This is a genomic window from Variovorax sp. GW822-FHT04E09 (genome assembly GCF_058800845.1).
Map to the genome: position 1 here is coordinate 1 of NZ_JBXAMR010000002.1, position 113,449 is coordinate 113,449.

The 113,449-nt window shown below is 65.1% G+C and carries 101 protein-coding genes and 1 other RNA gene (1 of these 102 cut by a window edge); 44 read left to right on the forward strand and 58 right to left on the reverse strand.

All coding sequences use genetic code 11. The features are described from left to right. The 3 genes from AC1RL8_RS07475 to AC1RL8_RS07485 form a co-directional block, all read left to right on the forward strand. Positions 1 to 726 (forward strand): aldehyde dehydrogenase family protein (locus AC1RL8_RS07475; RefSeq protein ID WP_492684884.1); only part of this gene is annotated, 726 nt, incomplete at its 5' end. A 2-nt stretch (positions 727 to 728) separates the two neighbouring features. Beyond that, on the forward strand, positions 729 to 1,301 hold the full coding sequence (locus AC1RL8_RS07480) for a phosphonate degradation HD-domain oxygenase (protein WP_492677868.1): 573 nt from the start codon (positions 729 to 731) through the stop codon (positions 1,299 to 1,301). Positions 1,302 to 1,310: 9 nt separating this feature from the next. Next, complete coding sequence (locus AC1RL8_RS07485; RefSeq protein ID WP_492684885.1) at positions 1,311 to 2,699, forward strand: FAD-dependent oxidoreductase; 1,389 nt, start codon at positions 1,311 to 1,313, stop codon at positions 2,697 to 2,699. Positions 2,700 to 2,716: 17 nt separating this feature from the next. On the opposite strand, the gene AC1RL8_RS07490 is transcribed toward AC1RL8_RS07485, so the two are convergent. Then, on the reverse strand, positions 2,717 to 4,234 hold the full coding sequence (locus AC1RL8_RS07490) for a CoA-acylating methylmalonate-semialdehyde dehydrogenase (RefSeq protein WP_095744313.1): 1,518 nt from the start codon (positions 4,232 to 4,234) through the stop codon (positions 2,717 to 2,719). A 22-nt stretch (positions 4,235 to 4,256) separates the two neighbouring features. Continuing rightward, entirely contained in the window at positions 4,257 to 5,612 is a 1,356-nt protein-coding gene (gene aptA, locus AC1RL8_RS07495) for an omega-aminotransferase AptA (RefSeq protein ID WP_095744314.1), read from the reverse strand. 106 nt (positions 5,613 to 5,718) lie between these two features. On the opposite strand from aptA, the gene AC1RL8_RS07500 reads away from it, so the two are divergent. After that, positions 5,719 to 6,699, forward strand: coding sequence for a LysR family transcriptional regulator (locus AC1RL8_RS07500; protein ID WP_492684886.1), 981 nt, complete (start codon positions 5,719 to 5,721; stop codon positions 6,697 to 6,699). Positions 6,700 to 6,719: 20 nt separating this feature from the next. Beyond that, positions 6,720 to 7,178, forward strand: coding sequence for a GNAT family N-acetyltransferase (locus tag AC1RL8_RS07505; protein WP_062468758.1), 459 nt, complete (start codon positions 6,720 to 6,722; stop codon positions 7,176 to 7,178). A gap of 12 nt (positions 7,179 to 7,190) precedes the next feature. On the opposite strand, the gene AC1RL8_RS07510 is transcribed toward AC1RL8_RS07505, so the two are convergent. Continuing rightward, positions 7,191 to 7,955 carry a FadR/GntR family transcriptional regulator gene (locus AC1RL8_RS07510; RefSeq protein WP_139701861.1) on the reverse strand — a complete coding sequence of 255 codons (765 nt, stop codon included), beginning with the start codon at positions 7,953 to 7,955 and terminating at the stop codon, positions 7,191 to 7,193. A 214-nt stretch (positions 7,956 to 8,169) separates the two neighbouring features. Between AC1RL8_RS07510 and AC1RL8_RS07515 the strand changes: the two genes are divergently transcribed. The 9 genes from AC1RL8_RS07515 (at position 8,170) to AC1RL8_RS07555 (ending at position 17,159) form a co-directional block, all read left to right on the forward strand. After that, positions 8,170 to 9,375 (forward strand): ABC transporter substrate-binding protein, encoded by a 1,206-nt coding sequence (locus AC1RL8_RS07515; protein ID WP_307584874.1) that lies wholly within the window; start codon positions 8,170 to 8,172, stop codon positions 9,373 to 9,375. 89 nt (positions 9,376 to 9,464) lie between these two features. After that, positions 9,465 to 10,325 (forward strand): branched-chain amino acid ABC transporter permease, encoded by an 861-nt coding sequence (locus tag AC1RL8_RS07520; protein WP_095744319.1) that lies wholly within the window; start codon positions 9,465 to 9,467, stop codon positions 10,323 to 10,325. Positions 10,326 to 10,332: 7 nt separating this feature from the next. Further along, on the forward strand, positions 10,333 to 11,292 hold the full coding sequence (locus tag AC1RL8_RS07525; protein ID WP_492684887.1) for a branched-chain amino acid ABC transporter permease: 960 nt from the start codon (positions 10,333 to 10,335) through the stop codon (positions 11,290 to 11,292). Further along, positions 11,289 to 12,056: an ABC transporter ATP-binding protein gene (locus AC1RL8_RS07530; RefSeq protein ID WP_492684888.1), complete on the forward strand. Its 768-nt coding sequence runs from the start codon at positions 11,289 to 11,291 to the stop codon at positions 12,054 to 12,056. Before AC1RL8_RS07525 ends, AC1RL8_RS07530 begins: the two co-directional genes overlap by 4 nt. Beyond that, positions 12,053 to 12,760 (forward strand): ABC transporter ATP-binding protein, encoded by a 708-nt coding sequence (locus AC1RL8_RS07535; RefSeq protein WP_070063982.1) that lies wholly within the window; start codon positions 12,053 to 12,055, stop codon positions 12,758 to 12,760. The genes AC1RL8_RS07530 and AC1RL8_RS07535 overlap by 4 nt, the downstream gene beginning before the upstream one ends. A 26-nt stretch (positions 12,761 to 12,786) precedes the next feature. Further along, positions 12,787 to 14,067 carry a Zn-dependent hydrolase gene (locus AC1RL8_RS07540; protein ID WP_492684889.1) on the forward strand — a complete coding sequence of 427 codons (1,281 nt, stop codon included), beginning with the start codon at positions 12,787 to 12,789 and terminating at the stop codon, positions 14,065 to 14,067. Continuing rightward, entirely contained in the window at positions 14,064 to 15,200 is a 1,137-nt protein-coding gene (locus AC1RL8_RS07545; RefSeq protein ID WP_492684890.1) for an ABC transporter substrate-binding protein, read from the forward strand. The genes AC1RL8_RS07540 and AC1RL8_RS07545 overlap by 4 nt, the downstream gene beginning before the upstream one ends. Beyond that, on the forward strand, positions 15,197 to 16,690 hold the full coding sequence (locus AC1RL8_RS07550; protein ID WP_492684891.1) for a M81 family metallopeptidase: 1,494 nt from the start codon (positions 15,197 to 15,199) through the stop codon (positions 16,688 to 16,690). The genes AC1RL8_RS07545 and AC1RL8_RS07550 overlap by 4 nt, the downstream gene beginning before the upstream one ends. Before the next feature lie 91 nt (positions 16,691 to 16,781). After that, on the forward strand, positions 16,782 to 17,159 hold the full coding sequence (locus AC1RL8_RS07555) for a nuclear transport factor 2 family protein (RefSeq protein ID WP_492684892.1): 378 nt from the start codon (positions 16,782 to 16,784) through the stop codon (positions 17,157 to 17,159). Between the two features lie 277 nt (positions 17,160 to 17,436). Here the strand turns inward: AC1RL8_RS07555 and AC1RL8_RS07560 are convergent, their stop codons facing one another. Further along, positions 17,437 to 18,585: a helix-turn-helix domain-containing protein gene (locus tag AC1RL8_RS07560; protein WP_447748668.1), complete on the reverse strand. Its 1,149-nt coding sequence runs from the start codon at positions 18,583 to 18,585 to the stop codon at positions 17,437 to 17,439. A gap of 187 nt (positions 18,586 to 18,772) precedes the next feature. Here AC1RL8_RS07560 and AC1RL8_RS07565 point away from each other — a divergent pair, with 187 nt between their 5' ends. From AC1RL8_RS07565 to AC1RL8_RS07595, 7 genes are all read left to right on the forward strand, one after another. Continuing rightward, positions 18,773 to 19,279, forward strand: coding sequence for a (2Fe-2S)-binding protein (locus AC1RL8_RS07565; protein WP_062468730.1), 507 nt, complete (start codon positions 18,773 to 18,775; stop codon positions 19,277 to 19,279). Positions 19,280 to 19,289: 10 nt separating this feature from the next. Further along, entirely contained in the window at positions 19,290 to 21,674 is a 2,385-nt protein-coding gene (locus AC1RL8_RS07570; RefSeq protein ID WP_390345543.1) for a xanthine dehydrogenase family protein molybdopterin-binding subunit, read from the forward strand. A gap of 34 nt (positions 21,675 to 21,708) precedes the next feature. Further along, positions 21,709 to 22,500, forward strand: coding sequence for an FAD binding domain-containing protein (locus tag AC1RL8_RS07575; protein ID WP_095744326.1), 792 nt, complete (start codon positions 21,709 to 21,711; stop codon positions 22,498 to 22,500). A 64-nt stretch (positions 22,501 to 22,564) separates the two neighbouring features. Then, the gene (locus AC1RL8_RS07580) at positions 22,565 to 23,467 is read left to right on the forward strand and encodes an AAA family ATPase (protein WP_095744327.1); all 903 of its coding nucleotides are present in this window, start codon (positions 22,565 to 22,567) and stop codon (positions 23,465 to 23,467) included. Positions 23,468 to 23,486: 19 nt separating this feature from the next. Then, on the forward strand, positions 23,487 to 24,701 hold the full coding sequence (locus AC1RL8_RS07585) for a vWA domain-containing protein (protein ID WP_492684893.1): 1,215 nt from the start codon (positions 23,487 to 23,489) through the stop codon (positions 24,699 to 24,701). A 34-nt stretch (positions 24,702 to 24,735) separates the two neighbouring features. Next, on the forward strand, positions 24,736 to 25,410 hold the full coding sequence (locus AC1RL8_RS07590) for an SRPBCC family protein (protein ID WP_492684894.1): 675 nt from the start codon (positions 24,736 to 24,738) through the stop codon (positions 25,408 to 25,410). Between the two features lie 16 nt (positions 25,411 to 25,426). Continuing rightward, a complete protein-coding gene (locus AC1RL8_RS07595) occupies positions 25,427 to 26,494 on the forward strand; it encodes an XdhC family protein (protein WP_492684895.1) in 1,068 nt (355 codons plus the stop codon). Here the strand turns inward: AC1RL8_RS07595 and AC1RL8_RS07600 are convergent. The 6 genes from AC1RL8_RS07600 to AC1RL8_RS07625 all read right to left on the reverse strand — a co-directional run bounded on the left by AC1RL8_RS07600 (position 26,470) and on the right by AC1RL8_RS07625 (position 31,801). Further along, a complete protein-coding gene (locus AC1RL8_RS07600; protein ID WP_492684896.1) occupies positions 26,470 to 27,261 on the reverse strand; it encodes an ABC transporter ATP-binding protein in 792 nt (263 codons plus the stop codon). The genes AC1RL8_RS07595 and AC1RL8_RS07600 overlap by 25 nt on opposite strands. Further along, positions 27,258 to 28,325: a dihydrodipicolinate synthase family protein gene (locus AC1RL8_RS07605; protein ID WP_492684897.1), complete on the reverse strand. Its 1,068-nt coding sequence runs from the start codon at positions 28,323 to 28,325 to the stop codon at positions 27,258 to 27,260. Before AC1RL8_RS07605 ends, AC1RL8_RS07600 begins: the two co-directional genes overlap by 4 nt. Before the next feature lie 12 nt (positions 28,326 to 28,337). After that, a complete protein-coding gene (locus AC1RL8_RS07610; RefSeq protein WP_493196449.1) occupies positions 28,338 to 29,174 on the reverse strand; it encodes a GNAT family N-acetyltransferase in 837 nt (278 codons plus the stop codon). A gap of 4 nt (positions 29,175 to 29,178) precedes the next feature. Continuing rightward, on the reverse strand, positions 29,179 to 30,228 hold the full coding sequence (locus tag AC1RL8_RS07615) for an NAD-dependent epimerase/dehydratase family protein (RefSeq protein ID WP_070063994.1): 1,050 nt from the start codon (positions 30,226 to 30,228) through the stop codon (positions 29,179 to 29,181). After that, positions 30,225 to 31,037 (reverse strand): ABC transporter permease, encoded by an 813-nt coding sequence (locus AC1RL8_RS07620; protein ID WP_492684899.1) that lies wholly within the window; start codon positions 31,035 to 31,037, stop codon positions 30,225 to 30,227. The genes AC1RL8_RS07615 and AC1RL8_RS07620 overlap by 4 nt, the downstream gene beginning before the upstream one ends. 83 nt (positions 31,038 to 31,120) lie before the next feature. Continuing rightward, positions 31,121 to 31,801, reverse strand: coding sequence for a TetR family transcriptional regulator (locus tag AC1RL8_RS07625; protein WP_492684900.1), 681 nt, complete (start codon positions 31,799 to 31,801; stop codon positions 31,121 to 31,123). A 120-nt stretch (positions 31,802 to 31,921) separates the two neighbouring features. Here AC1RL8_RS07625 and AC1RL8_RS07630 point away from each other — a divergent pair, with 120 nt between their 5' ends. Then, a complete protein-coding gene (locus AC1RL8_RS07630; protein WP_167394993.1) occupies positions 31,922 to 32,917 on the forward strand; it encodes an ABC transporter substrate-binding protein in 996 nt (331 codons plus the stop codon). A 24-nt stretch (positions 32,918 to 32,941) separates the two neighbouring features. Here the strand turns inward: AC1RL8_RS07630 and mnhG are convergent, their stop codons facing one another. The 21 genes from mnhG to gyrA all read right to left on the reverse strand — a co-directional run bounded on the left by mnhG (position 32,942) and on the right by gyrA (position 55,363). Next, positions 32,942 to 33,292, reverse strand: coding sequence for a monovalent cation/H(+) antiporter subunit G (mnhG, locus tag AC1RL8_RS07635; protein ID WP_062468694.1), 351 nt, complete (start codon positions 33,290 to 33,292; stop codon positions 32,942 to 32,944). Further along, complete coding sequence (locus tag AC1RL8_RS07640; RefSeq protein ID WP_062468691.1) at positions 33,289 to 33,567, reverse strand: K+/H+ antiporter subunit F; 279 nt, start codon at positions 33,565 to 33,567, stop codon at positions 33,289 to 33,291. Before AC1RL8_RS07640 ends, mnhG begins: the two co-directional genes overlap by 4 nt. Beyond that, positions 33,564 to 34,055, reverse strand: a complete 492-nt coding sequence (locus AC1RL8_RS07645; RefSeq protein WP_062468688.1) for a Na+/H+ antiporter subunit E — start codon at positions 34,053 to 34,055, stop codon at positions 33,564 to 33,566. The genes AC1RL8_RS07640 and AC1RL8_RS07645 overlap by 4 nt, the downstream gene beginning before the upstream one ends. After that, positions 34,052 to 35,755 carry a monovalent cation/H+ antiporter subunit D gene (locus AC1RL8_RS07650; protein ID WP_492684901.1) on the reverse strand — a complete coding sequence of 568 codons (1,704 nt, stop codon included), beginning with the start codon at positions 35,753 to 35,755 and terminating at the stop codon, positions 34,052 to 34,054. Before AC1RL8_RS07650 ends, AC1RL8_RS07645 begins: the two co-directional genes overlap by 4 nt. Beyond that, complete coding sequence (locus AC1RL8_RS07655; RefSeq protein WP_056582686.1) at positions 35,752 to 36,102, reverse strand: Na+/H+ antiporter subunit C; 351 nt, start codon at positions 36,100 to 36,102, stop codon at positions 35,752 to 35,754. Before AC1RL8_RS07655 ends, AC1RL8_RS07650 begins: the two co-directional genes overlap by 4 nt. After that, a complete protein-coding gene (locus AC1RL8_RS07660) occupies positions 36,102 to 39,068 on the reverse strand; it encodes a monovalent cation/H+ antiporter subunit A (RefSeq protein ID WP_492684902.1) in 2,967 nt (988 codons plus the stop codon). Before AC1RL8_RS07660 ends, AC1RL8_RS07655 begins: the two co-directional genes overlap by 1 nt. 77 nt (positions 39,069 to 39,145) lie before the next feature. After that, on the reverse strand, positions 39,146 to 39,532 hold the full coding sequence (gene crcB, locus AC1RL8_RS07665) for a fluoride efflux transporter CrcB (protein WP_070063999.1): 387 nt from the start codon (positions 39,530 to 39,532) through the stop codon (positions 39,146 to 39,148). A 25-nt stretch (positions 39,533 to 39,557) separates the two neighbouring features. Beyond that, a complete protein-coding gene (locus AC1RL8_RS07670) occupies positions 39,558 to 40,871 on the reverse strand; it encodes a TRAP transporter large permease (protein WP_174250226.1) in 1,314 nt (437 codons plus the stop codon). A 22-nt stretch (positions 40,872 to 40,893) separates the two neighbouring features. Continuing rightward, positions 40,894 to 41,427, reverse strand: coding sequence for a TRAP transporter small permease (locus AC1RL8_RS07675; RefSeq protein ID WP_062468676.1), 534 nt, complete (start codon positions 41,425 to 41,427; stop codon positions 40,894 to 40,896). Positions 41,428 to 41,430: 3 nt separating this feature from the next. Beyond that, positions 41,431 to 42,399: a TRAP transporter substrate-binding protein gene (locus AC1RL8_RS07680; protein ID WP_492684903.1), complete on the reverse strand. Its 969-nt coding sequence runs from the start codon at positions 42,397 to 42,399 to the stop codon at positions 41,431 to 41,433. 162 nt (positions 42,400 to 42,561) lie between these two features. Then, complete coding sequence (locus AC1RL8_RS07685) at positions 42,562 to 42,894, reverse strand: ComEA family DNA-binding protein (protein ID WP_492684904.1); 333 nt, start codon at positions 42,892 to 42,894, stop codon at positions 42,562 to 42,564. A 137-nt stretch (positions 42,895 to 43,031) separates the two neighbouring features. Next, positions 43,032 to 44,219 carry a lipopolysaccharide assembly protein LapB gene (gene lapB, locus AC1RL8_RS07690; RefSeq protein ID WP_492684905.1) on the reverse strand — a complete coding sequence of 396 codons (1,188 nt, stop codon included), beginning with the start codon at positions 44,217 to 44,219 and terminating at the stop codon, positions 43,032 to 43,034. Next, positions 44,209 to 44,544: a LapA family protein gene (locus tag AC1RL8_RS07695; protein WP_487850198.1), complete on the reverse strand. Its 336-nt coding sequence runs from the start codon at positions 44,542 to 44,544 to the stop codon at positions 44,209 to 44,211. The genes lapB and AC1RL8_RS07695 overlap by 11 nt, the downstream gene beginning before the upstream one ends. 46 nt (positions 44,545 to 44,590) lie before the next feature. Then, complete coding sequence (locus AC1RL8_RS07700; protein ID WP_056582668.1) at positions 44,591 to 44,917, reverse strand: integration host factor subunit beta; 327 nt, start codon at positions 44,915 to 44,917, stop codon at positions 44,591 to 44,593. Positions 44,918 to 44,997: 80 nt separating this feature from the next. Beyond that, positions 44,998 to 46,686: a 30S ribosomal protein S1 gene (gene rpsA, locus AC1RL8_RS07705; protein WP_062468664.1), complete on the reverse strand. Its 1,689-nt coding sequence runs from the start codon at positions 46,684 to 46,686 to the stop codon at positions 44,998 to 45,000. A gap of 232 nt (positions 46,687 to 46,918) precedes the next feature. Continuing rightward, positions 46,919 to 48,937 (reverse strand): bifunctional 3-phosphoshikimate 1-carboxyvinyltransferase/cytidylate kinase, encoded by a 2,019-nt coding sequence (locus AC1RL8_RS07710; protein ID WP_159275247.1) that lies wholly within the window; start codon positions 48,935 to 48,937, stop codon positions 46,919 to 46,921. 1 nt (position 48,938) lies between these two features. Next, complete coding sequence (locus tag AC1RL8_RS07715; RefSeq protein ID WP_159275246.1) at positions 48,939 to 49,832, reverse strand: prephenate dehydrogenase; 894 nt, start codon at positions 49,830 to 49,832, stop codon at positions 48,939 to 48,941. 18 nt (positions 49,833 to 49,850) lie between these two features. Continuing rightward, positions 49,851 to 50,972 carry a prephenate dehydratase gene (pheA, locus tag AC1RL8_RS07720; RefSeq protein WP_159275245.1) on the reverse strand — a complete coding sequence of 374 codons (1,122 nt, stop codon included), beginning with the start codon at positions 50,970 to 50,972 and terminating at the stop codon, positions 49,851 to 49,853. 24 nt (positions 50,973 to 50,996) lie between these two features. Beyond that, positions 50,997 to 52,127: a 3-phosphoserine/phosphohydroxythreonine transaminase gene (serC, locus tag AC1RL8_RS07725; protein WP_492684906.1), complete on the reverse strand. Its 1,131-nt coding sequence runs from the start codon at positions 52,125 to 52,127 to the stop codon at positions 50,997 to 50,999. Positions 52,128 to 52,133: 6 nt separating this feature from the next. Continuing rightward, positions 52,134 to 52,721, reverse strand: coding sequence for a DUF2059 domain-containing protein (locus tag AC1RL8_RS07730; RefSeq protein WP_235926701.1), 588 nt, complete (start codon positions 52,719 to 52,721; stop codon positions 52,134 to 52,136). Further along, positions 52,718 to 55,363: a DNA gyrase subunit A gene (gene gyrA / locus AC1RL8_RS07735; protein WP_159275243.1), complete on the reverse strand. Its 2,646-nt coding sequence runs from the start codon at positions 55,361 to 55,363 to the stop codon at positions 52,718 to 52,720. Before gyrA ends, AC1RL8_RS07730 begins: the two co-directional genes overlap by 4 nt. A gap of 224 nt (positions 55,364 to 55,587) precedes the next feature. Between gyrA and ompA the strand changes: the two genes are divergently transcribed. The 6 genes from ompA to AC1RL8_RS07765 all read left to right on the forward strand — a co-directional run bounded on the left by ompA (position 55,588) and on the right by AC1RL8_RS07765 (position 62,828). Next, positions 55,588 to 56,238: an outer membrane protein OmpA gene (gene ompA / locus AC1RL8_RS07740; RefSeq protein ID WP_062468651.1), complete on the forward strand. Its 651-nt coding sequence runs from the start codon at positions 55,588 to 55,590 to the stop codon at positions 56,236 to 56,238. A 129-nt stretch (positions 56,239 to 56,367) separates the two neighbouring features. Then, positions 56,368 to 57,096, forward strand: coding sequence for a bifunctional 2-polyprenyl-6-hydroxyphenol methylase/3-demethylubiquinol 3-O-methyltransferase UbiG (gene ubiG, locus AC1RL8_RS07745; RefSeq protein ID WP_492684907.1), 729 nt, complete (start codon positions 56,368 to 56,370; stop codon positions 57,094 to 57,096). Further along, a complete protein-coding gene (locus AC1RL8_RS07750) occupies positions 57,096 to 57,770 on the forward strand; it encodes an HAD family hydrolase (protein ID WP_369631991.1) in 675 nt (224 codons plus the stop codon). The genes ubiG and AC1RL8_RS07750 overlap by 1 nt, the downstream gene beginning before the upstream one ends. 12 nt (positions 57,771 to 57,782) lie before the next feature. Then, positions 57,783 to 58,167: a transfer-messenger RNA gene (gene ssrA, locus AC1RL8_RS07755) on the forward strand. Positions 58,168 to 58,426: 259 nt separating this feature from the next. Then, positions 58,427 to 59,671 (forward strand): tyrosine-type recombinase/integrase, encoded by a 1,245-nt coding sequence (locus tag AC1RL8_RS07760; protein WP_492684908.1) that lies wholly within the window; start codon positions 58,427 to 58,429, stop codon positions 59,669 to 59,671. A 433-nt stretch (positions 59,672 to 60,104) separates the two neighbouring features. Further along, positions 60,105 to 62,828 carry an AAA domain-containing protein gene (locus AC1RL8_RS07765; RefSeq protein ID WP_492684909.1) on the forward strand — a complete coding sequence of 908 codons (2,724 nt, stop codon included), beginning with the start codon at positions 60,105 to 60,107 and terminating at the stop codon, positions 62,826 to 62,828. A 291-nt stretch (positions 62,829 to 63,119) separates the two neighbouring features. Here the strand turns inward: AC1RL8_RS07765 and AC1RL8_RS07770 are convergent, their stop codons facing one another. Next, the gene (locus tag AC1RL8_RS07770) at positions 63,120 to 64,439 is read right to left on the reverse strand and encodes a porin (RefSeq protein WP_492684910.1); all 1,320 of its coding nucleotides are present in this window, start codon (positions 64,437 to 64,439) and stop codon (positions 63,120 to 63,122) included. A gap of 386 nt (positions 64,440 to 64,825) precedes the next feature. Here AC1RL8_RS07770 and AC1RL8_RS07775 point away from each other — a divergent pair, with 386 nt between their 5' ends. The 4 genes from AC1RL8_RS07775 (at position 64,826) to AC1RL8_RS07790 (ending at position 69,007) form a co-directional block, all read left to right on the forward strand. Then, entirely contained in the window at positions 64,826 to 65,314 is a 489-nt protein-coding gene (locus AC1RL8_RS07775) for a nuclear transport factor 2 family protein (protein WP_492684911.1), read from the forward strand. A 55-nt stretch (positions 65,315 to 65,369) separates the two neighbouring features. Continuing rightward, on the forward strand, positions 65,370 to 66,260 hold the full coding sequence (locus AC1RL8_RS07780; protein ID WP_492684912.1) for a LysR family transcriptional regulator: 891 nt from the start codon (positions 65,370 to 65,372) through the stop codon (positions 66,258 to 66,260). Between the two features lie 106 nt (positions 66,261 to 66,366). Continuing rightward, complete coding sequence (locus AC1RL8_RS07785; RefSeq protein ID WP_492684913.1) at positions 66,367 to 67,971, forward strand: GMC family oxidoreductase; 1,605 nt, start codon at positions 66,367 to 66,369, stop codon at positions 67,969 to 67,971. A gap of 37 nt (positions 67,972 to 68,008) precedes the next feature. Beyond that, on the forward strand, positions 68,009 to 69,007 hold the full coding sequence (locus AC1RL8_RS07790; RefSeq protein WP_492684914.1) for a Bug family tripartite tricarboxylate transporter substrate binding protein: 999 nt from the start codon (positions 68,009 to 68,011) through the stop codon (positions 69,005 to 69,007). A gap of 410 nt (positions 69,008 to 69,417) precedes the next feature. Here AC1RL8_RS07790 and AC1RL8_RS07795 read toward each other — a convergent pair whose 3' ends face one another. The 13 genes from AC1RL8_RS07795 to AC1RL8_RS07855 form a co-directional block, all read right to left on the reverse strand. Continuing rightward, the gene (locus AC1RL8_RS07795) at positions 69,418 to 70,401 is read right to left on the reverse strand and encodes a Bug family tripartite tricarboxylate transporter substrate binding protein (protein ID WP_492684915.1); all 984 of its coding nucleotides are present in this window, start codon (positions 70,399 to 70,401) and stop codon (positions 69,418 to 69,420) included. 9 nt (positions 70,402 to 70,410) lie between these two features. After that, positions 70,411 to 72,018, reverse strand: coding sequence for a GMC family oxidoreductase (locus AC1RL8_RS07800; RefSeq protein ID WP_492684916.1), 1,608 nt, complete (start codon positions 72,016 to 72,018; stop codon positions 70,411 to 70,413). Continuing rightward, on the reverse strand, positions 72,018 to 73,412 hold the full coding sequence (locus AC1RL8_RS07805) for an MmgE/PrpD family protein (protein ID WP_492684917.1): 1,395 nt from the start codon (positions 73,410 to 73,412) through the stop codon (positions 72,018 to 72,020). Before AC1RL8_RS07805 ends, AC1RL8_RS07800 begins: the two co-directional genes overlap by 1 nt. A gap of 5 nt (positions 73,413 to 73,417) precedes the next feature. Beyond that, positions 73,418 to 74,404: a Bug family tripartite tricarboxylate transporter substrate binding protein gene (locus AC1RL8_RS07810; protein ID WP_492684918.1), complete on the reverse strand. Its 987-nt coding sequence runs from the start codon at positions 74,402 to 74,404 to the stop codon at positions 73,418 to 73,420. A 13-nt stretch (positions 74,405 to 74,417) separates the two neighbouring features. Then, positions 74,418 to 75,449: an Ldh family oxidoreductase gene (locus tag AC1RL8_RS07815; RefSeq protein WP_492684919.1), complete on the reverse strand. Its 1,032-nt coding sequence runs from the start codon at positions 75,447 to 75,449 to the stop codon at positions 74,418 to 74,420. A gap of 8 nt (positions 75,450 to 75,457) precedes the next feature. Beyond that, complete coding sequence (locus AC1RL8_RS07820) at positions 75,458 to 76,456, reverse strand: Bug family tripartite tricarboxylate transporter substrate binding protein (protein ID WP_492684920.1); 999 nt, start codon at positions 76,454 to 76,456, stop codon at positions 75,458 to 75,460. A gap of 13 nt (positions 76,457 to 76,469) precedes the next feature. Then, positions 76,470 to 77,447, reverse strand: coding sequence for a Bug family tripartite tricarboxylate transporter substrate binding protein (locus AC1RL8_RS07825; RefSeq protein ID WP_492684921.1), 978 nt, complete (start codon positions 77,445 to 77,447; stop codon positions 76,470 to 76,472). 3 nt (positions 77,448 to 77,450) lie between these two features. Beyond that, a complete protein-coding gene (locus tag AC1RL8_RS07830) occupies positions 77,451 to 78,707 on the reverse strand; it encodes an NAD(P)-dependent oxidoreductase (RefSeq protein ID WP_492684922.1) in 1,257 nt (418 codons plus the stop codon). Positions 78,708 to 78,858: 151 nt separating this feature from the next. Then, positions 78,859 to 79,644, reverse strand: coding sequence for an enoyl-CoA hydratase/isomerase family protein (locus AC1RL8_RS07835; protein ID WP_492684923.1), 786 nt, complete (start codon positions 79,642 to 79,644; stop codon positions 78,859 to 78,861). Between the two features lie 31 nt (positions 79,645 to 79,675). Beyond that, the gene (locus tag AC1RL8_RS07840) at positions 79,676 to 80,407 is read right to left on the reverse strand and encodes an enoyl-CoA hydratase/isomerase family protein (protein ID WP_492684924.1); all 732 of its coding nucleotides are present in this window, start codon (positions 80,405 to 80,407) and stop codon (positions 79,676 to 79,678) included. A 9-nt stretch (positions 80,408 to 80,416) separates the two neighbouring features. Beyond that, entirely contained in the window at positions 80,417 to 82,552 is a 2,136-nt protein-coding gene (locus AC1RL8_RS07845; RefSeq protein WP_492684925.1) for an acetate--CoA ligase family protein, read from the reverse strand. A 106-nt stretch (positions 82,553 to 82,658) separates the two neighbouring features. Then, positions 82,659 to 83,843 carry an MFS transporter gene (locus tag AC1RL8_RS07850; protein WP_492684926.1) on the reverse strand — a complete coding sequence of 395 codons (1,185 nt, stop codon included), beginning with the start codon at positions 83,841 to 83,843 and terminating at the stop codon, positions 82,659 to 82,661. Beyond that, complete coding sequence (locus AC1RL8_RS07855; RefSeq protein WP_492684927.1) at positions 83,843 to 84,682, reverse strand: SDR family NAD(P)-dependent oxidoreductase; 840 nt, start codon at positions 84,680 to 84,682, stop codon at positions 83,843 to 83,845. Before AC1RL8_RS07855 ends, AC1RL8_RS07850 begins: the two co-directional genes overlap by 1 nt. Before the next feature lie 143 nt (positions 84,683 to 84,825). Here AC1RL8_RS07855 and AC1RL8_RS07860 point away from each other — a divergent pair, with 143 nt between their 5' ends. Then, a complete protein-coding gene (locus AC1RL8_RS07860; protein WP_492684928.1) occupies positions 84,826 to 85,941 on the forward strand; it encodes a CapA family protein in 1,116 nt (371 codons plus the stop codon). A gap of 3 nt (positions 85,942 to 85,944) precedes the next feature. Then, the gene (locus AC1RL8_RS07865; RefSeq protein WP_492684929.1) at positions 85,945 to 86,721 is read left to right on the forward strand and encodes an SDR family oxidoreductase; all 777 of its coding nucleotides are present in this window, start codon (positions 85,945 to 85,947) and stop codon (positions 86,719 to 86,721) included. A 19-nt stretch (positions 86,722 to 86,740) separates the two neighbouring features. Here the strand turns inward: AC1RL8_RS07865 and AC1RL8_RS07870 are convergent, their stop codons facing one another. The 7 genes from AC1RL8_RS07870 to AC1RL8_RS07900 all read right to left on the reverse strand — a co-directional run bounded on the left by AC1RL8_RS07870 (position 86,741) and on the right by AC1RL8_RS07900 (position 94,448). Then, a complete protein-coding gene (locus AC1RL8_RS07870) occupies positions 86,741 to 87,475 on the reverse strand; it encodes an IclR family transcriptional regulator (protein ID WP_492684930.1) in 735 nt (244 codons plus the stop codon). Positions 87,476 to 87,546: 71 nt separating this feature from the next. Then, positions 87,547 to 88,980, reverse strand: coding sequence for an aldehyde dehydrogenase family protein (locus AC1RL8_RS07875; protein ID WP_492684931.1), 1,434 nt, complete (start codon positions 88,978 to 88,980; stop codon positions 87,547 to 87,549). Between the two features lie 39 nt (positions 88,981 to 89,019). Continuing rightward, positions 89,020 to 90,642, reverse strand: a complete 1,623-nt coding sequence (locus tag AC1RL8_RS07880) for a GMC family oxidoreductase (RefSeq protein WP_492684932.1) — start codon at positions 90,640 to 90,642, stop codon at positions 89,020 to 89,022. A gap of 10 nt (positions 90,643 to 90,652) precedes the next feature. Further along, positions 90,653 to 91,639, reverse strand: coding sequence for a Bug family tripartite tricarboxylate transporter substrate binding protein (locus AC1RL8_RS07885; protein WP_492684933.1), 987 nt, complete (start codon positions 91,637 to 91,639; stop codon positions 90,653 to 90,655). A 22-nt stretch (positions 91,640 to 91,661) separates the two neighbouring features. Further along, complete coding sequence (tcuB, locus tag AC1RL8_RS07890) at positions 91,662 to 92,849, reverse strand: tricarballylate utilization 4Fe-4S protein TcuB (protein WP_492684934.1); 1,188 nt, start codon at positions 92,847 to 92,849, stop codon at positions 91,662 to 91,664. After that, positions 92,836 to 94,248 (reverse strand): FAD-dependent tricarballylate dehydrogenase TcuA, encoded by a 1,413-nt coding sequence (gene tcuA / locus AC1RL8_RS07895; RefSeq protein WP_492684935.1) that lies wholly within the window; start codon positions 94,246 to 94,248, stop codon positions 92,836 to 92,838. The genes tcuB and tcuA overlap by 14 nt, the downstream gene beginning before the upstream one ends. A 20-nt stretch (positions 94,249 to 94,268) precedes the next feature. Continuing rightward, complete coding sequence (locus AC1RL8_RS07900; RefSeq protein WP_492684936.1) at positions 94,269 to 94,448, reverse strand: rubredoxin; 180 nt, start codon at positions 94,446 to 94,448, stop codon at positions 94,269 to 94,271. A gap of 131 nt (positions 94,449 to 94,579) precedes the next feature. Between AC1RL8_RS07900 and AC1RL8_RS07905 the strand changes: the two genes are divergently transcribed. The 4 genes from AC1RL8_RS07905 to AC1RL8_RS07920 are packed head-to-tail and all read left to right on the forward strand — an operon-like array spanning position 94,580 to position 98,702. Continuing rightward, positions 94,580 to 95,749 (forward strand): thiolase family protein, encoded by a 1,170-nt coding sequence (locus AC1RL8_RS07905; RefSeq protein ID WP_492684937.1) that lies wholly within the window; start codon positions 94,580 to 94,582, stop codon positions 95,747 to 95,749. Between the two features lie 3 nt (positions 95,750 to 95,752). Next, the gene (locus AC1RL8_RS07910; RefSeq protein WP_492684938.1) at positions 95,753 to 96,160 is read left to right on the forward strand and encodes a Zn-ribbon domain-containing OB-fold protein; all 408 of its coding nucleotides are present in this window, start codon (positions 95,753 to 95,755) and stop codon (positions 96,158 to 96,160) included. Beyond that, the gene (locus AC1RL8_RS07915; RefSeq protein ID WP_492684939.1) at positions 96,157 to 97,323 is read left to right on the forward strand and encodes a lactonase family protein; all 1,167 of its coding nucleotides are present in this window, start codon (positions 96,157 to 96,159) and stop codon (positions 97,321 to 97,323) included. Before AC1RL8_RS07910 ends, AC1RL8_RS07915 begins: the two co-directional genes overlap by 4 nt. Before the next feature lie 44 nt (positions 97,324 to 97,367). After that, complete coding sequence (locus AC1RL8_RS07920; RefSeq protein ID WP_492684940.1) at positions 97,368 to 98,702, forward strand: NAD(P)-binding domain-containing protein; 1,335 nt, start codon at positions 97,368 to 97,370, stop codon at positions 98,700 to 98,702. Positions 98,703 to 98,707: 5 nt separating this feature from the next. Here the strand turns inward: AC1RL8_RS07920 and AC1RL8_RS07925 are convergent, their stop codons facing one another. Continuing rightward, positions 98,708 to 99,661, reverse strand: coding sequence for a LysR substrate-binding domain-containing protein (locus AC1RL8_RS07925; protein ID WP_492684941.1), 954 nt, complete (start codon positions 99,659 to 99,661; stop codon positions 98,708 to 98,710). Positions 99,662 to 99,768: 107 nt separating this feature from the next. On the opposite strand from AC1RL8_RS07925, the gene AC1RL8_RS07930 reads away from it, so the two are divergent. The 3 genes from AC1RL8_RS07930 to AC1RL8_RS07940 all read left to right on the forward strand — a co-directional run bounded on the left by AC1RL8_RS07930 (position 99,769) and on the right by AC1RL8_RS07940 (position 104,008). Continuing rightward, positions 99,769 to 100,749, forward strand: coding sequence for a Bug family tripartite tricarboxylate transporter substrate binding protein (locus AC1RL8_RS07930; protein WP_492684942.1), 981 nt, complete (start codon positions 99,769 to 99,771; stop codon positions 100,747 to 100,749). Positions 100,750 to 100,843: 94 nt separating this feature from the next. Beyond that, complete coding sequence (locus tag AC1RL8_RS07935; protein ID WP_492684943.1) at positions 100,844 to 102,481, forward strand: GMC family oxidoreductase; 1,638 nt, start codon at positions 100,844 to 100,846, stop codon at positions 102,479 to 102,481. 27 nt (positions 102,482 to 102,508) lie between these two features. Next, positions 102,509 to 104,008: an aldehyde dehydrogenase family protein gene (locus AC1RL8_RS07940; RefSeq protein WP_492684944.1), complete on the forward strand. Its 1,500-nt coding sequence runs from the start codon at positions 102,509 to 102,511 to the stop codon at positions 104,006 to 104,008. An 844-nt stretch (positions 104,009 to 104,852) separates the two neighbouring features. On the opposite strand, the gene AC1RL8_RS07945 is transcribed toward AC1RL8_RS07940, so the two are convergent. From AC1RL8_RS07945 to AC1RL8_RS07955, 3 genes are all read right to left on the reverse strand, one after another. Then, on the reverse strand, positions 104,853 to 105,602 hold the full coding sequence (locus AC1RL8_RS07945; RefSeq protein ID WP_492684945.1) for a hypothetical protein: 750 nt from the start codon (positions 105,600 to 105,602) through the stop codon (positions 104,853 to 104,855). 74 nt (positions 105,603 to 105,676) lie between these two features. Continuing rightward, complete coding sequence (locus AC1RL8_RS07950; RefSeq protein WP_492684946.1) at positions 105,677 to 106,657, reverse strand: Bug family tripartite tricarboxylate transporter substrate binding protein; 981 nt, start codon at positions 106,655 to 106,657, stop codon at positions 105,677 to 105,679. A 40-nt stretch (positions 106,658 to 106,697) separates the two neighbouring features. After that, positions 106,698 to 107,756 carry a CDP-6-deoxy-delta-3,4-glucoseen reductase gene (locus AC1RL8_RS07955; RefSeq protein ID WP_492684947.1) on the reverse strand — a complete coding sequence of 353 codons (1,059 nt, stop codon included), beginning with the start codon at positions 107,754 to 107,756 and terminating at the stop codon, positions 106,698 to 106,700. 192 nt (positions 107,757 to 107,948) lie between these two features. Between AC1RL8_RS07955 and AC1RL8_RS07960 the strand changes: the two genes are divergently transcribed. Genes AC1RL8_RS07960 through AC1RL8_RS07970 form a run of 3 tightly spaced genes read left to right on the forward strand, consistent with a single transcriptional unit; the run spans position 107,949 to position 111,361 of the window. Further along, positions 107,949 to 110,057, forward strand: coding sequence for a 3-hydroxyacyl-CoA dehydrogenase NAD-binding domain-containing protein (locus AC1RL8_RS07960; RefSeq protein WP_492684948.1), 2,109 nt, complete (start codon positions 107,949 to 107,951; stop codon positions 110,055 to 110,057). Between the two features lie 32 nt (positions 110,058 to 110,089). Beyond that, complete coding sequence (locus AC1RL8_RS07965; RefSeq protein WP_492684949.1) at positions 110,090 to 111,082, forward strand: Bug family tripartite tricarboxylate transporter substrate binding protein; 993 nt, start codon at positions 110,090 to 110,092, stop codon at positions 111,080 to 111,082. Between the two features lie 45 nt (positions 111,083 to 111,127). Then, positions 111,128 to 111,361: a hypothetical protein gene (locus tag AC1RL8_RS07970; RefSeq protein ID WP_492684950.1), complete on the forward strand. Its 234-nt coding sequence runs from the start codon at positions 111,128 to 111,130 to the stop codon at positions 111,359 to 111,361. Positions 111,362 to 111,932: 571 nt separating this feature from the next. Here AC1RL8_RS07970 and AC1RL8_RS07975 read toward each other — a convergent pair. Both AC1RL8_RS07975 and AC1RL8_RS07980 read right to left on the reverse strand, forming a co-directional pair. After that, the gene (locus AC1RL8_RS07975) at positions 111,933 to 113,330 is read right to left on the reverse strand and encodes an FAD-dependent oxidoreductase (RefSeq protein WP_492684951.1); all 1,398 of its coding nucleotides are present in this window, start codon (positions 113,328 to 113,330) and stop codon (positions 111,933 to 111,935) included. 3 nt (positions 113,331 to 113,333) lie between these two features. Further along, on the reverse strand, positions 113,334 to 113,449 hold the end of the coding sequence (locus tag AC1RL8_RS07980; protein ID WP_492684952.1) for a Bug family tripartite tricarboxylate transporter substrate binding protein. Its footprint extends 877 nt past the window's final position; 116 of the gene's 993 nt are visible here — the last part of the coding sequence; its start codon lies beyond the right edge, outside the window; the stop codon is at positions 113,334 to 113,336.

The following is a 113,449-nucleotide window of genomic DNA, read 5'->3' on the forward strand; positions in this document are numbered from 1 at the left end:
AAGTACATCGCGGGCAAGGCCACCTACAAGCGCCAGATCCTGGAGCTGGGTGGCAATGACCCGATCATCGTGATGGAGGACGCGGACATCGAGGAGGCTGCGACGCTGGCTGCCAACGGGTCGTACAAGAACTCGGGGCAGCGTTGCACAGCGGTGAAGCGCATGCTGGTGCATGAGTCGGTCGCTGACCGCTTCGTCGAACTGCTGGTGGAAAAGACCCGCGCGCTGAAGTACGGCGACCCGATGGACCCCGACACCGACATGGGCACCGTGATCGATGAAGCGGCGGCCAAGCAGTTCGAAGCCGTCGTCAACGAAGCCATCGCAGCAGGCGCCAAGCTGCTGTACGGCAACGAGCGCCGCGGCGCGTTGTACTCGCCCACCGTGCTCGACCACGTCGACCCCGAGATGACCGTCGCCAAGCACGAGACCTTCGGCCCCGTGTCGCCGGTGATCCGCTTCAGGAACATCGACGAGGCGATCCGCATCTCGAACGGCACGGCCTACGGTTTGTCGTCGTCGATCTGCACCAACCGCCTGGACTACATCACGCGCTTCATCCGCGAGCTGAACGTAGGCAGCGTGAATGTGCGCGAAGTGCCCGGCTACCGCCTGGAGCTCACGCCCTTCGGCGGCATCAAGGACTCGGGCCTGGGCTACAAGGAAGGCGTGCTCGAAGCGATGAAGAGCTTCACCAACACCAAGACCTACTCGCTGCCCTGGTAACCATGAGCCTCAGCATCCCCGACATCGTCGGCCTCTTCGAGACCAAGGGCCACGCGCAGTACGACGGCGAGCCGGTCACGCAGCTGGAGCACGCGCTGCAGTCGGCGCACCTGGCCGAGCAGGAGGGCGCGGACAGCGCGCTGATCGCTGCCGCCCTGCTGCACGACCTGGGCCACCTGCTGCACGACTTCGGCGGCACGCCGACGCAGCAGGGCCTGGACGACCTGCACCAGTACCGCTGCCTGCCGTTCCTGCGCGCGCTGTTCGGTCCGGCCACGCTGGAGCCGATCCGGCTGCATGTGGACGCCAAGCGCTTCCTGTGCGCGCGCGTGCCCGGCTACCTGGAGGCGCTGTCGCCCGACTCGAAGCGCAGCCTGCAACTGCAGGGCGGCGTCTTCGACGAGGCACAGGCCCAGGCTTTCGAGACGCTGCCGTATGCAATGGACGCAGTGCGCCTGCGGCAGTGGGACGACACGGCCAAGCTGGCCGATGCCGACATGCCCGGCCTCGCGCACTTCGTGCGCCACCTCGAGATCAGTTCCGCCGAACACCGGCAAGCCCTCACCACCGCTTAAGGCACACGGATGCGCCCCTTCTGGATCGAACAAGCGCTCTTCAACGATGGCGATCTGGCACCGGCGCTGCAAGGTGAAACCACCGCCGACGTCTGCATCGTCGGTGGCGGCTTCACCGGCCTGTGGACGGCCATCCAGGCCAAGCTGCAGGCGCCCACGCTCGACATCGTCATTCTCGAAAGCGACCTGTGCGGCGCCGGCGCGAGCGGACGCAACGGCGGTTGCCTTCTCACCTGGTCGGCCAAGTTCCTGACCCTGCGGCGGCTGTTCGGCGAAGACGAGGCGGTGCGTCTCGTGAAGGCGTCGGAAGCGGCGGTGGGGCACATCGCCGACTTTTGCGCGGCGCACGGCATCGACGCCGAGCTGCGGCGCGACGGCACGCTCTACACCGCGACCTCACAGGCGCAGATCGGCACGCTCGATCCGATGATGCAGGCGCTGGAGGCGCGCGGCATCCATTCGTACCACGCGCTGCCGCCCGACGAAGTGGCGCGGCGCTCGGGCTCGGCGCGCAACCTGGCCGGCGTGTACTCGCCGATCGCCGCCACCGTGCATCCGGGCAAGCTGGTGCGCGGACTTCGGCGCGTGGCGCTGGCCATGGGCATCCGCATCCACGAGCGCACGCCGATGCTCGACTTCAGCACCGACCAGCCCGTGGTGGTGCACACGCCCACCGGGCGCGTGCGCGCGAAGAAACTGGTGCTGGCGATGAACGCGTGGATGGCCAGCCGCTTCCCGCAGTTCGAGCGGACCATCGCCATCGTGTCGAGCGACATGATCATCACCGAGCGCTGCCCCGAGCTGCTGCAGCAGATCGGGCTGACCGACGGCGTGTCGGTGCTCGACTCGCGCACCTTCGTGTACTACTACCGCAGCACGGTCGACGGCCGCATCATGCTGGGCAAGGGCGGCAACACCTTTGCGTGGGGTGGCCGCATGGCCAAGGTGTTCGACGAGCGCTCGCCGTACGAGGGCGAGCTCACGCAGGCGCTGCATTCCTTCTTCCCGGCACTGAGCAACACGCCGATCACCGCGAGCTGGAACGGCCCGTCCGACCGCTCGGTGACGGGCTTTCCGTTCTTCGGCAAGCTCGACGGCGCGCCGCACATCTACTACGGCTTCGGCTACTCGGGCAACGGGGTGGGGCCGACCTACATGGGCGGGCAGATCCTGTCGTCGCTGGTGCTGGACCAGGACAACGCATGGACGCGCAGCCCGATCACGAACGGGCCGCTGGGCTACTTTCCGCCGGAGCCGATGCGCTATGTGGGCTCGATCGTCGTGCGCAACGCGATCCGCCGCAAGGAACGCGCTGAGGATGAGGACCGCCAGCCGTGGCTGGTGGACCGCATGCTCAGCAAGCTCGCGAACGCCGCAGGCAAGGCCGACAAGGCCTGACCTGCGGTGCCGCGATATCAGCGGTTCGAGGGGAACGAGAACATCGTGCCTTCACGCACGCCGGCCGAGGGCCAGCGCTGCGTGACGGTCTTGCGCTTGGTGTAGAAGCGCACGGCGTCGGGGCCGTAGGCGTGCAGGTCGCCGAACAGCGAACGCTTCCAGCCGCCGAACGAGTGGTACGCCACGGGCACCGGCAGCGGCACGTTGATGCCGACCATGCCGACCTGGATGTTGTCGCTGAACCAGCGCGCGGCCTCGCCGTCGCGCGTGAAGATGCAGGTGCCGTTGCCGTACTCGTGCGCGTCGATCAGGTCCATGGCTTCCTGCAGCGTCTTCACGCGCACCACGCCGAGCACCGGGCCGAAGATCTCTTCCTGGTAGATCGTCATGCCGGGCTTCACGTGGTCGAACAGGCAGGCGCCCAGGTAGTAGCCGCCTTCGTGGCCTTCGACCTGGATGCCGCGGCCGTCGACCACCAGCTTGGCGCCGGCAGCCACGCCCGCGTCGACGAAGGCCTTGACCTTCTCGAAGTGCGGCTGGGTCACCAGCGGGCCCATGTCGTTGCCGTTGTCGGTGCCGGGGCCGACCTTCATCTTGGCGATCTCGACCTTCAGGCCCTCGACCACCGCGTCGGCCGTGGCGTCGCCCACGGCCACCACCAGCGGGATCGCCATGCAGCGCTCGCCGCACGAGCCGTAGGCCGCGCCCATGAGCGCGCTCACGGCGTTGCCGATGTCGGCGTCGGGCATCACCACCGCGTGGTTCTTGGCGCCGCCGAGTGCCTGCACGCGCTTGCCGTGGGCCGTGCCCGTGGTGTAGATGTATTCGGCGATGGGCGTGGAGCCCACGAAGCTCACGGCCTTCACGCGGCGGTCGGTCAGCAGCGTGTCGACCGCTTCCTTGTCGCCGTTGACCACGTTCAGCACGCCCGGCGGCAGGCCGGCCTGCAGCGCGAGTTCGGCCATGAACAGCGTGGAGGAGGGCGTGCGCTCCGAGGGCTTCAGCACGAAGGTGTTGCCGCAGGCCACGGCCATCGGCCACATCCACAGCGGCACCATGACCGGGAAGTTGAACGGCGTGATGCCGGCCGCCACGCCCATGGCCTGGAACTCGCTCCACGAGTCGATCGACGGGCCGACGTTCTTGCTGTGCTCGCCCTTGAGCAGCTCGGGCACGTAGCTGGCGTACTCGACGTTCTCGATGCCGCGCTGCAGCTCGCCGTGCGCATCGGCCAGCACCTTGCCGTGCTCGGCGGTGATGAGCGCGGCGATGGTGTCGGCGTTTTCTTCGAGCAGCGTCTTCAGGCGGCTCATCACGCGGGCGCGCTTGAGCGGCGGCGTGTTGCGCCAGGCCGGGAAGGCGGCCTGCGCCGAGGCGATGGCCTGCTCGACCGTGAGCTTGTCGGCGAGTGCCACGCTCTTGGCCGACAGGCCGGTGGCGGGGTCGAACACCGGCTGCACGCGGCTGCCGCCGCCGACGTGCTTGCCGTCGATGAAGTGGCCGATGGTGGCGGTGACGTTCTTGTCGTGTTGCATGTCTTGGTATCTCGAAAGGGGATCAGTTGGTTTCGGCGAGGGCGTCGGCGAGGGCGTTGACCATGCGGTCGATCTCGGCCTTCTCGGCGATGAACGGCGGGGCGAGCTGGATCGTGTCGCCGCCGTAGCGCACGTAGAAGCCCTTCTTCCAGCAGTTCATCGCGATCTCGTAGGGGCGGCGCGCGGGCTCGCCCGGCAGCGCGGCGATGGTGATGCCGGCGGCCAGGCCGTAGTTGCGGATGTCGGCCACGTGCTTGCTGCCCTTCAGGCTGTGCACGGCGTTCTCGAAATGCGGGGCCAGCGTCTGCACGCGGCCGATCATGTCTTCCTTCTGGAGCACGTCGAGCGCGGCGATGCCGGCGGCGCAGGCCACGGGGTGCGCGCCGTAGGTGTAGCCGTGCGGGAACTCGAGCATGTACTCGGGGCCGCCGGCGGCCATGAAGGTGTCGTAGATGTCCTTGCTGGCCACCACGGCGCCCAGCGGCTGCGCGCCGTTGGTGACCTGCTTGGCGATGTTCATGATGTCGGGCGTGACGCCGAAGGCATCGGCGCCCGTGAGCGCGCCGCAGCGGCCGAACCCGGTGATCACTTCGTCGAAGATCAGCAGGATGTTGTTCGCCGTGCAGATGTCGCGCAGGCGCTTCAGGTAGCCCTTGGGCGGAATCACCACGCCGGCCGAACCGGCGAAGGGCTCGACGATCACGGCCGCGATGGTCGAGGCGTCGTGCAGCGCAATGAGGTCGAGCAGGCGGTCGGCCAGCTCGGCGCCGCTTTCGGGCATGCCGCGCGAGAAGGCATTGCTGGCCAGCTGCGTGTGCGGCAGGTGGTCGGCCTCGACGCCCTGGCCGAACAGCTTGCGGTTGGCCGCGATGCCGCCCACCGAGATGCCGCCGTAGTTCACGCCGTGGTAGCCCTTCTCGCGGCCGATCAGGCGCGTCTTGCCGGCCTGACCCTTGGTGCGCCAGTAGGCGCGCGCCATCTTCAGCGAGGTGTCGGCGGCTTCGGAGCCCGAGCCGGTGAAGAACACGTAGTCCAGGCCGGCGGGCGTCAGTTCCTTGATCTTGTTGGCCAGTTCGAACGAGAGCGGGTGGCCGAACTGGAAGGCGGGCGAGTAGTCGAGCTTGGCGATCTGGCGGCTCACCGCCTCGGTGATCTCGGGGCGGCCGTGGCCCAGGCCCGAGCACCACAGGCCCGACAGGCCGTCGAAGATCTTGCGGCCGTCGTTGTCGGTGAAGTAGGCGCCCTTGGCCTCCACGATGATCCGCGGATCGGCCTTGAAGTTGCGGTTGCCGGTGTAAGGCATCCAGTGCGCCTCGAGCCAGGCGGCGTCGGTGCGCGCGGTGGGCGTGGGTTCGATGGCGGGTGTGGCGAGGGTCATGGCGCATCCCGCGCAAGGCGGGCTCCGGGGGTGAAGGGATGCGCCGATTGTTCGCAACGCCTTCAGTGTGGAGAATGGCGCAATATCAATGTTCACTTGACGATCCATGCAAGTAAAGGCCAAGGCCTCGCCCGCCGACGAAACCGCTGCCCAGGGCACCCGCAACCGCGCCGTGCTGGGGCAGCTCAGCGACATGGACCTGCGCCTGCTCAAGGTGTTCAAGAGCGTGGTCGACTGCGGCGGCATGGCGGCGGCCGAACTGGAGCTGAACATCGGCACCTCCACCGTGAGCCGCCACGTGAAAGACCTGGAAACCCGCCTGGGCCTGGTGCTGTGCCGGCGCGGCCGGGCGGGCTTTGCGCTCACGGCCGAGGGCCAGCGCGTGTACGACGAGACGCTGCGCCTGCTGGCCTCGGTCGACGCCTTCCGCGGCAGCATCGACGACATCCACAACCGCATGGGCGGGCAGCTCGACGTGGCGCTGTTCGACAAGACCGCGACCAACCCGAAGGCGCGCATCGGCGAGGCCATTGCGCGCTTCACCGAGATCGCGCCCGAGGTGAACCTGGCGGTGCACGTGGGCTCCATCAACGCCATCGAGCAGGGCGTGCTGGAGGGCAACTTCCAGATCGGCATCATCCCGGCGCACCGCAGCTCGAAGAGCCTCGTCTACGCCGACCTGTTTGATGAAACCATGCTGCTGTACTGCGGCCAGGGGCATCCGCTGTTCGACAGCCCGCACGGCAAGCTCACCTGGTCGAAACTGGGCGAGCACCATTTCGCGGGGCTGGGGTATCACTCGCCGAACATGGAACTGAGCCACCGGGCGAGGCTGTCGCGCAAGGCGACGGGGTTCGACCAGGAGGCGATCGCGACGCTGATCCTGTCGGGGCGCTTCCTGGGCTTCTTGCCCGACCACTACGCGCAGGTGTTCGAGCAGCGCGGGCTGATGAAGGCGGTGCTGCCGGCGCGCTTCAACTATGCGTGCCGGTTCGTGAGTTTGCTGCGGCGGTCGCCGAAGCCTTCACGGGCGGTGTTGGCGTTTCAGGCGTGTCTGGAGAAGGCGCATGGCGGTGCGAAGATCTGAAGGCACTGAAACCACCCCAGATGACCGAAACACCACTGCGTATTCGTCCTGCACTTGCGTCGGAACACCGGGCACTCGAAGACTTGCAGCGGCGCGCATCGCTCGCGAACCCTGGCGATCGCGAGGCGATTCAGTCCGACCCGGACGCCATCGAACTGCCTCTGGCCCAGATCGTCGATGGCCGGGTGTTCGTGGCAGAGATCCATGGCGTGACGGCGGGATTCGCTGTCGTGCTGCCCAACGATGACGGCAGCGCCGAACTCGATGGATTGTTCGTCGAGCCCGAGGCATGGCGTCGCGGCATCGGCAAGGCATTGGTCGCGCACTGTGTCGAGCTTTCCCGGCGCCAGGGTGCGTCGGCACTCCACGTCACCGGCAATCCGCACGCCGGGTCGTTCTACTTGCGCTGTGGGTTCGAGGCGAACGGCACCGTCGCCGTGCGCTTCGGCAGCGCCGAGCGGTTCCGCAAGGTCTTCTAGACCTTTGTGGTGCTATCGCTGCCCGCTGGGCAGCAACAAATGCTTAGCGCCAATGTGCGCTTCCATCTCATGCATGTGGTGCTCCGCATCCACCATGTGCTCCACCATCAGCCGCCGCACCTCGTCCGCATCTTCCTTGCGGTAGGCCGCCAGCAGCTGCGTGTGATAGTCCACGTTGGTCTCGCCGAAGTGGTGGTGGTCCAGCGCCTTCTTGTAGACGACGAGGTCGCGCAGCAGGTCGTTGAGAAAGCGGCACATGAAGGACAGCACCGGATTGGGGCAGGCCTCGGCCAGCATCGTGTGAAAGGCCAGCTCGGCCTCGCGCTGGGTGCGCAGCTCGTCCTCGTTGGTCGGCTCGATGGTGCACAGGCGCACGTTGTCTTCGAGCCGCGCGAACTGCTCGGGCGTGAGCCGCCCGACCACGCTCACGGCCAGTTCGGGCTCCAGCGCCTTGCGCAGCTGGTAGATGTGGTGGCCGTCCAGGTGGTGAAAGTGCAGGAAGTTGCGCAGCGGCTCCGACGCATGGTCGACCGACACCTGCTGCAGGTACGCGCCGCCGCCGGGGCCGGTGCGGATCGAGATCAGCCCGCGCACCTCGAGCGCCTTCAGCGCCTCGCGCACCGTGCTCTTCGAATAGCCGAAGAGCTCGATCAGTTCCTTCTCGTTCGGTAGCCGGTCGCCGGGCTGCTTGCGCTCGGCAACGATCCATCGCTTGACGTCTTCGACGATGACGTCCGAGAGCTTTTGCCGCTTCGGAGGGTTGTGCCCCACTCTCATCAAAACGCTCCATCCATGCACATCGGGAGATGCGCGGGATGCGCAACAGCGCGCGATCTTAACGGCGTCATCGGCAGGGTCGGGTTGGGTTTGGGCACGGGGCTTGCTAACGGGTTTTTACCAACATATTAATCCTATTTATCCGCTTAAATTGCCGGCGATCGCAGGCACTGTGTTTTCTTCCCCACTTTCCACACCACGACCGGAGAACCCCATGCAACGCAGACAACTCCTTCAGCTGGCCGCCCTGTCGGCCGCCCCGGCTTCGCTCCTGATGAGCCGCTCGGTCTTCGCCCAGGCCACCGACGCGATCCGATTCGGTGCGCCGGTGCCCATGTCGGGTGCCTTCGCGGCCAACGGCAAGTTCGCCGACCTGGGCACCAAGCTGGCGATCGAGCAGTACGGCAAGGTGCTGAACCGTCCGCTGGCCTACACGGTGCTCGACACCGAGGGCAAGCCGGCCACGGCCGTGCGCAAGGTGCAGGAAGCCTCGCAGCAGCAGGGCGCGAAGTTCTTCGTCGGCGGCATCCTGTCGTCGGAAGCGCTGGCCATGGGCAAGGAGGCCGAGAAGGCCGGCGGCCTGTTCATCACCACCGCGGGCGCCGACGAGATCACCGGCAAGGACTGCAACCCCGCCACCTTCCGCTGGTCGGTGCCCACCTTCGGTGCCATCGAGCAGACGGTGCGCCCGCTGATCGCGGCCATGCCCAAGGCCAAGCGCTGGTACACGATCACGCCGCAGTACGTCTTCGGCGACGGCCTGCTGAGCGCGGCCAAGACCATCTTCCAGGAGAAGGGCATCGAGCACGTGGGCAACAGCTACCACTCGCTCAACGACAAGGAGTTCAGCGGCTACCTCACCAACGCCATGGCCGCCAAGCCCGACGTGCTGCTGCTCTTGAACTTCGGCGCGCAGTCGTCCGCCGCGCTGCGCCAGGCGGTGAGCTTCGGCATGCACAAGAACATGACGATCCTCATGGCCTGGGCCTCGGGCCTGGAGCAGTTCGACGAGCTGGGCGCCGACCTGTGCGACGGCGTCTACTTCGGTGCGCAGTACTGGCACACGGTCGACACGCCGCTCAACAAGGACCTGGTGAAGCGCACCGCCGACAAGCTCAAGATCGTGCCCAACTACAGCCTGGCCGGCTCGTACATCTGCACCAAGATCCTCATCGACGGCATCGTGAAGGCCGGCACGGTCGACCCGAAGGCGGTGGTCGCGGCGCTCGAAGGCATGAAGTTCGACGGCCTCACGGGCGTGGAAGAAATCCGCAAGGCCGACCACCAGGTCATCAAGGACTACTACCTGCTCAAGGGCAAGGCGAAGTCGAAGATGGCCAACCCGGCCGACTACGTGGACGTCGTCAGCTCCGGCAAGTCGTTCCTGCCGATCGACAAGACCGGCTGCAAGCTGGCCTGACGCCGCCCGGCTTCGCGCCGCGCCCGCGCCGTTTTTTGGGCGCGGGCAGGGCGCGTGCCGCCTGCACGTTTGCCACCCCCACGACACCTATGTCCGTCTACCTGCTCCAGACCATCAACGGAATCGGCATCGGCATGCTGTATTTCCTGCTGGCCGTTGGCTTGTCCATCGTGTTCGGCCTGCTGCGCTTCGTGAACTTCGCGCACGGCGCTTTCTACCTGCTGGGCGCCTACCTGTGCTTCCAGGCCATGCAGTGGGGCCTCAATTTCTGGGCCGCGCTCGTGCTGGTGCCGCTGTTCGTAGGCGCGCTCGGCTGGCTGGCCGAGAAGCTGCTGCTGCGCCGCGTGTACGCCAAGGCGCACGAGTTCCACATCCTCGTCACCGTGGGCCTGGCGCTCGCGGTGCAGGAGATCGTCATCGTGTTCTGGGGCCCGCTGGGCAACAGCGTGCCCACGCCCGACCTGCTGCAGGGCGTGGTGATGTGGGGCAGCTTCATCTACCCGAAGTACCGGCTCTTCGTGATCGGCTTCACCGCCGTGCTCGCGGTGGGGCTGTGGTGGGTGCTCGAGGGCACGCGCCTGGGCAGCGCCGTGCGCGCGGGCAGCGAATCGACCGAGATGGTCTCGCTGCTGGGCATCAACGTGTTCCGCGTGTTCAGCCTGGTGTTCGCGCTCGGCGCGGCCACGGCGGCGCTGGCCGGCGTGCTGGCCGCGCCGATCCGCGGGGCCGAGCCTTTCATGGGCGTCGAGGCGCTGGGCGTGGCCTTCGTGGTCGTGGTGATCGGCGGGCTCGGCAGCTTCAGCGGGGCACTGGTCGGCGGCGTGCTGATCGGCATCGTGCAAAGCCTCATGAGCACCATCTGGCCGCCCGGGGCGAGCCTGATGATCTACATCGCGATGGGCGCCGTGCTGCTGTTGCGCCCGCATGGCCTGCTCGGCCGCAGAGGATGAACGCGCCATGCCAAAGAAATACACCTTCCTGCTGGCGCTGATCGTCGCGCTCGCGCTGCCGCTGTGCATGCGCTCGGGCTCGCTCGCGAGCGAAGTGCTCATCTACGCGCTCGCGGCCCTGGGCTGCAACCTGCTGCTGGGCTACACGGGGCTGCTCTCGTTCGGCCAGGGCATCTTCTTCGGGCTGGGCAGCTACACCATCGCGATCCTGCTCACGCGGCTGCAACTGCCGATGCCGCTCGCGCTGCTCGCTGCCATCGGCATGGGCGCGCTGGGCGCGGCGGTGGTCGGCTGGGTCGCCATCCGCCAGCGCGGCACCTACTTCGTGATGCTCACGCTGGCCTTCGCGCAGATGTTCTATTTCATCGCCTACACGGCCTCGGGGCTCACGGGCGGCGACAACGGCCTGCTCGACGTGCCGCGCCCGGCCTTCATGGACACGCCGTGGAAGTACTACGCCTTCGTGGCGGTGATCTTCCTGGCCGCGTTCGCGCTGCTGCTCAAGGTGACCGACTCGGTCTTCGGCCGCACGCTGCTCGCCATCCGCGACAACGAGGACCGCGCCGCTGCCGTGGGCTACGACCTGAAGCGCTTCAAGCTGCTGGCCTTCGTGATCTCGGGCGCCGTCACCGGCCTGGCCGGCGGCCTGCACGCCATGATGACCGGCATCGCGCCGCTGTCGAACGCCGAGTACCACACGAGCGAAATGATCCTGGTCATCACCGTGATCGGCGGCACCGGCAACCTGTTCGCCTCGGTGCTGGGCTCGGCCTTCTACGTGCTGCTGGCCGACTGGCTTTCCACGCTGTGGCCGCGCTGGCTGCTGCTGCTGGGCCTGCTGCTGATCGGCGTGAGCATCGGCATGCAACGCGGCCTCTGGGGCCTAGGCGAAAGCGCCTGGCGCCGGGTGTTCCGCAAGACGCCTGCTGCGGAAAAGGCGCCGCTGGCACAGGGAGAAAAAGCATGACCGAGATCCTCATCGAAGCCATCGGCGTCACCAAGCATTACGGCAAGTTCGCCGCGCTCGGCGGCGTCGATCTGAAGATCAAGCGCAACACCGTGCACTCGGTGATCGGGCCCAACGGCGCGGGCAAGACCACGCTCTTTCACATGCTCACGGGCACCGGCACCACCACGGGCGGACGCATCCTGTTCGACGGCCACGACGTGACGCGCGAGCCCGACCACCAGCGCGTGCAGCGCGGCATGGCGCGCTCGTTCCAGGTCACGAGCCTGTTCCCCAGCCTGTCGGTGCGCGAGAACCTGCGCGTGGCGGCGCAGGGCGTTGCGCCGCGCCAGGCCATGAACTGCTGGCGCGCACCCATCGGCGAGCGCGCCTGTGCCGACACGGTGGCCGAGGTGCTCGCGCGCGTCGGCCTCGAGCGACTAGCCGACACGCCCGCCAGCGTGCTCTCGCACGGCCAGCAGCGCCGCCTCGAAGTGGGCATGGCGCTGGCCGCGAAGCCCAAGGCCATCTTCCTGGACGAGCCGACCTCGGGCATGGGCATCGACGACCTCGACGACATGAAGCAGCTCATCCGCGGCCTGCGCGACGCACACACCGTGGTGCTGATCGAGCACAACATGAACATCGTGATGGACATCTCCGACACCGTGACCGTCATGCAGCTGGGCCGCGTGCTGGCCGAGGGGCTGCCGGGCGACATCCGCTCGGACGCGCGCGTGCGCACGGCGTACCTGGGCAACATGATCACGGGAGGCAAGGCATGAGCAACATCCTCGAAGTCGAAGGCCTGCACGCGCACTACGGCAAGAGCCATGTGCTGCAGGGCGTGTCGCTCACGGTGGGCGAGGCCGAACTGGTCACGCTGCTGGGCCGCAACGGCGCGGGCAAGTCGACCACGCTCAAGAGCATTGCCGGCGCCGTCACGCCCACGAAAGGGCGCGTGCGCTTCCAGGGCGCGGACATCGCGGGCCAGCCGCCGCACCGCATCGCCACGCGCGGCGTGTGCCTGGTGCCCGAGCACCGCGGCATCTTCAAGCTGCTCACGGTGGAAGAGAACCTGCTGCTCGGCCTGCGGCGCGATTCGCCCTGGCAGCTGGCCGACATCTACCGCATCTTTCCGCGCCTGAAGGAGCGCCGGCGCAACGGCGGCGGGCAGCTGTCGGGCGGCGAGCAGCAGATGCTGGCCATCGGCCGCGCGCTCATGAACCACCCGCGCCTGCTGATCCTGGACGAGCCCGTGGAAGGCCTGGCGCCGGTGATCGTGGAAGAGATCGTCGCGCAGCTCAAGACCATCAAGGCCGCGGGCGTGGCCATCCTGCTCGTCGAGCAGAACCTCGAGGTCTGCGTGCAGCTGGCCGACCGCCACTACATCGTGGAGCAGGGCGTGATCGTGCACGAGGCCGGCAACGCCGCCTTCATGGCCGACCACGACGTGAAAGACAGATACCTCGGCGTCGGTCTCGCCTGAACCGCCCTTCATTCGTCACAAAAATCATGAACACAACGAACGAACTTTCCGCTGCAACGGACGTGCGCGCCCTGCGCGTGAACGGCCAGCGCCTCTGGGACTCGCTGATGCAGCTCGCGCAGCTCGGCGCCACCGAGAAGGGCGGCGTGTGCCGCATCGCGCTCACCGACCTCGATCGCCAGGGCCGCGACCTCTTCACGCGCTGGGCGCGCGAGGCTGGCTGCGAGGTGCGCGTGGACGCCATCGGCAACATCTTCGCGCGCCGCGCGGGCCGCAACAACGCGCTGCCACCCATCACCACCGGCAGCCACATCGACACGCAGCCCACGGGCGGCAAGTTCGACGGCAACTATGGCGTGCTCGCGGGGCTCGAAGTGATCCGCAGCCTGAACGACGCCGGCATCGCCACCGAAGCACCGCTCGAAGTGGCGGTGTGGACCAACGAGGAAGGCTCGCGCTTCGTGCCCGTGATGATGGGCTCGGGCGTGTTCGCCGGCGCCTTCACGCTGGAGCACGCGCTCGCGCAGCGCGACACCGAAGGCGTGAGCGTGGCCGAGGCACTGTCGGCCATCGGCTATGCGGGCGCCGTGCCCGCCTCGGCGGCGGCGTCGCCGGTCGGCGCCTACTTCGAGGCGCACATCGAACAGGGCCCGGTGCTCGAAGCCAACGAACGCGTCATCGGCGTGGTCGAGGGCGCGCTGGGCCAGCGCTGGTACGACGTGGTGGTGCAGGGCATGGAAGCCCATGCCGGCCCCACGCCGATGGAGCTGCGAAAAGATGCGCTGCTGGCCGCCGCCGAACTCGTGGTCGAGGTGAACCGCATCGCGCTCGCACACGCGCCGCACGGGCGCGGCACGGTCGGCTGGATCGACAACTACCCGAACTCGCGCAACGTGATCCCGGGCCGCGTGAAGCTCAGCGTCGACCTGCGGGCGGCCGACGACGTGGTGCTGTCGGCCATGGACGCAGCCTTGAAAGAAGCCGTGCAGCGCATCGCGACCAAGGGCAAGGTCGAGGCGACGGCCGAGCAGGTCGTGTACTTCCCGCCGCAGCCGTTCACGCCCGCGCTGGTGTCGGCCGTGCGCGAGGCCGCGCAGGACCAGGGCATGACGTGGATGAACGTGATCAGCGGCGCCGGCCACGACGCCGTGTACCTCGCGCGCGTGTGCCCCGCGGCGATGATCTTCGTGCCCTGCCTGGACGGCATCAGCCACAACGAGATCGAGGACGCGCAGCCCGACCACCTCGAAGCCGGCTGCAACGTGCTGCTGCAGGCGATGCTGCAGAGCGCGGGAGTGGCCGCGTGAAGGCGGCGCTTCGCCGCGTCGGCCTTCACTGCGTGCTGGCGATGGGCATGGTCGCGGCGTCGACGGCGGCCCTGGCGGCTGGAGAGCCGATCCTGGTCGGCCAGTCCGCGGTGCTCACCGGCCCGTTCACGCCGAACAGCCTCGCGTTCATGGAAGGCCAGACGCTGTTCCTCGACCAGTTGAACAAGGCGGGCGGCGTCGGTGGCCGGCCCGTCAAGATGATCACCTACGACGACGCCTACATCCCCGAGAAGGCCGCGGCCAATGCCGAGAAGCTGCTCGGCACGGACCGCGTCGTCTGCTTGTTCGGAACCATGGGCACGGGCATCGGCGCGGCCATGGTGCCGGTGGCGGCGAAGTACGACAGCTTCATCTTCGGCGGGCTGACCGGCGCGGCGGTGCTGCGCGGGCCGAAGGTGCCGATCTTCCACGTGCGGGAGTCGTATGCCGACGAGGTCTCGCGTGTGATGAACCACCTGACGACCGTGGGCCTGACGCGCATCGCCATCGTCTCCAGCGATGACGCCTACGGCAAGGGCATCGAGAAGGACGCGCTGGCCGCGCTCGAGAAGAACAAGCGGCCGGCCCTGCTGTCGCTGCGCTTCGATCCGAAGGAAAAGGACCATCCTGCCATCGCGCAGCAGGTCATCGCGAGCGGGGCGCAGGCGGTGTACGTCATCGCGGCCGGCACGCCGGCCATCAACATCATCCGCTCGCTGGTGGCCGCGCCCATCCATCCGCAGATCTACACGAACTCGGTGGCGAGCTCGTTCCTTCTGTACAAGGAACTCGGCGACAAGAGCCGTGGCATCGTGCTGTCGCAGGTGGTGCCGCCGTTCTGGAAGACACGCTTTCCCATCGTCGACGAATACCAGCGCGCGCGGAAGGCCGCGGGCAGCGAAGGCGAAGGCTCCTACCTGGGGCTGGAGGGCTACATCACGGCCAAGGCCTTTGCGGAATCGCTGCAGCGCGTGAAGGGGCCGATCACCACCGAATCGCTGCGCCGCAGCATCGAGAACTCGCCGCCCATGAACCTGAATGGCTTCACGGTCGCGTTCCGTCCCGACAACCGCAACGGCTCCAGCTTCGGCGACATCACCATGCTGGGCAGCGCCGGAAAGTTTGCCCAATGAAAGTCCTGATCGCACGTCTCAACCACGAGACCAACACCTTCTCGCCCGTGCCCACGCCGCTCTCGGCCTTCGGGCCCGACGGCCCGACCTTCGGGGCGCAGGCCTACGCCGACAACAAGGGCATGCGCACCGCGATGTCGGCCTTCATCGACCTGGCCGAAGCGGCCGGCGCGCAGCTCGTCACGCCGGTGTCGGCCTCGGCCAACCCGAGCGGGCCGGTCGATGCACAGGCCTACACCACGCTCACGCAGTGCATCGTCGATGCGGCGCCGGGTTGCGACGCGATCCTGCTCGACCTGCACGGCGCGATGGTGGCGCAGAACAGCACCGACGGCGAAGGCGACCTGCTGGTGCGCCTGCGCGCCGCGGCGCCCGGCGTGCCGATCGGCGTGGCGCTGGACCTGCATGCCAACGTGACGCCCGCGATGGTGGAGAACGCCGACGTGATCGTCGGCTTCAAGACCTACCCGCACGTCGACATGTACGAGACCGGCGAACACGCCGGCCGCCTGCTGTTCGACCTGCTGGCCGGGCGCAGCCAGCCGCACATGCGCTGGCGCCAGCTGCCGCTGATGGCGCACACGCTGCGCAGCGCCTCGTTCACGGGCGCGATGCAGCGGGCCATCGAGGCGGCGCGCGCGGCGGAAGAATCCGAGTCGCTGGCGGTGTCGATCCTGGCGGGCTTCTCGCTGTCGGACATCACGGCGCCGTGCATGAGCGTGATCGCGGTCGATGCCCAATCGCCCGCGCGCGCGCAGGCCACGGCCGACCGCATCGCGGCGCAGATGTGGGCCGAGCGCGAAGCCTTCATCTACCGCAGCGAGCCGCTGGCCGACTCGGTCGCGCGCGCGAAACTCATCGCCGGTGGTGCGACTCGACCGGTGCTGCTGCTCGACCACGGCGACAACTGCATGTCGGGCGGCAGCTGCGACACGATGGACGTGCTGCAGGAAGCACTGGCGCAGGGCCTGGACGGCATCGGCGTCGGGCCGCTGTGCGACCCCGAGGCGGTGGCCGCGCTGGTCGCGGCGGGCGAGGGCGCCGAAGTGACGGTGGCGCTGGGCAACAAGGTGTCGCTGGAAGGCATCGGCCTGAAGAAGACGCCCGTGCGGCTGACCGGCATGGTGCGAACCATCAGCGACGGTGAGTACGTGATCACCGGCCCCACCTACACCGGCCAGCGCAGCAGCATGGGCCGCACGGTGCTGTTTGACATCGGCGCGGCGCGCATCGTCGTCACCGAGCGCACGCAGGAGCCGTGGGACATCGGCGTGTTCGAGTGCGCCGGGCTCGACCCGCGCACCGAGCGTTTCCTGCTGCTGAAGTCGCGCATGTACTGCCGGCCGGTGTTCGAGCCGCTGTCGGCGGCGCTGGTGGAGTGCGACAGCCCGGGCGTGACGAGCTCGGACTACAGCCTGTTCCCGTTCAGCCAGGTGCGCCGGCCGGTGTTTCCGCTCGATGCGAACGCGGCGATGGACGCGCCGGCATAACCTGCCACGTCATCGACGCGCGGCGCGTGCCCCGCGACCATTCCTTCACCCCGCGCCGTTGCGGGTCGAACCCACGAAAGGAACAGTCGCCATGAACACCGCCGCCCACGACGCCCATGCCATCGCCACGGGCTACATCGCCGTCTGGAACGAGACCGACGCCGCGCGCCGCGCCGCGCTCATCGACGCCGGCTGGACCGCCGACGCCCGCTATGTCGACCCGATGGCGCAGGCCAGCGGCCACGAGCAGATCAGCGCGCTGGTCGGCGCGGTGCACCAGCGCTACCCGGGCTTTCGCTTCCACCTGCTGGGCAAGGCCGAGGCGCACGGCGACAACCTGCGCTTCTCGTGGACCCTGGGCCCGAGCGGTGCCGACGACCTGATCCAGGGCACCGACTTCGCGCAGGTCGACGCAGGCAAGCTGCGCATGGTGACGGGCTTCCTCGACAAGGTGCCCGTGGGCGCCTGAAAGGGTTAGGGCCTGTTCACACTATTTCTAGCGTCGCGTTGGCTGGCAAAGGGGCTGGCTGCAAGGCGCCCGTGCGCAGCAAGGCTGAAGCCTTGCAAGCGCGGGCAACGCCGCAGACGGCCCCTTTGCCAGCCAACCCGAAGGGAAGGTCTGCCGCGGCGGGCCACTCGGCGTTGCGCTCCTTGCGTGTGCGCATGCACACGCGGCGTCACGCGCCTTGATTGGCCCGCCGCGGCAGACCTTCGCGACGCCAGAAATAGTGTGAACAGGCCCTAGGTCAGTCGCCCGCCGGCCGACCGCGCCAGAGCTTGCGGTAGACGGTGGCCCGGCTGATGCCCAGCGTGCGCGCCGCCTCGGCCACGTTGCCGCGCGCGTCGCTCACCGCCTTGCGGATCAGGGCGGTTTCCACGTCGCGCAGGCGGGGGCGGCCATCGGTGGCGTCGCCGGGCATGCCGGGGACGCCGCCATGCTCGCTGCCGCCACGCTGGGCCCGCACCTGCACGCGCAGGCCCGACCACAGCGGCACCTCGAGCATGGCGTCGCCGCGCCGGGCGGCGTCGAACATCATGTGCAGCGGCAGCGCGAACAGGTCGTTGAAATGCAGGCCGCCGGCATGGCAGACCAGCGGCTGGTGCAGCATCTGCCGCGCCGCCGCGTTGGCGCCGGTGACATGGCCGGCGGCGTCGATGCACAGCAGGCCTTCGGTGGTTTCGCTGCTCGGGCAGCCGGGCCAGAGCAGGCGCAGCAGCAGCTCGCAGGGCTCGCGTTGCACCAGCAGGTTCTCGATGCTGCGCGCCGACAGGGTGGCCAAGTGGCGCAGTTCGGGCCGCTCGACCACCTGCACGCCCGTGAGGTCGAGCATGCCGATGCAGTCGCCCCGGGGCCCGAAGAGCGGGGCGCCGGCGCAGCTGTACACACTGGTGTCGTCAAAGAAGTGTTCACCCCGGTGCAGCCACACCGATTCCTGCTCGGCCAGCGCCGTGCCGATGGCGCTGGTGCCGATGGCGCTTTCGGACAGGTCGACGCCGATACGTCCGATGTCGCGCGCATAGCGGGCGGCGGGGTCGGTGCCGTCGGGCAAGGTACCCACGTCGACCACGATGCCGCGGGCGTCGGTCAGGATGGCGAAATAGCGGGTGTCGGCGATGGCGCGCGAGAGCCGTTCGATCACCGGACGCGCCGCCGTGACCAGGGCCCGGTTGCATTCCGTGACCTCGCGGCTGGCGGTGCGGCTCACGGGCTCGAAGCTCACGCGCTGCTGGGGCCGGCGGCCGGCCTCCAGGCAGCGCTGCCAGGAGCGGGTAATGCCCGGGTCGACCCGCACGCTGCCGCGCGGGCGGGGGCCGTCGCCGTCGATCAGCTCGCGGCGCGCCTGCGCAATGGCCAGCGAGCGCTCAGCAGGAGGGGGGACGGCGGAAGCGGACATCATCGTGAAAGTTCTTCTTCGCGCGGGGAGGGCTGCTTTTGCGGGCCGGCCGGTTGGCAAGCTGTTTCATTTTGAGAATTTCCCGCGCTCTGTGCAAGTGTCAAGGGTTTTTGCCTAGGATAGTGCGAAAGGGCGGCATCCAAGATGCCTCGCTGAACCAGCCATCACCTTTCACGGAGACAGCCACATGCAGGTCGCTTTCAAGGTCAACGGCCGGCCGGTCACGGTCGACGCCCCACCCAACACCTTCCTTGTGCACGCGATCCGCGAGCACCTTCACCTCACCGGCACCCACGTCGGCTGCGACACCGCCCAGTGCGGCGCCTGCACGGTCCACCTGAACGGCCGCGCGGTCAAGTCGTGCAACATCCTGGTCGCGCAGGCGGCCGGCGCCGACGTCACCACCATCGAGGGCGTGGCCGCCGCCGATGGCACCATGCACCCCATGCAGGCGGCCTTCAAGGAATGCCACGGCCTGCAGTGCGGTTTCTGCACCCCGGGCATGGTCATGAGCGCCATCGACCTGTGCACCCACCACCCCAAGTCGAGCGAATCGGAGATCCGCGAGCTGCTCGAGGGCAACCTGTGCCGGTGCACGGGCTACCAGAACATCGTCAAGGCCGTGAAGATGGGCGGCGAGGCCATGGCATCGGGCAATCCGGTGCCGACCCAGCAAACCACGGTCACGGCCTGAGGAGAGCGACATGGGCGCTTCCGACTTCTCCAACCTGCCGCACATCGGCGAGGCATTGCGGCGCAAGGAAGACTACCGCTTCCTGACCGGCGCGGGCAACTACACCGACGACATCACGCTGGCCAACCAGAGCCATGCGGTCTTCGTGCGCTCGCCGCACGCGCACGCCGTCATCAAGTCGATCGACATCGCCGAGGCCTCGAAGATGCCCGGCGTGGTCGGCATCTTCAGCGGCAAGGACATCGAAGGAAAGATGGGCGGGCTGCCCTGCGGCTGGCTCATCAACAACCCCGACGGCACCCCCATGAAGGAGCCGATGCACCCGATCCTCGCGATCAAGAAGGTGCGCTACGTGGGCGACCACGTCGCCATGGTGGTGGCCGAGACGGTCGAGCAGGCCAAGAACGCGGCCGAGGCCGTGGTGGTCGACTACGACGTGCTGCCCGCGCTCGTGAGCGTGGCCGACGCCGCCAAGAAGACCGGCAGCACCACGCTGCACGACGAAGCGCCCGACAACCAGTGCTACAAGTGGGTGTTGGGCGACAAGGCGGCGGTCGACAACGTGTTCACCACGGCGGCGCACGTCACCAAGCTCGACCTCGTCAACAACCGCCTGATTCCCAACCCGATCGAGCCGCGCGTGGCCATCGGCAGCTACAGCCGCGGCACCGACGACTACACGCTCTACGTGTCGAACCAGAACCCGCACGTCGAGCGCCTCCTGATGACGGCCTTCGTGCTGGGCCTGCCCGAGCACAAGGTGCGCGTGATCGCGCCCGACGTGGGCGGCGGCTTCGGCTCCAAGATCTTCCTGTACGCCGAAGACGTGTGCCTGACCTGGGCCGCCAAGCAGCTCAACCGCAACATCAAGTGGACGGCGGAGCGCTCGGAGTGCTTCCTGTCGGATGCGCACGGTCGCGACCACGTGAGCCACGCCGAGATGGCGATGGACAAGGACGGCAAGTTCCTCGCGATGCGCGTGCACACCGACGCCAACCTGGGCGCCTACCTGTCGACCTTCTCGACCGCGGTGCCGACCATCCTGTACGCCACGCTGCTGGCGGGCCAGTACACCACGCCGCAGATCTACGTCGAGGTCGATGCCTGGTTCACCAACACCTCGCCGGTCGATGCGTACCGCGGGGCCGGGCGGCCCGAGGCCACCTACCTGCTGGAGCGCCTGGTGTCGCGCTGCGCCTGGGAAATGAACCTGGGCCAGGACGAGATCCGCAAGCGCAACTTCATCACCAGCTTCCCGTACCAGACGCCCGTGGCGCTGCAGTACGACACCGGCGACTTCCATGCCTGCATGGACAAGGCGCGGGTGCTGGCCGAGGTCGACGGTTATGCCGCGCGCAAGGCGGCGACCGAAGCCAAGGGCAAGCTGCGCGGCATGGGTTATTCGAGCTACATCGAGGCCTGCGGCATCGCGCCGTCGAACATCGCGGGGGCGCTCGGCGCACGCGCGGGCCTGTTCGAATGCGGCGAGATCCGCGTGCACCCGACCGGCAGCGTGACGGTGTTCACCGGCTCGCACAGCCACGGCCAGGGCCATGAAACCACCTTCGCGCAGGTCGTTGCGGCGCGCCTGGGCATTCCGGTCGAGAACGTCGACGTGGTGCACGGCGACACCGGCCGCGTGCCCTTCGGCATGGGCACCTACGGCTCGCGCTCCATCTCGGTGGGCGGCGCGGCCATCATGAAGGCGCTCGACAAGATCGAGACCAAGGCCAAGAAGATCGCCGCGCACCTCATGGAGGCGAGCGACGCCGACATCGAGTTCGCCAACGGCGAGTTCACGGTCAAGGGCACCGACAAGAAGATCCCGTTCGGCCAGGTGGCGCTCACGGCCTACGTGCCGCACAACTACCCGCTCGACAAGCTCGAGCCGGGCCTGAACGAAACCGCCTTCTACGATCCGACCAACTTCACCTTCCCGGGCGGCACCTACATCTGCGAGGTCGAGATCGACAAAGAGACTGGCGAAGTCAAGGTCGACCGCTTCACCGCGGTGGACGACTTCGGCACCATCATCAACCCGATGATCGTCGAGGGCCAGGTGCACGGCGGGCTGGTGCAGGGCATCGGCCAGGCGCTGCTCGAGAACTGCGTGTACGACAACGAAACCGGCCAGCTGCTCACCGGCAGCTTCATGGACTACGCCATGCCGCGCGCCGGCGACTTCCCGCAGTTCAAGCTCGACACCGTCTGCACCCCCTGCACCCACAACCCGCTGGGCACCAAGGGCTGCGGCGAGGCGGGTGCCATCGGGTCGCCGCCGGCGGTCATCAACGCCGTGCTCGACGCGCTGGCGCCGCTGGGCGTCAAGGATTTCGACATGCCCGCTTCGTCCAGCCGCGTCTGGGAAGCGATGCAGGCCGCCGCCAAGCCCTGAACGACACAAGAAATAACAGAGAAGGAATCACCCCATGTATGCCTTCACACTCGAACGGCCCGCCAGCGTGGCGGACGCGGCCCGGCTCATCGCCGCGGGCGGCAAGCCACTGGCCGGCGGACAGACCCTGCTGGCCTCGATGAAGCTGCGGCTGTCGGCGCCCGAGCAGCTCGTCGACCTCGGCGGCATCAAGGAACTCACCGGCATCAAGAAGGACGGCGGCGCGATCACCCTCGGCGCCATGTCGCGCCACCTCGACGTGGCGAACAACGCCGACGTGAAGGCCGCGTACCCCGCGCTGGCCGATCTCGCGTCGCGCATCGGCGACCGGCAGGTGCGCGCGATGGGCACCGTCGGCGGCTCGGTGGCCAACAACGACCCGGCGGCGTGCTACCCGAGCGCGGTGCTGGCCTCGGGCGCGACCATCGTCACCTCGAAGCGCGAGATTGCGGCCGACGACTTCTTCCAGGGCCTGTTCACCACGGCACTTGAAGAAGACGAACTGATCGTCGCCATCCGCTTCCCGATTCCGAAGCGCGCGGTGTACGAGAAGCTGCGCCAGAAGGCCTCGAACTTTCCGCTGGTCGGCATCTTCCTGGCGCAGTACGACAGCGGCGTGCGCGTGGCCGTCACCGGGGCGGGCAACGGCGTGTTCCGCCATGCCGGGCTCGAAGATGCGCTCAACAAGAGCTTCACCGCCGCGTCCGCCGCGGCCGTGAAGATCGACGCGAGCGACCTCAACAGCGACCTGCATGCCTCGGCCGCCTACCGCGCGAACCTGATCAGCGTGCTGACGCAGCGCGCCGTGACCAAAGCACTCGGCTGAAGCAGCCCTGCGCCGCCGCCCACCGGAAGGCGCGACACCCTCGCGTCTTCCGCTACGCTTGCCCATGATCTTCCCGACCATCGACGCCCTTTCCGACGGCTTGCGGCAGGCCGGCTACTTTGCCGACCGCCGCCTGGCCACCGCGGTGTTCCTCGCCCTCAAGCTGCAGCGCCCGCTGCTGCTCGAAGGCGAACCCGGCGTCGGCAAGACCGAGCTGGCCAAGGCGCTGTCGACGGCCCTGAACCGCGAGCTGCTGCGCCTGCAGTGCTACGACGGCATGGAGCAGCGCGAGGCGCTCTATGAATGGAACTACGCCGCGCAGCTGCTGCACATGCGCGCGGCCGAGGCCACCGGAGCAGCACGCGACGTGGAGGCCGAGGTCTACCAGCCGCACTACCTGATCCGCCGCCCGCTGCTGCAGGCACTGCAGACGCCGGCCCCTGGCTCGGTGCTGCTGATCGACGAGGTCGACCGCGCCGACGAGCCCTTCGAAGCCTTCCTGCTCGAGTACCTGGGCGAGTACCAGGTCAGCATTCCCGAGCTGGGCACCGTGCGCGCCGTGGTGCCGCCCGTCACCTTGCTCACCAGCAACCGCACGCGCGAGCTCAACGACGCCGTGAAGCGGCGCTGCCTCTACCACTGGCTCGACTACCCCGAGCGAGAGCGCGAGCTCGCCATCGTGCGGGCGCAGGTGCCGCAGGCCGGCGAGGCGCTGTCGGCGCAGGTGGCGGCCTTCGTCGCGCGGCTGCGCTCGGCGCCGTTCGTCAATGCCTTCCAGCGCGCGCCCGGCATCGCCGAAAGCGTGGAGTGGGCGCGGGCGCTCATTGCGCTCGACACCGTCGAACTCGACCCCGAAGTGGTCGTCGACACCGCCGGCATCCTCTTCAAGCAGCGCGACGACGTGGCGGCGCTGACGCACGAGCTGGCCTCCGACCTGCTGAGGCCCGAGGAACCGCTCGCGAGCTGAGCGAGGCCGAGGCACCTACATGGCCGGCATCCAGCAACTCGGCGACGTGCGCAGCGGCAAGCTGGCGGGCAACATCGCCGCCTTCGGCCGCGCATTGCGCCGCGCCGGCGTGCGCACCGATGCCATGCGCATCGCGCTCGCCACCGAGGCGGCCACGCTGGTCGGCGTGGAAGACAAGCTCGACCTGGGCGCCGCCATGGAAGCCGTGATGGTCAGCCGCGAGCAGGACCGGCTGGTGTTCCGCGAACTCTTCGACGCGTGGTTTCGCGACCCCGAACTGGCCAACAAGCTGCTCGCCCAGATGCTGCCCAGCGCCGAGGGCAAGGCCGAGCCCTCCAAGCGCCGCCCGCGCGTGCGCGAGGCGCTGAGTCCGCCGCGCGATGCCGTGAAGCCCGCAGCACCGACCAAGCCCGACGAGGAAATCAAGTTCGACGCCGCCATGACGGCCAGCGACCGCCAGCGGCTGCAGCATGCCGACTTCAATGCGCTGGGCGCGGCCGAGTACCGGCTGGTCGAGCGGTTGGCGCGCGACATCCGCTTGCCGGTGCCCGAACTGCCTGCGCGCCGCCTGCGCCCGGCGGGCGATGCCGGCCGTGCGCACGCGCGCATGCACTGGCCCGGTGTGCTGCACGAGGCGGCCCGCACCGGCGGCGAGATCCTGCGCCTGCCCCGGCTGGCGCGGCGCGAGCAGCCTCTGCCGCTGCTGGTGCTGGTCGACGTGTCGGGCTCGATGGAGCGCTACGCCCGCCTGCTGCTGGCCTTCCTGCATGCCGCCACGCGGCGAGCCGGCCGACGCGACGTGTTCGCCTTCGGCACGCGGCTGACCGACCTCACGCCGGCCTTCCGGCTGGCCGACACCGACGCCATGCTGGGGGCCGCCAGCCTTGCCATCGACGACTTCGCAGGCGGCACGCGGCTGGGCGGCTCGCTGGCCGAGCTGCGCCAGTCGCATGCACGCCGGCTCATCGGCCGCCGCACGCTGGTGCTGGTGATCAGCGACGGCCTCGACACAGGTGAGCCCGCCTTGCTCGAGACCGAGCTGCAGTGGCTGAAGCGCCATTCGCGCCGGCTGCTGTGGCTCAACCCGCTGCTGCGCTTCGAGGGCTACGCCCCTCTGGCGCGTGGGGCCGCCGTGCTGCACCGCCATGCGGACGCGATGCTGGCGGTCCACAATCTGAATGCACTCGAACAGCTGGCCGCCAGCCTGGCCGCGCTGATGCGCGCCAGTCGCTAGGCCAGCGCCCAGGAAGGAACAAAGGAAACCCACCATGGAAATGCTCGGAAACCGCCGCCTCGGCGTCACCCAACAACAGGCCTGGGACGCGCTCAACGATCCCGAGACGCTCAAGAAGTGCATCCCCGGCTGCGACAAGTTCGAGCTCACGGGCGACAACACCTACAGCGTGGCGCTGGCCGTGAAGATCGGCCCGGTGTCGGCCAAGTTCAGCGGCAAGGTGATGCTGTCGGACATCGTCGCGCCCGACGGCTACAAGCTCACCTTCGAGGGGCAGGGCGGCGTGGCGGGGTTTGCCAAGGGCTCGTCGAGCGTGTCGCTCAAGCCGGTGGCCGGCGCATTGGAGGCGGCGTCCGCCGTGGCCGTGACCGACAGCGCACCCGTAGCCGACGCCGCCCCCGTGGCCGCGGCACCCGCCGGCTGCGAACTCGACTACACCGTGCAGGCCCAGGTCGGCGGCAAGATCGCCCAGCTCGGCCAGCGCCTGATCGACGGCGCGGCCAAGTCCACCGCCGACGATTTCTTCAAGCGCTTCGAGGCCGAGATGCAAAGCCGCTACGGCCCGCCGCCCGCACCGCCCGCGGAAGCGGCGGCCGAGGCGCCCGCCGAGAAGGCCGGCGTGATGTCGGGCCTCATGAAGAAGATGGGCTTCGGCAAGAAGGACGGCGAGGACGCCAAGGACGCATCCACCCCGGGCGACGCCGCCTGACGCACAAGGTCCTGCCATGGAAAACCTCGACGTCATGGTGCTGCGCACGCTGCGCGACTGGCGGCGTGCCGGCAAGCGCGCGCTGCTGACCACCGTGGTGCGCACCTGGGGCTCGTCGCCGCGGCCCGTGGGCTCGATCATGGCGCTGGCCGAGGACGGCGCCGTGGTCGGCTCGGTCTCGGGCGGCTGCATCGAAGACGACCTCATCGCGCGCTACAGCCATGCCCACGGCAAGGGCGAAGACGTGCCGTTGGGCGCGCCGCCCGCGCTCGTCAAGTACGGCATCACGGCCGACGAGGCGCACCGCTTCGGGCTGCCCTGCGGCGGCACGCTCGAGCTGCTGCTCGAATACGCGCCCGACGCCGACACGCTCGACACGCTGGTCGCCGAACTCGAACGCGGCAAGCTCATGCGCCGCACGGTGACGCTGGCCACCGGCGCGGTGCGGCTGGCCGAGGCGACCGCGCCCGACGAGCTCACGGTGAACGACACCGAGCTCACCAACACCTTCGGCCCCGAGTACCGCATGCTGCTGATCGGCGCCGGCCAGCTTGCCGAGTACCTGGCGACCATGGCCAAGTTCAGCGGCTTTGCCGTGACGCTGTGCGACCCGCGCGCCGAGTACCGCACCGCGTGGACGCTGTCCGGCGTGACGATCACCACCGAGATGCCCGACGACGCCGTGCTGGCCTTCAAGCCCGACCGTCGCAGCTGCGTGGTCGCGCTCACGCACGATCCCAAGCTCGACGACCTCGCGCTGCTCGAAGCGTTGCAGAGCGAGGCCTTCTACGTGGGCGCCATCGGCTCGCGTCGCAACGCCGACGCCCGGCGCGACCGCATGATCGAGCACTTCGACCAGACGGCCGAGTCGCTCGCGCGCCTGCGCGGGCCCATCGGCATCTTCATCGGCAGCAAGACGCCGCCCGAGATCGCGGTGAGCGTGATGGCGGAGATCCTGGCGGTGAAGAACGCCGTGACCTTGCCGCGCGAAGTCGAAGTGGCGCGCGCCAAGGAAATCCAGCAGCTGCAGCCCAGCCGAGCTGAATTACGGGGCGGGGCTCAGTCCACGCCCAGCAGGTCGTAGATGCGGCGCACGTGCTCGCTGAACTCCGGGCTGGTCTTCACGTGCAGCTTGCGCGGCTCGGGCAGGTCGATGCGGAAGAAGTCGGCCATGCGCGCCGGCCCGGCTGTGAGCACGGCGCAGTGCGAGCCCAGGAACACGGCTTCCTGGATGCTGTGCGTGACCACGATGAAGGTCTTGCGGCTGCGCTCCCAGATGCGCAGCATCTCCAGGTTCATCTTCTCGCGCGTGAGCGCATCGAGTGCGCCGAAGGGCTCGTCCATGAGCACCAGCTTCGGGTCGTGGATGAGCGCGCGAGCGATGGCGGCGCGCTGCTGCATGCCGCCCGAGAGTTCGTAGGGCAGCTTGTCGGCGAAGCCCGTGAGGCCGACCATGTCGAGCAGCTCGTGCGCGCGCGCCTTGGCGGCCTTGCGGTCCAGCCCGAGGATGTCGGCGGGCAGCAGCACGTTCTCGAGAATGGTGCGCCACTTCAGCAGCAGCGGCTGCTGGAACACCATGCCGACGTCGCGGCCCGGGTTGAAGCCCGTGCCGCCAGGGCCGCCGATTTCGAGCGTGCCGCCGTCGTGGCCGTGCAGGCCTGAGAGAATCTTCAGCAGCGTCGACTTGCCGCAGCCCGAGGGGCCGACCAGCGAGATCATGTCGCCCGCATGCACGTCCATCGTGACGTCGGAGACGGCGAGGAATTCTTCGTTGCGCTTGCGGTAGACCTTGCGCAGCTGCCGCATGCGGATCAGCGGCGCATCTTGTACGGGGGCCAGAACGGCGCTCATGCCAGCCACCGTGCGAGGTTGTCGCGCACGAAGGCGTCGTCGGCCAGGTCGCCGTGCTGGCGGTAGACGCGGTCGATTTCCGCCGACTGTCCGTGGCCCAGGCCTTCTTCCGGGTCGAGGCACCAGATGCCTTCGAGCAGGCCCTGGCGCCGCAACACCTCGTGGCAGCCCGCGATGCAGCCGTGGAAGTTGTTCGCCACGTCGAAGAAGGCGGCGTTGCAGTCGGTCACGCGCGAGTCGAGCGCGAGCAGGGCAGGGCTCAGCGCACCGCCGCTGGCGGCCAGCTCGGCCTTGATCTGCTGCAGCTGGTGCACCGCGCTCGACGTCCACACCGACCAGTGGCCCAGCAGGCCGCCACGGAAGCGAACCTGCACGGGCGCGCCGTCGCGCATCGCGGCAAAAGGCAGCGCGAGGTCGAGCACGATGTGGTCGTCGTTGCCGGTGTAGAGGAACACGCGCTCCTCGGCGCGCGCATCGACCAGCCCGCGCACCACGTCGATGCTGCGGTAGCGGTTGAAGGGCGCCACCTTGATCGCCAGCGCGTTGGGAATGAGCGCGAAGCGGCGCCAGAAGTCGCTCGACAGAATCGGGCCGCCGACCACGGTCTGCAGGTAGAAGCCGATCAGCGGAATCTCCTGCGCCACCGCCTCGCAGTGGGCGATCAGCGCATCTTCCGACGAGCCGGCCAGCGCCGCCAGGCTCAGCAGCCCCGCGTGATAGCCCAGGGAAACGGCGGTGCGTGCCTCGGCCTGCGCCTGCGCGGTCGGGCCGCACAGGCCGGCGATCATCGCCATCGGACGGTCGTTCCAGGCCAGGCGGTCCTGCATCGCAGCCTCGAGCACGGTGGCGTACAGGCCGCGCTCGCGGATCGCGAACTGCGTGGTGTGCACGCCCACCGCGAGGCCGCCGACGCCGGCATCGACGTAGTAGCGCGTGAGCGCGCGCTGGCGCTGGCGGTCGAGCTGGCGGTCGGCGTCGAGCGCGAGCGGATGCGCCGGGATGACGGTGCCTTGCGACAGCAGCGCAAGCACGTCGGCGGGAAGGTCGGAGCGGTTCAGTGGCATGGGCGAAGGTCCTCAGGCGAACTCGGGGCCGGCGATGGCGTGGATGAAGGCGGGGTGTCCGGTGGGCGGCTGCGCGCCCTCGCGCGTGGCCAGCGCCATGCGTGCGAAGCTGCGCTGCGGTGTGAAGCCGGCAGCGCGCAATGCGGCGGTCATGGCCTTGCGGTCGTCGGGCACGTCGATGTAGATGCGGCCGTCGAGGCCGCGTGCGGCCTGCGTCAGCAGCGCGGCGGCCGTGGCCTCATCGGACGACAGCAGCGGCCCGATGTGGTGCGCGGTGCGGCCCGCGCGCACGAGGCCGAAGCCCAGGCCGTTGCGCACGCAGCGGCTGTCGTCGCGGCCGAGCAGGTCGGCGAGCACGGCGGGGCGCGCGAAGCCCAGCGCCTGCGCGTCGAGCGCGGCCAGGTTGTCGAGGGCCGGCTTGTCCGTGGCGAGCGATGCAGTGGCGGGCGCGGCTTCGCGTTGCCAGCGCGTGAGGCGCCACAGCGGCGTGAAGCCGAAGCTCGCATAGAGCGGCTCGCCCTGCGGCGTGGCGTCGAGCATGGCGACGAGGCCGGCGGTCTTCACCTGGTCGAGGCAGCGCGCGAACACCGCGCGGCCCAGGCCTTGCCCGCGCGCGGCGGGCCTCACGAGGATCATGCTGATCCACGCCACGCCGTCCATCGGCAGCACGGCGCCGCTGGCGATGAGCTGGCCCTCGCCATCGCGCACGCCATGCACCGTGCCGAGCCGCTCGAACAGCCGCCAGTCGTGCGCGGTCTGGTTCCAGCCGCTCGCGGCAACCAGCGCGTCGAGCATCGGGGCGATGCCGGGCGTGATCGACGACAGGGCTTCGACGGCGGGCATGGTCATGGGCTCAGTACTTGCCGTCGCGGGATTCGAACTTGGTCGGCTTGCCGTACTGGCGTTGCTCGCGCGAGATCCAGTCAGCCACCCATCGGATCTGCTGTGCCAGCGGCACGCGCGGGTAGCCGAACAGGCGCTCGGCTTCGCCAGTGTTCATGAGCCAGGCGGTCGGGGCCTCTTGCCCGCTGATCGTCACGGGCTTGCCGAACTGGCGCGCGAATTCTTCCGCAAGCCAGCGGATCGACGTCGTCTCGGGCCCGCTCACGTTCAGCGGCGAGGTCGGCACCGTGGCCGCCGCGAGGCAGCGCAGCGCCTGCGCGTTCGCGTCGCCCTGCCAGATCACGTTGACGTGGCCCATGGTCACGTCGACCGGCTCGCCGCGCCACACCTTGAGCGCCACGTCGGCCAGCACGCCGTAGCGCAGGTCGATGGCGTAGCTCAGGCGGAACAGGCGGCCCGGCGTGCCGTGGCGCTGCGAGAAGTACTCGAACATGCGCTCGCGGCCCACGCACGAGTTGGCGTATTCGCCGGGCGGGTTGGGCGCGTCGCTCTCGCTCGCGCCCTGGCTGGTCACGGGCACGAAGGGGTACACGCAGGCGGTCGAGAAGGCGACGATGCGCGAGGCGTGGAAGTGCTCGGCCACCAGCGCCGGCACGTGCGCGTTCATGGCCCAGGTCAGCGGGTTGTCTGCGTCGGCGCCGAACTTGCGCCCGGCCATGAAGACCACGTTGGCGCACGGCGGCAGCGCGGCGATGGCGGCGCGGTCGAGCAGGTCGCAGGCGATGGTCTCGATGCCGTGCGCTTCGAGCGCTTCGCGCACGCCGGCTTCGCTGAAGCGGGCGACGGCGATCACGCGGCGACCGGGCATGGCGTTCTTCGCGAGGCGGGCCAGCGTCGGGCCCATCTTGCCGCCCACGCCGAGGATCATCAGGTCGCCGTCGAGGCGGGCCATGTCGCGCACGAGGTCGCGCGAGGGCGTGGCCAGGTAGTCTTCAAGCGCGGCTTCGCTCTCGAAGCGCTCGGGAAAGGGCAGGTCGTCGAGGACAGGCGTGGAGGTCATTGGATTCTTGCGTCCTGGGTGATGAAGAGGCGCTCCAGCAGGAGCACCAGCAGATAGAGCAGCACGCCCAGGCCCGTGATGAGCAGCACGGCCATGAAGACCGCGGGCGTGTCCAGCGAGGCCTGGACCTGGATCATCAGATAGCCCAGGCCGCGTTCCGAGGCGATGAACTCGCCGACCACCGCGCCCGCCACAGCGAGGATGGTGGCGACCTTCATGCCCGAGAACACGTACGGCAGCGAGCCCGGCAGCTGGATGTAGCGAAACAGCTGCCAGCGCGAGCCCTTGAGCGCGCGCACGAGGTCGAGCAACTCGGGCTCGGTCTCGTTCAGGCCGCGGATGGTGGTCAGCAGGATCGGGAAGAAGCACAGGCTGAAGGTGATGAGGATGTTCGGCCCGATGCCGTAGCTGAACCACACGATCACCAGCGGCCCCATCGCCACCTTCGGGATCATGTTGAGCGTGACCAGCAGCGGGAACACCAGCAGCATCAGCCGCTTGCTGGTGATGAAGAGCAGGGCGCAAAGAATGCCGAGCACCAGGCCCAGCGCGTAGCCGCCGAACACTTCGAGCGCGGTGACGCCGGTGTTCTTGAGCCAGCTGTAGTTCGGGTTGGCCAGCGTGGCCAGCACCTTCGAGGGCGCCGGCAGGATGAAGGGCTGGATCGCGAAGATCCGCACCGCCAGCTCCCACAGCGCGATGCCCGCCAGGTGCACTGCGACCACGAGGGACCAGCGCTGCCATTCGGGGCGCTCGCCCGACAGGGGCGTGGAAGCGAGGGGCGCCAGCGCGCCGTCGGGTGCCGTCATGTCTGTTCCTGGGTCAGGGAAGAAGCAATGCGGCGAATCATAGGAGTCGCCACGACCCGAGTCAACCAACTAGTTGATAATTTTCATGCGGCGGCCTTGTCGGGGCGCAAGGCGTTGAGCGCGAACTCGATCACATGCCGGCGCCGCTGCAGCAGCGCGCCGCGCGCATCGAGCGGCTTGCCGAAGATGGCCGACAGCGTGTGGTTGTTGGAGAAGAAGAAATACGAGATGCCGGCGATCGAGATGTAGAGGTTGATCGCGTCGAAGTCGGGCCGGAACACGCCGGCCGCCACGCCGCGCTCGAGCGTGGCCTCGAGCATCTCGATGAAGGGCGAGTGCATCTTCTGCAGCCGCTCCGACTCGCGCAGGTGCGCGCCGTGGTTGCGGTTCTCGTCGGCCAGCAGTGCGATGAACTCGGGGTGCTCGGCCAGGTAGTCGAACGAGAAGGCCACCAGCTGCTTCATGGCTTCGAGCGGCTCGAGTTCGTCGAGCGTGAGCTTCTGTTCCTTCTCGCGGATCTCGGCGTAGACCGATTCGAGCGCGACGAGGTACAGCCCCTGCTTGCTGTCGAAGTAGTGGTACACGAGCTGCTTGTTGACGCCGGCGTTGGCGGCGATCTCGTCGACGCGCGCGCCCGCGAAGCCCTTGGTGGCGAACTCGGCCACTGCAGCGGCGATGAGGGCCTGCTTGGCGGCGACGGGATCGCGCTCGCGTTTCGTGGAAACGGTGCTGCGGGCGATGCGGGTAGGGCTGGTGGCGGTCATGGTGTTCTTGATTCTCCCGGCAGGGGCAACGCAGTCTGGATGATCTGGATTGCCTGTCAACCAAACAGTTGGTAATATGAATTGCAGGACCTGTTTTTACCTTCTTTTGGAGTGTTCCGCATGAAAAAGCTGTTGTCGGCCGCCGGCGCCACCGCCTTGCTCATGGCCTCGGCCCCTGCCGCGTTCGCGGCCGATGCCATGAGCCTGATGCTCAACTGGACACCCACGGCCGATCATGCGCCGATCTATTTCGCGAAGGCCAAGGGCTGGTACACCGAGGCGGGCATCGACCTGAACATCGAGGCCGGCAAGGGCTCGGCCGTGTCGGCGCAGCGCGTGGGCACCGGCGGCAGCGACCTGGGCATTTCCGACCTGCCCACCACGATCCAGGCCAAGGGCAAGGGCGCCGACGTGAAGGCCGTGATGGTCATCTACGCCAACAGCCCGCAGGGCTTCTACTGGCTCAAGTCGTCGGGCATCAACGGGCCCAAGGACTTCGCGGGCCGCAAGATCGGCAACCCGCCCGGCGACGCCGCGCGCCTCATGTGGCCGGCCTTTGCCAAGAAGGTGGGGCTCGACCCGGCCAGCGTGACCTTCGTCAACGTGAGCCCGCAGGCCAAGGTGGCGGCGCTGAAGAGCAAGTCGGTCGACATCATCAGCGATTTCTACAACGAGCACGACCTGAAGGCGCGCGAGTTCGGCGCCGACCTGGGCTTTCAGCCGTGGCGCGACGCGGGCGTGAACGTGTACGGCAACTCGCTGATCGTGAACGGCCCGTACCTCGCGAAGAACCCCGGCCAGGTGAAGAAGTTCGTGGCCGTGACGCAGCGCGCCTACGACGCCTGTGTGAAGAGCTTCGAGCCCTGCCTGCAGGCGCTGCAGGCCAGCGTGAGCGGCCTCACGCCCGACAACCAGCGCGACCAGTGGAATCGCATCAAGCAGCTGATGCGCGACGACACCACCACCAAGGTGGCGCTCGGCGCCTTCGACGGTGCGCGCGTGAAGGCCGACTACGAACTGGTGTCCTCGCTGATCGGCATCGACAAGGCCTACGACCCCGCGACGCTCTTCACCAACGAGTTCCTCGACAAGGGCGTGCGCATGGCGCCCAACTGAGGCAAGGAGAAGGAGGGAGCCGCTTCAGCGCGACTCGGAGGAGGGCGGCACCTTCGTGTTGCCCTTCTGCCGTTCGCGGAAGAGGGCGGCACGCATCAGGAAGATGGTGGTGATCGGCGCCGTCAGCACGATGAACAGCACGATCAGCACCGCGTGCAGGAACAGGCTGAAGCCCTGCACCGAAAAGTAGGCGATGGTGGCCACCGTCAGGCACCAGGCGCCCACGGTGGCGCCCAGCGTGGGCGCATGGATGCGGCGGAAAAAGGTGGGCATGCGCACCAGGCCGAAGGAGCCGATGGCCGCGAAGGCCGCGCCCAGCACGGCGAACACGGCGGTGATGATCTCGGCCCAAAGAGGAAGTGCAGTGGCGCTCATTCGATGACCTCCCCGCGCAGCAAGAACTTGGCGATCGAGGTCGATCCCACGAAGCCGAACAGCGCCACCAGCATCGCCGCCTCGAAGTACACGCTGCTCGCGTAGTTGATGCCCAGCACCAGCATCATCAGCATGCCGTTGATGTAGAGGCAGTCGAGTGCCATCACGCGGTCCTGCGCGGACGGGCCGGCCAGCAGGCGAAAGAGCGCGCACAGCATCGCCACGGCCAGCAGGAAGAGCGCGGCCTTCAGGGCCCAGAAGAGAACAGGCGTCATGATTCGAAAATCTCCATCAGCGGACGTTCGTAGCGGGTCTTGATCAGGGCGATGAAGGCCGCCTCGTCCTCGAGGTCGAACACGTGGATCAGCAGCGTGGTGCGGTCGAACGACACCTCGCCCCAGGCCGTGCCGGGCGTGAGGCACATGATCATCGCGAGCACGGCGAGGCCGTTGGGGTCGCGCATGTCCAGCGGAATCTGCACGAAGCGCGCCGAGATGTCGGCGGTGCGGCGCGTGAGCAGCAGCCGCGCCACGTCGTACGCCGACTTCAGCATGTCGAAGGTGACGAGGAACGACAGCCGCAGCGCCACGCCGGGCCGGCGCATGCGCACGGTGGCGGGGCGCAGGCCCTTGGTGATCAGCGGCACGGCAATGGCGAGCAGCGCGGCCGACAGCAGCGTGGCCGCCTCGAGCGACTGGTTGAGCAGCAGCCAGATGACGAACAGCGCGAACGACAGCGGCGGGGACGGCATCAGGCGCTTCATGGCTGGGCCTCCGCCTTCGCGGGCACCGGGTTCGGCACCTGCTTGGCGCCCAGCACGGCGTTGCGGTACGCGGTGGGCGTGCGCAGGCCGCCCGCGGTGGCCTGCGCGTGCTGCATCACGGGTTCGGCCCAGACCGTGAGCGCCACGCAGGCCGCGAGCAGGGCGGCCACCGGCAGCACCTCCAGCGCGGGCAGCGAGGGCATGGTGGCGTGGGGCTGCGTCCAGAAATGGCGGATGCCGGTGCGGCTCAGCGCGATCAGCGAGAGAAAGCCCGAGACGATCAGCAGGCCCAGGAAGGTCCAGCCGGCCGAGGCCACGGTCCTGCCGTCGAGCAGGCCCGAGAGCATCGCGAACTTGCCGACAAAGCCCGACAGCGGCGGCAGGCCCGCCAGCAGCAGCGTGCACAGCATGAAGCTCAGGCCCAGGAAGGCCACGCCCGCCGGAATGGCGCGGCCGTAGAGCGCCTGGGCGTCGTCGTCGAGGTTCACGTCGTCGAGCGCGCGCAGGTCTTCGGCCAGGAAGGGCGCGTTGCCCGCCGCCTCGTGCGGCGCGACGCTCATGCCCGCATTGCGCCAGCGCTCGATCATGTCGATCAGCAGGAAGAAGGCCGCCACCGCGAGCGTCGAGCTCAGCATGTAATACAGCGCACCCGCCCACACGGCCGGATCGCCCAGCCCGACGGCGGCCAGCAGCGTGCCCGCCGACACCAGCACGCTGAAGCCCGCGAGGTTCGACAGCCGCTGCGTGCCGACGATGCCGATGGCGCCGACGAACAGCGTCGCCAGCCCCACGCCCACCAGCGCGGCCTGCCCGAAGGCGGCCGAGGCGCCGGTGTCGGGCGCGAACAGCACGGTCCACAGGCGCAGCACGGTGTACACGCCGAGCTTGGTCAGGAGCGCAAACACCGCGCCCACCGGCGACACGGCCGCGCTGTAGGCCGGCACCAGCCAGAAGTTCAGCGGCCACGCGCCCGCCTTGGCGAAGAACGCGGTGGCCAGGATGGCCGCGGCGGCGTGCACCAGGCCGCGGTCGCCCGGCGCGAGCTCGGCGATGCGCGCGCCCAGGTCGGCCATGTTGAGCGTGCCGGTCACGCCGTACAGGATGGCTGCGCCGATCAGGAACAGCGACGAGGCCGCGAGGTTGATCGCGATGTAGTGCAGCCCGGCGCGCACGCGCAGCCGGCCCGAGCCGTGCAGCAGCAGGCCGTACGAGGCGGCCAGCATCACCTCGAAGAACACGAACAGGTTGAACAGGTCGCCCGTGAGGAAGGCGCCGTTCAGGCCCATGAGCTGCAGCTGCAGCAGCGGATGAAAGTGCACGCCCGCGCGGTCCCAGCGCGAGGTGGAGTAGATCGAGGCCGCGAAGGCCACCACGCCCGTGAGCGCGACCATCATGGTCGAGAGCCGGTCGGCCACCAGCGTGATGCCGAAGGGCGCGCGCCAGTTGCCCGGCAGGTACACGCCGATGGAGCCCGGGCCGCCGCCGGTGTCGGCCGCGTTCACCCAGCGCAGCAGCGCGAGCGCGGCCAGCAGGCCGACCAGGCCCGAGACCACGCTGAGGAAGGACTTGGTGCGCCGGTGGTTCTCGTTCATCAGCAGCATCAGCGCCGCCGTGAGCATGGGCACGAGGATGGGCACCGCCACCAGGTGCGGCATGCTGAATTCGAGGAAGCGGTCGAGCAGGTGGAACACGTCGTTCATTCGACCGCCTCCCGCTCTTCACCGTCCACGTGGTCGGTGCCCGACAGGCCGCGCGAGGCGAGCATCACGACGAGGAACAGGGCGGTCATCGCGAAGCCGATCACGATCGCCGTGAGCACCAGCGCCTGGGGCATCGGGTCGGCCGTGTTGGCCAGCGTGGCCTTGAAGCCTTCGACCAGCACCGGCTCGCTGTCGACCTTGAGCCGGCCCATGCTGAAGATGAACAGGTTGACCGCGTACGAGATGAGCGTCAGGCCCATGATGACCTGGAAGGTGCGCGGACGCAGCAGCAGGTACACGCCCGAGCCGGTGAGCACGCCGATGGCGATGGCCAGCACGATTTCCATCAGCGGGCCCCTCCGGTGGCGGCAGCCGCTTCTTCGGCTTCGGCGGCCGCGCGGGCCTGCGCTTCTTTCTCTTCTTGCTCGTCGGCCCAGCGGTGGCTTCGGATGGACTGGTGGGCCAGCGCGGTCAGGATCAGCATGGTGGCGCCGAGCACCAGCGCGAACACGCCGATGTCGAAGAAGAGGGCACTGGGCACGTGCATGTCGCCCAGCAGCGGCACGTGCACGTGCGCGGTGTGCGTGGTGAGGAACGGGTAGCCGAACACGATCGCGCCGCCGCCGGTGGCGAGCGCGAACAGCAGGCCGATGGCGATCCAGCGGCGCGGGTAGATGCGCAGGTGTTCTTCCACCCACTCGGTGCCCGAGACGATGAACTGCAGCACCAGCGCCACCGACATCACCAGCCCCGCGACGAAGCCGCCGCCGGGCGCGTTGTGGCCGCGCATGAAGAAATACACCGACACCAGCACGGCCACCGGCAGCACGAGGCGCACCAGCACGGCCGGCACCATCAGATAGCCGATGGCAGAGTCGGTGGCGCGGCGCGGGTTCAGCAGGTCGCTGCTGCCGTCGTCGACCTGCAGCCGCTGCTGAATGGGCAGCGCCATCGATTCGATGGCCGGGCGGAAGCGCCGCAGCAGCGCATACACGGTGAGCGCCACGATGCCCAGCACCGTGATCTCGCCGAAGGTGTCGAAGCCGCGGAAGTCGACCAGCATCACGTTGACCACGTTGGTGCCGCCGCCTTCGGTGAGCGCGCGCTCGAGGAAGAAGGGCGAGATGCTCTGCGGGAAGGTGCGCGTCATCATCGCCCAGGCCAGCGCCGCCATGCCGCAGCCGGCGATGCTGGCCACCAGCAGGTCGCGCCCGCGCCGGCCCCAGGGGCGCAGCCGCATGCGCGCGGGCTGCACCACGTCCTTGCTGCGCATCGGCAGCCAGCGCAGGCCGAGCAGGATGAGCACCGTGGTCACGGCCTCGACCACCAGCTGCGTGAGTGCAAGGTCGGGCGCCGAGAACCAGATGTAGGTGACGCATGAGACCAGCCCGGCGCCCGCGGCCAGCATCAGCGCCGCGAGCCGGTGGAACTTGGCCTGCCAGGCGGCGGCCACGGCGCAGGTGCAGCCGATGAGCCAGGTCATCGCGAACATCGGCGAGAACGGCAGCAGCTCGCGCGTGCCGCGCTCGGCCGGCGTGGTCCACAGCGAGGCCGCGGCGCCGGCCACGGCCACCACCACCAGCCACAGCAGCTGCCATTGCAGGCGGCGCGTGCCGAAGAGGCGGCGGCTGCGCCGGCCGGCTTCGCTCAGCAGCGCGATCAGGTGTTCGAAGATGAGCTGCCCGTCGAAGCGGTGCAGCAGCGGCGTGTGCTCCAGGCGCCCGCTGCCCAGCGGACGGCGCAGCAGCAGGTAGAGCACGGCGCCGCCTGCCAGCGCGACGAAGCTCATCATCAGCGGCAGGTTGAAGCCGTGCCACACGGCCAGGCTGTAGACGGGCAGCGTGCCGCCGACCACCGGCGTGGCCGCGGCCGCGAGCATCGGGCCGACCGACCAGGCCGGCGCCACGCCCACCACCAGGCACACCAGCACCAGCAGCTCGACCGGCACGCGCATCCAGTGCGGCGGCTCGTGCGGGGGCTTGGGCACGTCGGGGCCGCAGGGCGGGCCGAAGAACACGTCGAACACGAAGCGCGCCGAGTACGCCACGCTGAAGATGCCCGCGAGGGTGGCGATGACCGGCAGGCTGAAGTCGATCCAGGGCGTGGCCTGGATGAAGACGGTCTCGGCGAAGAACATTTCCTTCGAGAGGAAGCCGTTGAGCAGCGGCACGCCGGCCATCGAGGCGCTGGCGATGATGGCCAGCGTGCCCGTGATGGGCATGAGGCGCATCAGGCCGCTGAGCTTGCGGATGTCGCGCGTGCCGGTCTCGTGGTCGATGATGCCGGCCGCCATGAACAGCGAGGCCTTGAAGGTCGCGTGGTTCATCACGTGGAACACTGCCGCGACCGCCGCCAGCGGGCTGTTCAGGCCCAGCAGCAGCGTGATGAGGCCCAGGTGCGAGATGGTCGAGTAGGCCAGCAGCGCCTTCAGGTCGCGCTGGAACATGGCCGCGAAGCCACCCAGAAGCAGCGTGATCGCGCCCGCGCCGCCCACCATCCAGAACCACTGCTCGGTGCCCGAGAGCACGGGCCACAGGCGCGCCATGAGGAACACGCCCAGCTTCACCATGGTGGCCGAGTGCAGGTAGGCCGACACCGGCGTGGGCGCGGCCATCGCGCGCGGCAGCCAGAAGTGGAACGGAAACTGCGCGCTCTTGGTGAACGCGCCGAGCAGGATCAGCACCAGTGCCACCGGGTACAGCGCGTGCGCGCGGATGATGTCGCCCGAGGCCAGCACGATGTCGAGCTCGTAGCTGCCGACGATGCGGCCCAGCACGAGCACGCCGGCCAGCAGGCACAGCCCGCCCGCGCCGGTGACGGTGAGCGCCATGCGCGCGCCGCGCCGCGCGTCGCGCCGGTGGTGCCAGTAGCCGATGAGCAGGAAGGAGAAGAGGCTGGTGAGCTCCCAGAACAGCACCATCTGGATCAGGTTGCCCGAGAGCACCACGCCCATCATCGCGCCCATGAACGCGAGGAAGAACGAGAAGAAGCGCGGCACCGGGTCGGAGGCCGACATGTAGTAGCGCGCATAGAGCACCACCAGCGCGCCGATGCCCAGCACCAGCATGCAGAACAGCCACGCGAAGCCGTCGAGGCGGAACACGAGGTTCAGGCCGAGGGCGGGCAGCCACTCGATCTCCTGGCGCAGCACGTTGCCGTGTGCGATCTGCGGAAAGAGCCAGGCGACCTGGATCGCGCAGCCCAATGCGACGAGCCCTGCAAGGGTCGACTCCCGGTTGCGCGCGTTGGACGGCATCAACGCGGCCAGCACGCTGGCAAGAAAGGGGAGTGCGACGAGAAGGGCGAGGGGCATCGGGGGTCGATTCTATCGACCGACCCTCTGGAGAGCCCCTGTCTATAACCGCAGGAGCACGGGCAGTTTTTTCGCTGTCACGCAGCCAGCACGAGCTGCACGCTGCGGATGCCCAGCCAGGTCAGCACCAGCGAGCCGCACAGGTGCAGCAGGCCGGTGCCCAGCGCCAGCAAGGGTCGTCCGCCGAGCAGCAGCGCGACCACTTCGGCCGAGAAGCTCGAGAAGGTCGTGAGTCCGCCGAGGAAGCCGGTGATGAGCAGCAGCCGCCACACCGGGTCGAGCTGCGGCAGCGCCTGGAAGACGGCCACGGCCACGCCGACGAGGTAGCCGCCGACGAGGTTGGCGGCCAGCGTGCCGTAGGGCACGGGGCCGCCGGTGTTGAGCCACAGGCCCAGGCCCCAGCGGGCGAGGGCGCCGCACGAGGCGCCCACGCAGATCGCTAGAACCGGCAATAGAGGAGGCATCCGTTCCCTTGTCGTCGTCGCACTGTCATTTCTCCTTGCCCATCACCAGGTCGGGCAGGATCGTGACGATACCCGGGAACAGCGTGATCAGCGCGATGCACAGCACGAGGCAGAAGAAGAACGGAATCGCCGCCTTGGCGATCACGTTGCTGTCTTTTCCGGTCATGTTCTGCAGCACGAACAGGTTGAAGCCCACCGGCGGCGTGACCTCGGCGATCTCGACCAGCAGCACCACGAAGATGCCGAACCAGACCAGATCGAAGCCCGCCTTCTGGATCATCGGCAGCACCACCGCGCTGGTCAGCACGATCATCGAGATGCCGTCCAGCGCCGTGCCCAGCACCAGGTACACCACCACCAGCGCGCCGATCAGCGCATAGGGCGACAGGTGCATGCTGTCGACCCACTCGGCCAGCTCGCGCGGGATGCCGGTGAAGGCCATGGTCTTGGTCAGGAACGCAGCCCCGGCCAGGATGAACATGATCATGCAGCTGGTGCGCGTGGCGCCCATGATCCCGTCCTTGAAGTTCTGCCAGGTCAGGCTCTTGCCATAGGCCGCGATGGCCAGCGAGCCCAGCACCCCAAAGGCCGCGCACTCGGTGGCCGTGGCCCAACCGGCCACCAGCACCCAGACGATGAACACGATCAGCAGCGCGCACGGGATGAGGTTGCCCGACAGCCTGATCTTCTCCATGAAGGTGGTCGGTGGATCGGCCGGCGGCACCTGGTCGGGGTGGCGCAGGCTCCACCAGCCGATGTAGCCCGAGAACAGCAGCATCAGCAAAAAGCCCGGCAGGAAGCCGGCCAGGAAGATGCGGATGATCGAGGCGTCGGCCGCCACCGCGTACACCACCATGGTGATCGAGGGCGGGATCAGGATGCCCAGCGTGCCAGCCGTGGCCAGCGAGCCGATGGCCAGCTTCTCGTTGTAGCCGCGGCGCTTGAGCTCGGGCAGTGCCACCTTGGCGATGGTCGCGCAGGTGGCGGCCGAGGAGCCCGAGACCGAGCCGAACACGCCGCAGCCGAGGATGGTGGTGTGCATGAGCCGGCCGGGCACGCGGTTGAGCCACGGCCGCAGGCCTTCGAACATCTCCTCGCTGAGCTTGGTTCTGAAGAGGATCTCGCCCATCCAGATGAACAGCGGCAGCGCCGCGAGCTCCCAGCTCGCATTGCTTTCCCAGAAGGCCGAGAACAGGTTCTTGCCGGGCAGGGTGTTGGTGAAGAAGGCCTGGCCGACCCAGCCGACGATGGCCAGGGTCATGGCGATCCAGACGCCGCCGGCGAGCAGCAACAGCATGATGCCGAGCAGCAGCGCGCCCATCAGAAGGGTTTCGAGCATCGGTGTCTTTTGTTGTTGTCGTTCAGACGTCGGAGGAGAAGTCGCCCGCAGCATGGCGCTCTTCGACGGCGCGCTGGTAGCTGGGTTTCTCGCCGCGCACCACGCCGACGAGTTCGTCGACCATGGCGATGAGCAGCAGCCAGCAGCCGATCACGAAGCTCGACTGCGGAATCCAGATCGGGATCACGAGCAGGCCCGTGGCCATCTCCTTGAACTCGTAGCTCTCGTACGTGAAGCTGGTGGCCCAGTAGGTCAGGTAGGCCACCGACACGGCGGCGACCAGCAGGCAGGCCACGTCGAGCACGCGGCGCACCTTGGGCGGCACGGCATCGAGCAGCAGCGTGACGCGCACGAAGTCGCCGTGGCGAAAAGCGTGCGCCATCGCGAAGAAGGCCGCCGCCGCGCACAGCCAGGCCACCGCGTCGTTGAGCCCGCTCACGTGCCAGTTCATCTGCCGGCCCACGCCGGCCACGATCATCAGCACGAAGATCAGGAACACGCAGAACGCGCCGAGCGCGCCGGCACCGTTGTACAGGCGGTCGAGGAAGCGCCTCACGGCTTACTTCTTCTTGTAGGCGTCGACGATCGCCGCGCCGTCGGCACCGGCGGCCTTGAGCCAGTCGGCCTGCATGATGCCGCCGACCTGGCGCATGTCGGTGTCCAGCTTGGGCGAGGGCTTGTGGATCTTCATGCCGCGCTCGGCCAAGAGGCGCTTGTATTCGTCGTTCTTCTCCTGCGCGACCTTCCAGCCGCGCGCCTCGGCGTCGGCTGCGGCCTTGGTCACTGCCGCCTTGGTGGTCGCATCGAGCGCATCGAACGCCTTGGCATTCACGAGGATCGCGTTCTTCGGAATCCAGGCCTGCGTGTCGTAGAAGTTCTTGATGTGCTCGAAGGTCTTGGTGTCGTAGCCGGTGGAGCCTGAGCTCATGTAGCTCTCGATCACACCGGTGGCCATGGCGGCGCTCAGTTCGGCCTGCTGAATCTGCACCGGCTGCGCGCCGATGAGCTCGGCGATCTTGGCCGTGGCCGGGCTGTAGGCGCGCCACTTGATGCCGCGCAGGTCGGCCACCGAGCCGATCTCCTTCTTGGTGTAGATGCCCTGCGGCGCCCATGGCACCACGAACAGCACCTTGATGCCTTGGGCGGCCAGCAGCTTGTCCATCGCGGGCTTGGAGGCGTCGTAGAGCTTGCGGGCTTCGGGATAGGTGGTGGCCAGGAAGGGCACGCCGTCCAGCGCGTAGATCGGGTTCTCGTTGGCGTAGTTGGCCAGCAGGATCTCGCCGGCCTGGGCCTGGCCGCTTTGCACGGCGCGCTTGATCTCGGGTGCCTTGAACAGCGACGCGTTGGCGTGCACCGTGATCTTCAGCTTGCCGCCGGTGGCCGCGTCCACGTCTTTGGCGAACTGCGTGATGTTCTCGGTGTGGTAGTTGGTCGCGGGGTAGGCGGTGGGCAGGTCCCACTTGGTTTGCGCGAAGGCGGCGGCGCCAAGGGTGAGGCCCGCCAGGGCAATGCCGAACTTGTGATTCATGGACGCGCTCCGGAATGTAGTCAAAGCTGAATGAAAGAAAAGCATACGTGCAAATTCCGGGCCATTCGCTGAGGCATTTCCCTGTCATGTGGTGTCGATGCGGCACCAGGTGCGGGCGTAAAAAAACCGCCTCAGGGGCGGTTTCTTCGTGTCAGGGCAGTGTCACTGCTTGGCGGGTTTCGCTTCGGCCACCTTGGCGGCTTTGCCCGCCTTGGCCGGGGCCGCCGCGCCGCTGAAGCTCTGGCCGTTGACCGTCAGGCCTTCAGCCGACAGCTTGGCCGCGCTCTTTTCCTTCACGCCCTTCACGCGCTGCATGAGGTCGGGCCAGTCCTTGAACTCGCCTTCCTTGCGGGCGTCGAGGATGCGCTTGGACAGCGACGGGCCGACGCCCTTGAGGCCGTCGAGGTCGGCGGCGCTGCCCTTGTTGGCATCGACGGCGGCGAACGAGACGGCCGCGAAGCACATGGCGAGCGTGGCGATGACTTTCTTGAACATGGTGAAAACTCCCTCTTCAATCGTTGGTATGGCTATGCCGACAGGAATATCGGCTTCGGCTCAACGAGAGGGCGAACGCGGCAGTTGACGTGAAAACGGGGCCCAGGGCCCCGTGTGACGATTGTTCCGAACCGTGGTCAGAGTTCTTCCACGCGCCGCGGCGGGTAGCTGTCCCAGGCCTGGCAGCCGGGGCAGTGCCAGAAGTACTGGTGCGCCTCGAAGCCGCAGGCCGCGCAGCGGTAGCGCATGAGCGGACGGGTGGCCTGGTCGAGCGCGCGTTGCACCTGCGGATGGAACTGCTCGTGCTCGAAACGCTCGCCGGCCAGCCAGCGCGATGCCGCGACGAGCGAGGGCTGGTGTGCGAGGTGGGCGATGTAGCTGTCGCGCGGCGTGGGGGCGGGCGCTTCTTCGGCAGGCGTGTCCGATGCCGTGCGGGCCGGCGTGCCGCCGAGCGCGATCAGCGCCTCGAGCACGTCGATCGACGGTGACTCGGCATAGCGCCGCTGCAGCAATGCCAGCGCCTCGCCTTCGCGCTGCGCGGCCACGGCGGCCTTCTGCAGTGCTGCGGCGTACAGCGGCAGTGCCAGCGGCGCCGTGTCGCTGAGCCCTTCGAGCGTGTCGAAGGCCGCGGCGGCTTCGCCGTTGCGCAGTTGCAAGGTGGCGGTGTCGATGGCCGGGCGCGGTGCCTGCGGCGCCAGGGCGCGGGCCTGCGTGAGCAGGTCGCCGGCGCCTTGCAGGTCGCCGGCCGCCACGCGTTCGTTGGCCTGCTCGCACAGGTGGTGGGCGCGGCGCGTGCTGTAGCTGGCCTGGTCGGACTCGTCGAGCTTCTGTGCCACGTCGGCGGCCTGCGCCCATTCGCGCGAGCGTTCGTAGATGGCCAGCAGCGCGAGGCGGGCCTCGTTCTCGTAGCGCGTGCCTTCGAGCTTCTGTAGCGCCGCTTCGGCGCGGTCGAGCAGGCCGGCGCGCAGGAAGTCTTGCGCCAGCGCATGCTGCGCGCGCTCGCGGTCGGCACGGCTCAGGTCGCCGCGCCCCAGCAGGTGCTCGTGCACGCGCACGGCGCGCTGGTACTCGCCGCGGCGGCGGAACAGGTTGCCGAGCGCGAAGTGCAGCTCCTGCGTGTCGGGGTCGTTCTGCACGGCCTCGATGAAGGCGTCGATGGCCTGGTCCTGCTGCTCGTTGAGCAGGAAGTTCAGGCCGCGAAAGTAGGCCTTGGGTGCCTGCCGGTTCTCGAGCTTGAGCTGGCGGATGTCGAAGCGCGATGCGAGCCAGCCCAGCACGAAGGCGACGGGCAGGCCGATCAGCAGCCAGCTGGGATCAAAGTCCATGTTGACGTACGGCGGGAAGGTCGGTGGCGGAGATGGACGGCGTTGCCGCGGAGGCGGTCGCAGTGGCCAGCGGTGCGGGCGAGGGGGCTTCGGTGGTCGCAGGCACTTGCGCCGCGGCGGAGCGGTGTTTCCACCAGCCGGGCAGCATGCCCAGCGCGCCGACCACGAGCCCGCCGGCAAAGGCCGCGAGCACGACGAGCACCAGCGGCGCGCGCCAGTGGGTTCCGAAGAAGAAGTAGACGGTCGCGTCGTGCTGGTTGTTCAGCGCGAAGGCGAAGAGCGTAAAAAAAATGGCTGCCTTGAGCAGCCACAGGAGGTACTTCATAGCTGTTCCCGTTGCCGGGAGCATTCTACGTTTGCATTCATTTGCATCAGGCCTTGCGGCCGGCGGCTTCCTTGCCTGCATCGAGTTCGGCGGTCTTCGCGTCGACGGCTTCGCGCAGCGCCTTGCCCGGCTTGAAGTGCGGCACGCGCTTCTCGGGAATCTGCACGCTCTCGCCCGAACGCGGGTTGCGGCCGATGCGCGGCGGACGGCGGTTGACCGAGAAGCTGCCGAAGCCACGGATCTCGATGCGATGGCCGCGCACCAGCGCGTCGCTCATGGCGTCCAGGATGGTCTTGACGGCGTATTCGGCATCGCGGTGCGTGAGCTGCGCGAAACGGGCGGCGAGTTCTTCGACGAGGTCTGAGCGGGTCATAGGCCAAACATAAACGAAAAACGTGGACGAAAAAAAAGACAGAGCGGCCCCGGGGGCCTGCCTCTGTCTTCGGACTCAGCTTACTTGTTGTCGCTGTTGTCGAGCTTGGCGCGCAGCAGGGCGCCCAGGCTGGTCGTGCCCGCGTTTTCGCGTGCCGACTGCTGGCTCAGGCTGGCCATGGCGCCTTGCTCGTCGACCATGTCCTTCTGCTTGATCGACAGCTGGATGTTGCGGGTCTTGCGATCCACATTCACCACGATGGCCGTGACTTCGTCGCCTTCCTTGAGCACGTTGCGGGCATCTTCGACGCGGTCGCGCGAGATTTCCGAAGCACGCAGGTAGCCGATGATGTCTTCGCCGAGGTCGATTTCAGCGCCGCGGGCGTCCACGGTCTTGACCTTGCCGGTCACGATCTGGCCCTTGTCGTTCACGGTGGTGAACGTGGTGAACGGATCGCTGTCGAGCTGCTTGATGCCCAGCGAGATGCGCTCGCGGTCGACATCGACAGCCAGCACGATCGCTTCGACTTCCTGGCCCTTCTTGTAGTTGCGAACGGCGGTTTCGCCGGTTTCGTTCCACGAGAGGTCCGAGAGGTGAACCAGGCCGTCGATGCCGGCAGCCAGACCCACGAACACGCCGAAGTCGGTGATCGACTTGATCGGGCCCTTGACGCGGTCGCCACGCTTGGTGTTTTGCGCGAACTCTTGCCACGGGTTGGCCTTGCACTGCTTCATGCCCAGGCTGATGCGGCGCTTGTCTTCGTCGATTTCCAGAACCATGACTTCGACTTCGTCGCCCAGCGAGACGATCTTGTTCGGAGCGATGTTCTTGTTGGTCCAGTCCATTTCGGAGACGTGCACCAGGCCTTCGATGCCGGGTTCGAGTTCGACAAACGCGCCGTAGTCGGCAATGTTCGTGACCTTGCCGAACAGGCGGGTCGATTGCGGGTAGCGGCGCGAAACGCCCATCCACGGGTCGTCACCCATTTGCTTGAGACCCAGCGAGACACGGTTCTTTTCGGTGTCGAACTTGAGGATCTTGGCGGTGATTTCCTGGCCGGCCTGAACGACTTCGCTCGGGTGGCGGACACGGCGCCATGCCATGTCGGTGATGTGCAGCAGGCCGTCGATGCCGCCGAGGTCCACGAACGCACCGTATTCGGTGATGTTCTTGACCACGCCGCGCACGACTGCGCCTTCCTTCAGGGTTTCCATCAGCTTGGCGCGTTCTTCGCCCATGCTGGCTTCGACCACGGCACGGCGCGACAGCACGACGTTGTTGCGCTTGCGATCGAGCTTGATGACCTTGAATTCGAGGGTCTTGTTTTCGTACGGGGTCAGGTCCTTGATCGGACGCGTGTCGATCAGCGAACCCGGCAGGAACGCGCGGATGCCGTTGACCAGGACGGTGAGACCGCCCTTGACCTTGCCGCTGGTGGTGCCGGTGACGAAGTCGCCCGATTCCAGGGCCTTCTCGAGGGCGAGCCACGAAGCCAGACGCTTGGCGGTGTCGCGCGAGAGGATGGTGTCGCCGTAGCCGTTTTCAACGCTGCCGATGGCAACGGAAACGAAATCGCCGGCCTGGACTTCGAGTTCGCCCTTGTCGTTCTTGAACTCTTCGATCGGCACATACGCTTCGGACTTCAGACCGGCGTTGACGACGACGTGGTTGTGTTCGACACGCACGACTTCGGCGGTGATGACCTCGCCGCTGCGCATTTCGGAACGCTTCAGGGACTCTTCGAATAGGTCGGCAAAAGATTCAGACATTTATGGTTCCTTCCGTCAGGCAGGGTTGGCAGGCGCTCTTGCGAAATTGCGTGCGGCTGCTGTGGGTCTGTAGACGGCGGTTAGGTTGTGGGCGTGAGCCCGGTTGGTTGAACAACCAGCAGGCCGGTGCGCTGTCGCGCGGAAGGAGCCTGCTGGAGCGGTAGGCGCCACCCGGAACACCCGGGAGACGCAAGCCTTTCAAGCGGACTTGAAAGGCTGCACTTCAATCCGCTCAAGCGGACTTGAACGGTTGAATTTCTTGCCACCAGTTCAACACCGTGTCGATCGAGCGTTCGATGGACAGCTGGGAGTTGTCGAGGTGGCGAGCGTCCTGCGCCGGCTTCAGAGGTGCAACGCTGCGGGAAGAGTCCCGGGCGTCACGTGCTTCCAAGTCGGAGCGAAGACTGTCGAGTGTAGTCGAAATACCCTTTGAAATCAACTGCTTATGCCGCCGTTCGGCGCGCTGGGCGGCACCCGCCGTGAGGAACACCTTGAGCGCCGCGTCGGGGAAGATCACGGTGCCCATGTCGCGCCCGTCGGCCACCAGGCCGGGCAGGCGGCGAAAGCGGTGTTGCAGGTCTTGCAGCGCCTCGCGCACGGCGGGCAGCGCGGAGACGCGGGAGGCGTCCATGCCGGCGGCTTCGGTGCGGATGTCGTCGCTCACGTCTTCGCCGGCCAGCAGCACCTTGCCCTCGGTGAACTGCAGGGGCAGGGCGGCGGCGAGCGCGGCGATCTGCGCTTCGTTCGCGGCCGTGGCCTCCAGGCCGGCGCGGCGCGCAGCAAGCCCGGTCACTCGGTACAGCGAGCCCGAATCGAGGTAGTGATAGCCCAGCAGGCGCCCCACCTCGGCGGCCAGCGTGCCCTTGCCCGAGGCGGTCGGGCCGTCGATGCAGATCACGGGCACTTCGGCGGCCTCGGCCACCGAGAACAGGGTCTCGAAGTAGTCGGGGAAGGTCTTGGCGACGCAGTGCGGCTCGAGGATGCGCACCGGCACGCCGGCCGGATTGAAGGCCGCGAGCGAAAAACACATGGCGACCCGGTGGTCGTCGTAGGTGCGGATGCTGGCGGGCCGCCAGCCGGCGGCGGGCAGCGGATGGACGCGGATGAAATCAGGCCCGGCCTCGACCGTCGCGCCGAGCTTTTGCAGCTCGTTCGCCATGGCATCGATGCGGTCGGTTTCCTTCACGCGCCAGCTCGCGATGTTGCGCAGCGTGGTGGGGCCGTCGGCGTACAGCGCCATGACGGCCAGCGTCATGGCGGCGTCGGGGATGTGGTTCGCGTCGAGATCGATGGCCTTGAGCGGCCAGGCGCCGCGGCGGATTTCGAGCCAGTTCGGGCCGCTGTCGACCCGCGCGCCCATCTGTTGGGCGGCGTCGATGAAGCGGATGTCGCCCTGGATCGAGGCCGCGCCGACGCCTTCGATGCGGATGCCGTTCTGCCCCGAAACTCCCGTTGCGATGGCGCCGAGCGCTATGAAATAGCTAGCAGAAGAGGCGTCCGCCTCGACGTGGATCTCGCCCGGCGAGCTGTAGCGGCTGCCGGCGGGGATGGTGAAGCGCTCCCAGCCGTCGCGCTGCACCGTGATGCCGAAGCGTGCCAGCAGGTTCAGCGTGATCTCGATGTAGGGCTTGGAGATCAGCTCGCCGACCACCTCGATCACGATGTCGTCGGCCGCCGCGAGCGGCAGCGCCAGCAGCAGGGCGGTGAGGAACTGGCTCGACACGTCGCCGCGCACGCGGATCGGTGCGCCCAGCGCCAGCTCGTCGTGCGACACCGGGTGGATGCGCAGCGGCGGGTAGCCGGGGTTGCCGAGGTAGTCGATGCGGCAGCCCAGCTGCGTGAGGGCGTCGACCAGGTCGCCGATCGGGCGCTCGTGCATGCGCGGCACGCCGCTGAGTTCGAACTCGCCGCCGAGCAGCGACAGCGCCGCCGTCAGCGGACGCATGGCGGTGCCGGCATTGCCCAGGAACAGCGGCAGCAGCGTCGCGCCCAACGACGGCGGCAGCTGGCCGCCCAGGCCCGTGATGCGCAGCGAGGCGCCGGCCGGCTCGATGCCGCAGCCCAGCGCGCGCAGGGCGTCGAGCATCACGCGCGTGTCGTCGGAATCGAGCAGGTCGTGGATCGTGGTGGTGCCGCTGGCCAGCGCAGCCAGCAGCAGCACGCGGTTGGAGATGCTCTTGGAGCCCGGCAGCCGGACCGTGCCGGCGGCGCCCGCGAGAGGGGGAAGGTCGAGGAAGGCGGTCGAGAACATGTCAGCTGTCCTGCTGGGCCAGAGCGTCGGTGCTCGAGTTCGGCTTCCAGGCGGCGCGTGCCTTGCTGGCGGCGGCAATGGATTGCTCCAGGCCCTGCAGGTCGCCGGCGGTCATCAGCGTCTCGAGGTCTTCCAGCGCCTTGCGGAAGGCCTGCGACTGCTGCAGCACCTGCTCGCGGTTGGCGAGCAGCACGTCGCGCCACATGACGGGGTCGCTGGCGGCGATGCGCGAGAAGTCGCGAAAGCCCGGTCCCGCGAGGCTCAGGAAGCGGTCGCCCTGCGGCTGACCGATGAGCGCGTTGGTGTAGGCAAAGGCCAGCAGGTGCGGCAGGTGGCTCACGGCGGCGAAGGCGGCGTCGTGCTCTTCGTGCGTCATGGTGACGACGTTGGCACCGATGCCGCTCCACACCTGCGACGCGCGCTGCACGTTGGAGCGCAGCGTGGTCTTGACGGGGGTCAGCACGACCTGGCGGCCGGTGAACAGCGAGGCTTCGGCATGCTCGATGCCGGAGACTTCCTTGCCGGCGATCGGGTGCGCCGGCACGAAGTTCGCGAACTGCTTTTGCAGGCCGTTGCGTGCGGCCTCGATCACGTCGCCCTTGGTCGAGCCCACGTCCATCACCAGCGTGTCGGCCGAGATGCCGTGGCGGATGGCCTTGAAGGTGGCTTCCGACGCGGCCACCGGCACGGCCAGCAGCACGATGTCGGCGCCCGACACCGCCAGCAGCGCCGAGGGCGCCGCCACGTCGATCACGCCGAGCTGGCGCGCCCGCTCGGTGGTGGAGGGCGACTTGCTGTAGCCCACCACGCGTTTCACCAGCTTCGCGCGCTTGAGCGCGAGCGCAAAGGAGCCGCCCATGAGGCCGCAGCCGATCAATCCCAGTTGCTCGAACATCGCGTCGGTCCGTTCGGCTCAGGCTTTGATCGGGTAGGCGCCGAGCACCTTGTAGAAGGCGCAGAGGCCGCGCAGTTCGGCCAGCGCCGCGGCCACGTTGGGCTGCGAGGGATGGCCGTCGAGGTCGATGTAGAAGTAGTACTCCCACTGGCCGGTGCGCGCGGGGCGCGACTCGAAGCGCGTCATCGACACGTTGTTGGCCTTCAGCGGCACCAGCAGGTCGTGCACCGCGCCGGGGCGGTTGGGCACCGAGACGATCAGGCTCGTGCAGTCCTTGCCCGAGGCCGGCGGCATGGCCAGCGTCTGCGGCAGGCAGATCACCGAGAAACGGGTGCGGTTGTACGAATCGTCCTGGATGGCATGCGCCACGATGTGCAGGCCGAAGCGGGTGGCGGCGCGTTCGCCGGCCAGCGCGGCCCAGGCCGGGTTGGTGGCCGCTAGGCGCGCGCCTTCGGCGTTGCTGGACACGGCGCGCCGCTCGGCGTTGGGCAGGTGCTTGGACAGCCAGGTCTGGCACTGCGCCAGCGCCTGCGGATGGGCCAGCACGGCCTCGACACCTTCGAGCGAATTGCTGCTGCGCATCAGGTGATGGCGCACCAGCAGGCTGACTTCGCCGACGACATGGGTGGGCGAGTGCAGGAACAGGTCGAGCGAGCGCGTGACCACGCCTTCGGTCGAGTTCTCGACGCCGACCACGCCGTACTGGGCGCTGCCCGCGGCGGTGGCGTGGAACACCTCGTCGAAGCTGGCGCAGTAGATCAGGTCCGCGGCGCCGCCGAAGTACTCGATGGCGGCCTGTTCGCAGAAGGTGCCCTCGGGGCCGAGCACGGCCACGCGCTGAGGCGACTCGAGGGCTAGGCAGGCCGACATGATCTCGCGCCAGATGGCTGCGACATGGAGGTCCTTGAGCGGACCGCCATTGCTTTTCTGCATCTTGTCGATGACCGCGGCGACGCGGTCGGGGCGGAAGAAGGGCGTGCCTTCGCGCTTCTTGACCTCGCCGACCAGCTCGGCCACATGGGCGCGCTCATTGAGCAGGCTCAGCAGCCGTTGGTCGAGGGAGTCGATCTGCACGCGCAGACCGGCCAGGCTTTCGGAATTGTCGGGGGAGGTAGGTGGTGTGGGGGCAGAGGCGGTCATCGGTGCGAGCAACAGGGCATGCGCCTACGCATGCGATCGCTCGAATTCTCTCATGTAGGCCACCAAGGCCTGCACCCCTGCCAGCGGCATGGCGTTGTAGATGCTCGCGCGCATGCCGCCGACCGACTTGTGGCCCTTGAGCTGCAGCAGTCCGGCTTCGCGCGCGCCGGCCAGGAAGGCCTCGTTGCGCCCCTCGTCGGCCAGGAAGAACGGCACGTTCATGCGCGAACGACAGTTGGCGTCGATGCGGTTGGCGTAGAAGTCGGAGCCGTCGATGAAGTCGTACAGCAGCTTCGCCTTCTCGATGTTGCGCTGCTCCATGGCGGCGATGCCGGTGAGTTCGCCTTCGGTCTGCTGCTGCAGCCACTGGAACGTGAGCCCTGCCATGTAGATGCCCCAGGTCGGCGGGGTGTTGTACATGGAGTGGTTGTCGGCCACGGTCTTGTAGTTGAACGCGCTCGGGCAGATCTCGAGCGCATGGCCCAGCAGGTCGTCGCGTACGACCACGATGGTCAGGCCGGCGGGGCCGAGGTTCTTCTGGGCACCGCCGAAGGCCAGGCCGACGCGGCTCCAGTCGACGCTGCGCGAGGCGACGTGGGAAGAAAAATCGATGACCAGCGGCGCCTTGCTGCCGAGCGCGGCCAGGTCGGGCAGTTGCTGGAACTCGATGCCGTTGATGGTCTCGTTGCTGCACACGTGCACGTACGAGGCATCGGCGGACAGCTGCCAGCTGGCGGGATCGGGCAGCTGCGTGTGCTGGTTGTCGGCGTTGCTGGCCGCCACGCGGGCGGTGCAGTAGCGCTGCGCTTCCTTGTGGGACTTGGCGCTCCAGCTGCCGGTGACGACGAAGTCGGCAACGCCGCCACGCGACAGGTTCAGCGGCACGATGGCGTTCTCGCCGAGGCCGCCGCCCTGCATGAACAGGATGTGAAAGTGCGAGGGGATGGCCAGCAGCGTGCGGATGTCGGCTTCGGCCTGGGTGCAGATGGCACCGAATTCCTTGCCGCGATGGCTCATCTCCATCACGCTCATGCCGCTGCCCTGCCAATCGAGCATCTCGGAAGCGGCGCGTTGCAGCACTGCCTCCGGCATGGCAGCCGGACCGGCCGAAAAGTTGTAGGGGCGCTTGCCGGCCGGCGTCTGCTGCTGGGTCACGTTGCTTTACTTCTTGGCGGGAGCCTTGGCGGCGGGCGCCTTGGCGGGAGCTGCTGCGCCGTCGGTCGGAGCACCGAGGGCCTTGGCGACGTTGGTGTCGAGTGCGCGCATCTTGGGTTCGATGGTGGCGCGGGTTTCGGTCACCAGCTTTTCCGTCAGAGCGGTCTGCATCTTCGGGTTCAGTTCCTGGTACTTCTTGCTCAGGGGCGAGTTGATCCAGGCCAGCAGCTGCTTGAGTTCGTCTTCGCTGAAGTTCTGCTCGAGGATGGGCGTGAGGGCGCCAGGGGCAATCTGCACGGCCTTGTCGCGCACCAGCGGGTAGGCGTCGTCGAAGTACTTCTTCAGCTCGGCGTCGGCGGCCTTGGCGGCGGATTCGCGCTTGGCTTCGGGCACCTGGGTCTGCAGGTACTGCGAACCGGCTTGCGCGATGGGGGCGCTCGACTGCTCGATCAGGCCGCGTGCCAGCGACTCGATGCCGGGGCGCTGGATCTCGATGAACTGCTTGATCAGCGTGGCCTTGTCCTGGGCCATGGCGGCCATGGACGAGCCAGCGAGGGCAGCGGTCAGGAGTGCGAGCTTGAGTTGTTTTTTCACTGAGGATTCTCCGTTGAAGATGTGGAAGTGTCGTCTGCGTCCGGCTCGCTTTCGCCGACCGCGTCGTTTTCGACGATGCGTTGAAGCCCGCTGAGTTTGGCGCCTTCGTCGAGCCCGATCAGCGTGACGCCTTGCGTCGCCCGACCCAGTTCGCGAATCTCGGCCACACGGGTGCGCACGAGCACACCCTTGTCGGTGATGAGCATGATCTCATCGTCCGCATGAACGAGCGTGGCGGCAACGACCTTGCCGTTGCGCTCACTCTGTTGAATCGCGATCATGCCTTTGGTTCCGCGGCCATGACGCGTGTATTCGGTAATGCTTGTGCGTTTTCCGTAACCATTTTCGGTGGCGGTGAGCACGCTCTGCTGCTCGTCCTCGGCCACCAGCATGGCGATCACGCCCTGGCCCGGCTCCAGCGACATGCCGCGCACGCCGCGGGCGTTGCGGCCCAGCGGGCGGACGTCTTCCTCGTCGAAGCGCACGGCCTTGCCGTTGTCGCTGAAGAGCATCACGTCGTGCTTGCCGTCGGTGAGCGCCGCGCCGATGAGGTAGTCGCCTTCATCGAGGTTCACGGCAATGATGCCGCCCTTACGCGGGTTGCTGAATTCGTCGAGCGCCGTCTTCTTGACCGTGCCCATCGAGGTCGCCATGAACACGTACTGGTCGGCCGGGAAGTTGCGCTTCTCGCCGGTGAGGGCGAGGGCGACGTTGATCTTCTCGCCTTCCTGCAGCGGGAACATGTTGACGATGGGGCGTCCGCGCGAGCCGCGCGAACCTGCCGGCACTTCCCACACCTTGAGCCAGTACAGCCGGCCGCGGTTGGAGAAGCACAGGATGTAGTCGTGCGTGTTGGCGATGAAGAGCTGGTCGATCCAGTCGTCGTCCTTGGTGGACGTGGCCTGCTTGCCGCGCCCGCCGCGCTTTTGCGCGCGGTACTCGCCCAGCGGCTGGCTCTTGATGTAGCCGCTGTGCGAGAGCGTGACGACCATGTCGGTCGGCGTGATCAGGTCTTCGGTCGAGAGGTCGTAGGCACTGTGCTCGACCAGGCTGCGGCGGGCGCCGATCTTCGACTGGCCGAACTCCTGCTTGATCTCGCCGAGTTCGTCGCCAATGATGATCGAGACGCGCTCGGGCTTGGCCAGGATGTCGAGCAGGTCGTCGATCTCGGCCATGACGTCCTTGTACTCGGCAACGATCTTGTCCTGCTCGAGGCCGGTCAGGCGCTGCAGGCGCATCTGCAGGATTTCCTGCGCTTGCGTTTCCGACAGGCGGTACAGGCCGTCGCCGCCCATGCCGTATTCGCGCTCCAGGCCTTCGGGGCGGTAGTCGTCGGCGTTGATCACGCCGCCATCGGCACGCGAACGGGTGAGCATCTCGCGCACCAGCTTGCTGTCCCAGCTGCGGGTCATGAGCTCGGCCTTGGCGACCGGCGGCGTGGGCGATTCGCGGATGATGCGGATGAACTCGTCGATGTTCGCCAGCGCCACCGCCAGGCCTTCGAGCACGTGGCCGCGTTCGCGGGCCTTGCGCAGCGTGAAGACGGTGCGGCGCGTGACGACTTCGCGGCGGTGCTGCAGGAAGACCTCGATCAGGTCCTTCAGGTTGCACAGCTTGGGCTGGCCGTCGACCAGCGCCACCATGTTGATGCCGAAGGTGTCCTGCAACTGGGTCTGCTTGTAGAGGTTGTTGAGCACCACCTCGGGCACTTCGCCGCGCTTGAGCTCGATCACGAGGCGCATGCCCGACTTGTCGGACTCGTCCTGGATATGGCTGATGCCTTCGATCTTCTTCTCGTGCACCAGCTCGGCCATGCGCTCCTGCAGCGTCTTCTTGTTGACCTGGTAGGGGAGCTCGTCGACGATGATCGCCTGGCGCTGGCCGCGGTCGATGTCCTCGAAGTGGCACTTGGCGCGCATCACGACCTTGCCGCGGCCTGTGCGGTAGCCGTCCTTCACGCCGTTGATGCCGTAGATGATGCCGGCGGTGGGGAAGTCGGGCGCCGGCACGATTTCCATCAGTTCGTCGATGCTCGCCTGCGGATTGCGCAGCAGATACAGGCAGGCATCCACCACTTCATTCAGGTTGTGCGGCGGGATATTGGTGGCCATGCCGACCGCAATACCGCCGGAGCCATTGACCAGCAAATTCGGCAGCTGGCTGGGCAAAACTTTCGGTTCTTTTTCGGAGCCGTCGTAATTGTCCTGAAAGTCGACAGTTTCCTTGTCGATATCGGCCAGCATTTCATGCGCAATTTTGGCCAGCCGGATTTCCGTATAACGCATTGCGGCGGCGTTGTCGCCGTCGACCGACCCGAAGTTGCCCTGGCCGTCGACCAGCATGTGGCGCATCGAGAAGTCCTGGGCCAGCCGGACGATGGTGTCGTAGACCGACTGGTCGCCGTGCGGGTGGTACTTACCGATCACGTCACCGACGATACGGGCCGACTTCTTGTACGGCCGGTTCCAGTCGTTGTTGAGCTCGTGCATCGCGTACAGCACGCGCCGGTGCACCGGCTTGAGGCCGTCGCGGGCGTCGGGAAGCGCCCGGCCGACGATCACGCTCATGGCGTAATCGAGGTAGCTGCTGCGCATTTCCTCTTCGAGACTGATGGGCAGGGTTTCTTTGGCGAAGGAGGTCATGAGCAAGAGGCTGGCGGCAGGAAGGCGAAATTTTACGCTGTGAGGGGTGTCGCACCGCCGCAACACAAGGGCTCTATTCCGCCTCCGTCCTACGCTTCAGGGGCGTCCAGCGGCCTGTTTGCCAAAGACCCTATGGCACAATCGTCTCAACGTTTTGGGTGGTGGTCACTTAAAGCGTCCTTGATTCGCAGCGCGGCTGCGGCTTTTTCCCCAAGAGGAGAACCATGAAGAAACTGAATAAAGTGGCGATGATGTTTGCAGTCGCTGCGCTCGCCACTGCCGCCGGCGCGCAGACCCGTGTCACCGCTGCGAACGGCGGTCCTACGATCGACAACTGGCAAAACGGCACCGGCGAACTGGTCTGGAAGAACGGCACGAACGAACTGTGCTGGCGCGATGCCAACTGGACGCCCGCAACGGCTGCCGCCGGTTGCGACGGCGCCCTGGTTCCGGCTGCTCCGGCTGCTGTGGCTCCCACGCCTGGCGCTCCGGTCGCTCCGCCTGCCGCACAAGTCGCTGCTTCGAAGGTCACCTTCGCTGCTGACGCCTTCTTCGACTTCGACAAGTCGGTTCTGAAGCCCGAAGGTCGCGCCAAGCTGACCGACCTGGTCGAGAAGATCCGTGGCGTGAACCTCGAAGTCATCATCGCTGTGGGTCACACCGACTCCATCGGTACTGACGCCTACAACCAGCGTCTGTCGGTGCGTCGCGCCGAAGCCGTCAAGGCCTTCCTGGTCTCGAAGGGCATCGAACGCAACCGCGTCTACACCGAAGGCAAGGGCGAGAAGCAGCCTGTGGCTGACAACCGCACCAAGGAAGGCCGCGCCAAGAACCGTCGCGTGGAAATCGAAGTGGTTGGCACCCGCGCCAACTGATCGATCGATTCCATCGACGAATGAAAACCCCGCCTCGGCGGGGTTTTTTTATGCCTGCGGTATTTGCGGCCGTGCCCGATGCAAGCCCATTGCGTTCGAGCCGGGCTTTGCTCGCTTCATAATTGGCCCATGACAGAAAACGTGAATGCAGACCCGGCCGAACTGGCCAAGTTTTCGGAGCTCGCACATCGGTGGTGGGATTTGGAGAGCGAATTCCGCCCGCTGCACGAAATCAATCCATTGCGGCTGGAATGGATTGACGGTATTGCGCCTATTTCGGGCCAGCGCGTGGTCGATATCGGCTGCGGCGGCGGCATCCTGGCCGATTCGATGGCGCGCAAGGGCGCTGACGTGTTGGGCGTCGACCTCGCGACCAAGGCGCTCAAGGTCGCTCAACTGCACGCCCTCGAAGCCGGGACGCGCGGCGTCAAGTACCGCGAAATCAGTGCCGAGGCGCTCGCTGCCGAGCAGCCCGGCAGCTTCGATGTCGTTACCTGCATGGAAATGCTGGAGCACGTGCCCGATCCGGCGTCGGTGATCCAGGCCTGCGCCACCCTGGTGAAGCCGGGCGGCTGGGTGTTCTTCTCGACCATCAACCGCAACCTGAAGTCCTTCATGCTGGCGATCGTGGGCGCCGAGTACGTCCTGGGCATGCTGCCGCGCGGCACGCACGAGTATCCCAAGCTGATCCGCCCCAGCGAGCTGGCCGGCTACTGCCGCGCCGCCCGCCTGGACCTGCGCCATACCCGGGGCATGGAATACAACCCGCTGACCCGCCGCTACTGGCTCAGCGCCGACACCAGCGTCAACTACCTCTTCGCGACCCAGAAGCCGGCGCTGCCGAAGGCGCAGGGATGATGAAGATCGGGAGCACGACCACACAGGCCATCCTGTTCGACCTCGACGGCACGCTGATCGACAGCGCGCCCGACCTGGGCGCGGCGGCCGACAAGATGCGCACCGACCGCGGCCTGGCGCCTTACCCGCTGGAGCGCTACCGCCCGATGGCCGGCGCCGGCGCACGCGGCATGCTCGGCATTGCCTTCGGCATCACGCCCGATGCGCCGGAGTTCGATGCGCTGCGCGAGGAGTTCTACGTCGGCTACGAACGCCGCATGCTGCTCAACACCTTGGTGTTCGACGGTGTGGCGCCGCTGATCGAGGCGATCCGCGAGCGCGGCCTGCGCTGGGGCGTGGTCACCAACAAGTCGGCCCGCTTCACCGAGCCGCTGACCGCTGCGATGCCGCTCTTCGCGAGCGCCGGCGCGATCGTGAGCGGCGACACCACGCCGTTCGCCAAGCCGCACCCCGAGCCGTTGCACGAGGCGGCGCGCCGTCTCGGCGTGGCGCCCGAGGCCTGCATCTACGTGGGGGACGACGAGCGCGACATCATCGCGGGCCGCGCCGCAGGCATGGGAACCGTGGCGGCCACCTACGGCTACATGGGTTCGCAGGCCGATGCGGTGCTGTGGAAAGCCGATGCCTCAATCTCTTCGCCCCTGGAGCTCTTGAAGTTACTCAATAGCGCCTAAAATGAGTCGCTTGGGGCTGCACTGGTTTCGACGTGGGTTCGGAGTCGCAGCGGGGCATGTCGAGCTGAATGCGCTCGTAAAACAGATTCAAACAAACTAACTGCAAACGACGAACGTTTCGCACTCGCTGCTTAATTGCCAGTGAGCCTTGCAACAGTTGGCCGATGGGCTGGGCAAGGGGGTCTGGAGCAATCCTGACCTCCCGGCTGCAAGGATAATTACATGGGCTGGCTCCGATCCGGGTACCTTGGGTCGGGGCGAGAAAATAGGGTGCTGGCGTCCGGTTTAGCGTGTGACTGCGCGACTCCGGAAGCGAGACTCAAATCAGATCACTACACATGTAGAACTGCGCGATGAAGGCTTGCGGACGGGGGTTCAAATCCCCCCAGCTCCACCATCACACTGTCCAAAGGCGTCCATCGGAATCCGATGGACGCCTTTTTTCTTTGGAAAATCAACGACTTACTGTCCAGGTGAGTGTGATGCAGTCCGACTGCATCCAGAGCGAAGTGGGGGTGCGGATGGGGGTATGGCGAGGCAAAAACCGTAGAATTTCCTCTCTGTACCCCCTTAAATTGCCTCAATCCCCTGCTGGGGGCACGATTGGCCCACTGGTTCCCAGTCCGTCCCCCGCTTGTCCCGGAGTTCTGTACCCCATGTTGACCGATGTCCGATGCCGCAACGCCACGTGTCCGCCTGATCGTAAACAGGCGCGCTTTGCCGATGCGGGCGGGCTGTACCTCCAAGTTAGCCCGCAAGGCTCAAAGCGCTGGTTTCTGAAGTACCGGGTCGATGGGAAGGAAAAGCAGCTGGCGCTCGGCAGTTATCCGACTGTCACACTGACGGCTGCCCGTCAAGCCCGAGATGCGGCCAAGATGCAGAGGGCTGCTGGTGTGGATCCCATCCAGGCTCGCAAACTCGAGAAGCTCAAGGGGTGGCGTGAAGGAGGGGACACGTTCAAGGCCGTCGCTCTGGAATGGCACGACAAGCAGGTTGGCAATTGGAGTCCGGGCCACGCTGAGCGGATGAAGCGACAGCTTGAGCGAGACCTCTTTCCCTGGCTGGGGGACCGGCGCATGGATGAGATCGAGTCCATGGAACTGCTGGCCGTATTGCAGAAGATCGAGGAGCGGGGTGCCAACGAGACGGCCGACCGCGCGCTGATGTTGGCGCGGCAGGTATACGCGTACTGGTTGCCCACTGCTGACAAACGGCAGCGCAATATCACCGAAGGGCTCCAAAAGCGCCTCACGCCGTACCGCGGCACGCACTTTCCGGCCATTGTGGAGCCGCAGCGATTCGGTGAACTACTACGCGGCATGCACGCCTACAAGGGCGGGCCGGTGGTGCGCACGGCCCTATTGTTAGCACCGATTCTGTATCAGCGTCCCATTAACCTGCGCACGATGGAATGGGCTGAACTGGACATGGACACGGCACTATGGACTATCCCCAGCGCCAAGATGAAGCGCGGGGTGAAGGAGAAAGAGCAAGGCGAGCCCCACATCGTGCCCATGCCCAAACAGGCTGTTGATCTGTTGCGCCAACTCCAGCCATTGACCGGGCGCGGCCGCTACGTTTTTCCGGGCCAGCGCGACCATGACCGACCCATGTCCGACAACTCGGTACGCACGGCTCTCTATGCCCTGGGCGTCGGTAAGGAGCAGAGTTGGCACGGCTTCAGAGCCAGCGCCCGAACCATGATGGTTGATCAGCTCGACCTGGATCCTCTGGCGATTGAAGCGAACCTCGCGCACGCCGTAAAGGATTCCAATGGTCGTAGCTACAACCGCACGCAATACTTGGCGAAGCGGTTCCAGCAAATTCAACACTGGGCTGACTACCTGGACGGCTTGCGCGACGGAGCTGTCGTGGTGCCCTTCAAATCGCGTGCTGCCTGAATACTGGCATGGGCGAGTTCTCAAGAGCCCTGCAATGCAGGGGCCTGCGGCCGGGTGTGCAGGAGGCCCTTTGTCGCGACCGCTAACTCAGCTCACCAACTGCCAGTCGTCCCCAACCTGATAGGTGGAGATCGTCGATTTGGATCGCGGGCTAACGGTGCAGTAGTGCCACGGCTACGTCAGTCCGATAGAGTTCGAGAAAGCTAAAAAAGCTTGGGTCGATGTCTATGAGACCGGCAGCAGCCCACTGACTTCGCCCGACGCATACGCCTGATCAACAGAGACACAGATTTGATGATGCAGTTGAGCGGCACATCGTGTCGCCCCCAATGCAGTGATGGCAAGATGGATCCCCCAACTCGAAAAATCAGAGGATTCGACTTTCGAGGTGGCAGATGTTCCCGGGCTTCGATCGAACTTGTATTAGGGACGCATGACGCAAGAGATCCGTGTTTCCATCTACGTCCAGGGCGAAGACAGGACCCGGCAAATCAGTGACTGGGAGATCCGATGGAATGAACAGCGTGCGGCCTTAACGCTGACCTGCCACTTCCACTCCGGCAAATCATTCTCCAGACCACTCAGCGACTGCCGCGTTACGCCCAGCCGGGAGCAGGAAAAGATTTTGCTGATGAGAAAGGGCAGTGCGGTTGTCACGCCCATCGACAAGGTGGTGATCTACGGCGAGAAGTACGCCGTCGTCCACTCGCCCGGAAATTCCAAGCCCTATGTCAGGAAGCTGGGCGATATCGACTTTGTTCCTCAGACCACGATGAAGGACGAAGCGATCTTCCACTACTTCGTTGCCGTGGCAAACGCACGGGAGCAGCGAGCCACCTCAGCGGTGCAGAAGCAGATCGCCGCCAATGTGGTGCGCCAGCTGGGGAGGTTGCCGGCCTACTCGGGCACCGTCTTGAATGGCTACTGCACGAGGCAGCTCGCCCGACAGGCGCTGGTGACCCCCCTGATCTATCCGTTCGGCGTGAACGCAAGCCAGCTCGTGGCGGTCGAGGAGGCTTTCACTTCGCAAGTCAGCTTGATCGAAGGTCCGCCGGGCACAGGCAAGACGCAGACGATCCTGAACATCATCGCCAATGTCGTGGTGCGCGGGAAAACGGTCGCGGTTCTGTCCAACAACAACGCGGCTGTAGAGAACGTGTATGAAAAGCTGGGCAAGGCTGGGTTGGATTACCTTGTCGCTCGGCTCGGGAGCAAAGAGCATCGAGAGAGATTCTTCGCCTGTATGCCGACCGTGCCGCCGGATGTTCCTGAACCTCCTCCCACGATGGCGCGCATACAAGCAATCCTGGCACAGTTGAAAGACCTTCTGCACGCGCACAACACGGCCGCGCAACTGCAGGCCGAAGTGGACGAACTGGTCATCGAACGGCGCTATCTGTTGCAGTGGCAGCGCGAGAACGGGGTGCAGGCCTCGCCATCTCTGGGCAAGTACGGGCTGTCTCCACGCAAAACAACAGACCTGATGGCCTACCTGTCCCATCTTGCTGAGCAGCGAATCAGGCTTCAGGACAGGATCGCGCTGCTGCTCAACTTCAGGATCTTCCGAACCGAGCCTTTCGGCAATGGGGACAGGCGCCAATCCGTCATCCATGCCTTGCAGCTTCACTACTACGATCAAGCCTTGCGGGAGAAAGAGGCGACCCTGGCTGCTTGCCGGGCATCGTTGGAACGTGGCGAATTCAAGGCTCTGTTGGATGAACTGACAGCGGGTTCGATGCGATATTTGAAGAGCCATCTTCATGCGCATATTCAGGACTCCCAAACTTTCGAAGTAGGGAATTACCATCGAAATTTCGATGCGTTCCTAAAGCGCTTTCCGATCTTTGGCAGCAGCACACACTCCATCGTCAACTCGATCAAAGAGGGAGCGATTTTCGACTACGTCATCATTGACGAGGCCTCGCAGCAGGACATCGTTCCGGGCATCTTGGCACTGGGGTGCGCGAAGAACCTGGTGGTCGTCGGCGACGGCAGGCAGTTGGCGCACATTCCTGTGACGTTGGGCTTAGCGGCGCCCGCTGATGACTGGGATTGCGAGAAGCACAGTCTGCTCGACTCGTGCCTCCGGGTCTTCAAAGAGGCGCTGCCCAAGACACTGCTGAAGGAGCACTATCGATGCCACCCCAGAATCATCCAGTTTTGCAACCAGCAGTTCTATGACAACGCCCTGATTCCGATGACGCAGGACGACGGCCAGCAGGCTTTGCGCCTGGTGATCACGTCCAAGGGCAATCACACCCGCAAGAACACGAATCTGCGAGAACTGGACTCGCTGCTCAAAGCACTCGACGATGCAGGGGAAAGTCTTTGGCAGGGCGAGGATGGCAGGGGTTTCATCGCGCCCTTTCGCGCCCAAGTCGCGCTCTCAAGCACGCACCTGCCAGCGGATTTCATCAAAGAGACCGTGCACAAGTTTCAGGGCCGAGAGTGCGATGAGATCGTCTTCTCTACCGTGTTGGATAAGAAGCGCAGCAGCCAGGCTCGGCTGGATTTCGTGGATGATCCGCGCATGGTCAACGTGGCGGTGTCCAGGGCAAAAAACCGGTTCACCCTGGTGACGGGCGACGACGTTTTTTCCGTCAGCAACGGGTCGATCGCCGCTTTGATACGGTACGTCACCTACTATGCGGATGATGGGCAGGTGCGTCGCGCTCCCGTGGTTTCTGCCTTTGACCTACTGTACAAAGAATACGACCAATCCCTGGCATCGCTCAATGCCAAGCTGCGGCCTGCTGATTCACGCTACAAGTCCGAGCAGATCTTGGCGCAACTGTTACGGGAGGCGATGTCGGAAGCATCCGGCCAGGGGCTGACCTTCCACTCCCAGATCGCTCTAAACAAGGTGGCCTTATCCAGCAATCCCGCCTTGACGGATCGAGAGCGGGCGTTCATGGCGCACCGCGCCAGTTGTGATTTTGTGCTGTATTTCAAGGTAGGAAAGATGCCGTTGGGCGTGATCGAAGTCGATGGCGCATCCCATGACAGACTGGATCAGGCCGAGCGAGATGCCTTGAAGAACAGCATCTTGGAAAAGAGCGGCATTCCCTTGCTTCGCTTGCGAACTGTCGAGAGTCACATCAGAGAAAGGGTCGCCGCATTTCTGGCCCAGTGGACAGGCAACGTTTCAAGCGCGTGAAGAACCTTGTGGCTACCTGTTCCCCATGTGTCCAGCCGGCTGCCGGCGAAAGTGGTATTGCCTTTTAGGGGCATGAGGCATGTATGGCTCCGACCCCATCGCATCTTTTCCCCTCGAGGCCCATTGCACCACTGAGTAGTCCATTCCTTTTTAGAGGACCCGAGGTGGAAAAAAGCCGGGCGCAGAACGCCCGGCCCGAACCCGTGGAGAAACTTGCGATCAACTCTGCGGGAAACTCTCTCTGGTTGTGTTTCGGGACCTGGACCCCGTGAGGGCGGGGCAGGTTTGCGCTCAGAACGCGTGCCGAATGCCGAAGTCGAAGCCGGTTGCGCTGCGCGGCCGGTAGCCCGTCACACCGTTGCCGGTGGAAAGATACTGCGCCGAGCCGAGCGCGGTCGCACCCATGATCGCGGGATTGTTCTCGCCATTCTTCACGCGGATGCGGGCAGCCGTCGCATATAGCGCAGTACGCTTGCTCAGGTTGTGTACGTAGCTGATGGCGATCTTGTTCGCCGAAGCATCCCGGCTGGATGCGAAAGGCGTTGGCGGTGTCAGGCCCGGGTCATTCTTGAACTTGACACGCTGGTACGCGAGACGGATGAGCCCGGGACCCACTGGCACCGTGGCACCGATCAGGCCGCCCGTGTACTTGTCCTTTTCAGTTGTTGTGAACGGCTGGCCCGCGAAGGGCACACTGGACTTGAGCTCATCGCGTGCCACCGATACTTCGCCGAACAGTTTCACTACGCCGAAGTCATAGGACGCACCCAGGTTAGCGCTCTTGATCTTGTTTTCGAAGCCCGCACCGGTGGGCAGGCCTGCAGGCGTAACCGCGGTGAAGTCGCCTGCCGTGCTTTCGCCATACGCTACTGCGACGTTCAAAGGCCCGCTTTCATAACCCAGGCGTCCGCCGAAGTAGCGCCCCTTCTTGCTCGGAGTGCCCGCTACGTTGCTCTGATCGACGTTCTCGTGCAGCGCGTACTGCACCTGGCCGTAGACACCGCCGAGGTTGGGCGGCAGGAAGTAGCCGATCGAGTTGCTGGTGCGCACGTAGGAGTCAGAACCACCCAAGCTGATGACGCCCGGATTGGCCGTGGTCGCGGCTCCGCGCACGGAAGCAAGGTTGGTGAAAACTGTATTGATCAGGCTGATACCGGTTCCCACGCCGCCGAGTGGATCGAACACGGTGTCATTCCAGAAAGAAGGCGTGTAGTCGCGACCGAGCCTCAGCTCCCCGAGAGTGCTTGAAGACAAGCTGACGGTGGAGCGGCGATTGAAGTTCTGGGGGCCGCGCGATCCGTCGTCCGGATTGATCTGGCCTTCAAGCCAAAAGCCGGCAGCCAGGCCGCCGCCGAGATCCTCGGTGCCGCGAAAGCCCAGGCGACTAGTGGCCAGGTTGCCCTGCGACATGGCCGTCTGGCTTCGCTTGACGCTCGCCGGCTGGCCGGGCGGTGGAAGCAGGAAGGGGTTGGCGGTGTTGTTGTACCACTCGCTCTTAACGCTGTAGCGGCTGACGGCAACGTCGACGACGCCGAACATGGTCACGGATGATTGGGCCGACGCCGATGCGGCGACAGCCAGCGTTGCCAGTGTGATTAGTGATTTCTGCATGAGTTTGTTTCCTAGTGGGGGTTCGCAGCGCCGGAATACTAGGTTCCACATTCATCGCATCGCTCAGGGTTCCTGCTAGCCTTCGGCAAACTCGAAAGCCTGTGGCTTCGCTCGAACCCGATGGAGCCTTCCTCCATGAGGATGACTGCAGTCGCATGCAGCACGCCGAGCACGGTGAGCCATGACCCTGTGATACCGAATGGCAGCGGCCTGCGGCAGCCCCAAAGCACTGCTCGATGAGTTCTTCCGCCGCGGCTTCGTCGTGGCGCTCTGATTGCGGGCCGATCAAGAAAGCACTTTCAATGCAAGTTCCGATAGTTGAAACAAGTGCCAATATTGTTTCAATGGGTGTATTGTTCCTAGCCTGTTCCTAACCGGAGACTTGCATGGACTTGGAGATGCTTGGGCATCGGGCGTGCATCCAGGACGTCATTGCGCGCTACTTCCGAGGCATCGACAGCGGAAGCAAGGCGTTGGTGCGCAGCTGTTTTTCCGAAGATGCTCAGGTTCTGTACGACGGGCGGGCGCCGGAGAAGGGCATCGATGCTGTCATCGGTTCTCTCAAGACGTTCAAGCGCATTGCCGCTGGTGAAATGCAATTGACCATGCATTTCATGGGCAACTTCAACCTGATACGTCTGGACGGTGACCTTGCGGATACCGAGACCTACGCCATCGCGTTCATGATTCCACCGAAAAACATCTCTGGACAGATGGCTGTGCGAGGCTTGCGATACATCGATCAGTTGCGCCAGGACAGTGGGGAATGGCGCATTGCACAGCGTCGCCACACACTCGATTGGAGCTTTGAAGCGGAGCCAACCTTCGCATCCAGTCTCGCTCAACGAGTGATGGCAACAGGTGCGTCAGCCTGATCGGGGCTCCGGCGGCGTCGCACGGGACGGCCGTGAGGCACGCGACAGTCGCGAAATGATGCGACTTGCGTTCCTGCGGTACTTTACTGTCCTTGCACAGGAGTTGCACTTCGGCCGTGCAGCCGCGAAGCTCGCGATCACACAGCCGACCTTGAGCGGTGCGATCAAGTCGCTCGAAGAGGAGCTAGGTGTGTTGCTCTTTGACAGGGACAAGACGAAGGTGGAACTGACACCCGCCGGCGCGGCGTTCCTCGTCGAAGCGCGACATGTATTCGATGCCGTCTCACGGGCCCGGAATGTTGCGGTGGCAGTGGACCGCGGCATGGCCGGGCGGCTCGACATCGGCTTCGCCGGAACGCTCATTCTGCGAGGTATCCCTCGTATCCTCAACGAATTCCAACGTCGAGCGCCCGACATTGAGGTGGCGCTGCATGAGATTCCATCGAACGAGCAGATCGATCGCTTGCGTCGTGCGCGTCTGAACGCCGGATTCATGTACGCAGCGCCATCGCACCCGGACTTAGATGCAATGGCGATGGAGCCGGATTCCTTCGTGCTCTGCATGCCCGTGCAGCATCCACTGGCTCAGCTTCCCATCATTGAGTTGCATGAGGTAAGGGGCGAGACTTTTCTCATGTTCAACCGTGACGTCAACCCGATGAGTCACGACGCCGTAGTGGGCCTCTTTCACAACGCAGGCATCTACCCGAGGTTCGTCCACTCGATTCGCAACTGGCTCACGATGGTGGCGATGGTCTCGGAGGGCCGCGGCTTGGCGGTGGTTTCCGGCTCCCTTGCTCGCCTGGGGTGGTCTGGTGTTCGCTTCGCACCGATCAGCGGCGAGCCGCTTGACGCTCCTGCATCGCTCGTCTGGAATGCGTCGTCCATGTCGCCCGCACTTCGACAGTTTCTTGATTGCGCAAGGGACGTGATCAGAGCGTTATAGGCGCGAACGTTCAGCTCACTGGAAAAATCGATTGGACCGAAGTGCCGGGCCCATCGAACATGCGATCAGGTCGGCGTGGTCGGCCACCAGAGGAGATACCGAGCGCATGGAGAGTTGGGATTACATAGTTGCTGGCGCGGGTTCCGCGGGCTGTATTGTGGCCAGACGTCTTTCGGACGATCCCACGGTGCGCGTACTACTGATCGAGGCGGGGGAACGCCCCGATCACTTTTGGATCCGCACGCCAGCTGGAATGGCCAAGGTGATCGGTGCCGAGCGCTTCGACTGGCGCTACATGACCGAGCCAAATCCTGAACTCGATGGCCGGCTCATCCCGTCGCCGCGAGGCAAGGCACTCGGAGGGAGCAGCGCGATCAACGGCATGGTGTACACGCGCGGCAACCGTCGCGACTACGACCACTGGGCGTCGCTGGGCAATCGCGGCTGGGCCTGGGACGATGTGCTGCCGTACTTCAAAGGCTTGGAAGACAACGCTCGCGGGGCCAGCGAGTTCCGCGGCGTGGGCGGTCCGATGAGGGTTGGTGACGTGGCGCCAATGTCGCGTGCTGTGCTGGCTTTCATAGAAGCTGCTGCCGAGTGCGGTATCACGCCCCAAGAGGAGCTCAGCGTGGCCGGCGAAGAAGGTGTCGGAAGGCTTCAGGCCACCATCCACCGCGGCCTGAGGCAGACCGCTTACGAAGCATTCATCGGGCCGGTGCGCTCTCGTCCCAACCTCACTGTGTGGAGCAGTGTGCATGTGAGGCGCGTGTTGTTTGAGAACCGGGAGGCCCGAGGCGTCGAGATACTGCAAGGCGGCATGGTGCGCCACGTGTCCGCCACGCGCGAGATCATCCTCTCTGCTGGAGCCCTCAATACGCCCCAACTCCTCATGCTCTCGGGCATTGGAAACGGTGATCATCTCTCGCGCATGGGCATCGCGGCCCAGGTGCACGCACCCGGCGTGGGGCAGAACCTGCAGGACCATTGCAGCGTGCACGTGAAGGTCAGCGCCCGCAGGGGCTGGTCGTATAACCCCGACCTGAGTGGCTGGCGTAAATACTGGGAAGGCTTCAAGTACGTTGCGGTGCGCAAGGGCTATCTCACCGCGAGTTCCACGCCAGCGGCGGCTTTTACGCGCAGCAGCAGCGAGATTGCCTATGCGGACCTAGAGATCGGATTTCGGCCCATCACCTTCACTTATGCGCCCAGTGGGCTTGTGATGGTCGATCCCACGCCAGCAGTGAGCGCGAACGTGTACCGTGTGCGCCCCTCGTCGCGAGGTGAGATTCTCCTGAAATCCCCCGACGCGATGCAGGCTCCTGAGGTGCACACGAACTTCATGTCCGCGCCCGACGACATGCGTGCCACCATCGCGGGCATTCGCCAGATCAGGCAGATCTTCGCCGCAGCGCCGCTCGCAGGTGCTGTCGAGGCTGAAATCTCCCCTGGCCCGTCGCTTCGCACGGACGATGCGTTAGCGGGGTTCATCCGAAAAAACGGAAAGTCGGCTTACCACCCCGTGGGTACATGCCGCATGGGAAATGATGGGAATGCGGTGGTCGACGATCGCCTGCGCGTGCGTGGCGTCGGGCGCTTGCGCGTGATCGACGCGTCGATCATGCCGACCCTGACCTCGGGCAACACGGCGGCGCCCTCGATGATGATCGGCGAAAAAGGGGCCGCCCTGCTCGCCGAGGACGCCAGGCTTTAACGAGATCGATTCAGCCTCAGACAGACAAGGAGACGAAATGCGTTCAGACAGAAGAAGGATGGTCAAGGCGGCTTGCGCGCTGCCGTTGTTCGTAGCGGGAGCAACGAGGGCCCAGGCCTTTCCGTCTCGGCCGATCAAGATCATCGTAGCCGCATCCGCGGGAACCGGCATCGATGTGGTGACTCGCGCGCTGGCCGATGCGTTGGCGAAGCAGTTGAACACCGCAGTCGTGGTCGAGAACCGCAGTGGTGCAGGGGGGTTGATCGGCTATGCCTCGGTGGCCAAGTCGCCAGCCGATGGCTACACGCTGATCATGGCGGGCATTCCGCTGTACCTCACGGCGCTGCTGTCCGAGGCGCAGCCGCCTCCGTTCGATGCGTTGACCGACTTCAGTCCCATCGCACGTGTGGCCCGCGTCTCCCAGGCGATTGTCGTGAGCGCGGACTCACCCTACCGCACATTCAAGGACCTACTGAGGGCGATGGAGATGCAGCCCGACCTCATTACGTATTCGTCGCAGGGCGTGGGCAGCACCGCCCACATCTGCATGGTCGCGCTGAATGATTCGAGTACTACGAAGGCACGTCATGTCGGCTATCGCGAAACCACGACAGCGGTGACCGATGTGGCAGGTGGCCGCGTGGACCTCACGTGCCAGGGGCCGGCCTCCGTTCTCTCGCTGGTGCAGGCTGGGAGACTGCGCGCTCTGGCGGTGACGGGAGCGCGACGTCTGGAAGCTCTTCCGAACGTCCCTACAGTGGCTGAGGCCGGCGTGCCCGGCTTCGAGATTTCGTCTTTCATCACGTTGATGGCACCGGCACGCATCCCTGCTGCAGTGCAGCACCGACTGTCCGATGAAGTGACGCGCATCGCGCAGACCCCACACTTCCTCGAGCACCTCAAGGGGCCTCTGATGTATTCCGACGTGGCCGACTACAGGAAGATCGCCGCGGAAGCACCTGCGGAAGCGGCCCGCTGGAAGCGAATGGTGGACCTGATCCGCAATGCGCCGGCTGCGGCTTCAGCATCCCGCTGACGACGGGCTCTGCGTCCATGGAGCCCATTCCCTCGCGGCCCTGACTGGCGCAACGTCGCTTGCAGCGGCAATGCTCCGCCGAGCCTCGCGAATCAGGCACACCGGACGGCGGGATCTGCCCCCGCTCGTGCGCGTCCATTGCAGTTGCCATTGATCGCCGTATGCCTCGCAGCAGAGGAGCGGCCGGAACGGCTGCTGTACTGGATCGCATCCTTGATTCTCATCCGACCCTAACGGTCCTCGACCACGAGGCGGGCAGGTTCGGCTTCGGGTTTGAACGGTGCCGACACCTCGCATCATCTCTTCGTTGCATGAATCCGGACCCGGCGCACATGGGCCGGATGCGCGGCCGAGATAGCGCTCCTCTCTTCGGAGTGAGAGTGCAGGCCCTCTGGGCCGCATGCCTGTGATCAATCCTTCGGAAGCTGTAGGTCGCTGACCAGCTTTTCCATCTTCACCACTTCACCGGCTACGAAGTTGTGGAAGTCGCGCGAGCTCATCAGGAGCGGCTCGTCGCCGCCGCTGCGGATGCGGTCGGCCACCTCCTTTTTTGCCAGCACGCGACGCAGGGCTTCGTCGAGCTTTTGTACCGCTTCCTTCGGCGTGCCCGTCGGTGCGAAGATTCCATTCCACACCACGTAGTTGTAGCCGGGTACGCCTTGCTCGGCAACCGTTGGGAGATCGGGCGCCGCATCCATGCGCGAAGCCGTGCTGGCACCCAGCATGCGTAAGCGGCCGGCCTTGACGTGCGGCAGGGCGACGCCGTATTGCTCGAAGAGAAGGTCCACGCGACCGCCAAGGAGGTCGGCCATGGCGGCACCGTTCCCGTTGTACGGCACGTGCGTCGCCTCCTGACCGGCATCCTTGAACAGCTTCGCCACGGCCAGGTGCGTGGTTGATCCCTGCCCTGCGGAGGCGAAGTTGATCTTGCCGGGGGACGTCTTCGCTGCAGCGAGCATGTCTTGCACCCCCTTGTACGGAAGATTCGCCGGAGCGACCAGGACAAAAGGCATGCGCACCATGGACCCGATGGGGATGAAATCCTTCAGCGGATCGTAGCCAGGATCTTTCCGGATCGATGGCAGGATGGTGATCGTGGACGATACAGCGAGCAGCGTGTAGCCGTCCGGCGGCGCTGATTTCGCCGTCCGGATGCCCAGTAGGCCGCCGCCGCCCGGCTTGTTCTCGACGAAAACGCTCTGCTTGAGTTCCTCGGACAGGTGCTGAGCGACCAGGCGCGTGGTCGCATCCACCGCGCCGCCGGGCGCAGTGTTCACCAGGATGCGAATCGGTTTTGTGGGGTAGCCTTGCGCACGGACCGGGCCCACGTTCACCAGGGCTAGCGCGAATGCTGCCCCGGCCAGCCAGGTAAGTTTCTTTGTGGACGAATACATGGGAGCCTTCTAAACATGCGGTGGGAATTGCTTGAGCAGGGCTGCACCCTTTTCGCCGATCATGATCGTGGGGGCATTGGTGTTGCCCGAGGTCACGGTGGGCATGATGGAAGCGTCGATAACGCGTAGGCGGTTGATGCCGCGCACGCGCAACTGCGGGTCTACCACGGCCATCGAGTCGCAGCCCATCCGGCAGGTGCCTGACACGTGGAAGGACGTCTTGCCCGTATTGCGGATGAATTCCGTGAGTTGCTCGTCGCTGGTGACCTGCGGTCCGGGTAGCAGTTCGGCCTCGATCGAGGCGGCGATGGGTTGTATTCGCAGCAGCTCGCGAATCTGTCGGATACCCGCGAGCATGGCCTTTAGGTCAACCGGATCGTCGAGGTAGTTGGGAAGGAGTACGGGCGGCTGCAGCGGATCAGACGATGCGAGCCTCACCTCGCCGCGCGATGCCGGACGACATGCGAAAACGGCTACGCTAACCGCATCGATGTCATCCACCGTCACTTGCCCTGAAGGCGAGTAGCTGAAGCTGATCGGCCTGAAGCCCAGTTCCAGGTCCGCGTAGTCGGCCCCGGCATGGCTGCGTGTGAAGGCCGCAGCGAGCGTCGCGCCGCACGCAAGGTAGCCGTTCTTCGCCAGCAGGTAGCGAACGCCCTCGCGGTACTTGCGCCAGCCGTTCAGATGCCGGTTGTGTGAGACACCTGGGCCCGTGCGCACCTTCACGTTCACCGAGAGATGATCTTGCAGGTTTTTGCCCACGCCGGGCAGGTGCAATGCGACGGGAATGCCATGCGAGCGAAGCTGATCGCCATCGCCGATGCCGGAGTGCATCAGCAACTGCGGTGAATTGAGCGCACCTGCGCACAGCACAACCTCCCGGGCCGCATGGATGGTGCGCAACTGGCCGCCGTCCATCACTTCTACACCAGTGGCGATGCGATCAGCCAGCACGACGCGTGATACATGCGACACCGTGCGAATCACGAGGTTACTGCGCTCGCGTACCTGCTCAAGGTACGCGTCGTAGGTGGACTGCCGCCTACCGTTGTGGATCGACGCTTGCAGGATGCCGACGCCTTCTACACCCCGAACGCTGAGGTCCTCCACCAGGTGAACGCCCAGCCGTTGCGCCGCGAGGATGAACTGATCGACCACCGGTGAGCGAAGTGCAGGGTCGCTGATCCTGAGTGGCCCGCCCGCGCCCCTCACGTCGTTGCCACCGCGCTGATTGTCTTCGAGCACCTTAAAGTAGGGAAGAACCTCGTCCCATGACCAGCCGGCATTGCCAGCGCGGGCCCAGTTGTCGTAGTCCTGCCGGTTGCCGCGCGTGAACACCATGCCGTTGATCGCACTGCTGCCTCCCAGCGTTTTTCCGCGTGGCCAGAAAAGCGAGCGACCGTTCAGGCCCGGGACGGGCTCGGTGGTATAGCCCCAATTGAACGGGTTCGCGCTGAACATCTTGCCCATGCCTGCGGGGACGCGCGTCCAGAATCCGCGAGCCTGTGCGCCCGCTTCGAGCAGAAGAACGCGCACAGTGGGATCGTCGGACAGGCGTCGCGCCACGACGCAGCCGGCGGACCCCGCGCCCACGACGACGTAGTCGAACGTTTCCATCAGGCTTTCCGCAGTTCACGCATCAGTTCGCTGACTTGACGCGATTCCAATGTGCGCACGATGTCGATCGCACCTGACAAGTCCTTGACTATCCCCGAGAGGCGCGCCAGTTTCCTGAACTTTCCGATCTGCTCATCCACACTGCACGGGTCAGCGGGCGTGCCATGAGGATCGAGCGTGCTACGTGACAACGTGCGGCCGTCTTTCAAGCGCACTTCCACGCGGCTCGCAAATTGGCGTGGATATACCTGGTCGGCTATCGGGTCTACCTGTAGCTCCACGTCTTGCGCAATTCCCTGTCGCACAGCGTCGAAGATGTGTGGTGTCGCGAACTCTTCGGGGTTCATCGGGTCGCCTACTAGCGCCACAGCGACGCAATAGGGGATGCTGTACTGCGCGTCCATGGTGTCGCGCACGTCGACGTTCGCGTTGTTTTTCACTGCGAATGAACTGGTGGCGACGACGACGTTCTCCACGTCGGCTGCAGTGAAGCCGCATCCCGAGCGCATCGCGCTCAGGATCTGCACCACGCCCTGGATCCAGCCGCAGATGGGATACACCTTGACCCACACGTCGTCAACGGCCCATTTCTCGCCCCAGGCGGCGTCCAGCCGCTGCGGCTGCGCCTGATTGCCGCTGAAGGCGTCGAGCAGGCCGTAGGAGCCATCGATGGCCGCTGGCGGTGCGGTGAAGCCGCGCTGGGCGAGCAGCGTCATGCGCACGGCGGCTTCAGCGGCGCGGCCCGCGTGCATGCGCTTGACCATACCGGCAGAACCCGTCGCGAAATTCTTGACACCGCTGCCGCAGGAACACGCCAAACCTACGGCGTTCACCATCTGCTCGAGAGAAAGCTTCATCGTCACGCTGGCTGCGATCGCACCGGCCACCGGGCCCACCACGCTGGTCTTGTGAAAGCCCCGTTGCGAGGCTTCCATGCCCAGCGCCATGCTGATGCGAGCGGTCGCTTCGTAGCCGGCGACGATGCCGCGCAGCAGTTGCTCGCCCGAAGCATCGCAGGTCTGCGCCGCAGCGAGCGCGGCCGGAATGATCACCGCTCCCGGATGGATTACCGCCTCGGACAACAGGTCATCGAGCTCGAAGCCGTGGATCGCCGTGCCATTGCATAGCGCTGCCTGTGCCGGTGCAGTGGTGTGAGTCGTACCGAGAATGCTGCACGCGCCATGCGCGCCATCTGCCAGCACCTCAGTCGTCATGATGACTCCCCACGGCTGGTGAGCCCCAAGCAGGCCGCAGCCCAGCGCGTCGAGCAAGCACCAGCGCGCTTTCTCCATGGGCGCCACGGGCGCATCGTTGCCAAGGGCATGCAACAGCTCGAGCAGACGGCGGGCGTGGCCCTGGGGTCGGTTGGGGTCGACTGCGACGGGTGCGGCCATGATTCTCAGGTGCCCGGCTTGATGTTGGCGGCCTGGACGACTTGTTTCCAGCGCTTGAAGTCGCGAGCGAGGAAGGCGGCCATTTCGACGCCATCCGAACCCACCGGCTCGGAGGCCTCGGCAAGGAAGCGTTCGCGCACGTCGGGCATCTTGACGATCTTGACGACCTCGGATGACAGCATGTCGGCAATCTCTTTGGGCATACCCGGCGGTGCAACCAGGCCGTACCAACCGCCCATGTCGTAGCCAGGTACACCCGCCTCAGCCATGGTGGGTACTTCGGGCAGCAACGGTGATCGCTTCGCGCTGGTCACCGCGATGGCTTTGAGCTTACCGGTGCGTACCTGAAGCAAGGCAGTGGGAATCGTTGGAAAAGAGATGTCCACGTGGCCTCCGATCAGATCGGTCATGGCCGGGCCCGAGCCGCGGTAGGGGACGTGGTCGAGACGAATCTGTGTCATGACCTGCAGCAGGGCTGCTGAGAGGTGTCCCGGCGACCCGTTGCCCGCTGATGCCTGAGTCAGAGGCTGCTTGCGTGTGCGAGCGAGTGCAAGCAGTTCCTTCAGGTTGTTCGCCGGCACACTCGGGCCTGCTACCAGCACGTTAGGGACCATCGCCAGCAGTGAAATCGGCGTGAAGCCTTTGACTGGATCGTAGGTGGCGCGCTCCTGCAGCAGGGGGTTCGTAGTGAGGCCTAGAGACGACATGAAGAGCGTATAGCCATCCGGCGGCGATTTCGCCGTAGCGTCGCTCGCAATCAGGCCATTGGCACCGGGGCGGTTTTCTACCACCACAGGTTGTCCCAGCGAATCGGCGAGCTTCTGGCCGATCAAGCGCGCGGCCACATCGGTGAAACCGCCCGGTGCGAACCCGACGAGGATCTTGATTGGCCTGTTCGGATAGTCGCTCCGCGCAAAGGCGCCGGGTAGGTATAGCGCTGTAGCCGCCAGAGGCAGGGACAACACAGCTCGCCGCGTGGGGTGCTTTTTCATGCGGTCGCTCCATTCAGTGTGGGCCGGCCTTTTCGCACATTTCACGCAGCCGCTCGACCACGCGCTTGTTCACCAGGATTCCCTGCTTGCGCCGGATCTCACGTTCCCGGAATCCACGCTCGGAAGGAATCCGGATTTCGGAGACGCCCGGTTGGCGCGGCAAGCCCCTGATCTTTTCGAGCAGCTCCTGAAACTCAGAGATGAATTGCTCGGCGGGCATGAGAAGCCCAGGATCGAACGCAATTAGAAGGTAGCCGAAGTCGCTGACTTCACCATTGCGCATACGTGCGCCCGCCATCAGGCCGAGGGCCTGGACGGCAAGCGACAGGCCATAGCCTTTGTGGCCGCCGAAGGGAAGGACGCCGCCTTCGAGTAGTTCACGCGCGTCGCTGGTCGGGTTGCCGTCCTTGTCCACCCCAACGACGTGTGGAAATCGCTCGCCAAGGAATGCCTTCATCAACACTTCACCCGACATGACTGAGGCCGTACCCATGTCGAAGACGAAGGGGTTGTCTTTGCCCGGCAGCGCAATCGCCATCGGGTTGGTTCCCAGTGCTTTCTGAACTGCGCCTTGAGGCACCACCGTCGGCGTGCTGCTGCCGAAGTACACGGCCGCGTAGCCTGCGCGAGCCACCTTCTCGAGGTAGTACGCATTTCGCCCTGCGAACCAACTGTTGCGCAGCCCCACCACTGCGACGCCTGCCGTTCGAACCTTCTCGATCGCGATGTCCGTTGCCCGATTGAGCGAGAGATAGCCCACCTGGTTGCCGCCGTCGAGCAATGCGGAGACCGCCGTTTCCTTGACGACAGTGACGGGGGTCACCGGCTTCTTCAGTTCCGCGCGGTTCGCGATGACCAGAATGCGGGGCAAGCCCGCGAATTCATAGCCCCATGTGGAAGCATCCACCAGGTGCGTAGCGATGGCAGCTGCATCGTCTGGTGAAAAGCCCAGGGTGCCAAGCGCTTCTTCGCCGAGCGCACGCGCCTCGGCCACGCTCATGCGCACGGAATCGTCGTTGTCGCTGTCCAGCAGGTTTTCAGTCATGGCGTGGTTCATTCGATTTGCACTTTGGCCCTCTTGACGACGGGTTTCCATTTCTCCAGCTCGACCGCAACGAAGCTGGAAAACTTCACCGGCTCGCCGCCGATGATTTCGTAGCCGTTCTCGATCAGCTGCTTGCGAACTTCGGGGTCCCCAAGCACCTTGTTGAAGGCTGCGTTAAGTCTTGCGATCACTTCGGGTGGTGTTCCCGTAGGTACGTGGACCCCGTTCCACGAGCTCACGTCGAAGCCCGGGACTCCTTGCTCCGCGATGGTGGGAACATCGGGAAGCACGCCGGTGCGCATCGCGGTCGTGACACCGATCGCGCGCAGTTTTCCCGCCTTGATCTGCGGCGCGAGCACGACAGGCACGCCGAACAAGGCGTCCACTTCGCCCGAGAGCACGGCGGCCAAGGCCGGGCCACCGCCCTTGTAGGGAACGTGCAGCATATTGATGCCGGTAAGCGAAGCGAATAGCTCGCCACCGAGGTGGCCAATGGACCCCTGTCCTGCAGATGCAAAAGCCATCTGCCGCTTCCTTGCAAGTGCTAGCCACTCCTGTACGTTGCGCGCCGGCGACGAAGCATTGACGACAAGGACTTGCGGCACCAGCGAGATGAAGATCACTGGAGCGAAGTCGCTCTCCTTGAAGGGCATCTTCGGATAGACGTGCGGATTGATCGAGTGGGTTGCCGAGTAGGCGAACGTCATCGTGTAGCCATCGGGTGCGGCCTTGGCACCGGCGGATGCGCCGATGTTGCCGCCAGCGCCGCCGCGGTTGTCGATCACGACCGGCTGACCCAGCACTTGGCCCAGCTTCACGTTCAGCATACGGGCGAGCATGTCGGCGCCCCCACCGGGCGGCCAGGGCACGATCCAGCGGATCGGTCGGTCGGGAAAGTTCGTCGCCTGCGCATACCCAACACCGGAATGAAACCCGAAAGCGCACAGCGTCATCGCCGCAGCCATGATGCGAGCGATGACACGTCGCCCAGTATGAAGGGACGTCATGTGCGTGCCTTTCTCATTGCTTCGGCAAACCCAATTCGGTTACGGTTGCCTGCGCCTGGGTCACTTCGCGCGAGAGAAATTGATTGAATTCATCCGGCGTGAGGTTCATCGCCTCCATACCGTCATCGCGGAAGCGGTCTTTGACGGTCTTTGTGCTGGTCGCACTGCGAAGAGCTTCGGAAAGCTTCGCTACGACGTCCTTGGGCGTGCCGGCCGGAGCGACGACGCACAGCCACGTGTAGTAGCTGTAGCCCGGCGCGCCGGACTCCGCAAAGGTGGGCACGTTCGGCAAGGCGCTGATGCGGGACGTGCTTGTGACGCCTAGCGCGCGCAACTGTCCGCCTTTAAGCTTTCCACTGCTGCTGCCGTAGGCTTCGAGAATCATGTCAACGCGACCCGCCATCACGTCGGGCATCGCCGCGCCATTACCCTTGTAGGGCACATGCATCAGCTTGATTCCGAGCTGGTGCATCCACCGCTCGGTGGCAAGGTGAACTGCCGTGCCGACGCCAGCAGACGCGTAGGTGACCTTTCCCGGGTTCGCCTTGGCGGCGGCGACGTATTCGCCCAACGTTTTGTACGGCGCGGTTGGGGCTACGACCATGAGGTAGGGCGAACGGCCCATGAGCCCTACGCCAGTGAAGTCCTTCACCAAGTCGTAACCCGGGTCCTCGCGCACCGCCATCTGCAACGCAATGGTCCCTGCGGTGGCAAGCAGCGTGTAGCCATCGGCGGGCGCGGACTTCACGGCACGGATGCCGATGAGCCCGTCGCCGCCGGCACGGTTATCCACGATGACGGGCTGCTTGAGTGCCTCGCCCATGTGCTGCGCGACCAGTCGCGTGGTGATGTCGGTCAGCCCGCCCGGGGCCGTGTTGACGACGATTCGCACGGGGCGTGTGGGGAACGCATCGGCGGCGAGCGCCGCATGAGAGGTCGCCGCCACCGAGATGAGTGCGACAAGCGCGCGCAGCAGATTGAAAGTCTTCATGGTTTAGTCTCCGAAAAATTGGATTGCGGTGCCGTGGTATGCCGACTCGGCTACGCCGCGCACGGCGCAGGAAATCGGCATAGGTGCGCCGACGCGCAGGCCCAACTCCGCGGCGGTTGCCAAGCTCGCGGTCATGAGTCCGAATTGCTCCCTCGAAACCTTGGTGCCGGCGTTCAATTGCGCGAACACCTCGCGCGACTCGTGGCTCCAGCCCGAGGTCCCGTGAAGGATGCGCGCCATGTCAGGCAGTGCAAGGCCGTGTCTAGAACCCGCGGCCACGCATTCGTAGGTAACGAGCTGTCCGAGTGCCGCCACAGCGGAATCGATCGTCAGCAGGGTGTCAGCGGCATCCTCTCCAGGCGCAGCTCCCAGGGGCGAGTCCACGAAGCGAGTTGCCGCCATAGCCTCGGTGAGGCCGACCATGTCTTCCAGTTTTGCCTGCGGACCGAGCGTGTTCAAGCCGATCTGTAGCAGGCTGCGCACGATGCCGGTAATCGGCATCGGCACGCTCTGTTCCATGCCCAGAGCAGTGGCCTGGTTCACGTCCTTGAGCATCAGCGCCAGCGCGAAGTTAGTCGATGCCTCGCCGCGTGCGATCGCTGGCAGCATCTTCTCGGTGGTCTGGTTGCATCCGCGTCCGGTGTTGAGTGTCTCGGTCATCGCGGCCAGCGACAGCCCCGCCTTCCGGCCCATTGCCACGACTTCGAGCGTACCGAGCCTGCAGGCCGCGTTCATGGCGTTGTTGACGATCTTCATGGCTTGGCCGTCGCCGACCCGCGTGCCGCAGCGATGAATTTTTTCAGTGATCGCACGCAGCACCGGCAGGGCGCGTTCGTACACGTCGTCGGGCGCGGCCGCCATGAGGGTGGTTGCACCTTGCGCGACCACGTGAGGGCTCGCAGATACAGCCGCATCCATCATCGCTACACCGAGCGTTGCGAGGCGGGCCGCCGTCTCGGCGGTCTCCTTCGGCACACCGCTGGTCTGGTCGATGACGAGTTGCCCTGGGGAGAGACCTTCGGCGAGGCCGCCGGAGCCGAAAATGAGGTCGCGCACATCGGCGCTGCGCGGCAGGCACAGCAGGATGACGTCCGACTGCTTTGCGAGCTCCGCCGCTGAAGGCGCCACACGCGCGCCGGCCCGCGCGAGCGGCGCCGCCGCGCGGTTGTTGAGATCCCACACCGTCAGCTCATGGCCTGCGACGAAGCGGCGGGCGAGCTCACTGCCGAGGGCGCCCAGTCCGATATATCCGATTCTCATGGGAATCCTTGTCTCCTATTGTTGTCGCGCTTCTTGATTCAAATGGAACCAGTTCCATCTATTGAAAAAATCACGAAAGCGCAGAACCGCACTGAAATGCCGATGTTCAACTCGCGGGCGGGTTTTGGTCGCGAGCGGTGGACGCCGTCGCTCAACGACCGCTGAACACCGCCTTGCGCTTTTCCTTGAAGGCCTGGATGGCTTCCTTGTAGTCGGCCGTCGATTGCACGACCGCCATGTGCGTCGTCACCGCCTCTAGGCTCGTGCGCAAGTCTGTGCGCAGGCCCTGATACATGAGCTTCTTGATATCGCGTTGCTGTAGCGGCGGACCTTCGGCCAGGCGCTTCGCGAAGGCAAGCGTTTCAGGCATCAGTTTGTCGTCCGCAGTCACGCGGCTCACCAAGCCAATACGCAACGCCTCTTGTGCGTCGACGTGGTCGCCTGTCCAGAGCAACTCGAGCGCGCGCGCCGTTCCGACGAGCCGTGGAAGGAACCAGCAGCCGCCGTTTCCAGGGATAAGCCCCACCTTGATGTAGCCCTCGGAAAAGCGTGCGGACGCTGCGGCGAAGCGGATGTCGCACATGAGTGAGAGGTCCATGCCCGCACCGACCGCAGGACCATTGACGGCGGCGATCAAGGGCTTTTCGAACTGCTCGATCGCGAGGGCAAGTCGCTGGGTATGGGCCAACTGGTTCTTGCGTTCTAGCGGCGTCGGATCTCCCATTTCCTTCGAACGACGGCCGAGGTCGCCACCAGAGCAGAAAGCGTCGCCTGCGCCAGTCAGCACGAAGCAGCGGATCGTCTCGTCGTCGTTGGCCTGTTTCAGCGCTGTCTGCAGTGCCTCAAGCATCTCTTTGCTGGTGGCATTTTTCTTGTCGGGACGATTGAGTGTCGCGACCATTACGCCGTCGTGCGTTCCGAGTTCCAGATCTGCCACGTGTGTCTCCTTGTGCGTTGCTGATTGCAGGTTACTTCGCGGTGGCTTTCGCTCGATGCCGCGCGTGCTCGGCACGTGCTTCGACCAGAGCCGCTTTCAAGCTGCGGTTGATCCAGTGCTTGTTGGCCGCGAACGCCTGCGCGTCTTTTGCCGCAAGCAGATCGGCCGCGGCTTGAGCCGCGCCTTCAAGTTCGGATCGCGCCGCGACGGTGCGAACGAGCCCGCGGGTAAGTGCTTCGCTCGAGGGCATCTTGCGACCGTTCTGGATCAGGTCCAGTGCCAGAGCGCGGCCGCCGATTACGGTGAGGATGTTTGCTCCCGAGAAGCTCGCGATACCGATGTCGATCTCGGGCAGGCCGATGCTCGCGCTGTCTACGGCGACGCATGCATCCGCCATAAGCGCGATCATCGCGCCCGCGCCGGTGGCCGTGCCGTTCAGCGATACGACAACTGGCTTGGGGACGTCGGTGACAGCATCCTGCAACGCTGCCAGCGCGTGCGAGCGGCGCTCGCGCTGCGCGGCAATGTCGCCGTCGGCGGGTTTCTCGCGTACATCGACGCCGGCGCAGAAAACCCGTTCGCCATTGGCCGTGAGGACGATTGCGCGAATGTCCGCGTCATTTGCTGCCAGTGTGATCTGAGCCGTGAGCGTCTCGACCATGGCCACGGTCATCGCGTTCGCCTTGTCTGCGCGGTTTAGCGTAAGCACGAGGTGTGCGCCACGTCGCGCGATAAGAACCAGTTCGTCTTGCGGGGCGTTCATCATGGCCCTTCAGTGCGCGGCGATGGATGCCGTGTTGCGCGGAACGATCAAGGCGTCTACCGCCACGGCGCCTTGCGGCAGCACGAAGATCGGGTTGACATCGACTTCCTGCACCACGTCGCGCGCGGCCCATGCGAATTGCGAGAGCGCCGCGAGCGACTTCGCCACAGCTGCGACGTCCAGGGCGGGGCCACCGCGAACGCCGTCAAGGATGCGGCGGCAATTCAACTCGTCCAGCATTTCGCGCGCGGTTGATTCGCCGAAGGGCGCGATGCGGCAAGACGTGTCCCGCAGGATTTCGGTGTAGATGCCACCGGCGCCCACGACAACGACTGGGCCGAAGACCTCATCGTTCACGACGCCGGCGATTAGCTCGAAGCCGCCGCGCACCATTTCCGACACCAGCACGCCTTCGATGGAGGCACCCGGTGCGCGCGCTTTCGCGTTAGCCAGCACTTCTGCGATCGCCTCTTCCAGCTCGGCGCGCGTTTGGATGCCAATCTTGACGCCGCCGATTTCTGTCTTGTGAGGTATGTCCTTCGAGACGATCTTCACCACCAGCGGCGCTTTCATGTGGTCGAAGACGGAGCCATCCACGCCTTGGACCACGACGTCCTTCGACACCGAAACACCCGCCCTGGAAAGGATGGACTTGGACTGAGTTTCCGACAGCGCTCCCTGCGTCGCGAGCTGCTCGAGCGTGCTGATCAATTCGGATGAAGCGACGTCGATGACGGGATCGGCTGCGCTCAGCTTCGCACGCGCCTGCCGAAAGTCCGCCAGTACGCCCAAGGCCCGCGCGGCACGCGAGGGGGAGGGCAGGACCGGGATGCCGGCTTGCGCAAAATGCGCCATTGCCTCGCCAACTTCACTAGCCGGTGCCGACGAGAAGACGACGATCGGCTTGTCGGTTTCCCTCGCCACACGGCCAAGCACTTCGGCTGCGGCGAGGCTACCGGCTTTGCCGGTCGTCGCGAGATTCACGCACAGTGAATCGGCGTCTGGGTCTGCGAGGACGGCGCGCACGGCTTCGGCGAGCTTCTCCTGGTTGGCAGCCGAGAAGTAGCCGGCGGTAAGGTCGATCGGGTTGTGCACGGCGCCGATGTTCGGCACGACCTTGGCCAGGCGTTCCTGCGTAGGCGGCGCCAGGTCGCACATGGTCACGCCGACACGCTCGCCCGCGTCGGCGAAGACGATGGCGGAGCCGCCCGATACTCCCATCACTGCCGCGCCACGACCTGCCGGGTACTTGCCGGGCACCAGGGCCTTGAGGTAGTCCACCGTTTCGTGCAGTTCCTGGATCTCGATGATGCCGGTCTGCTTGAACAGTGCTTTGTAGAAATCGTAGGTCCCGGTCATGCTGGCCGTATGCGATGCAGCTGCACGCGCGCCCTGTTCGGTCACGCCGCCTTTCCAGAGCAGTACGGGTTTGCCCGCGATGAGGGCGCGACGCCCGACTTCCAACAGCTTGCGCCCGTCGCGCGAGCCTTCGATATACGCGACGATGCAACTAGTGGCTTCATCGTCGATCAGCGCGTCAATGAGTTCGACGGTGTCCACATCCGTTTCATTGCCGGTCGCAATGACGTGGCGGAAACCGATGCCCGCTTCGGCGCAGGCGAGGGCAATGGAATAGCCGAAACCGCCGCTTTGCGTGACCAGTGAGACTGAGCCCTTCTGTAGTTTGGGGGCGCGCGTGATGCTGCCAAATGCAGCGTAGACGTTGGAGTGGATGTTGGCGAAGCCCAGGCAGTTCGGGCCCACGATGCGGATGCCCGCTGCACGCGCTATTTCCATCATTCGGTGTTCGCGCTCGATGCCTTCAGGACCGCTTTCGCGGAAGCCACCGCTTAGCACCACCACGTAAGGCACCTTCTTCGCAGCGCACTGTTCCAACACGGGTAGGACGCCCTGCGCGGGAACACCGATGACGACCAGATCAACCGTATCGGGAATGTCGGCCACCGCGGCATAGCACTTGAGCCCTTCGAACACGGGGTACTTCGGGTTTACGGGGTAGATGGTGCCGGCGTAACCGTTATTGATGAGGGCGCGCACGGCCTGTGAACCGGGGCGGACGGCGTCGTCCGACACGCCAACGACGGCGATGGAACGAGGCTCGAAGAGGTGCTGGAAGTTTTTCATGGGAAAGCAGAAAGGGGCGGGGAGGAGCGTCGACGGGACTGTACTGCGGTCGGCAGAGTACGTCAATAAATTTGGAATCAATTCCGATGGGTGGAACTTCGGATGGTCACGAATGCCGGGGCGCGAAGCGCAGGCGTCTGCCGAGCGTGCTGCCAGCAAGAGTCACCATGCCCATTACCCAGAAGACGCCCGCTGGACCGCTGATTGCAGTCACCGCTCCGAGCACAATCGGGATGGTCACGGCAGAGGCGTTCACCGTCATCATTCGGATTGCCAAGGCCTCGCCTTGCCGGTCGGCTGGCGTGATCTGGTGCAGCATGCTCAGTACCATGGGCTGCACGCAACCCAGGGTCATGCCGATTAGCGCGGAGCCAACGCACATCACGAGCGTCGACGGCGCGAAGGGATACGCAATGATGAGAACGCCCGCAAACGCCACCGCGAGCGTGATCAGTAGCCACTCGGCCAGATGAGCGGCGAACAGTGGGACTGCAATCCGCACTACGGCGACACCTGTGGCGCAGCAGGCCAGGATCGTGCCGATCTGCGAGGCATGCAGTCCGCGCTCATGGCCGAGCACCGGCACCATGAAGGCGTGTAGCTCCCATGAAATTGACATGAACAGGTTCATGAGCAGTAGGACGCTCATATACGGGGCACGTAGCAAGTCCCATGTGGTGCCCGCAGGCTTCGCGGGAGTGCCCTCTGTCGTGCTCTCGGTCGCCATCCTCGACAGCAGCCATGCCGCGATCGGCCATGGGGCCATGATGAGAAACGCGGCACGAAACCCTGCGTGGTCGATGATGAAACCTGCCGCTGCCGGGCCGATGACGATCGCCATCGCTGGGGCCGTTGCGACCCACGTGAAAACCGTACGACGCTGTGCAGGGGTTTGGGCAAGTCGGCCCACGTGTCGCTGCAGCGCGATGGCCGCCGCGCCGGTCGCTCCGCCGCATAGCAGCGCGCACAGACACAAGACGGGATAGATGGGCCAAGTGGCGGCCAAGCACAGGCCCGTGATCGCTGCGATGGTGCTGTAGGTGAGCGGCCGCTTGAGCCCGTTCCGGTCGGCGAATCTGCCCGCTGGCAACGCCAGGAACACCTGCATGAGCGCAAATTGCGCCACAAGCGCACCCACGGCCGCCTTGCTATAGCCCTGCGAGAGCGCGAGGAGCGCTGTCGTGAGCCGAGCGCCAGCCATCGCTGCATGCAGGCAGATCTGGCCGGCGATGCTTCGCGCGATCTCCCAGCCCAGGCGGAGGGCAGGGGGATCTGCGCGACCCGCTGGCATCAGATGCGATTCAGAATGCGGCCGCCGTCAACGAGGAGCGAAACCCCGGTCACGAAAGAAGATTCATCGCAGGCGAGGAAGAGGGCTGCATTGGCCACATCCCAGGCCGAACCCTGGCGGCCCAGAGGCACCTTGGCGGCCCGTTCCTCCTCGATCTGCTCGCGTGACATCTTCCAAACCTTCGAGCGTGTCTCCACCGCCATTGGCGTGCCGATGAGCCCGGGCAGGATGCTGTTGGCGCGGATGTTGAAGGGAGCCTGCTGAAGGGCCAGTTGTTCCGTGAATGCAATCACACCAGCCTTGGAGGCCTTGTAAGCGGCATAAGGGTACTTGCCAGGCCCTGCGGCCGACGCTACGTTCACGATGGCACCGGAGCCTTGCTCCCGCATGATTGCGACCGCGTGCTTGCACGCGAAAACGGTGCCGCGCAAGTTGATGCGCACGACATTGTCAAAATTCTCTTCGGTGATCTCGAGCAAGTCTGCGTCGCCGCCGCCCAGGCTCACGCCCACGTTGTTGTGCAGGATGTCGAGCGAGCCCCAACGCCCTTGCGCTTCGGCCATGACCTCGGCGAGGTCTTTCTCGCGCGCCACATCCACTTCGAACGCTATGGCCTCGAAACCCTCTCCGCGGATGAGTGACGCGGTCTCTTCGGCGGAATCGAGTCGGCGGTCCGCGCACAGCACGCGCGCACCTTCACGCGCGAAACGCATGGCGGCGGCGCGGCCGTTACCGATGCCTTCGCCCGGACTCTGGCCCGCGCCGATGACCACGGCAGTCTTGCCCTGCAGGCGCTGGGCGGGCGTCCAACCCTCGCCTTGTCTTGATGTTGGTTTCATGGGTATTCCTCAGGTCGTAGTGGTGCGCGCTGTGCGCGTCATGCTGTAGGCATTCGTATGGGTTGATGATAACATCGGTTCTGATTGGCAGCATAAGTTCCATTCAGTGAAACTGCATACATCCATCCTCGCAAGGAGAAAAAATGAACTCTCAGACCAGCCTTCTGATTGGCGGTGATTGCGGGCCCACGCACGGCCCTGCACAAGGTTTCCCCATCGAGGGCTATACCGATCTTGTGAAGCCCGCGCTTGATGCCGTGGACCTGCGCTTTGTGAATTGCATGCGCACCTACTCGACGCGCGGTGTGAAGATGGACCATGCGCCGCAGGTCGGTCAGCCCATCGAGATGGCTGACATCTATACCAACGGCAGGTTTGATGCCGTCACCATGGCCAACAATCACAGCTACGACAGCGGCCCGGATGCATTGGTGGACACGCGAGAGCTGCTGAACTCGCGCGGCATCCAGGTGACGGGCGCGGGGCGCAACCTTGCAGAGGCGCGCCGTGCCGCTGTCTTCGAGCGCAACGGCGTGAGGATCGCTTACCTCGGCTACACGTCCGTCGGCCCGGCCGGCAGCGAAGCGGGACCGGACAAGCCCGGCATCGCGCCGATCCGCGTCAAGACTATGTACGAGACGCGCGGCCCGCACCAGCCGGTGCGTGTGCGAACCGAGCCCGACGCGAAGGACCTGGCCAATCTAGTAGAAGATATCGCCAAGCTGCGGCGTGAAGTGGACTTCATTGTGCTGGCCTTTCACGCAGGGGTGATCCGCCTGCCGCGCGTTATCTCTGACTACCAAGTCGCAGTGGCGCACGCGGCGATCGATGCGGGCGCCGACATGGTGGTGGGCCATGCGCCGCACCTGCCAAAGGCGGTCGAGATGTACAAAGGCAAAGCGATCTTCTACAGTATCGGCGTGTTCGCGATGACCAAGTCGTTCCCCGCTCCTTCGTGGAAGGAGCCGGCGTGGATGCACGGTGCCGTTCGAAATCACGCGGATTTGGATCCGGCGTACCCCTTCATGCCCTACGGCAAGGACTGCACGATCAGCCTCCTCGCCAAGGCTGTGGTGGTCAAGGATGGCAGCGCGCGCTATTCGTTCCTACCGGTGATGTTTGACGAGAAGTACCGTCCCGAAGTGCTGCGCCGTGGTGACCCCCGTTTTGAGCAGGTAGTCGACTATATGAAGTGGGCGTCCGAAGACATGCCGCACAGCTTCACCGTCGAGGGCGACGAAGTCGTCGTGTCGGAGTAAGCCATGGACCTCGGTATCAAGGGCAAGGTCGCACTGGTCACGGCATCGAGCGCGGGCATGGGAAAGAATATCTCTAACGCGCTTGCGGCCGAGGGCGTCAACGTTGTGCTGTTCGCTCGTACCGCTGAGAAACTCGAAGCAGTGGCTGCTGAAATCCGTGAAAAGCACGGTGTGAAGGTATTGCCGGTGGCCGGTGACATGCTGGCGCAAACCGATGTTGATCGCTTGGGCGCGGCGGTTCGCCATGAGTTCGGCGGCCTCGACATCCTCGTCCTGAATACGGGCCGCGCGCCCAATCCCCTTCGTGCCACGCTCGAGGAGACTGAGCAGCAGCGCTGGGACGAGGCGTACCAAAATCAGCTGTGGGGTGTCATCCAGGTGGCCAACGGGGTTTTGCCGCTGATGCTTGACCGGGGCTGGGGCCGCATCATTGCGATCACCTCGTCATCGGTCAAGCAACCAATGCCGCATCACAGCCTGTCCACAGTGTTTCGCGCTGGCGTTACGGCCTACATGAAGCACCTGGCCAACGAGGTGGGCGCCCGAGGCATTACGGTGAACTGCGTCGCACCTGCGTTGATCGACACGTCACACCGCACTGGTGGCGCGGCTTACACGCAGGCTCAGGCGGAAGCTCGCAGGAAGCTCACGCCGCTTGGGCGTATGGGCAAGCAGGAAGAGGTATGCGGCGTGGTGACGTTCCTCGCGTCGATGCAGGCCGGCTTCGTCACCGGCTCCAGCATCAACGTCGAAGGCGGGATGGTCGGCGCGATGATCTGACGGCGTCGCCAGCAGCCCCTCAGGGCATCTGCGCGCCGAACTGCAGCGAGATTTCGGCTGCGGCATCCACCGCGAGCTTCACGAATTCCTTCTCGTGCATCTGCATGCGGACACTGGGCCCGCCGATGGACAGGCAGTAGTGGACCTGACCTTCCACGTCCTTGATGGGTGCAGAAATCGCCGACACGCCAAGCAGGCGCTCGCCGTGTGACACGGCAAAGCCCTGCTCGCGCACGGCGGCGATCTCGGCCATCACTTGGGCTTGAGTTTTCTTCATCGCCTTGGCGATCGACGCGGCGATGGGCGTCAGCTCTTTCTTTTCCAGGTAGGCGATCAACACCTTGGTGGCTGAGCCCGCCAGCAGTGGCACCTGCTCGCCGGGCTGGATCACGCTGCGCAGCGCCGACGACGTGGACATCGCATCGATGCACACCCGGTTGCGCCCGACCACGGTGTGGATGGACACGGTCTCTTTGGACTTGTCGGCCAGCTCGGTAATCACTGGCCGGGCGATTTCGCGGATGCCGAGCGTGCTTTTGACGAGGCCCGCGAGGCGCGTGAAGCGGAAGGACAGGCAGTATTGCTGGTCTTCGAGGCGAACGAGGTAGCCTGCTTTCTCCAGGCTCTGCACAATCCGGAAGGACGTGGACTTCGGAAGATCGATGCGGTCGGCGATTTCCTGAAGAGTGAGGGTGTTTCTCTCGGTAGTGAAACTCTCGAATACGGCGAGTATTCGCTGCACGGAACGCATCATGATCGGAGGGGTGGGCAAGAATTCTGTGAAGACTCTAGTAGATCACAGTATCTCACCCACCGGAACCCGAATCACATTGCGTCAGCCACCTCGAACCCGATCATGGCCTTGACCTCGAGGTATTCCTCAAGCCCGTACACACCGACCTCGCGGCCGTTGCCCGATTGACCGTAGCCGCCCATGGGGGCAACCAGGTTGCTGGGGGCACCGTTATAGAAGATGCGGCCTGCGCGTAGACGCTTGCCGACTTCCTTGCCTTCGGCCAGGTCGCCGGCGTAGACGTAGCCGCCGAGGCCGTAGGGCGTGGCGTTGGCGATCGCGATGGCTTCGTCCACGGTCGAGTAGGCCATCACCGAAAGTACCGGTCCGAAAATCTCTTCTCGGGCAATGGTCATTTCTGGGCTGACGTCGGCGAACACCGTGGGGCGGATGTAGTAGCCCTTGTCCAGCCCTTCAGGCCGGCCAGGGCCGCCGCACACCAGACGCGCCCCCTCGTCGATGGCGCTTTGAATGTACTTCTGGATCTTCTCGAACTGCGAGCCGTTCGCGACCGGGCCCATGGTGGTTGCGCTGTCCTGCGGATCGCCGACCTTCAGCTTGGCCACCTCTTGCGTGAGCAACTCCAGCACCTGCTCTACCTGATCCTTGTGCACCAGCATGCGGCTCGGTGAGTGGCAGGATTGCGCGCTGTTGGAGAACCCACGCACGATGTTGAAGCGTGCGGCGCTCGCTAGGTCAGCGTCGGGCAGGATGATGTGCGCCGACTTGCCGCCTAGTTCCTGGCACACGCGCTTGACGGTGTGGGCCGCCGCCTCGGCGACCAGGATGCCGGCTCGCGTGGAGCCCGTGAACGACACCATGTCGACGTCGGGGTGCCTGCAGATGGCGGCACCCACGGTGGGGCCGTCGCCGTTGACGAGGTTGAAAACCCCGGCCGGCACGCCCGCTTCATGGAGCACTTCGGTAAGCAGAATCGCGCTTACCGGCGTGACCTCGCTGGGCTTGACAACCACTGCGCAGCCGGCCGCGATGGACGCCGCGAGCTTGGTCACCAGTGTCTGCAGCGGCCAGTTCCAGGGAGTGATAAGGCCGCACACACCAATCGGCTCGCGGCGGATGATGTTATTGCCCAGACGCGATTCAAACTCGTAGTCTCGCAGGACGGTGACGGCCTGGCGGAACGCCGCCACGGCCGAACCGGTTTGTCCCTTCAATGTTCGGGGCGCCCCCAACTCTGTGGTGATTGCCTCCATGATTTCGTTTTCACGCGCTTCGAGCTTGCGCACGATTTGCTCGAGAAGCTCAATGCGGCTGGACTTGCTCGATTCGCTGAATGACACGAACGCCTTGCGCGCAGCGGCAACAGCGCGGTCCACGTCCTGCGAGCTACCGAGGCTCACCGTGGCAAACACCGTTTCGGTCGCGGGATTGATGAGTTCCTGCGTACGGGCCTGCAGGGGCTGGACCCATTCGCCGTCGATGTAGAAGTTGCCGTAGTGTTTCATGATGAGCCTATTGGGTGTGGGAGGGGAATGGGGCGATGGTCACGCGGTCGCGTGGTCCGTATGGGATGCCAATATGAGGTCGGCGGCTTTCTCGCCGATCATGATGCAGGTCGCATTGATGTTGCCCGACGTGATGCGCGGCATGATGGACGCGTCGGCGATGCGCAGGCCCTTCACGCCGCGCACGCGCAGCGCCGGGTCGACTACTGCATTGGGGTCGCCGCCCATGCGGCAGGTGCCGCACGGGTGGTAGATCGTGTTCGACCGGTTGCGCACGTAGTCCAGAATCTGCTCATCGGTCGTCACGGCCTTGCCCGGCAGATACTCCTCAGCGACGACACGATCCATAGGTGACGTGGCGAGCACCTCCCGCACCTTGCGCATTGCGCGAACGAAGAACTGCCGGTCTTCTTCGGTGGCGAGGTGATTCGGATGGATCGCCGGTGGCGTGCGTGGATCCCCGTCGCGCAGCTCGACGCGACCGCGGCTGCTCGGCCACGACTGCGTGACCGACACGGTAAATGCTGAGAACGGATCCGGATACTGGCCGATGCCTGGCACGCTGAACGGCATGAGAAAGGCCTGCGCGTCCACCCTCGGTTCGCTCTCGCGTGTCCGGAAGAACATGCCGGCGTGCGCCGACGCGAAAGTGAGCGGTCCTTGCCGCTGAAACACAAAGCGAGCGCCCATCAGCAAGCGCTTTCTCCAACTGCGCAGATCGTCATTCACTGTGATCGGATCGCGAGTCTTGCACACGACGCGAATCGCAAGATGGTCCTGCAAGTTGCGTCCCACTTCCTCGCGTTGCGCGACCACAGGGATGCGGTGCGCTTGCAACTGCGCCGCCGGTCCCACGCCCGACAGCATGAGCAGTTTGGGCGTATTGAGCGCGCCCGAGCACAGGACCACTTCGCGCGACGCGCGGGCATGCTGAGAGTTGCCGCGCGAGTCCCGGTACGTGACGCCGACGGCTGTGCGGCCATCGAACAGGATGCGCTCGACTTGTGCACGGGTTTCGATGCGCAGGTTGGGGCGGCGCTTGGCTTCGCGTAATGCGCCGATGGCGGAGTTGGAGCGCAGGCCGCGCCGCACTGTGTGGTCATAGACGCCGATGCCGTCTTGCTTCTCGCCGTTGAAGTCGTCGTTGCGCTCGAGTCCGGCGTTGATGCCGGCCGCGATGAAGTGGTCGCAAAGCGCCGACGGTGTACGCGACTTCGTGACACTCACCGGGCCGCCCTTGCCGTGCAGCGGGGTATCGCCCAGGTAGTGGTCCTCCGATTTTCGGAAGTAGGGCAGAACATCGCTCCAGCCCCAGCCGTCGCAGCCGGCTTCTTGCCAGCCATTGAAGTCCTCGGGCTGGCCTCGCACGTGCACCATGCCGTTGATCGCACCCGAGCCGCCCACGACCTTGCCGCAGGCCAGGTACACGCTGCGGTCGCCCAAATGGGGGACCGGTTCGGTCTGAAAAGCCCAGTTCACCTTCTTGTTGGTGATGGTCTTGCCTACCCCGAGCGGAATGTGAATCCAAGGGTTGAGGTCCCAGCCACCTGCTTCCAGCAGAAGAACGGAGTACTTGCCGTCCTCGCTCAGGCGGCTGGCCACGATGGCGCCGGCGCTGCCTGCGCCGACAACGATGAAGTCATGAAGCAAGTCGGCCTGCATGGTGGGCATTTCAGAAATTGCCCACCTTCACCGTCTTGCCGATCTCCTTCCACTTGGCCAGCTCCTTTTCGATGAGCTGGCGAAACTCGGCGGGGGTGCTTGTGGCAGGACGGAATTGCGCACCTTCGAGCCGCTGCACTACATCAGGCATGACGGCCGCCTTATTCATCGCGTCGTTGAGCTTGGCGACGATGGGTTGTGGCAGGTTGGCCGGACCGACCAGGCCATAGAAGAGGTAGTTACCCAAGTCCTTGAGTTCTTGTGCGCCGCTTTCGTCGAGGGTGGGAACATTGGGTAGAGCGGCGACGCGTTGCGCACCTGTGACGCCGATCGCGCGGATCTTGTTGTCCTTGATAAACGGCACCGTGAACGTCGTGATCGCGATGGCGAAATCCAGTGTGCCGGCCGCCATCTCGCGTGCCACCTCCGCGTCGCTTTTATACGGGATGTGCACCAGCTCCGTCTTCGTGAGCATCTTCATCTGCTCGGTCAGGAGGTGGTTGGATGACCCGATGCCAGCGGAGCCGTAGTTCAGTTTCTTGGGGTTCGCTCGGGCATAGGCCAGAAGCTCAGGCACTGTCTGGATCGGCAGATCGTTCCTGACCACGTACATCGCCTCGACCGTCGCGGGCTTGGCGATGAAGGTCATCTGCTTGAGGGGGTCGTAAGGCAGGTCGGTGCGCACGCCGGGGCCTCGCACCATGCTGCTGGCACTCGTCATCATGAGCGTATAGCCGTCCGGCTGTGCGTTCACGAGTGGCGTGATCGCCTGCAACTCAGATGCCCCCGGCTTGTTCTCCACGATGATGGGTGCGCCCAAGATCTCCTGCAGCTTGTGCGCGTAGATACGTGCGATCGTGTCAACACCGCCGCCCGCGGCAAAGCCCACCAGGATCTTGATAGGGCGCGATGGGTATTGCTGCGCTTGCGCAGCGCCCGCAGCGAATGCAAAGGTGCAAGCGGTCGCGATGATCCGCGTAAAAGATATCAATGGCACGTCTGTCTCCTGATGCTAGTTATTAGTCCGAGCCGAGTTGCAGGCGATTCGGCTGTCGCTTCTCGACCGCGTGACGAAGCAGCGCCGCGCTGCGAAAGATGCCGTGGGCAAACTTTCCATAAGGCAGCGTTGCGAAGAGCGCCATCACTGCGCCGAGGTGAAGGCATAGCAACAGCGCGAGCGCCGGCGTGCCACGTCCGATCCATAGCGCCAGTCCGCTCGCGCTGGTGAGGAAAAGCAAGGCAATGAAGCCCAGGTCCATCGGCTTTTGCGCAGCATCGGACTGCAGGGTATGGCGCCGGCGATTGAGGTGCCAGAGTCCCCCGGTGCCGATCATCAGGCTCACGCCTCCCACCGCTCCGAGCAGTTTGGGAAGGCTCGGCAACTCGTAGGGCGCATGCCACCCGAGGACGTAGTGATAGAGCGTCGCGACGGAGGTCGCCGCGAAGCACAAAAGAAAGCCGTAGAAGGTAAAGTGGTGGAAGCGACGCCGACGCAACGTGTACGCATCGTCCTCGTCGTGGCAGCCCTTTCCGTGGCCACCGTCGAGGTACTTGAGGCGCAGCACCGCTTGAGTCGCTTCCGCCACCGCCGGCGCGCTCACGGGCGCGCCGCTGGTCGCGGGCTTCAGCTCGCGCCAGAAACGTGTCACGCCCATTCCTAGCGCGAAGACCACAAACAAAAATACTGGCCCAAAAAGGCTGACTAGCAGGTTGTGCGGAAACAGGTTGTAGAAGTTTCCTTGCAGCGGGGCTCCCCATAGCGTTCCCTTGAACGCCATTGCCAGCATCAGAAACAACGCCAGTCCCGCCGCGAGCGCAAGCGACAGGGTCAATCCGTTGCGTTGATATAACTTGCCCAGCGCTGGTGGCCAGGCGTAGTCGGCGTAGGTCTGGCCCCGCACCTCTGCCATCGCGCGCGGCACGTTCACCGCGAACTCGTGCGGCGGCGCGTACTGGCAGGCATGCAGGCACGCGCCGCAGTTGTGGCAGAGATTGGCGAGATAGTGGATGTCGGCGCGGCCGAACTCCAGCCTCCGCGTCATTGCTGGGAAGACCGCGCAGAAACCTTCGCAATAGCGACAGGCATTGCAGATTTGCATCTGGCGCCCGACCTCGGCCTCGCGTTCGCTCAGGATCGGGATTACAGCCCGCCCGCCGCTACTTGCGAGCGAGGCGGCTTCACGCGTCAGAGCATCAAGCGATTGCATGCCGTGCTTCCTTCAGAGTATTCGCAGCCTTGGCGGCCTGCGTGCCTGCGATGCGACCGAAGGCCGTGCCGATGGCCATCCCGACGCCCGCGGTGTAGCCCTTGCCGAGTACATTGCCGGCCATCATCTCGCCTGCGACGAAGAGGTTGGGGCTTGGACGGCCGTCGAAATGCACGGCTGATTCATCATTCACTCGCAAACCCAGATAGGTAAAGGTGACGCCGGGACGGAGCGCATAGCCGTAGTACGGCGGAGTGTCGATCGGTCGCGCCCAATGCGTCTTGGCGGGCGTCAACCCTTCGGTGTGGCAATCGTCGAGAGCGGTGTGATCGAAGGTGCCGACACGGCAGGCCTCGTTGTAGGCGCTGACGGTTTCGACGAAGGCTGCTTCAGGCAGGCCCAGTTTGCGCGCGAGTTCCGGCAGGCTGTCCGCCACCGTTCCCGGAAATACCGGCGGCATGAAGCGACCGATGGCCTTGCGGTCGATGATCGAATAGCCGATCTGTCCCGGCTGCTGCGCTACCAGCCGGCCCCAGATCGCGTAGCGCTTGGGCCAGAAGTCTTCGCCCTCGTCGTAGAAGCGTTTCGCCTCACGGTTGACCACCACGCCGAGCGACACGCAGTCGATGCGTGTGCAGATGCCACCGTCGTACAGTGGCGCACGGGCGTCGATTGCGACCATGTGCGCCTGTGTCGGATCGCCGATCGAATCGGCACCGGCCTTGATCATCGCCTTGAGTAGCACGCCTTCGTTGAAGCGAGTGCCGCGGATCAGAAAGTTCTCCACCGGGCGCTCGCCACGCTCGTTCACGCCCCAGGCCTCGCTGAGCCACTCGCGGTTGGACTCGAAGCCGCCAGCGGCCAACACGCAACTGCGTGCCTCGATGCGCTCGCCCTTGGCCGTCAGCGCTGCGACAAAGCGGTCACCATCCAGCTCGACCGAGACGATGGGCGTGTCGTAGCGGATTTGTATTCCCAGCTTTTCGGCGCTTCGGAAATAGGCATTGACGAGTGCCTTGCCTCCACCCATGAAGAAGGCGTTGGTGCGCGCCACGTGCAGTGCGCCGGACAGTGGCGGCTGGAAGTGAACGCCGTGGCTGCGCATCCAGTCGCGGCAGGTCGACGATGCACGGATCGCGATCCGGGCGAGGTGCTCGTCAGTGAGTCCACCGGTGACCTTCAGCAGGTCCTGCCAGTACTCTTCCTCGGGATAGGCCTCGACTAGCACATCCTGCGGTGCATCGTGCATGCAGCGCAGGTTGCGGGTGTGCTGGGAGTTTCCGCCGCGCCATTCGCGGGGCGAGGACTCGACCAGCAGCACGCTGGCGCCGGCCTCGCGCGCCATAAGGGCGGCGCACAGGGCAGCGTTTCCGCCGCCGATGACCAGAACATCGATCATGCTGGATTTGCCTTACGTTGTCAGATTTCGATCATTTCGAAGTCGGCCTTGGTTGCCGAGCACTCGGGGCAGATCCAGTTTTGGGGCACGTCGGCCCAGCGCGTGCCGGGCGCAATGCCGTCCTGCGGCATGCCGGCGGCTTCCTCATAGACGAAGCCGCACAGGATGCACTGCCAGACTTTGAAAGGGGTGTCGTTCATGCTGTCTCCAGTTGCGTGTGGCTTGTGCGTGCGGCGATGTTATCATGAGTTCTAACAGTCAACACTAATTCCAATCAGTGGAACTGTTGGACAAGAAAGAACTCTCAATCCAACACGGGTAACCTGCAACCATGACGATCAAGGGCAAGGCTTACATCATTGGGGCGTACGAGCATCCGCTGCGCAAGGCGCCGGATCATTCGCTCGCTCAACTGCACGCCGAAGTCGCTAAAGGCGCGATCGAGGACGCGGGACTGTCCCGCACTGACATCGACGGCTTTTTCTGCGCCGCCGACGCGCCCGGCGCCAACGCCTGGTCGCTGGCAAGCCATCTCAACCTGGAAAAGCTACGCCACATCGATTCGACTGACATGGGGGGGTGCTCGTACCTCATGCATGTCGCGCACGCGGCGCAGGCGATTGCGGCGGGCAAGTGCAACGTTGCGCTCATCACGCTGGCGGGCCGACCCAATTCCGAAGGCAGTTCCGGCACCACCGTGCGTGTACGCGGAACCAACCTGCCGGAATCGCCCTATGAGTTTCCGTACTCGCCGGTCAACCTCAATCTCTATGCAATGAGTGCGAAACGGCACATGCATGAGTTCGGGACCACCTCCGAGCAACTCGCTTGGATCAAGGTCGCAGCGTCGCACCACGCGCAGCACAACCCCCATGCCATGCTGCGCGACTTGGTGACGGTGGAAGAGGTGCTCGCCTCGCCCGTCATCTCCGATCCGCTGCACCGGCTCGACTCCTGCGTGGTGAGCGATGGCGGTGGCGCCATCATCGTCGCACGGCCTGAGATCGCGAAGTCACTCAACCGGCCACGCGTGAAGCTGATTGGTGCCGGCGAGACGACTAAGCACCAGTCGGGCGGCAAGATCGACCTCACCTACACCGGTGTGGCATGGAGCGGGCCGCGCGCCTTTGAGGAAGCGGGCGTGACACCCGCTGATATCCAGTACGCCTCCATCTACGATAGCTTCACCATCACCGTGCTGTTGCAGCTCGAGGACCTCGGGTTCTGCAAAAAGGGCGATGGCGGAAGGTTCGCTATGGATGGGAACCTGATCTCCGGAGTGGGAAAGCTGCCCTTCAACACGGACGGCGGTGGCCTATGCAACAACCATCCCGCCAACCGCGGAGGCATGACGAAGATCATCGAGGCGGTGCGCCAGCTGCGCGGCGAAGCCAATCCCATGGTGCAGGTGCCAAGTTGCCAGCTGGCGCTGGCTACTGGCATCGGGGGGGCCATCGGCCACCGCCACGGCGCCGCCACTGTCATTCTGGAAAGGGAATAAGCCATGCCCACCTTCAACGAAGACCGCAAGATCGCCGATCCACCGCTCAATCCTGGCGATGGACCATTCTTCGACGCGGCCGCGGAGGGGCGCCTCGTGCTCAAGACGTGCCACGCCTGTGGCCAGGCGCATCACTATCCGCGCACGATATGCCCGTTCTGCTGGAGTGCGGATGTGCACTGGGAGGATGCGAAGGGCCAAGGCGAGATCTACACCTTCAGCGTCGCGCGCCGTGGCCCGGGTGCTCCCTACTGCATTGCTTACGTCACGCTTGACGAGGGCCCCACGGTGATGACCAATATCGTTGGCACGGATCTGGACACAGTGCGCATCGGCCAACGCGTACGAGTTGTATTCCGCCATTCGGAGAACGGCACGGCTGTGCCGATGTTCACGCCGATTGCGCCATGAGCGGCACATATCTCTACAGCGCCGTGGACGAGGTGCTGTTCTGCTGGGCCGTGGATGTGGATGGTGCCGCACTCGCCAAGCGCTCGTCGGTCGCGCTGCCGGCGAAGGTGCAATACGCGTGGAGGCACCCGTCGCTGCCCGTGCTCTACGTCAGTAGCAGCAACGGCGGCCCGCGCGTCGCGTCTGACTGCAACTACCTGAGCGCGTTTCGCATCGGGTCGGATGGCGCGCTTGAGGCCCTCGGCGAGCCAGTGGCGCTGCGCAAGCGCGCGGTCCACATGTGCGTGGATGCCAATGGCCGGTTCGCGATCAATGCGCACAACTTTGGCAAAGGCGACCTGTCGGTGCACCGGCTGGACACGGATGGCCGTGTGTTGGATGAAATCCCGCAGGATGGGGGGGTGAACTTCGGGATCTACCCGCACCAGGTGATGGTGTTCCCGTCCGGTCGCACGGTGCTGATCGTGGACCGTGGCAACCACGCACAGGCGAGCAAGCCCGAGGATCCGGGGGCCCTGCGCGCGTTCGACTTGGGCAATGGCACAGCAGGTCCGGTTCAGGTGGTAGCTCCCGATGGTGGCTTCGGCTTCGGGCCGCGTCATGTGGATTTCCACCCTTCCATGCCTTGGCTCTATGTGGCCGACGAGAGGACCAGCCGGCTCTATATGTTCCGCCATGACAACGACCGCTTGGAAGGCGTTCCCGCGTACACGCGCGACATGCTGCGCGAGCCCGATACGGTGCGGCCACGCCAGCTCGGCGGGGCGATCCATGTGCATCCGAACGGAAAGTTCGTGTACGCGGCCAACCGCTGTGATCAATCGATTGAAACGCCGCAGGGCAAGGTCTTCACGGGAGGGGAGAACAGCATCGCCGTGTATGCGATCGATGTGCGCTCCGGGGAGCCGACACTGCTGCAGCACGCGGAAACGCATTCGTTTCATGTGCGCACGTTTTCGATTGACCCAACCGGCCGCCTGCTTATCACGGCAAGCATCAAAGCGCTTTGTCGGCGAACTGAAGGCGTCGTCGAGCCAGTGCCGGCGACCTTGTCGGTGTTCCGCATCTTGGACGACGGTCGCTTGAACTTCGTGCGCACGATCGATGTGGAGACGCCAGGCTCCAGCATGCAGTACTGGATGGGGATGGTGAGCGCGGGCTGAACCCTTTCCGCGCACGGCGCAGCGCGCCAACTTGCAACGCACACTTGAAGATCTTTCAAGCTCATGTCTCGTCCCGTTCGTGGCTGGCGCCTACCATGCGGCCACTACAAGGAGAGCAGTTCATGGCAATGAAGGAACCGGCGCAGATCGCCGTCGGCTATATCGGACTCGGCGCTATGGGCGGCATGCTGGCTCGTCGTCTCCTCCCGACTGCACGGCTGCATATCTGGGACCTCAATGCCTCCGCCGTGAGAACCCTCGAACACGAAGGCGCTATCGCCATGAAGGACGCCGCGGCGTTGGCACAACGATGCGACATCATCTTCTTGTCCCTGCCGCGCACCGCGGACGTCGAGCAGGTGATCCAAGGTGCGGGGGGGTTGTTGCAGGGGCTGAAGCCTGGCGCGCTCGTGGTGGATCAGACAAGCGGCACGCCGGCCGACACCCGCATCATCGCGGCGCGACTGCGCGAAGCAGGTGTGTCGATGATCGACGCGCCGGTGTCCGGCACCACAGCCGCAGCAGCCGTAGGCGAATGCACCGTCTTGTATTCCGGCGGCGCCGAGGACGTGGCGCGTGCCATGCCCTGGTTGCATTCAATCAGCCAGAAGGTGCTGAATTGCGGTGCGCAAGTGGGTGATGCGCAGGCGACCAAGCTGGTCAACAACACCATCAACACCGGTTGCCGGCTCGCGATGTTGGAGATGGCGGCACTGGGCCGCAAATGCGGACTGTCGCTTGCGGCCATTGGGGACGCGCTGAACTCTGGCGAAGGCAGGAGCAGGCCCTCTCAGCTGATGCTCACTGCACTGGTGGAAGGGCGTGCATCCACCAATTTCGCGCTGAAGCATATGCTCAAGGACATCAATCAATCGGTTCAGATGGGAATGGACGGGCGCGCGCTCATGCCCATCGCCGGCATTGTTCGCGGCCTGCTGCAGATCGGCTGCAACACTCTGGGGGAGTCGGCGCAACTCGAAGATGTCGTGAGGTTGGTCGAATCTATGAGTGGCACGCGCATCGTAGGCACCGCGGCCGGTGAATTGCCACCCGCGCGCCAGAAACGTCTGCTGAGCGTTATCGACAAGGCCACCGCCGTCTGCAATCGATGGGTCACTCAGGAGGCGCTGATGATGGGCGTGAAGCAGGGACTGGAACCAGGGCGCCTCGTGGGAGCCGTGCAGGCCAGCTCGGGTTGGAGCCAGGTCCTCGAGAAGCTCGGCGCTGCTGCTGTCTCACTGCCCGATGCGAGCGACCTGGATCTCGTCGCCAGTCATTTGCGCGAAGTGACCGAGCTTGCGATCCGCGAAGGCGCGTCGATCCTGGTGGTCAACGAGGTGCGCAGCAGGATCGAGGCGACTGCGGGCGAGGCAGGCTGAATCGCTTACTTGGCGTCCGAATGAGAGAGCTCAAGCGCCTCCACCTGTGCCTGAGCTCGTAGTGCTTCAAGGAAATGGCTCACGAGTCCTGAGCCCCGTTCGTCCTCCCAAATTGCGCCGATGTCAGGCGAGGGGATCTCTGGAAAGAGGCGCAGATTGTCCAGCACGCCCTGCGAGCGGTAGAGCATCACTTCCGAAGCGGACAGGATAGACAAGTAGTTGCGCTCTTCGTGAAGAAGTTGGACGCGAACCGATGAGTTCGCTTCGACGCAAGGTATAGGCGGAGCCAGGTGCTGGGCGGCGAACGCAGTGTCGAGCGCACCGCGCATCACGGCGCCTACTGGAGGCAGGATCCATGGGTACTGCAGCGTGCTTTCCCAGGTCGCGGGTTGCTGGAGGCACGGGTGCTGCCGGCGCGCGACGACTTGCACGCTGTCGACGAGCAACGGTTCGACGGCAAAGCCCGATGCACGCGCCTGCGCAGCGAGGGCGCCGATGATCATGTCGATTTCGCGTTTGGCCAGCATCTCGAGCAGCTGGGGCAGAGGCGCTTCCGAGACCGAAACAAAAACCCCGGGCCGTGATTCGTGCAGGCGGGCGATCGCACGCGGCAACAGCACGCGCGGCAACCCCGTTCCGACATGCAATCGCCCCTGCAAGCCGGCGCGCACGGCCTTCAAATCAGCATCGGTGCGTTCCACATCGCCCAGCATCCTTGCCGCGTGGGCGCGAAATACCTCTCCGTCGGGGGTCAAGGTGAGCCGGCGAAGACGCAAAAAAAGCGGTCGGCCCACCGCTTCTTCGGCGTCCGCGAGCCAGTGCGAGAGTGCTGGCTGGGTCATGTGCAGGCGCACGGCCGCTGAGGTAAGGCTGCCGGTTTCGTGCACCGCCAGGAACACCTCAAGGTGCCGCAGCTTCAGCCGCCGCGCCCACGGAATTTCATCGAGTTTGCTCGGCATGTGCTTTTGCTTATGGACTCCTTCATTCTATTCATTTGCAAAAGGAATAGTCGAACAGTGACAATGGTTCTGATCAGTGAAACCAAGCAACAAGACCAGGAGACAACATGACGCCTCTCAAATTCACCAGAAGAACCATCGCGGCCCTCGCCTTCGCCTTCGCCGCAACGGCAGGCACGTGCGCCGCGGCGGAGTCCTGGCCAACCCGGCCCATCCGCATCGTGGTGTGCACGGCTCCGGGCGGTGCGACGGATGCGACGACACGGCTCGTCGCGCAGAAGATGAGCGAGAAGCTGGGACAGCCGGTCATCATCGATAACCGTCCAGGTGCCGATACGCTCATCGGCATCCTTCACGTGCGCGAACAACCGGCGGACGGCTATACGCTCCTCGCGCAGTCACTCAATTTCTCGACGCTGCCTTACATCAAGAACAATCCCGGTTACTCGCCCAAGGATTTCACGGGCGTCGGCATGATGTCTCGTATCCCGTTCATCATGCTGGTGGGTGGGAACGAGCCTGTGCGCAGCATCGCCGACTACGTCGCCTTGGCACGCCGGGAGGGCGACAAGCTCAGTTACGGACACGGCGGAGTGGCCGGTGCGCCTCATATTGCAGGCGAACTGTTCAAGCGAGCGTACAACCTGAATCAAGTGCTTGCCGTGCCATACAAGGGAAATGGTGCTGTGATGCCTGATGTCATGGCAGGCCGGGTTTCGTTCTTCTTCGACGCATACGTCAGCAGCGGCGGTCAGATCTCGGGAGGGCGGATGAAGGCGCTCGCCGTGACTTCACAGACCCGTCTGCCCGCGCTGCCCAATGTGCCGACATTCCGCGAATTGGGCACTGACTTTACTTACAGCGTCTGGTTGGGATTGCTCGCCAAGTCGGGTACGCCGCCCGAGGTGGTTAACAAGCTGTCTGAAGCGATCCGGTACGCCCTCGAAAGCAAGGAGGTAGGAGACCGCATTCGCGCGGACGGCTCGGACACGAGTTTTATGACGCCCAGGGACTTTTCCGAGTACCTCGCGCGCGAGTACGCCGACATGGCGAAGGTCGCGGTCGAACTGAAGTTCACCAAGGACTGAGATGCTGGTCACCCCGCTCCCCACTTCGTGCGTTTCGTTCCTTCTCGAGGGGGCCTCTGTCTCCTTGATGTGGCTCCCTGGACTTTAGGACGCCATGCGTCGCATCATGTACCAATCAACAGAAACGTACGACTATATTGTCATTGGCGCTGGATCCGCTGGTTGCGTGCTCGCGCGGCGGCTTTCCGAGGACCCGGGTTCACGCGTCCTGCTGCTTGAGGCCGGACCCGAAGCGGACCAGTTCTGGGTGAAGGCGCCGGCGGGCATGGCCCGGCTGTATTTCCACGAGGAGATGAACTGGAACTACTTCACTGAGCCGATGCCGCAGTTGCATGACCGGCGGATGTACTGGCCGCGAGGCAAGGCGCTGGGGGGCAGCAGCGCCATCAATGGCATGGTCTTCATCCGCGGCCATCGAAGCGACTTCGACACCTGGAAGAACCTTGGCAACCCGGGTTGGGGCTTCGAGGACGTGCTTCCTTACTTCAAGCGCATGGAGCACAACGAGCGAGGCCCGGATGCTTATCGGGGCGTAGGCGGCCCGTTGTGGATCAGCGACCCCGTGATCCGCCACCCCGCTTCGGCCGACTTCATCGAGGCGGCTGCCCGGCTCGGGATTCCGCGTACCGAAGACCTGAATGGAGAGTTGCACGACGGGGTCGGCTTCATGCAGCACAACATCCGCCATGGCAAGCGTCACTCGGCCTACATGGCTTACGTCGAGCCCGTGCGCACGCGCCCGAATCTCACCATCCGCACCGGGGCGTTTGTCAGGCGCATTCTGTTCGAGGGCACTGAAGCCGTCGGCGTCGAGTTGCTAGAGGGCGGCGAGTTGCGCCAAGTTGCGGCCGCGCGCGAAATCATCCTATCGGCGGGCGCGCTGAATTCACCACAGATTCTCATGCTGTCGGGCGTCGGCCCTCCGCAGGAGCTGCAGCGCCACGGGATTGCACAGGTTCTGGCCAGCCCCGGCGTCGGTCAGAACCTCCAAGATCACTTCTACGTGCATACCAGCTATGAGGCGACGCGCAAGAGCTCCTACAACCACGAGATCACGGGATTGCGGAAGTATTGGCAGGGCCTGCGTTACCTGCTCAATGGAAAGGGCTATCTCGCGCTGGGATCTTCGCAGGCCGCCGCGTTTGTAAAAAGTCGCCCAGAGGAGCCATACGCGGACTTGCAAATCAGCTTTCGCCCCATGTCGTTCACCTACCACGGCGATGGCGTGGTGGAAGTGGACGACCGGCCTTCGATTGCTGCTTCGGTGTACCGTCTGCGTCCGGCCGGTACGGGGACAGTAACGCTACGCTCCGCGGATCCGCGCGAGGCCCCCGCGTTCCAGCCGAATTTCCTCTCACACCCCGACGATGTGCGTGCGGTGATTCAGGGCATCAAGACGATCCGTCAGATTCTGGGCACCGAGCCTCTCGCTTCGCGCGTGATCGAGGAGCGGATGCCGGGGCCGCGAGCGCGTACTGATGACGAGATCCTCGAATACATGCGCACGCACGGCAACTCCGCCCACCATCCAGCTGGCACTTGCAAGATGGGCCTCGATGAGCTGGCAGTTGTCGATGAGCGCCTGCGCGTGAGAGGGGCTCGCCGCCTGCGCGTCGTCGACGCATCGATCATGCCGCAGGTCACATCGGGGAACACCAACGCACCGACCATGATGATCGGGGAGAAGGGCGCCGCCATGATCCTACAGGACGCTATCGCGCGCCGGGCCTGAGCAGTATTCGAGTCATTGGAGATAAAAATGTCAGGAAATGAAAATATCGAGAAGGCCGAAAGATCTGGCCAGCAACAAGCACTCGAGTGGATCGGGGCGGGCAAGAAGCGACTCCTGGTCGATGGTCGCTGGATCGAGAGCGCATCCGGAAAAACCTTCGAGACGATCAACCCCGCGACGGAGGCGTGCCTGGCCGAGGTGGCTCAGGCCGACGAGCGAGACGTCAATGCTGCAGTCACTGCGGCCCGGCGTGCATTCGACAGGCCGTCCTGGTCCGGCATCTCGCCCCATGCGCGCGGGCGCTACCTAGAAAGGATCGCCGATGCGATCGAGGTGCATGCCGAGGAACTCGCCGCGCTCGAATCGCTGGACATCGGCGCGCCGTTGAGCTTCGCCCGAACACAGGTGGCGGGCACTGCGGAGCGTTTCCGATACTACGCGGGATGGACGAGCAAGATCTACGGGACTACGAATGCCAGCGACGATTCACGTTTCATCTACATGGTGCGTGAGCCAATGGGGGTGTGCGCGCTCATCAACGCTTGGAACTTTCCGCTCGTGATGGCTGCGAGCAAGCTCGCGCCCGCACTGGCCTGCGGAAATACCGCCGTGCTGAAACCTGCAGAACAATCGCCATTGACGACCTTGCGGCTCGCCGAGCTCATCCAGGAAGCGGGGGTTCCCGACGGGGTCGTCAACATAGTCCAGGGTGATGGTGCGGTGGTCGGCGCCGCCATGGCGGCGCATCCCGACGTAGACAAGATCGCCTTCACGGGGTCCACAGCCGTAGGCCGCAGCATCCTGCAGGCCTCGGCCGGCAACATGAAGAAGGCGACGCTGGAGTTGGGTGGAAAGTCACCCAACATCATCTTTCCAGATGCCGACCTTGACCGAGCGATCGAGGCGTCGGCACTGGCGTTCTGTAGGAATTCCGGTCAGGTTTGCTCTGCAGGGACGCGGCTGCTCGTTCATGAAAGCGTATACGACGAGGTGGTCGCGCGTGTCGCGGCGGTTGCGTCCCGCTACAAGGTGGGCTCGCCCTTTTCGGGCGATACGGATTTGGGACCGCTCATCTCGGCGAAGCAGATGGAGCGGGTGCTTTCCTATGTCGAGGCCGGTCGACGAGAGGGGGCGAAGCTGGTCTTGGGCGGTTCGCGCATCGGCACTGCAGGCTATTTCGTCGAGCCGACCATCTTCGCCGGTGTGACAAATGACATGACAATCGCGAGGGAAGAGATCTTCGGACCGGTGCTTTCCGTCATTGCGTTCAAGGATGAGAAGGACGCCGTCGCCAAAGCCAATGACACTCCGTACGGGCTGGCGGCCGCTGTGTGGACGCGTGACATCGGGCGGGCGCACCGGATGATGCGCGCTATCAAGTCCGGGCGCGTCTGGATCAATACCTACGCTGAATCCGATCCCGTCATGGCCATCGGTGGCTATAAGCAATCCGGGTTCGGGCGCGAGATGGGCGCAGAGTCGATCGACGCATATACGCAAACCAAGTCGGTACTGATGCGCGTGTAGGACGCCCAGATTTCGACCCGCGTGGTAGCACTGGACGCAAAGCCCCGCCGTGGTGGCGCGAAGAATCTGTGGCGGCTTGCCATCAGCGCCAGTGGCATGAACTTTTCCTTCACGCGAAAGGGGGCTAGCCCGGCGCAGCAATGCAATCGGTTGTCTCGGCGCCCGAGATGGCGCCGCGCCAACAGGCACGCTGACCACCCGTTCGCCGTGCAAGAGCGTGAATCCCTTGTCGTGGATGACGATGAGTTAAATCTGCGCTAGGACTTGCACACGCTTTTCCTTCGTGACCGGTCGGGCAAGAAGCCGCAATGCTTTCTTGGTCGGCAGATGTGAGCCTGGCACCCGAAAAATTTGGGGACCTGCTTACCAAGCTGAGCAACGGACATGCGGTTGCAACCTCGCCGATGCACATGCGTCCTTCTGCGTTGGCTATCTGAGACGCCACGGTATCACCCCATCATCTTCGTTCGCCTGGGCATCACTAGACGCACCACTTTGTGAATGCTCAGTGCTCCGGGTCAGCAGGTCGGCCAGAGGCGTAAAGCGGAAAATGGGGGGGCGGTGCTGCTGTTCGTCTACCTGCGCTAGGTAGTGCTCTTATCTGCAGGTTCTGGGCTATGCGCAACAGGGCAGAGCTTGGTAGTCTGATGCGCTCGGAAATCAGGCGCCGTCAGAGGCCGATTTCCTGCCACGTCAAGTTCTCGAAGACGGGGGCATTTGCTGGTCCGGGGCTCTTCATTAGGAGCCGTAACAGCATGCTGAGGGCACCGCGCATTGGGGCGGACCGAGGCCTGCGCATAACCGACGCAGGACTTGCCAGGCAAGCTGGCAAGCCCTGGGCCGATTAGGACTCTTCGCGTGGGTACTGCAGTACCAAGGCTTCGAGGCCTTGGTCGCCTGCTCGAATTTCGAACTCCTGTTCGTTGTTCTCGACCACGACCATTGACCATTTTGGTAGCGTTTCACCGTTGTGCACGATGCTGCCGTTGCCCACGAAGATGTAATAGCCGCCCGCCACCTTCGGGTCGGGACCTTGCACCTTCATGCCCGCGCCGAGGCGCACGACCTGTGCATGCATGCCGTCATCGGCTTCCAGCAAGGTTTCCCATGCCACTTCAGTACGGTGCTGCATGACCGGCTCGATGGAGAAGTGAACCTGCGGAGACGTGAGGTTGCGGCGCTTGCTGGGCTTTAGTCGGTCGCGATAGCCTGGCTCGGAGAGGTAGACCGGCTCAGAGTTGCCCGTGTACATGCGCAATGCCACGAAGCATAGACCCTGAGGCCCAGCGACGATGGGACCGTAGGCGGTGTGGTGGTCCTTGAACTGCACCGTCAGCGGCTTCAGTTCCTTGCCTTGGTTGCCGATAGTGCCGTAGCCGGCAATAAACAACTGGAACATCGAAACGCCGTGGAAGTGCGGCACGACCGACTCGTTGGCCTGCAGCTCGGACATGGTGGCCTGAGGGCCCGTCGCTTCTTTGTTGGAGCTTCGAGGACCGAAGTACGTGGTGCCCCAATGCTTGTTGCCAGTGCCAGGCGAGACGATGTCGATGCGCTTAGACAGTGCGTCTGCTCCGCTTCGTGTATAGATCATGAGAACACTCCGATGGTTAAGTTTAGTTTAGCACAGGTTTTGTTTGTCAATACCGGTTCCAATGGTCGGAACTTCTATTGATCGGGAAGGACCACGTGGCGTGCGAATCCACGCCATTTCGCCAGGTCGCGTTGGATGTATTCGCGGAAGGCTTGGGGGCTGCCCGCTGCGGGCTCGGCATAGAGTCGCTGCTGCACGTGGCTGACGACGTCGGGTTTGCGCGACACTTGGTTGATGGCGTTGTTGAGCTTCGCCACGATTTCGGGCGGCATCCCGGCTGGGCCAAGCAGGCCGTAGTAGCTGTACGGGTCCACGCCGTCGAGCCCCTTGAAGTCGGATTCGGTCAAACTGGGGACGTCTGGCAATGCAGCCATGCGGCGCGTGCCTGTCACGGCCAGTGCGCGGACTTTGCCGCTCGTGATGGAGCCCCGTGCCCCCTGGATCGGCGCGATGCCCATCTGCACTGTTCCGGCCGATATCTCGCGCATGATGTCCGCATCGGCCTTGAATGGGATGTGCTCCATCCGGATGCCAGTGAGGTTGAGTAGGTACTCCGTTTGCAGATGGCTTGAGGCCCCGACGCCTGATGAGCCGTAGTTGAACTTGCCTTCCTTCGCGCTCGCAAGATTCGCCAGTTCGCGCAGGTTGCGTACTGGCAACTGAGGGCTGACGACGAGGACGCCGGGCGCGCTGGCGACCAGCCCGATGATGCTGAAGTCTTTCAGGGGGTCGTACGGCATGGACTTGCGCAAGCCAGGGGACTGCGACAGGGCGCTGGCGGTTCCCATGTAGATGGTGTACCCATCCGGCGCCGCGCCAAGGGTCGACCGGATAGCGAGCATCTGGCCCGCACCGGGTTTGTTGTCCACCACGATGGATGCGCCGAGTTCCTCGCCGATTTTCTGCGCATAGAAGCGCGCGATGGCGTCGGTAGTGCCGCCGGCCGCAAACCCGACGATCATCTTTATCGGGCGCGCAGGGTAGGTGTCGGCAAGGGCCGGCAGTGCGCAGGCGGAAACAGCCGCTGCGGCGATGAGATTGCGGATCGGCTTCATGACGGGGTGTGGCCTCAGGTTCGAGGGTGGTTGGAGCGGATCACTTGTTCAGCGCCGGGGTCGCACCCGGCAGGAAGGCGTCGGCATAGAACTCGGTCGAAGGCAAGCCACGAAGCGATGTGAAGTCGCGTCGAGCCGACTCCACGACGACGGGTGCGCCGCATGCGTAGACCTGATGGCTTGCCAGGCTCGACAAGTCCTGCAGCACAGCCTGGTGCACAAAACCGACGCGGCCGGTCCACGCGTCTTCGGGCAGTGCTTCCGAAACGACTGGGACATAGTCGATGCCGTGATCGGCGGCCCAAGCGCGGGCCAGTTCATGGTGATACAGGTCTGCTGGGCGGCGGCCTCCCCAGTAGAGTGATATCGGCCGGGCGCGACCTTTGCGAAGCTGGTCTTCGATCATTGCCTTGACTGGCGCGAAACCTGTGCCACTGGCGACGAAGACGATGGGCTTTTCGCTATCGGTCCGCACAAAAAAAGTGCCGAGCGGCCCTTCGACCCGGATCAGGTCGCCCACCTTCATTGTGTTGAACACGTGGGTGCTGAACGGCCCGCCGTAGTTGCGCAGGTGCAACTCCATGTACCCGTCTTCGTTGGGTGAGTTCGCGATTGACAGGCTACGACGTATCGCCGGGCTCATCACGATGTCAATGTATTGGCCGGGGTAGAAGGCGAAGTTTCCGTTGACTGGCATCTTGAGGCGGATGCGCATCACATCGGGTGCCAACTTATCGAGCGACTGCACGCGTGTGACCAGGCGCCGCATCGGCGTGGCGGCATCGACGCTGATTGGGCTGCATTCGAGTGCGACGGCCGTGCGCGCCCTGGCTTGGCACGGCAGGGCATAGCCGGACGCGGCGTCCTCGGGGGTGAGGGCGATGGGGTGTACCTGGTAGTTGACTTGGCCTTCCACCAGTCGGGTCTTGCAGGTGCCGCAGGCGCCGTTGCGGCAGCTGTGGGCCAGCAGCAACCCCTGGCGAAGCGCGGCGTCGAGGATGGTTTCCTCCGAGGTGGCCTCGAAAGTACGCCCACCTGGTAGGCAGGTCACGGTCAGTGTGCAGGCTGCGGGGGCCGAAGCGGGAAGCGTGTCGTTCATGGAACGCAAATTTATGCGGAGCCGCGCGTCATGTCAACAAAATGAAATCAGTTTCATTGAATGGAACCAAAAGCGTAACTCGATCTAGAGCGTTATGGTTTCATTCAGTGGAATTGGTGCTTATTGTTGGAACAGTGATACGATCCGTTCTTATGCCGAAACGCGGCGCGGACGTGATGTTGAAGGAGACATATGAGCGAAGTGCAAACCGTTAAATACGCAGTGGAAGATGGGGTCGGCGTGATCGCCATCGACAATCCGCCTGTCAATGCCCTAGGCTCGGGCGTCCGCGAAGGAATCATGGATGCGCTTGCCATCGGCAATGCGGACCCGGCCGTACAGGCGTTCGTTCTCATTGGTGTCGGCCGCAATTTCATGGCGGGCGCCGACATCCGCCAGTTCGGCGGAGCACGCCCCGTTTCCACGCGAACGAGTGCAGCCGCCATCGCGGGGAGCGGCAAGCCTGTCGTCGCGGCGATCCATGGTTACGCGCTCGGCGGCGGCCTTGAACATGCGCTGGCGTGTCACTATCGCATTGCCGCTCCGGGCGCCAGGGTCGGTCTTCCGGAGGTGTCGCTTGGCATCGTGCCGGCCGGCGGCGGCACGCAGCGTCTCACGCGTCTCATCGGCCCGAAGGCTGCACTCGACATGATCGTGAGCGGTCGCCATGTGGAGGCGGCCGAAGCCCTGCGTCTCGGCATCTTCAATGAGATCGTGGACGAGCCCGCCCTGCGTTCGGCAGCAGTGAGGTACGCCCTACGCATCGCATCGACACGTCCGCTGCCCGGTACGCAGGCCGAGGTGCGGAGACCCCTGCCTGCCGATGAACTCGCCGCGCTGTTCGAGGACGCACGCAAATCGCTTTCTCGCAAGTCGCGCCATTTGAAGGCACCAGAGAGGGCGCTGGCGCTGGTCGAGGCAGCCACCTCCAGGACTTTCGACCAGGGCTTGGCCTTGGAGCACGAATTCCTCAAGGAGCTGGAGAACTCTGATGAGGCCAAAGCGCTTCGTTACGCGTTCTTCGCCGAGAGGGAGGCTGCCAAGATCCCTGGAGCCTCGCCGCTCGTTCCCCCGTCGCCGGTGCGCTCGGCCGCCGTCGTCGGTGGCGGGACCATGGGAGGGGGCATCGCGATGGCGTTCGCTGACGTGGGAGTCGAAGTGAAAGTGCTCGACATGAGTCAGGAGGCGTTGGATCGCGGCATCAAGCGAATTCGGGAAAACTACGGGGTGAGCGTGAAGCGCGGCAGCATCACTCAGGCGCAGATGGACGAGCGTCTCGCCAAAATTCGTGGCGTCACCGACTATGCGGACATTGGCGACTGTGACGCAGTGATCGAGGCTGTGTTCGAACGGGTCGATCTGAAGCAGGAGGTGTTCTCCAGACTCGACGAGGTGATGAAGCCAGGCGCGTTACTCCTTACAAATTCATCGGCCATCGACATCGACATCATGGCCAACGCGACGAAGCGCCCGCAGGCCGTCGCCGGAGCGCACTTCTTTGCACCTGCCAACGTGATGAGGTTGTGCGAAGTCGTTCGCGGCAGCGCGACGCCGATCGAGACGATCGCGCGCACCATGAGGATGGCGCGCGATCTCGGTAAGGTGGGGGCGGTGGCAGGTTCCTGCGATGGATTTGCGGCGAACCGCAGCCGCACGCCCATGATGACCGAGATGATGTTGATGCTCGAGGAAGGTGCTCTGCCCGAGCAGATCGACCGCGTCATGGTCGCATTCGGCTACCCGATGGGGCCATTCGCGGTGAACGACATGTCGGGCCTGGACGTGAGCTACGAAGGCCGAAAGCGCCGCGCGGCGGCCGATCCGGAGTATCGCAAGCTTCATATTCCCGATCGCATGGTCGAGATGGGCCGCAAGGGGCAGAAGACTGGTGCGGGCTGGTATCGCTACGCCGAAGGCGACCGTACCCCGCACCCTGACGAGGTGGTCAAGCGGGTGATCGCCGAGGTGGCGGAGGAACTCGGCATCGTGCAGCGCACCTTCAGCGACGAGGAAATCTTGCAGCGTGCGCTGTTCGCATCGATCAACGAAGCCTGCCGCATTCTCGATGAGGGTAAGGCCTATCGGGCCAGCGATATTGATGTGATGTGGCTCTATGGCTTCGGCTTTCCACGTCACCGCGGCGGTCTGATGTTCTGGGCAGATTCGGTCGGTGCACCCGCGATCCTCGCGCAGACGCGCGAGTGGCACGGGCTCTACGGCAAGCGCTGGAAACCCAGCGCGCTACTTGAGCGCGTCGCCGCATCCGGCGATCGGCTACGCGACGCGACGGCGCCACAGTGAGCGGAATAAGCAATCGATAGGAGTGGACGGAAATGAATTGGAAAAGGCTGGCGCGCCGCGAATTGCGGGTACTGGCCGCTGCGCTATCGACGGCGCTGGTGGTCACCGCGGTGTCGGCGCAGCAGCCCAACGCCTTCCCTTTGCGTCCAGTACGGCTCATCGTGCCGTTCCCGCCGGGGGGCGGCTCAGACATGCAGGCGCGTCTTCTGGCCGACAAGCTGCGCCAGGTGTGGACGCAGCCAGTGGTGGTGGAAAACATCGCTGGCGCGGGCGGCGGCGTGGCCTCCTCGGCGGTTGCGCGCGCAAAGCCTGACGGCCATACCATCCTCTTCGCGACGCATCCCATGATCGCGATCAACCCGCTGATCTACAAGAAGCTGCCCTATGACGCGAAGGATTTCACGCCGGTCGTGAAGCTAATGGATGCGCCCTTGGTGCTGCTCGTGCCGGCAGGGAGCCCATTCAGGACGCTCTCCGACCTCATCAAGGCTGCAAAGGAAAAGCCGGGAGCCATCAACTACGGATCCGGCGGGCTAGGCACGACTCAACACCTTACCGGCGAAATGCTCAAGGTCAAGGCGGGGATCGATCTCACGCTGATTCCGTACAAGGGCAACGCGCAGACCAACACGGCACTCATTGCCAACGAAATCCAACTGTTCTTCGACAGTGCGCCCTCGGCCGCGGCGCAGGTCAAGGGTGGCCGTGTGCGCGCGATCGCGGTGACGGGCCGCAAGCGTCTGGCGCTGCTGCCGAATGTCGCCACGGTCGCGGAAACTCTGCCAGGATTCGAGTCGTCGCTCGCCTATGGCCTGCTCGTGCCGGACGGAACGCCCGCGTCTACCGTGGGAACGATCAATCGCGATGTGAACCGCGTTCTGCAATCAGCGGAATATGGCGCGCAGCTCAAGAACGAAGGTACTACGGTCGAAGGCGGAACGCCTGAACATTTCGCGAACTTCCTGACTCGGGAGCGCGACCGCTGGAGTGAGTTGGTCGAGCGCCTGAACCTCAAGCTGGAATGAACTGCTTCAACGAAGCCCACAACGAAGAGAATCGAGGAAAACGACATGGAAGATCCTAACAACCAGTACCGCACGCTCCATTTCCTGGTGAAGCGCGGCGACGTTGTCGCCAATGGCATTGCTTTCGCCGTACTGCTACTCGGCCCCATCGTCTGGTTTATCTCAGGCTCACTGTGGGCCGTTCCGGTCGCCATCGGGGCGGCGGCCTTCCTGCTGTTGATCCTGCGCAGCTACGTCGAGATGGTGCGCGTGATTGTGGACATGCTCCTTCCGAAGTAGCAATGCTTAGCGTATTGCGATTTTTTCTCCATCTTTGACTACATCGTCATGGAGGCGGTTCTGCGGGATGCGTGATAGCTAGCAGCCTCAGAGAGGCTCCCTCCGTCCTGGTGCTGCGGCTGGAATCCGGCCCGGTCGCCGGCGGTTTTTCCGTTCAGATGTGGGCCCCAGCCGGATGGTCATGCTGTTCCATTCCAGGCGCGTGAACTGGCGTGACGAAACCGGGCCAATGACACTTTCATTCGTACCGGCGTCTCTGCCGGCATCGAGACGGAGATCTCGGCGGCACCAGTGCCATCAACGCAATGGTATTCATCCGAAATGTGCGGAGTCGTGACTATTGGGACGGGTTGCGCCAGGGAATTCCGGATTGGGTTCTCGCGGCGATGTTCGCGAGAGCGTGGGGCTACCGAACGGGTCGCGTGGCAGGACGCTGCACATCGTCGGAGTCATGAACGTGAATTCCGGTTACCGGAATCCACAGAGCGGAGACAGCGGGTACGGTTGAGGTGAATATCTGTGCGCTAGCGGCGGTTGTCGAAAAGGTCCGGATGCGAATTGATTGCTACGTTCACGCTGAAATCTGGAGGAAGTGTTCTGCCGCCCGCAGGCCAGTGACACTCGATTTCACGAGTCCGCCCACGTATCCACATTTCTCACCGCCTTCCAGCCCTCCGGCAGCGCATCCCACTGCGTACAAACCGGGGATCGGCGAGTCGTCGACCGCGAGTGCCTGTGCCGCTGCGTTGATCGCGATGCCGCCCATGGTGTACGTGATGCCGACGCACGCGGGTATCGCGTAGAACGGTGCCGTTTCGATCGGCACTGGCTTCTGCTTGCCCGCCGAGCGCGGAGGGGAGAGTTCCAGGCCCCTGGTCGCTTTCAGTGCGGCGTTGTAGGCGTCAATCATCGCGACCAGAATCGCGGGGTCGAGGCCGCACAAGGTTGCGAGTTCGGCGATGGAGTTTGCTCGGTGCAGCGTGCCGCCGTTGTTGACCAGGGTGGGGTTTGGAGACAGCAAGCGTTGCGTGCCGCTTTCATTCCAGATGCGAGAGTCGGCGATCACGATATTGCCCGACGGATCGTCGCCAGCTCCCATCGCATTGGCGACTGCGACGCCGCCGCGGCCCTCGTCGGTGAATCGTCTGCCGTGACGGTTGACGATGAGTCCCGCGCCGATCACATAGTCGAGGTATGGATAAGGCCAGAGTTTTTCGTTGTTGAACACGTCGGCTGAAAGCACGTGGCCGTAAAAGCCGCGCAAGTCGGTGATCTGCGCGCCGGCGTCGCGGGCCATCGCAAGACCGTCCCCCATGCCGGTACGCGCATTGCGCTGGAAGATCGCCTCGGGCCGAGGCGTCACGGCACCTTGCAACAGCTGGGTGTTGGCTTGGAAGCCACCGTCGGCAATGACGACCGCACTCGCCTGCACACTGAAGGAGGCGCCCGCTTCCGTCTTGCCGGAGAGGCCTTGAATTGCTTCGCCGTTGCCGTCGAGCCGTGTCGCCCGGTGGCCACGCAGGATGCGGCCGCCGAGCTTCGCAAGCTCCGCTTCGAGCGTGCGCAGCATCACGTCGCCGCCTCGGCCTTCCCATTGCCTACCCTGCGCGGTCAGAGCAGGAGGCGATAGCACGAAGCTCTGGTAGTCGAACGGGCCCTTCATGAAGCGTACGCCAGCCTTCTGCATCCAGCGAACCGAACGTACACCGTCGGTAGCCACAGCCCGCGCCAGATCGAGGCGGGCGTAGTTGCCAGTGACTTCCAAGATGCGTGCCTCGAGCTTCTCCGGCTCGCTCAGGAGGTCCATCGCGCAGCAATGCCATACGCCTGTGGTCAGGCGCGAGTTGCAGACATAGCGATCTTCGCTAAGCTTTTCTAGGACCAGCACGCGCCGACCGCCCTGCGCTGCTCGGAGCGCCGCCACAAGGCCGGAGATGCCGGCTCCGACCACTACCAGATCGCACTCCATGGGTCAGCTTCCCCCATCGGTCTTGATGGATTTCCCGATTTCTCGCCACTTGGCGAGTTCCTTGTCGACGTACTGCCTGTACGTCGCGGGCGTGCTGATCGCAGGCTCGGCCGAAAATC

Coding starts and splice junctions, on each gene's coding strand:
- AC1RL8_RS07500 (WP_492684886.1), top strand. CDS start 5,719: ATGCAAGTAAAGGCCAAGGCCTCGCCCGCCGACGAAACCGCTGCCCAG.
- AC1RL8_RS07525 (WP_492684887.1), top strand. CDS start 10,333: ATGCCAAAGAAATACACCTTCCTGCTGGCGCTGATCGTCGCGCTCGCG.
- ompA (WP_062468651.1), top strand. CDS start 55,588: ATGAAGAAACTGAATAAAGTGGCGATGATGTTTGCAGTCGCTGCGCTC.
- AC1RL8_RS07535 (WP_070063982.1), top strand. CDS start 12,053: ATGAGCAACATCCTCGAAGTCGAAGGCCTGCACGCGCACTACGGCAAG.
- AC1RL8_RS07880 (WP_492684932.1), bottom strand. CDS start 90,642: ATGCAGGCCGACTTGCTTCATGACTTCATCGTTGTCGGCGCAGGCAGC.
- AC1RL8_RS07965 (WP_492684949.1), top strand. CDS start 110,090: ATGAATTGGAAAAGGCTGGCGCGCCGCGAATTGCGGGTACTGGCCGCT.
- AC1RL8_RS07590 (WP_492684894.1), top strand. CDS start 24,736: ATGGAAATGCTCGGAAACCGCCGCCTCGGCGTCACCCAACAACAGGCC.
- AC1RL8_RS07680 (WP_492684903.1), bottom strand. CDS start 42,399: ATGAATCACAAGTTCGGCATTGCCCTGGCGGGCCTCACCCTTGGCGCC.
- AC1RL8_RS07925 (WP_492684941.1), bottom strand. CDS start 99,661: ATGCCGAGCAAACTCGATGAAATTCCGTGGGCGCGGCGGCTGAAGCTG.
- AC1RL8_RS07830 (WP_492684922.1), bottom strand. CDS start 78,707: ATGAGAATCGGATATATCGGACTGGGCGCCCTCGGCAGTGAGCTCGCC.
- AC1RL8_RS07630 (WP_167394993.1), top strand. CDS start 31,922: ATGAAAAAGCTGTTGTCGGCCGCCGGCGCCACCGCCTTGCTCATGGCC.
- AC1RL8_RS07655 (WP_056582686.1), bottom strand. CDS start 36,102: ATGGAAATCGTGCTGGCCATCGCCATCGGCGTGCTCACCGGCTCGGGC.
- AC1RL8_RS07970 (WP_492684950.1), top strand. CDS start 111,128: ATGGAAGATCCTAACAACCAGTACCGCACGCTCCATTTCCTGGTGAAG.
- crcB (WP_070063999.1), bottom strand. CDS start 39,532: ATGCCTCCTCTATTGCCGGTTCTAGCGATCTGCGTGGGCGCCTCGTGC.
- AC1RL8_RS07715 (WP_159275246.1), bottom strand. CDS start 49,832: ATGTTCGAGCAACTGGGATTGATCGGCTGCGGCCTCATGGGCGGCTCC.
- AC1RL8_RS07780 (WP_492684912.1), top strand. CDS start 65,370: ATGATGCGACTTGCGTTCCTGCGGTACTTTACTGTCCTTGCACAGGAG.
- AC1RL8_RS07580 (WP_095744327.1), top strand. CDS start 22,565: ATGATCTTCCCGACCATCGACGCCCTTTCCGACGGCTTGCGGCAGGCC.
- AC1RL8_RS07940 (WP_492684944.1), top strand. CDS start 102,509: ATGTCAGGAAATGAAAATATCGAGAAGGCCGAAAGATCTGGCCAGCAA.
- AC1RL8_RS07520 (WP_095744319.1), top strand. CDS start 9,465: ATGTCCGTCTACCTGCTCCAGACCATCAACGGAATCGGCATCGGCATG.
- AC1RL8_RS07515 (WP_307584874.1), top strand. CDS start 8,170: ATGCAACGCAGACAACTCCTTCAGCTGGCCGCCCTGTCGGCCGCCCCG.
- AC1RL8_RS07900 (WP_492684936.1), bottom strand. CDS start 94,448: ATGAACGACACCCCTTTCAAAGTCTGGCAGTGCATCCTGTGCGGCTTC.
- AC1RL8_RS07750 (WP_369631991.1), top strand. CDS start 57,096: ATGAAGATCGGGAGCACGACCACACAGGCCATCCTGTTCGACCTCGAC.
- AC1RL8_RS07775 (WP_492684911.1), top strand. CDS start 64,826: ATGGACTTGGAGATGCTTGGGCATCGGGCGTGCATCCAGGACGTCATT.
- AC1RL8_RS07645 (WP_062468688.1), bottom strand. CDS start 34,055: ATGAAGCGCCTGATGCCGTCCCCGCCGCTGTCGTTCGCGCTGTTCGTC.
- aptA (WP_095744314.1), bottom strand. CDS start 5,612: ATGACCCTCGCCACACCCGCCATCGAACCCACGCCCACCGCGCGCACC.
- AC1RL8_RS07650 (WP_492684901.1), bottom strand. CDS start 35,755: ATGAACGACGTGTTCCACCTGCTCGACCGCTTCCTCGAATTCAGCATG.
- AC1RL8_RS07695 (WP_487850198.1), bottom strand. CDS start 44,544: ATGAAGTACCTCCTGTGGCTGCTCAAGGCAGCCATTTTTTTTACGCTC.
- AC1RL8_RS07485 (WP_492684885.1), top strand. CDS start 1,311: ATGCGCCCCTTCTGGATCGAACAAGCGCTCTTCAACGATGGCGATCTG.
- AC1RL8_RS07840 (WP_492684924.1), bottom strand. CDS start 80,407: ATGAACGCCCCGCAAGACGAACTGGTTCTTATCGCGCGACGTGGCGCA.
- AC1RL8_RS07600 (WP_492684896.1), bottom strand. CDS start 27,261: ATGAGCGCCGTTCTGGCCCCCGTACAAGATGCGCCGCTGATCCGCATG.
- lapB (WP_492684905.1), bottom strand. CDS start 44,219: ATGGACTTTGATCCCAGCTGGCTGCTGATCGGCCTGCCCGTCGCCTTC.
- ubiG (WP_492684907.1), top strand. CDS start 56,368: ATGACAGAAAACGTGAATGCAGACCCGGCCGAACTGGCCAAGTTTTCG.
- AC1RL8_RS07625 (WP_492684900.1), bottom strand. CDS start 31,801: ATGACCGCCACCAGCCCTACCCGCATCGCCCGCAGCACCGTTTCCACG.
- AC1RL8_RS07605 (WP_492684897.1), bottom strand. CDS start 28,325: ATGCCACTGAACCGCTCCGACCTTCCCGCCGACGTGCTTGCGCTGCTG.
- AC1RL8_RS07950 (WP_492684946.1), bottom strand. CDS start 106,657: ATGAAGCCGATCCGCAATCTCATCGCCGCAGCGGCTGTTTCCGCCTGC.
- gyrA (WP_159275243.1), bottom strand. CDS start 55,363: ATGACCTCCTTCGCCAAAGAAACCCTGCCCATCAGTCTCGAAGAGGAA.
- AC1RL8_RS07560 (WP_447748668.1), bottom strand. CDS start 18,585: ATGTCCGCTTCCGCCGTCCCCCCTCCTGCTGAGCGCTCGCTGGCCATT.
- AC1RL8_RS07910 (WP_492684938.1), top strand. CDS start 95,753: ATGCCCACCTTCAACGAAGACCGCAAGATCGCCGATCCACCGCTCAAT.
- AC1RL8_RS07955 (WP_492684947.1), bottom strand. CDS start 107,756: ATGAACGACACGCTTCCCGCTTCGGCCCCCGCAGCCTGCACACTGACC.
- pheA (WP_159275245.1), bottom strand. CDS start 50,972: ATGACCGCCTCTGCCCCCACACCACCTACCTCCCCCGACAATTCCGAA.
- rpsA (WP_062468664.1), bottom strand. CDS start 46,686: ATGTCTGAATCTTTTGCCGACCTATTCGAAGAGTCCCTGAAGCGTTCC.
- AC1RL8_RS07870 (WP_492684930.1), bottom strand. CDS start 87,475: ATGATGCGTTCCGTGCAGCGAATACTCGCCGTATTCGAGAGTTTCACT.
- AC1RL8_RS07765 (WP_492684909.1), top strand. CDS start 60,105: ATGACGCAAGAGATCCGTGTTTCCATCTACGTCCAGGGCGAAGACAGG.
- AC1RL8_RS07785 (WP_492684913.1), top strand. CDS start 66,367: ATGGAGAGTTGGGATTACATAGTTGCTGGCGCGGGTTCCGCGGGCTGT.
- AC1RL8_RS07935 (WP_492684943.1), top strand. CDS start 100,844: ATGCGTCGCATCATGTACCAATCAACAGAAACGTACGACTATATTGTC.
- AC1RL8_RS07550 (WP_492684891.1), top strand. CDS start 15,197: ATGAAAGTCCTGATCGCACGTCTCAACCACGAGACCAACACCTTCTCG.
- AC1RL8_RS07805 (WP_492684917.1), bottom strand. CDS start 73,412: ATGGCCGCACCCGTCGCAGTCGACCCCAACCGACCCCAGGGCCACGCC.
- AC1RL8_RS07930 (WP_492684942.1), top strand. CDS start 99,769: ATGACGCCTCTCAAATTCACCAGAAGAACCATCGCGGCCCTCGCCTTC.
- AC1RL8_RS07490 (WP_095744313.1), bottom strand. CDS start 4,234: ATGCAACACGACAAGAACGTCACCGCCACCATCGGCCACTTCATCGAC.
- AC1RL8_RS07595 (WP_492684895.1), top strand. CDS start 25,427: ATGGAAAACCTCGACGTCATGGTGCTGCGCACGCTGCGCGACTGGCGG.
- AC1RL8_RS07760 (WP_492684908.1), top strand. CDS start 58,427: ATGTTGACCGATGTCCGATGCCGCAACGCCACGTGTCCGCCTGATCGT.
- AC1RL8_RS07570 (WP_390345543.1), top strand. CDS start 19,290: ATGGGCGCTTCCGACTTCTCCAACCTGCCGCACATCGGCGAGGCATTG.
- AC1RL8_RS07865 (WP_492684929.1), top strand. CDS start 85,945: ATGGACCTCGGTATCAAGGGCAAGGTCGCACTGGTCACGGCATCGAGC.
- AC1RL8_RS07710 (WP_159275247.1), bottom strand. CDS start 48,937: ATGTTCTCGACCGCCTTCCTCGACCTTCCCCCTCTCGCGGGCGCCGCC.
- AC1RL8_RS07585 (WP_492684893.1), top strand. CDS start 23,487: ATGGCCGGCATCCAGCAACTCGGCGACGTGCGCAGCGGCAAGCTGGCG.
- tcuB (WP_492684934.1), bottom strand. CDS start 92,849: ATGCAATCGCTTGATGCTCTGACGCGTGAAGCCGCCTCGCTCGCAAGT.
- AC1RL8_RS07555 (WP_492684892.1), top strand. CDS start 16,782: ATGAACACCGCCGCCCACGACGCCCATGCCATCGCCACGGGCTACATC.
- AC1RL8_RS07530 (WP_492684888.1), top strand. CDS start 11,289: ATGACCGAGATCCTCATCGAAGCCATCGGCGTCACCAAGCATTACGGC.
- mnhG (WP_062468694.1), bottom strand. CDS start 33,292: ATGAGCGCCACTGCACTTCCTCTTTGGGCCGAGATCATCACCGCCGTG.
- AC1RL8_RS07565 (WP_062468730.1), top strand. CDS start 18,773: ATGCAGGTCGCTTTCAAGGTCAACGGCCGGCCGGTCACGGTCGACGCC.
- AC1RL8_RS07850 (WP_492684926.1), bottom strand. CDS start 83,843: ATGCCAGCGGGTCGCGCAGATCCCCCTGCCCTCCGCCTGGGCTGGGAG.
- AC1RL8_RS07685 (WP_492684904.1), bottom strand. CDS start 42,894: ATGTTCAAGAAAGTCATCGCCACGCTCGCCATGTGCTTCGCGGCCGTC.
- AC1RL8_RS07480 (WP_492677868.1), top strand. CDS start 729: ATGAGCCTCAGCATCCCCGACATCGTCGGCCTCTTCGAGACCAAGGGC.
- AC1RL8_RS07815 (WP_492684919.1), bottom strand. CDS start 75,449: ATGACTGAAAACCTGCTGGACAGCGACAACGACGATTCCGTGCGCATG.
- AC1RL8_RS07860 (WP_492684928.1), top strand. CDS start 84,826: ATGAACTCTCAGACCAGCCTTCTGATTGGCGGTGATTGCGGGCCCACG.
- AC1RL8_RS07905 (WP_492684937.1), top strand. CDS start 94,580: ATGACGATCAAGGGCAAGGCTTACATCATTGGGGCGTACGAGCATCCG.
- AC1RL8_RS07810 (WP_492684918.1), bottom strand. CDS start 74,404: ATGAAAAAGCACCCCACGCGGCGAGCTGTGTTGTCCCTGCCTCTGGCG.
- AC1RL8_RS07790 (WP_492684914.1), top strand. CDS start 68,009: ATGCGTTCAGACAGAAGAAGGATGGTCAAGGCGGCTTGCGCGCTGCCG.
- AC1RL8_RS07845 (WP_492684925.1), bottom strand. CDS start 82,552: ATGAAAAACTTCCAGCACCTCTTCGAGCCTCGTTCCATCGCCGTCGTT.
- AC1RL8_RS07540 (WP_492684889.1), top strand. CDS start 12,787: ATGAACACAACGAACGAACTTTCCGCTGCAACGGACGTGCGCGCCCTG.
- AC1RL8_RS07825 (WP_492684921.1), bottom strand. CDS start 77,447: ATGAAGACTTTCAATCTGCTGCGCGCGCTTGTCGCACTCATCTCGGTG.
- AC1RL8_RS07875 (WP_492684931.1), bottom strand. CDS start 88,980: ATGAAACACTACGGCAACTTCTACATCGACGGCGAATGGGTCCAGCCC.
- AC1RL8_RS07575 (WP_095744326.1), top strand. CDS start 21,709: ATGTATGCCTTCACACTCGAACGGCCCGCCAGCGTGGCGGACGCGGCC.
- AC1RL8_RS07820 (WP_492684920.1), bottom strand. CDS start 76,456: ATGACGTCCCTTCATACTGGGCGACGTGTCATCGCTCGCATCATGGCT.
- AC1RL8_RS07700 (WP_056582668.1), bottom strand. CDS start 44,917: ATGACCCGCTCAGACCTCGTCGAAGAACTCGCCGCCCGTTTCGCGCAG.
- AC1RL8_RS07960 (WP_492684948.1), top strand. CDS start 107,949: ATGAGCGAAGTGCAAACCGTTAAATACGCAGTGGAAGATGGGGTCGGC.
- AC1RL8_RS07620 (WP_492684899.1), bottom strand. CDS start 31,037: ATGACGGCACCCGACGGCGCGCTGGCGCCCCTCGCTTCCACGCCCCTG.
- AC1RL8_RS07610 (WP_493196449.1), bottom strand. CDS start 29,174: ATGACCATGCCCGCCGTCGAAGCCCTGTCGTCGATCACGCCCGGCATC.
- tcuA (WP_492684935.1), bottom strand. CDS start 94,248: ATGATCGATGTTCTGGTCATCGGCGGCGGAAACGCTGCCCTGTGCGCC.
- AC1RL8_RS07670 (WP_174250226.1), bottom strand. CDS start 40,871: ATGCTCGAAACCCTTCTGATGGGCGCGCTGCTGCTCGGCATCATGCTG.
- AC1RL8_RS07640 (WP_062468691.1), bottom strand. CDS start 33,567: ATGACGCCTGTTCTCTTCTGGGCCCTGAAGGCCGCGCTCTTCCTGCTG.
- AC1RL8_RS07800 (WP_492684916.1), bottom strand. CDS start 72,018: ATGGAAACGTTCGACTACGTCGTCGTGGGCGCGGGGTCCGCCGGCTGC.
- AC1RL8_RS07770 (WP_492684910.1), bottom strand. CDS start 64,439: ATGCAGAAATCACTAATCACACTGGCAACGCTGGCTGTCGCCGCATCG.
- AC1RL8_RS07855 (WP_492684927.1), bottom strand. CDS start 84,682: ATGAAACCAACATCAAGACAAGGCGAGGGTTGGACGCCCGCCCAGCGC.
- AC1RL8_RS07915 (WP_492684939.1), top strand. CDS start 96,157: ATGAGCGGCACATATCTCTACAGCGCCGTGGACGAGGTGCTGTTCTGC.
- AC1RL8_RS07615 (WP_070063994.1), bottom strand. CDS start 30,228: ATGACCTCCACGCCTGTCCTCGACGACCTGCCCTTTCCCGAGCGCTTC.
- AC1RL8_RS07660 (WP_492684902.1), bottom strand. CDS start 39,068: ATGCCCCTCGCCCTTCTCGTCGCACTCCCCTTTCTTGCCAGCGTGCTG.
- AC1RL8_RS07510 (WP_139701861.1), bottom strand. CDS start 7,955: ATGAGAGTGGGGCACAACCCTCCGAAGCGGCAAAAGCTCTCGGACGTC.
- AC1RL8_RS07945 (WP_492684945.1), bottom strand. CDS start 105,602: ATGATCTATACACGAAGCGGAGCAGACGCACTGTCTAAGCGCATCGAC.
- AC1RL8_RS07975 (WP_492684951.1), bottom strand. CDS start 113,330: ATGGAGTGCGATCTGGTAGTGGTCGGAGCCGGCATCTCCGGCCTTGTG.
- AC1RL8_RS07505 (WP_062468758.1), top strand. CDS start 6,720: ATGACCGAAACACCACTGCGTATTCGTCCTGCACTTGCGTCGGAACAC.
- AC1RL8_RS07795 (WP_492684915.1), bottom strand. CDS start 70,401: ATGTATTCGTCCACAAAGAAACTTACCTGGCTGGCCGGGGCAGCATTC.